The organism is Sphingomonas colocasiae (assembly GCF_019880585.1).
Classification (GTDB): domain Bacteria; phylum Pseudomonadota; class Alphaproteobacteria; order Sphingomonadales; family Sphingomonadaceae; genus Sphingobium_A; species Sphingobium_A colocasiae.
Genome location: NZ_JAINVV010000008.1, coordinates 575,433 through 674,053 on the forward strand (window position 1 = coordinate 575,433; position 98,621 = coordinate 674,053).

A 98,621-nucleotide genomic window follows, 5' to 3' on the forward strand; every position below is an offset into this window, starting at 1 on the left:
CAGCGATCAGGTCGCCGCGCGCGATCGCCCGGCGCGCGCGATCGAGCGCTTCGGTCATCGGTTCAGTCCGCCGCCTCGCCGGCGGTTTCCGCGTCCTGGGCCGCTTCGCGCGCCATCGCGGCGCGACGGCGCAGCAGTTTCGCGGTGACGATGATCGCCGGCACGAACAATGCGACGATGCCGAAGACCAGCGAGAAAATGTCGCCCGGCCCCGCATAGCTGTCGAGCAGCTTCTTCAGCGGTGGCCAGCAGAACCAGATCGCGACGATCCAGAGCAGCGCCCCCACATAAAGCGCCAGCCGATTCTCCAGCACGATGCCCAGCCCGGCAAGGCCGCTGTCCGAGCGGCCGGCTTTCGTGCCCGATGCCGCGCGGAAGCGGGCAAGCTCCATCTCCGCCTGTTGCTGGCCCGTGCGCGCCTCCTCCAGTTCGCGGCGCATCCGCACCATTTCGCGCGCGCCGGTGGCGACTTCGCCGGATTGCGCCCTGGCCGCGTCCACCTGTTCGGCAAGCTCCGCCTCCAGCGCCGCGCGCTTGGCGCGCTCGCCGGCAAGCTGCTGGCGCAGATCGGGCATGGCGCGCTCGACGATGGTGTCGATCACGTCGGATGCCAGCGGATCGGACGCGTGCCGCGCCAGCCAGCGTTTCCAGTCGTCGATGCTGCCCGTCCGGCTCAGCCGCGCATAATCGGCAAGCCCCGGACGGCCGAGCAATTCGCCGATGCGCGCGACGATGCCGATCCACACCGGATTGTCGCTGCCCTCCGCCCCCGCCGGCAGTATCTCCGCCTGGACCGATCGGAATTCGAGCGGCAACTGGCAGGGTTCGAGCTGGACCGCGATCAGCCCGCTGCGTTCCTTGCCGGTGCGCGCCTCGTTGCGGACCCAGTCCGATTCGGCGGAGGTCTGCGACCAGAGCACGAGCAGCGCCTTGGCCGCCTCTATCTCGCGTTCGATCTCGCGATCGAACGACGCGCCGGCCCCGATCCCGGCATCGAACCACACACCGACCTTGAGTGCCGCGAGCGCGTCGCGGATCGCGATGCAGCGATCGCGGTCGTTCCGGGAATAGCTGATGAAGATATCGGCCATGGCTGTTTCCTGCCCGTCCGGTTGGCGATGACAGGACTATAGACCAGGCCGGTGGAGCGGCAAGTGATCGCCGGCACAGCGGCGGCGATCATATGCCGCTACCGCTTCATCACCCGCCCGTCCTTCATCACGAAACCGACTTTCTCGAGAACGGTGATGTCAGCCAGCGGATCGCCATCGACCGCGACGATATCGGCGAACTTGCCGGGCGCGATCGATCCGACCTTGTCGCTCATGTCGAGCGCCTTCGCCGCATTGACCGTCGCCGCGCGGATCGCCTCGACAGGCGGCAGGCCGGCGCCCACCAGTTCGCGGAACTCGCCCGATTGCGATGCCGCGAGCGCGGGCATGAAATCGCTGCCGTAGAGAATGGGCACGCCCAGCCGATAGGCCTTGAGCGCGCTGGCACGCGCCTCCCCATACAGGTCGCGCGTGATCCCGCTCTTGCGGAGGAGCGGCATGAGCCGCTGCACCACGATCAGCGTCGGCGTATAGGCCGCACCCGTCTTCTTCATCATCGCGACCACACTGTCTTCGATCGGCCCATGCTCGATCGTGTCGGCCCCGGCTTCCAGCGCCTGCAATGTCGGTGCGGTCGCCGCCGAATGCACCGCGACCTTGCGGCCGAGCCGATGCGCGGTCTCGATGATCGCGCGCACCTCCTCGGGATATTCGACCGCCCTGATCCGCGGATCGGACATGGCGAGATCGGCGGTGCGCAGCTTGATGACGTCGGCGCCGCGCTTGATCTCCTCGCGCACCGCACGGCGGCAATCCTCGACGCCCGCGCACGATCCCCGGTTCTTCACGATCGGTTCCAGCGGCTCGCGCAGCTTGAACGACGCGGTATCGAGATCGCCGCCCGCGACCATGAATTGCGGCTCGCTCACGATCATGCGCGGCCCGTCAACCTCGCCCCTGGCGATCGCATCGCGCAGATCGTAGGAAATGCTGGCGGGATCGAACAACCCACGGATCGTGGTGAAGCCGTTCGACAACACGGCGCGCAACACCGGCAGCGTATCGAGCGTGATGCGCGACTGGCGGATCAGATGCCGCCGCGCCACCCAGAAGGCGGGATCCCCGTCCCCCAGTTCGCTTTCGGAGGGGCCCGTGACGTGCGCGTGCATGTCGATGAAGCCGGGCAGCACATAGCGATTCGACAGATCGATCACGACCGGGCCATCGACGAACCCGTCGACGATATCCTTGATGACCCCGCCCTCGACGATGATCGACTGGCGCTGCCGGGGCGGCTTGCCCGGCTCGGCGATCAACGTGCCGGCATGGATGATGGTCCGCTGCGGCGGCGCAGCCGCGACCGGCGCGGGATTGGGGCTTTGCGCGGTCACGGGCATTGCCGCCATCGCGGAAAACAGGGCCAGGGGAGCAACGAGCAGGCCGTGTTTCAGCCGCATATCATCCGTCCTTCTCGATTGGGGGAAGTTCAGTCGGCGCCGAAGCGGAAGCCGAGTTCGTAAGCCGATTTCATGGCATCCTCCCCTTTTGCCCGCCCGGCGGTCACGCGCCGCCCTTAAAATGAATGATCGATCGTTTTTTATTTGCAAGGAGAACCCCGAGTCAACGGATAAAAGAATGGTCGATCTTTTTCTTGAGTTTCGGGGCGGCGCGCGCCACTTTGGCGCCATGCCCAAAAGAGACGCCGCCCATATGGAAGCGCAGCGGCTGCGCATCATGCAGGCCGCACTCCGCTGCATCGCCGAAAAGGGAGTCGAACGTACCTCGATCGGCGATATCCGCACCGCTGCCGGGCTCAGCACCGGGGCCATCTATGTCCATTTCAAGGACAAGGACGAGCTGGTGTCCGCCGTGCTCGCGCATTTCACGCCAAGGCTGGGCGGACCGAGCCCGTCGAGCTGGCTGGAATTCAAGGCCTATCTGTTCGATGAGGTCTCACCGACCGGGCTGGCGAAGACCGACCAGATCCGGGCGCTGCTGAACCTGCAGGCCGATGCCATGACCGCCGGCCCGCTGCAGGCGACAATGACGGAGATGATGGCAAGGAGCGCCGCGAACCTGACGGACAAGCTTCAAGGCCTGGTCGAATCGGGCGAAATCGCGCTGCGCTACCCGATCGAGGACAGCGCGCGCATCATCTCCGGCCTGGTCAACGGCGTGCTGTGGCAGGCGATCACCGCCGGTCGGCCGCTGGAACAGGAAATCGCGATGATCAAGGCCGCGCTCGACGCGTTCGTGCAACGACCGCCAGGCGCCTCTGCGGATTGACGGCGGCTGATTCCAGCAACCTCCATCCGGACCGAAGTGGTGGATTTACGGACCGGTTCGATCGAAACGCACATCCCGCACGCGATCGTTCCAGCCGACGTCCATCGCGGCGATCTTGCCCGCGGCATCACGGATGAAACGGACAATGGCCGTGTTCGGCCCGAAGCGGGTATCGTAGAGAAACGTGTCTCGATAAGCCGGCCGGAGCGGGACCATGATGTCCGGCCGACGCTCGAGCCGCAAAGCGATGCCCCCGTCGCGCCGCTCCACCGAATAGGCGGCTCCGAGTTCAGCGCTGGCATAACGACCCAGATAGGGCTGCGCTTCGACGCTGGCGACGGCGCTCACGCGACCGTAAAAGGCGATATTGCCGTCCGCGTCTTCGACACGCAGGCGATCCGGCCCGTCGAAGATCAGCAGATCATCCCCCATCAAGAAGCGATCAGGGCCGATCGGCCGCAGAACCGCCCGATTTCCGGCCAGCAATGCCGTCCCATCCATAGCGAAGGCCAGCGGCAGCCTGGTGCCCTGATGCGCGAACAATCCCCGATATCGGGAGAGATCGACCGGAACGGGTTTCGCGACCGGCGCCTTGCCGGCGGGCAGAAACCGATCCGCCACCGCATATCCCAGCCCCACGGCCGATCCGCCGACATCGCCGGCATTGCACAATATGGCGATCGACAGCCCCGCGTCGGGAAACCGGCCGAGCCATGCGCGATAGGCGCCGGTCGCGCCGGCATGCGATATTTCCGGCATGCCCCCTCGGTTTTCGATGCGCAGGCCGCGCGCATACCGGATCCGCCGGCCATCGTTGAGCGTGCCGCGCCGTTCGAACTCGGCCGCCACGAAGCTGCCGAGGCCGTGCGCGGTGAGTGCCCGGTTCCAGATCAGCAGGTCTCCCACCGTGGTCAGCAATCCTCCGGCGCCGATCGCATCCTCGAACGGCATGCGCTGAACATAGCCCGTCGGCGATTGCGCATAGGCGATCGCCCGTCCCTTCACGATCTGCCGGAAGTCGCTGCGCCAGCGCGTCGATTTCATGCCCAGCCGATCGAAGATCGCATCGCGACTGAAATCGGCGAATGACCGTCCAGACACCCGCTCGACGATGATCGCGAGCAGGGAATAACCGCTGTTGGTATAGCTGTATTCGGCGCCCGGCCGGTGATTGAGGCGTTTCTGGCGCGCAATCATGTCGAGTATGTCGGATTGGGTCATCGCCCGCGTCGTTCGCGGCCATCCCTCGATCTCGGTCAGGAAACCCCAATCGCGCAGGCCGCTGCTATGCGTCAGCAGATGATCGATCGTGATGACCGCTCCATAATCGGGCATCTCGGGAAGATATTTGCGAATATCATCGTCGAGCCGCAACCGGCCGTCCTGCGCCAGCAGCAGGATCGCCGCCGCCGTGAACTGCTTGGAAACCGACCCCGCCTCGAAGATCGTCGCGGGCGTGTTCGCGGCGTCATGCTCCAGATCCGCCATTCCATAGGCCCTGAATACCGCCCTGCCCCGATCCTCGACACCGACCGCGCAGCCCGGCGCGCTTGCCGACGACCAGCGCGCGAAGATGCCGTCGAAATCCGCCTGACCCGGCGGCGCGGCACGGCCAGCCGATGCCAGAACGGCCAGGGCGACACAGACTGTTCCGGCGTGCATTCGCATAACCAACCCTCCCATCCGGCGACATCCGATCGATAGATCATATAATTCGAATGAATAGGGTGCCTTGATCAAAACGCCCAAAACATCGGCGAATCCGGATATGAAATCCACAATATATACGATCTTGATGCCTCAATAGCCCCATTACAGCTCAAATCAATCCATCTTTTATTCGAATGATATTGACGAGCAGCGACAAGCTGCTACATGTCCGCCCCCAGGGCGACCCGCCCGGACATGGAGGGAACAGGATGGGGCACGCTGCATGCGGGGCGGCACGGACCGCCGCCGGAGCGATCGATGCGTAAGGGCGCGATCGAGATCGGCGCACAACGCTATCGCGAAACCGCCGGCCGCCATTACGAGGATTTCGTCGTCGGCGACGTCTACGAACATCGGCCGGGACGCACGATCAGCGAAGCGGACAATAGCTGGTTCGCCCTGCTGACGATGAACACCCATCCGATCCATTTCGACGCCGAATATGCCGCGCGAACCGAGTTCGGGCAGTTGCTGGTGTGCAGCCCGCTGACGCTGGCGATCCTGGTGGGCATGAGCGTCAGCGACGTCAGCCAGAAGGCCGTCGCCAATCTCGGCTGGAAGGAGATCGCGATGACCGCGCCGGTCTTCGTGGGCGACACGCTCTACGCCGAATCGCAAGTGCTCGAACTGCGCGAGTCGGGCTCACGCCCGCAACAGGGCCTGGTCACGGTAAAGACCATCGGCCGGAACCAGCACGGAACGGTCGTCTGCGAATTCATCCGCACCGCGCTGGTGTGGAAGCGGGGGCACGGCCCCGCCGACGCTTAGCCGCCAAGGCATCCCAATGCCGGAACCAGACCATATCCAGGGAGGAAAATGACGATGATCAACAGTCGGGAAATCCTGTCGCGCCATCGCCGCATGCTGCATCTGTCGGCGAGCATTCTCGTTTTCGCCGCAGCGCCGGCATTCGCGCAGACGGCCGAGCCGCCCCCCGCGCAACCGGAACCACAGGCCGAGGAGGCGGCCGGCGACATCGTCGTGACCGGATCGCGCATCGCCCGCAGCGGCTTCGCCGCGCCGACGCCGATGACGACGTTGGGCACCGATGAATTCGAGGCGGCGGCTCCGCAGAACCTCGCCAATCTCGTCAATACGCTGCCGGCGCTCAAATCGTCGCTGACCCCGGCATCATCGTCGAACAACAGCAATTTCGGCACCGGCAATTATCTCGACCTCCGCGGCCTCGGGCCGACGCGCACGCTGGTGCTGGTCGACGGCAAGAGGGTCGTGCCGTCGTCCATCTACGGGCTCGTCAATATCAACATCATCCCGCAGGCGCTGGTCGAACGCGCCGAGATCGTCACCGGCGGCGCCTCCGCCGCCTGGGGATCGGATGCCGTCGCGGGCGTGGTGAACTTCATCTTCAATCGCGACCTGGAAGGCTTCAAGGGCAGCATCCAGGGCGGCATCAGCGACCATGACGATCATCGCAATTATCTGGGCTCGATCGCCTTCGGCACGAAATTCGCCGATGGGCGGGGCAAGCTGCTGCTCGCCGCCGAGATCGCCGACAATAGCGGCGTGCTCCGCCAGGATTCGCGTGACTGGGGTGCGCAGGGCTATCGGCTGATCACCAATCCCGCCGCCAACGCCACCAACGGCGAACCGCTGCGGCTGATCGCGGCCGACGTCCGCACCGCCAACGCCTCCTATGGCGGCCTGATCACATCGGGTCCGTTGCGGGGCATCCAGTTCGGACCCGGCGGCCAGCCGATCCCGTTCAACTACGGAACCGCGCTCACCGCGACGACGATGATCGGCGGAGACGGCGTGCGATCCAATGCCGACGCGGTGCTTGAAACCCCGATGCTGCGCAAGGCGGCCTATGGCCGGCTGTCCTTCGAAACCTCCGATGCGCTCACCCTGTATGGCGAGGCATCCTATGCGCGCTCGACCTCCAACTATCCGCTCGCGCTGCCGGGGGTCTCGGTCGATACGCTGACGATCCGCCGCGACAATGCGTTCCTGCCCGAATCGATCCGGGCGGCGATGGTCGCGAACAATCTGCAGACCTTCACCATGGGGCGATTCTCGTCCGACTATGCGATGGTGCAGGCGGATATCGACACGAAGACGCAGCGCTATGTGATCGGCGCCGAAGGCCGGCTGGGCGGCACATGGCGCTGGGACGGCTATTATACGCGCGGCATCACCGACGTCGTCATCATCGGCGACAACAACCGCATCACCGCCCGCCACGCGCTGGCGCTCGATTCGGTGATCAATCCCGCCACCGGCGCCGCGATCTGCCGCTCGACGCTGACCGATCCCGCCAATGGCTGCGTACCCTTCAATCCCTTCGGCCCCAATTCGGCATCGCAATCGGCGCTGGACTATATGATGGGCACCGCGCGGCGCGCCTGGCACCTGACCCAGGATGCGGCGGCGCTGACAGTGCAGGGAGAGCCCTTCTCGACATGGGCCGGGCCGGTCTCGATCGCGGTCGGCGCCGAGTATCGACGCGAATCCGCCGATGTGGTCGCCGATGCGATCTCGGTCGCCAGCGGCTTCGGGGTCGGCGCGCAGATCCCATGGTCGGGCGCGGTCAAGGTGTGGGAAGGGTTCGCCGAAACCATCGTCCCGCTCGCCAAGGATGCGAGCTGGGCAAAGGCGCTCGACCTCAACCTCGCCATCCGCCAGACCGACTACAGCACATCGGGCAGCGTCACGACCTGGAAGGCGGGCCTCACCTATGACGTCAACGACAGCATCCGCCTGCGCGCGACGCGATCGCGCGACATCCGGGCACCTGCGCTCGCCGAGCTGTTCCAGGGCGCGTCGCAGGCGGCGGTGACCGTGATCGATCCCGTGACCGCGCAGACCGTAACGACGGTCGGGCCGGTTCTGGGCAATTCCGCGCTGACCCCCGAAATCGCCGATACCTTGACCGCCGGCATCGTGCTGACGCCGACCGCGATCCCGCGCCTGCGCATGTCGCTCGACTTTTTCGACATCAAGGTGAAGGACATCATCACCTCGCTCAACGCCCAGTCGATCGTCGACCGTTGCTATACCACCCAGCCCGAAGTCTGTTCGCAGATCACGCGGGTGAACGGGCAGATCACGCGCATCGCGGTCGCGCCGGTCAACCTCCAGTCACTGCGCACGACCGGCCTGGACATGGAGCTCGATTATCGCCTGCCGATGACCGGGCTGCTGGGCGACAATGCCGGCGATCTCTCCTTCCGCGCGCTCGTCAGCTATGTCGGCAAGCTCACCCTCACCGATGGCGCCACCGTCACCAGACTTGCCGGCAGCGTGGATCAGCCGACGATCCAGGGCCTGGGCGGCCAGCCGCATTGGCGCTTCAATCTCCGCACCACCTACGAACAGGGGCCCGTCACCGTCAGCGCGGCGGCGCGCTATGTCGGCGGCGGCATGATCAATCGCGCCTATACCGCGAAGGACATCAATATCCTTTCGATCAACGGACGCGTCTATTTCGACCTGTCGATGCAATATGAGGTCATCCGTCAGGACAAGCGTGCGATCGAGCTGTTCGCGGCGATCGACAATGTGATGGACCGCGATCCGCCGATCGCCGGCGGCGGCTTCAACACCGCGGCGACGGTGCGCAGCCTCTACGACCAGATCGGACGCACCTATACGGCGGGGCTTCGTTTCCGTTACTGATCGACTGCATCATGCCGGCGCCGGCCATGTCCGGCGCCGGCGGCAATCGATCGTCTCCGACAGGACAGGTTCGCAGCGGAAGGAACGGTGATGGGCTGGCGTTCGACCTGTTTTCCGTTCGCGGCCGCCCTCGCCATATCCCAGGCGCCGGCGGCCGACGCGCAGTTCAAGGAACGCGATGCCGCCGTCGCCGCACCGTATCTGGCGCGCGCGGACCATATCGCCGGCTCGAACGGCTTCGCGGCGGCGCGCGCGGCGCTGAGCCGCGACTACGAGCGGATCATCGCGGAGCTGATCACGCTGACCGAAATCCCCGCGCCACCGTTCGAAGAAGCGGTTCGGGCGCGCGCCTTTGCGAAGATGCTGGACGCCGCCGGGCTTGCCGATGTCGAAATCGATGCCGAGGGCAATGCGATGGGCCTGCGCCGCGGGCGCGGCACGGGGCCGCTGCTGGTGGTGACGGCCCATCTCGACACCGTTTTTCCCAAGGAAACCGATGTGAAGGTGCGGCGCGAGGGCGGGTGGCTGCACGCACCCGGAATCGGCGACGACACCGCCGGCCTCGCCACGATCCTCGCCTATGTCCGCGCGCTCGACGCAGCGGGCATCGCGACCGACAGCGACATCCTGTTCATGGGCAATGTCGGCGAAGAAGGGCCGGGCGATCTGCGCGGCGTCCGCCACCTGTTCGAAAAGGGGCGATATCGCGATCGGATCGGCCGCTTCATCTCGATCGAATCGGGACGCGGCCGGGTGATCAACGGCGGAATCGGCTCCAGGCGCTACAAGGTGACCTTCCAGGGCCCGGGCGGGCACAGCCTCCATGATTTCGGACTGGTCAATCCGGCCTATGCGATGGCCGGCGCGATCCAGGCGCTTGGCCGCTTCTCGGCCCCCAGAACGCCGCGCACGACCTTCAATATCGGCGTGCTCGAAGGCGGCACATCGGTGAATTCGATCCCCTTTTCGGTATCGATGCTCGTCGATATGCGATCCGAAGGCGCGGAGGCCCTGCGCGCGGTCGAGGATCATCTGATGGCCGTGCTGCCCAAGGCGGTCGCGGAAGAGAATGCGACGCGCTCGACCGCGAAAGGCGCGATCAGCTATCGAACGGAACTGAGCGGCGACCGCCCTGTCGGCCAGACGCCGGCGTCGCAGGATATCGTTCAGGCCGCCGCCGCCGCACTCAAGGTCGCCGGAATCAAGCCCATGCTGCAATGGGCCTCGACCGATTCCAACATCCCGATGAGCCGGGGCATTCCCGCCGTCACGCTCGGCTCCGGCTTTCAGGTTGAACGCGTCCATTCGCTGGAGGAAGCCCTCCTGCTCGATCGCGACGAGACGTTGCGGCATATGTCGGCAGGGCTTGCCACGATCATCGCCATAGCCGGCGGCCCGATCGACTGAAGGATTTCAGCGCCGGCGCAGCGTGCCGGAGCCCTGCGACGAGCCGGCTTCGCGCTTGATCATGTCCTGGAAAATGGTGCCCGGGGACGGAGTCGAACCGCCGACACTGCGATTTTCAGTCGCATGCTCTACCAACTGAGCTACCCGGGCATCTCTCCGCGAACGCGGAAGTGGCGCCTATAGAGAAGGCTAGTGCTCGCTGTCCAGCCCGTTTGAAGGCTTTTCGTGCAAAGCCTGCTCCGCGGGCGGCCCGGGGATGCGATAGCCCTCGCCCAGCCAGCGCAGCAGATCGCGATCCTTGCAGCCGCGGCTGCAAAAAGGCGCATGGTCGGCAACGGTCTGGGCGCCGCAAAGCGGGCAGGCATCGGTCTTGCTCATGTCGGCTAGATAGGCGCTTGGCGGCGCTTATTGAAGCGGCGCGAGCGTGACCGGCCGCCCCGTCCTGCGCGCCAGCGCCGCGATCCAGTCGGCGCGGGCCGTTGCCAGCGCATGCTCAGCGCGCGCCAGGTGCAGCACGCCGCCCGTCGGCACATCGCGCTCCGCACGGCGCAACGCAGCGCGCAGCCGCGCCGCGACCGGATCGGCGGCGAGCAATTCGGGCAGCGAGGCCCGCTGGCGCCGGCGCACGATCTGCAGGAAACCGAAACCATTGACCGCCGTCCGCTCGAACGGTTGCGGCAGCGCCGCGTCGAGCGCCTCGGCGGCGGCGCGGCGCGCCTGGCGGCCGGGCAAGGTCGGCAGGTCGATCCCGATCGATCCGCCGATGCCCATGCGGCGAATCGCCCGCCCCGCCGCCGCCGCGCCCGCGATGGCGAGCGCCTCGACCGGCGGGCCGCCATCGACGTCGAACAGCGTCATGGCGGGCGTCACCGACATGCGCAGCGCACCGCCGGCAAAGGCGATCTCGCCGGTTTCCGCTTCCTCGATCAGTTCGGACCAGCCTGCGGCTTCGAGCAGATCGGGTTCGTGCGGCTGCAGGATGCGAACGGGCGATCCATTGGCGCGGATGCGATCGATCAGCGTTGGTCCGGGGCGTGGCGATTCATCGGGCAATGCGGCCACCGCCTTGGCGAGCTTGGGCCGGCCGGCCTCCGGAATCGCTTCGCGGACGATCCGGATGCGGATCGCGGCGCCCTGCGTCGTGCCCGGCGGGATGCCGTCGAGGATCGCCTCGCCGCCATCATCCAGCGCGACACGGCCGCTCAGGCGGGGAACGAGGACCTCGACGAGCCGCGCATCGGCGACGGTGCCGACGCGCAGGGGGCCGCCCTCGGGCTCGATCCCGGCCTCCAATATCTCGCCATCGACGACCAGCGCGGCACGCGCTTCGCCGATCCCGTCCTCATAAAGCCATTCAGCCATGCGCTTCGCCGACGGCATAACCCGCCGATTCGAGCAGCGCGCGCGTCTCGAACACGGGCAGGCCGATCACGCCGGACGGACTGCCGCCGACGAAGCGGATCAACGCGCCGGCACGGCCCTGCAGCGCATAGCCGCCGGCCTTGCCCCGCCATTCGCCGCTCGCGACATAGGCATCGATCTCCGCCGCGCTCAGCCGCTTGAAGGTGACGATGGTGGTCGACAGCCGATGCCGGGCGACGCCGTCGGGATGCACCAGGGTCACCGCGCTCAGCACGCGGTGGCGGCGACCGGAGAGCAGCGCGAGGCACTGGCGCGCCTCCGCCTCGGTTTCGGCCTTGGGCAGGATGCGCCGGCCCACCGCGACGACGGTATCCGCCGCCAGCACCAGCGCGCCGGGCTGGCGCACGGCGACCAGCGCCGCCTTCGCCGCGGCGACGCGGCGCGCATAGGCGGGCGGCTGTTCGGCGGTCAGCGGGGTTTCGTCGATATCGGCGGGATCGATCGCGTCCGGCGCGACGCCGATCTGCGCAAGCAGGTCCACCCGGCGCGGGCTGGCCGATGCAAGGACAAGGCGCACGGCCCGATCCTTATTTGAAGCGGTAAGTGATCCGACCCTTGGTCAGGTCGTAGGGCGTGAGTTCGACGAGCACTTCGTCGCCCACGAGCACGCGGATGCGGTTCTTGCGCATCTTGCCGGCGGTGTGACCAAGAATCTCGTGGTCGTTCTCGAGCCGGACGCGGAACATGGCATTGGGGAGAAGCTCCACCACCTGCCCGCGCATTTCCAGAAGTTCTTCCTTCGCCATGCACTCTCTTAGGTATAATCGGGAAAATTCGCGCCGCCTTAGCGCCAAAGCGCGCCAAAGGAAAGCGCGGTCACATCTTCGTCATTTTGACCGCCGCGACGGCGGTTTTCAATCGCCGCCCAGCGACTTGCCCGCCCGGCCGGCAAGCTCGACCGCATATTGCCAGGCGATCCGGCCGGAGCGGCTGCCGCGCTGCTGCGCCCAGAGCAAGGCATCGGCGGCATCGAGCGCCAGCCCATGGCGATCGGCATAGGCGCCGACCATGGAGAGATAGGTATCCTGGTCGCAATTGTGAAAGCCGAGATTGAGCCCGAACCGATCGGCAAGCGCCAGCCGATCGTCGACCACGTCGCGCGGATTGATCGCGCTCTGCTGCTCTTCCATCGCGCGGGCAACGATATGGCGGCGGTTCGAGGTGACATGGAGCCGGGCATTGGCCGGGCGTGCTTCCGCACCGCCCTCCAGCAGCGAGCGCAGCACGCGCGGATCGGCGCCGCCGGCATCCTCGAAACCGAGATCGTCGATGAAGATCGCGAAGGCGCGCGGCACATTCGCGATCGCGTCGAACAGCGCGGGCAAGGTACCGATGCGATCGCCCGCCACCTCGATCAGCGCCAGATCGGCGCCCTCGTCGCGCAGCGCGCCGACCACGCTCTTGACCAGAGCGGACTTGCCCATGCCGCGCGATCCCCAGAGCAGCACGTCGTGCGCGGCATGACCGGAGGCGAGGCGGCGCGTATTTTCGAGCACCGCGGCCTTTTGGGCGTCGATGCCCGTGAGCAGCGCCAGCGGCAGCGGCGCGAAGGCGCGCGCGGCGGCCAAGGCCCCGTCGCGCCAGACATAGGCGGGATGCGCGGCGGGATCGGCGGAGGCCGAAGGGGGCGGAGCAAGCCGCTCGAGCGCTGCGGCGATGCGGGCAAGGTCGCTGGACGATTCGGTCATGATGGTCTCGATGGTCGCGGTCAGAAAAGATTTCAGCGTTCGCGCTGGAGCGCGACAACGCGGCCGCGCTCGCTTTCGGGAATCAATCCCTCCAGCACCGTCCAGAAACCGGCGACGGCGCCCTGCCCCGCCTGGGCATAAGCGGCGGACACCTTCTCGCGCAGCGCTTCGAACAGCCGCGCTTCCAGCGCTGCGCCCTCGGCGGTCAGGCGCAGCAGCCGCTGGCGCCGGTCGCTGGTGCCCGTCCGCTGCTCGACCAGCCCCCGCGCGGAGAGTTCGTTGAGCACGCGCCCCAGCGATTGCTTGGTGATCGCCAGCAGCTTCAGCAATTCGCTGACCGTCAGGTCAGGCTGGCGCGCGATGAAATAAAGCGCCCGATGATGCGCGCGGCCGAGCCCCTGAAGGCCAAGCTCGTCGTCGATTGCGCGGGTCATGTGGCTATAGCCGAAATACAGCAGTTCGACGCCCCGACGAATCTCGGGTTCGCGCAGAAAAAGCGGCGATGCAGCAGTCGCGTTTGGGACAGCCATATTGACGTATTTATCCTTAGTCCCTAGTCCCCCGCAAGGCGAGCGCACCCGCCAAAACCGAGAGGAAATATCATGTCGTCAGCCTCCCTATCCACTTTCGCGTTCGAACCCAATCCCACCCCGCTCGCGATCGAAGATCGCGCGAAGCTGCTGGTCGATCCCGGATTCGGCAAGGTTTTCACGGATCATATGGCGATCGTGGAATATAATGAGGGCGAAGGCTGGCATTCGGCGCGAATCGCGCCGCGCGGATCGGTGACGATGGATCCGGCGTCTTCGGTGCTCCATTATGCGCAGGAAATTTTCGAAGGCCTGAAGGCCTATAGCCGCCCCGATGGCGGCGCCGCACTGTTCCGGCCCGAGGCCAATGCCCGCCGCTTCAACGATTCGGCGCGCCGCCTGGCGATGCCGGCGATCCCGGAGGAGATCTTCCTCGGATCGATCGACGCGCTGGTCCGCGCCGATTCGGGCTGGATCCCGCAGGGCGAGGACGGCGCGCTCTATCTGCGCCCCTTCATGATCGCGAGCGAAGTGTTCTTGGGCGTGAAGCCCTCTTCGCAATATCTCTACATGGTGCTCGCCTCGTCGGTCGGCGCCTATTTCAAGGGCAGCACCCCGGCGGTTTCGCTGTGGGTCACGCGCGAATATACGCGCGCGGCGCCTGGCGGCACCGGTGCGGCGAAGTGCGGCGGCAATTATGCGGCGAGCCTCGTCGCCCAGGCCGAGGCGATCCGCAACGGTTGCGACCAGGTGGTGTTCCTCGACGCGGTCGAGCGTCGCTGGATCGAGGAACTCGGCGGCATGAACGTGTTCTTCGTCTTCGACGACGGATCGATGCTGACCCCGCCGCTGGGCACCATCCTGCCCGGCATCACCCGCGATTCGATCCTGACGCTCGCCCGCGCCCAGGGCATCACGGTGCGCGAGGAACTCTATTCGATCGAGCAATGGGAAGCCGACGCCAAGAGCGGGCGCCTGACCGAAGCCTTTGCCTGCGGCACCGCGGCGGTGGTGACGCCGATCGGCAGCGTCGCGAGCGCGGAGGGCAAGTTCACGATCGGCGGCCAGTCCGCCGGCCCGCTCACCCAGCGCATCCGTTCGATGCTGGTGGACATCCAGCGCGGCAATGCACCTGATCCGTACGGCTGGGTGAAGCAGGTCATCTGATCCCGATTGCGAAAAGGGGGCGCGGCAAACGCCAAACCCCCTTTTCAGCCGCGAGGCGGCACACTAAGGCAGCCGCTCGCCTCTGCTGGGGCGTCGCCAAGTGGTAAGGCACCGGTTTTTGGTACCGGCATTCGCAGGTTCGAATCCTGCCGCCCCAGCCACCGAGCCCTGCTGAGGGTTCGGACCGAGCCGGTAGCCCCTTCAATCTTCTCTTCAATGCCTACGATATAACTGACGTTCGGCATCCGGCGACTCGGAAGCCGAGGCCGTGAATGCGGCGCAGAAAACGAAGCGGTCATCGCCGCTGTCTATTCGCTTGTCCTCTGACGAGCGAAGTCGACTCGAACGCGAGGCCGGGAGCGTCCCGCTCGGCACGTTCATAAAGAGCAAAATCTTCGGCGAACCCGCTGGCCGGGTTCGTCGCCCTCAGTCTGTGCGCGACGAGCGCACGATAGCCCAATTGCTCGCTCGCCTCGGGGCGAGCGGGCTGGCGGCGCATATTCAGGAACTCGCCGATGCAGCGCGCAGCGGAAGCCTCGCCTGCGACGATGAAGTGGCCTCGCTGATCCGCGCGGCCTGCGCCGACATTGAATCCATGCGGTCGATGCTGGTCGCCGCCCTCGGCTTGAAAGGCCCGGCCTCCAAGCCTGAACCAACCTCATCCACCCCATGCCAAGCCTTCGAGTCCGTCTCGGGACAAGGCGGTGTCCGATGATCCTGAAAGGATCGCAACGCGGCGGTGCGGGCAATTTATCCGCCCACCTACTGAACAAGCGCGACAACGATCATGTCCGCGTTCTCAATCTGCGCGGTTTCATGGCCGACGATCTGACAGGCGCATTGCAAGAAGCCTATGCGATCTCGCGCGCCACCAAATGCCGCCAGTTCATGTTCTCGCTCAGCCTCAACCCGCCGAAAAACGCGCTCGTCAAAGAGACGGATTTTCAGAAAGCCGCCGATGCGGCGGAAAAACGCCTCGGCCTGTCCGGCCAACCCCGCGCCATCATATTGCACGAGAAGGAAGGACGGCGACACGCACATGTCGTGTGGTCGCGCATTCGCGCCGACGAGCTGAAAGCCGTCGAACTGCCTTTCTTCAAGAACAAGCTGAAAGACCTCTCCCGCGATCTGTTCCTTGAGCATCAATGGACGCTGCCGGAAGGGCTACGCACGCACGGGGGCCGCTCGCCCCTCAATTTTAGCTTGGCCGAGTGGCAACAGGCCAAGCGCCTCGGGCGCGACCCCCGCGAGATTAAGGACGCGATCCGCGATTGCTGGAATCGCAGCGACGACGCGAAGTCATTGGCGCACGCGCTGGACGAACGCGGCTATTTCTTGGCCCAGGGCGACAGACGCAGCTTCGTCATCATGGACACGGACGGCGAAGTCTACTCGCTCGCCCGCTATGCGGGCGTCAAGACCAAGGACGTCCGCGCCAAGCTCGGTGATCCCGACAAATTGCCATCGCTGACAGACATCACGATCACGCTCCAGCGCCAGACGACATCGCAGGCCCGTAATTTCATTCTCTCGATGCGCCAGCGTCATGTCGCAGACATCGCGCAGGCGAAAGCGCCGCTCGCCAAGCTGAAACGCGAACATGAAGCCGAACGCGGCGATCTGGCGGCTGCGCAATCTTCCCGCTGGGAGCATGAAACCCGCGACCGCGCCGCCCGCTTCCGCAAAGGGCTGGCCGGACTGTGGGACACGATCACGGGCCGCAAGCGCGCCTTGCGCCAACAGAATGAACGCGAAGCGGCGGACGGCCTTCGCCGCGACAGCACTGAGCGCGACAGGCTGGTTGAAACCCAACTCGAACAGCGCCGCCCGTTCCAGTTCGATCTCGACCGCACCCGCAAGCGACATGCCGAAGAGCGTCAATTGCTCGCCCGCGAACTGGCCGCGCATCGCAAGCGGCTCCGCTCAGCGGAACGGCAACAATCTCAAGATTCCGAACGACCGCGCGAACGAACACGTCGCCGCGGAACGCCTTCTCTCGACCTCTAAAAGGATCGATCCATGAATATCACCAAACATCCGAAAGCGGCGGGCATCGCCGCCGCCATTATCCTTGGCCTCATCGTGGCCACGGGAAGCAGCAAGGGCATCGTTACCGGGTTCAGCCGCCTTTACATGATCGGCATGGCGACGGGCTGCGGTTTCGGCCTCGGCTGGTTCCTCTCGCCAAAAGCCAGCGCCGTCCGGCGCGTCATTGGCTATGCCGTCGGCGCGCTCCTGCTGTTCATCGCCTTCGCCGGGCCGAAAGCGATGGGCTGGAGCGTCGCCATCGTGCTCGCGGTCGTCGGCTTCTGTATGGGCCTCGGCTACTGGCTCGGCAAAGGCGCGCGCGGTTTCTTCCAAAAACCCGTCACCTTCGGCTCCGCCGAATGGGCGACCGAAGACTATTTGCGCGAGCATCATATCATCGGCGACAAAGGTATTCGCCTTGGCGGGTTTCCCGGCAAGGACGGCATCATCCCGATCCATTACGAGGGCGACCGCCATTTGTTGACCATCGCCCCGACCCGCGCGGGCAAAGGCACGACGCTCATCATCCCGAATCTCCTCACCTATCGCGGTTCGACGATGGTCATCGATCCGAAAGGCGAGAACGCGATGATTACGGCGGGGCAGCGCCGCGCGATGGGTCAGGATGTGCATATCGTCGATCCGTGGGGCATCGCATCCGGCGCGGGCGAAGCCTCGCGCTTCAACCCGCTCGACTGGCTGGTGATGGGCGATCCCGATATAACGGAGAACTCGATGCTGCTTGCGGATGCGTTGGTGGTGCCCGACGGCAAGGGCGACAGCTTTTGGACCGAAGAGGCGAAAGCCCTGCTGCAAGGGCTTATCCTCTATGTCGCGACCGATGATTATGAGGCGAGGCACCGCCATCTTGGCCGGGTCCGCGATCTGCTGCTGCTCGACGGCGAAGACCTGCCGCAATTGTTCCGACGCATGACGCAATCGATGCATCATGTCGTCGCCTCGACGGGCGCACGCTGCCTTCAAAAGGATGAAAAGCTGCTCGCCAGCGTTTTGGCATCCGCGCAAGCCCAAACCCACTTCTTGGATTCGAGCCGCATAAGATCGTCTTTGAGAGCGAGCGACTTCAAATTCGAGGATCTGAAGGCAGAGAAGATGACGATCTATCTCGTCCTCCCCGCCGATCGCCTGAATGCGTTCGGACGGTGGTTGCGGCTCCTCATACAGCAGGCAATCACCGTCAACGCCCGCAACATTGATATCCAGCCTGACAAGCCCGTCCTCTTCATCCTCGATGAAATGCCCGCCCTCGGTCGCCTTTCGATGGTCGAACAGGCTTATGGCCTGATGGCGGGCTTTGGGATGCAACTCTGGGGGATCGTGCAGGACACGGCGCAACTGAAGAAGATTTACGGGGAATCGTGGTCGAGCTTCGTCGCCAACAGCGGATGTGTGACTTACGCAGGCTCGCGGGACAAAGAGAGCGCCGAATATTTCAGCGCCCTTTGCGGGGTGACGACCGTGTGGACCATCACGAACGCAATCGCATCCAGCTTCGGCAGTTCGGGCAATAGCTCCAACAGTTCGACCAGCAACACCACGACAACGGCGGTCGCGCAACGCAAGCTCGCCTATCCCGACGAATTGATGCGCCTGCACAGCGCCCGTGCATTGGTCCTTATAGAGAATCTGCACCCCATACAGGGGGTCAAGCAAGCGTGGTTCACCGATGACACCCTGAAAACCCTTGGCGTCAATCTGCGGGAGGCGAACAAGTGAGCGACGATCATGTGAAGCGCTTCCGGCTGAGCCTGAATCAGCCGCACAAACCCTTCAACCAGTCGGCAGCCGAAAGGCTGCCGATACGGGATAAGGACAACGCCCAGCCCGTCATCCCGCCGCCGCGCACGACCTTCATCCCGCATCCGCAACTCGCGCCGCCCGGTGCGGTCGGCATCCGGCTCGCGCAGGACGCCCGCAAGTTCATGGACGCCAAACGGGAGGAACGCGCCAACGACCGCGAGTTCAAACCGCTGGTGAAGGGGATAGGGAAGGATCGAGGGTGGGAGCGCTAAGGTTCACCCTTGCGGCAACGAGAACTCGACGTGCAATATTGAAACAACCCGGTATCGCCGGGTTCCAAATCTCCTATGCGGTTCAATATCGCATCCACAATCTGCTTGATTACCCCTTCAAATTCAATTTTGTTTTTATACCCAATATATGGGCATATCTCCATGATGACATGGAGGTTTTCTATCTTTTGAACCGCAAGAGATGAGATGTATGTCTCATACTGGGATTTGTTAAGAGCGAGCCTACCGTCATCTCGAAGCTCTTTTAGAACGCCTTTCACGACAGCCGCAAACTGGGTCATGAACGGCGCCCACCACATGTACCATTCACGGAACATGGCCTTTACGTCACCCCGTTCGAGGATGTCTTTCTCAACTAGGAAAGCGATGTGCTGCCAGAAGCGAATCCATGTCGCGAAGGCCAAGCTTTCGGACATTTCGTTGAGAACGGGGGCGCGCTCATTCTGCTTATGCCGAACATCATAGGGGGTGAAATGAGGGTGATCGCGAACATGGTTCGCGGCAATCCCAGTGTCATCTTTGATATGCACGTAAAATTTGGGGAGCCTCGTTTCCCCTAAAACGACTTTCGCTTTGTAATCATAGTCTTTGTCACGGAACCATTTTTGAGCCACTTCCCACGCCGGATACAGGATTTTGATGTAGAACTCGGGATCCACCATTTTTTCCGAAAGACGGATAAGCTCCCGGTGCTGTTCGTTCTTCTTGTTTCTCTTTTCGATACCCCCAGACACGAGAACCGACACCGTTAAGGCGGCCGCTATGGTCGCCAGACCCATGACGCCCTGTGCGACCAGATTGAATATATTGGAAAAAGAAATCCAATTGCGAGTTTCGAAGTCGAATCCACCCGAAGTCACAGCGTATGCGCCAACAAAAAATAAAACGAAAAATATCGTCAAAAGAACTATAAATATTAGAAATATAGGAGGTCCATGCACAAAGATTGGATTATTGAGCCATCGCTCTGTGTCATACCATGGATCTATTTTAGAATATTCTTTTGACTTATCGCTACTTATTGTCATATAATACTCCCAACAAGGTAGGATTTATTGACTTCTCCACTTATTGAAGGTGCAGAATTTGCGCAGAAATGTTTGGTTGTTGGCTGTCTAGCCGCTCCTGTAGGCGGGGCTGGAACTTTGGCCGGGACTGTCGCCGGGATGCTCACAAAAAGCTGGCTGATCGGCGCTGGTGCTGGAACCGCCGCCATGGCAACCGTCGTGGCGTTGCTCGCCTACGCAAATCATCGACATACCAAAGGCCAAATTCGCCAAAGCACCCCCCGGCCATAAGGTCGCAATACAACAGAGAGCTTAGCCGAAAGACCCAAACGGTCAATTTCGGTAAAAGTCGATCTGAGGCTTTATTCACTACACGTCAGCGGCAACAAAAACGGGCAGCTTTCGCCGCCCGTCGTTATTTCCGTCGCTGCGAAACTGGCGATCAGCGAATACCACAGCCACGCTTGAATGCGCTCCAGTTCGATTTCAGCCCCTTCACGGGCAACGGAAGCGTTCGCCCGGCGACCGTCATGCGAATGTTTTGCGCCGATGGCAGCGCGGCCAGCAACGGATGGACCCCGCCAAGATTGGCGCTCGCATCAACCGCGCCCCATTCATCAACGCTGACGGTGATCGGAACCGCGATTGCTCGACCGTCCACATTGAAGGTGACGGTCTGTTTCGCGGGTTTGGCTTTGGTCTGTTCAACAATCATCAGCGTGATCTGGCCGCGTCCGCCTTCGCAGGTCAGATAGAGAGGATCGAAACCGTAATCGTCCGCGCCGCTCAGAATGCCAATCTTCTGCGGTTGTCCGTCAGCCAACATCCAATAGCCCGCCGCGCCGCTATCCTGCCGATCCGTACTGGCACCGGCCCCGCACTCATCGTTCGCGCTGATGCGGTCGAGAACGCGGCCCGTCCATTCATCGACAGCGCCATTCGAGCAGCCGACCGCGCCGCCTTCCTCCATGAAGCCACGCGCGCCGCCGACAACCGCCGTCCCGCTCGGAGCGGACTGCACGGGGTTTCCTTTCTTGGCAAAGGTGCCGTCAAACCCGCAACCCATGCCATGAAAATAGGAACAATCGGTCGAGCTGGCCCGCACCGACTTCCCCGCATTGGTCAGCACGACGCGACATACGCGCCCGCTGTCATCGGGAACGGGCGCGGTCATGACAAGCTGGCCCTTGGCGGCGATAGCGCCGCCCTCGACCTCGCCGCTGCATCCGTCCCCGCTGAACGTTTCCATCGCGACATTATAGCGATTGGCCCCGCTCGGGCGGATGGACAGCGAGCCCTTGCCGCCATCCGTTGACCCTTCATACTCGCCCGTCCAGTTTTCCGGCTGGGCCGCTGCCGCCGTCGATACGGCGGCGATCGCTCCAGCGGCGCCGTCGCTAGCGGCAACGGCATTGGTCGGCACCGCGTCCGCTCCGCAGGCCGCGACCAGCAGGGCGGCGGCGCATGTCATCGTCTGTCGCATATCAGTTTCTCCCCTCGGTTGATTTCGGCGCGGTCGCGCCGCGAAGGCGTTCACGTTCCCGGCGTTCGGCCTCGCGGGCGCGCTCGCGATCAAGGCGCTGGTTCTCCGCCGCCGTGCAGCGCCGCACCTTGTCCATGTAGACCTCGCCGATGCGCCGCTCGCAGGATTGCCGCGTCTCGCCCGTTTTCCCCGCGCATTGATGGGCGATCTCGCGCGCCCGCCAAGACGACGCATCGCCCCGGCAGGATTCAAAGCTCTGCGCCATCGCGGGCGCGCAGATGCCCATCGCGACGGCTGACGCCGCCGCGCGATACAAATGTCTCATGCTCTGGTCCTTGAAGGGGCGGCCTGGTCGTCAGACCAAGCCGCCAGTGTCGCTAACTTTTATTGCCCTGCGCCTGCTTGGCGCGTTGCGCGGCGGCGGCGGCTTCTGCCGCTTGGCTGTCGCTGGCACCTTGACGTTTGAAATCAGACGCGCCCGCGTTCGGGTTCGCAGCCCCTATTTTCCCCCAATAGTTCGACTCATTCGACATGATCTTGCTCCCAATTGGCACCTGACCGCGTTTGGTCAGAGAACAAGAATCACACTGATAGTGTTTCTAGTGGCTGAACGGAATCCCTGCGAATGAAAAAAATCACACTGATCGTGTCTGGAGGATTTTGCGCTCGGCGCAGACCAAGCGGGCGTGTCAAATGACCCCGACCTTGTGGCGCTGGGCCAAACGATCCGCCAACTGCGGAAAGCACAGGAGCTGACACAGGAAGAGCTAGCGTTTCGATCGGGCCTGCATGTGAATTACATCGGCGGCATCGAGCGCGGCGAACGCAACGTGGGCGTGAAGGCGCTGTTCAGCCTAGCGCGCGGGCTTGATGTTCAGCCAAGCGAACTTTTTTCTTCTGTGACAGAATAGAATATAGCCCAGTAGGTAAATACCATTTCGGCCATCGGAAATTGTGTCTATTCTGATCGTATGCCGTTAAGCCTCACCCAAATTGATCATGACGACCTTTGCCATGGCTGGCGCTGGCATGAAGGTGATACGGGCAAACTCGTAGAGTTAGTCGCGCGTGTTGCGATGGGACAGTATCGTCACGTTGCGCAGATACTCGAAGGCTTAAATGTCGGGGCGCCAAAGACAAAAGCTGAGCAGGCCGCCGACGCCATTGAAAAGATGCAGGTCTCTGCCAACGGCGACCCATATCAACGTGATGGATGGATATTTCAGACCATTTCATGGATCGCCGCCAATCAAACCGCAAATGGCGCTATCCTCCAAATTCCTCACATTTACCGCGCTCACAAGGGGTACGACGGGCTACAACTCGAACTGACAGTTGATCAATCGGCGGTTCAGGCCCTCATCATTTTTGAGGATAAGGCCACTATCAATGCTCGCGACACAATCAGGGACGAAGTTTGGCCGGGCATAGCCGCGTTAGAGCGTGGCGAGCGAGCCGGGGAGCTGGCTCACGAAGCAACAGCAATGTTGGAGCGGCAGCAGCACGCCAACCCCAATCTTAACATTGACGACGCGATCGATAAGATCATTTGGAATGAAGCTAGACGCTATCGTGTGAGTGTTACTGTTGACGACACTCATGCCGATGACGGCAAGCGGAAAGGCCTTTTCAAGGACTACGATGCGCACGCACCGGGCGACGTCACTAGGCGTCGCGCAGAAACAATGCATTTTAGCGATCTGCGACAGTGGATGGACAATTTTGCGAATTTGGTCATCGTAAAGGTGAGAGAGTTGGCGGCCGATGTTTGATCCAGTTACATCCGCGCTCATCGCCACCTCGCCACCCTTATCCGGGCTGGATCTGGAAGCTCTGCCCAAGCAGCTAACGCAAGCGTTTGCAGAGATCGTATCGGCTCGCATCCGAATGCGTCAGGCGCATGCCGCCGAGATTTCGGAGGACCTCAGAGAGACGCTTATAAGAGTTAGAAGGCTGGCCGCTGCGCACGAGGCGTTCGTTGCCATCCTGCCAGATCGTGAGAACAGGGCGGCGGCAGCCTTTGTCGCAGGCTCTGCGCACCAAGCCTGTCTGCTTGCACGACCGCGCGGTGAAATTGCTCGCTCTTTTGTAAACGAGACAAGCGTTGCCGAAGAAGTGAGTGCAACCCTGCTATTCCTTGTTGCGGAATCCCACGCCGACGCCGCGGAAGCGTCCAAGCAGATTCAGGATGATGCCCCCCAGTCTACGGCAGTTGAAAAAGCACTCCTGACCTCCATCAAGATGCTCGCAACTGGAGAATTACGCGCCATAGTCCAATCGGCATTGCCGGAAATTATCGATGCGGAAGACTCAATGGCTGTGGCTATCGATGCTCTCCGACTTGAGTTGCTTAAAGGCGTTAAACACATCGCGCTTCGCTTGCGCAATAAGGTGGATATCGACCCGACTGTCGGTGGCGTACAACCTGCAACAGCGTTCTTCGAGCGTGTGAAAGCGCTAAGTGTATCCGAGATCGATGGAATCTTTGATGATGGTCGGAATGTCGTCAGTTTGTTCCCCGGCCTTATACATATCGCAAACCTCTTACTTGCGGTCGAGCGGGACCTAATTTCCTCCGCTCTGACTCGGGTTCCGACACCAGGCGGAGTCACAGAAGATGCATGGTGGCAAATAATCCGCCGGATGGCTGAAAATCGTCCGTACCTGTGGCGCAATCATCGTGAAGCGATCGACAAAGGCTATCTCGAGCAAGGCATATCGTCAGCGATCAGTTTCCCCACGGGTGGCGGAAAATCCACCCTAGCCGAACTGAAAATTGCGACGGCGTTGCTGCGCGGCCAGAAAGTTATTTTTCTCGCTCCCACGCATGCCCTCGTCGATCAAACGACCAAGGCTCTGCAGAAGACGTTCAACACTTTCAACTTCGACATCATCGGTGACGTTGATGAAGAAATGAGCTTTGATAGCCTTTTGATACTGCCAGAAGCTACCGTCACGACACCCGAGCGATGCCTCATGCTGATGTCGGCTCAACCAGAAGCTTTTGCTGATTTGGGTCTCGTTGTATTTGATGAATGTCACTTGTTGCATCCTCGCGATGATGATCGCAGCCGCAGAAGCGTCGATGCAATGCTTGCTGTTCTAAATCTGGTTCGCATCGCTCCCCACGCTGATTTGCTGCTTCTTTCGGCGATGATGAAAAATGCAGATGAGATCGCGGGCTGGATTGGGGAGATGACGGGCAGGCCTTGCCTGTCATTGAATTTGGCTTGGAAGCCGACTCGCCAAGTGCGCGGCAGCGTTGTCTATCCCGCCAAGCGCATCTCTGAACTTAATGAAGCTCTACGGACAGCGCGGGCGGCTAACCGGGAACCGAAAAACGCGCCCCGCGCCGTCACGCGGGGACTCACGGCCCAGCCATTTGGTTTCTTCGGCCTTCTTCAAACTTGGGCGACCCAAGAGCGTTCTGATTATGCGCTACTTCCGCTCCTGCCAGATGAGCACTCGCTTTCAACGGGACGGACGAAGGGGGGCAACTGGTATCTAACGCCCAACGGCAATCAAACGGCCGCTAGGATTGCCGCGGCCGCGGCAGCAGCGGGTTTGAAGACGTTGGTATTCGTCCAAACTGTTGTTCTTGCCGAATCTTCCACATCGGATTTTCGAAATTTGCTCAATGTTCCTGCCATCGAATTAGAGGAAGCGGAGAAGGAACTATACCGTTTAGCCGCCGAGGAGATGGGTGGCGAGGCCCACTGCTATCTCGATTTGGAAGCCAACGGCACATTCGCTGGAGGCGCGGCCAGCCACCACGCGCTTCTTCTTCGAGAAGAACGCCACCTCCATGAATCTCTCTTTAAAAGACCGGGCGGCGTGGGCGTACTCTTTGCGACTTCGACCTTGGCTCAAGGCATGAATCTACCGAGTGAGGTAGTTATTATCGCTGGCGACAATCGTTTCGACCCTGATGCAGACCGAATGGCGCAACTTGAAGCGCACGAGATTTTGAATGCAGCGGGGCGAGCGGGCAGAGCGGGCGAGCGATCAAACGGTTTTGTTTTGGTCGTTCCCAGCAAGGTCGTCGAATTCGACGATGAGCAGAACTTGATCAACGCGCATTGGCTCACGCTTCAGTCAATTTTCTCGCAGAGCGATCAATGCCTCGACATAGACGATCCCTCAACGGTCTTGCTCGATCATGTTCATGCCGGCGCTTCAGACAAGGGAATGCCCGCCTATTTTGTAAGCCGGCTTCCTCCTGCGGATGACGACGGTGGGGACACTTCTATTCGAAGCATTCTCGGCAATTCCTTCGCGGCCTTTCGGGCTCGAAAGCGTGGAGATACGGAATGGATAGAATCCCGAATTGCAGCGGCGTTTGCAGCGCGACAGGCAATGCAATCATCGGACGGCGAACAGTGGCTTGATCGCGTATCAGGTTTAACAGGAGTTTCGACCAAACTGCTCGCAGAGCTGGCTGAACTGGTTGACGGACTACCCCCCGAGCTGGATTCCGTTGCATTTATGATTTTAATTTTCGAATGGCTCGCAAAACGGCCAGAAAGTCTCCTCGATCTAGTCCGCCCCGAGAACGTAGAGGCATTTTTCGGTAAGACCTATTCGGACCTTACCACAGATGGAGAGAAAGGCGCCTTCGCATTACCCGTGCTTCATTCCATGCTGCTGCAATGGATGGCTGGTGCACCCCTCAATGAGATTGAAAAGCGATATCCAGAAGGCGGCGACCCCAAGCGATGCAAACGTGCTCGTCATTTCGTGCTGAAACTTGTGCCGGACTTGGCCTTCATCGCCGGACTTCCTGCCCTAATCTTGACCGCTCGCTCAGCTAAAGACGAGGATGACAGCCCCATACCTTCCGTCGTTGCCACTCTGGGAAGAGCGGTACGAGAAGGCTGCGATTCCCCTGCTAGTCTAGCTGCACGGAGCATCTTGGGGCTATCGGTTTCTCGCGTTGCTTCCCGCGCCGAGTTTGAAAAATGGCTGCCCCACTTGCCGCCAGGGGATCCACATGAAGATTTCGATGCAACGCGGGAGCGGGTTCGAAATGCCCAGCTGGTTGCAGGCCTCGATGACGATTGATTTTACTGGGCAAAGTTAAAAGCTGACTGAGCCGGACCGCCCTCTCCCTGAGAGGGTGTAAGTTCGGGTCATATGGCAAGGGGGGATGCAACGGGGGGACGGCACGTCACCCCTTGCCAAGATCGTGCGGTAATACCGCACACATCTTGCGATCTCCGCGAAGCGGGGAGCGGCTACATCTGTGACGCGATTTTGAGGGATCATATCGGATCACACGCTCGCCTCTTACCAGCGACTTAGCACGATTGTAGAATGACATATGATGTCGGGTGGGAATCGATCAAAAGATCATCATTGGTGGCCAGTAGCCCTGCAAGGATACTGGGCTAATAAGCATGGCAATGTTTCGTGGATTGATCCCAATGCAGAGCGAGGCACCAAGCGTTACTACAATCGCAAGATCGGCTCCAAACGGCATGGGCACACCATGCTCAAAGGCAAAGGGGTCTGGGAGACCAACTTCGAAAGCGAATTTGACATTGACGATAAAATTCACAATATCATCGCCGCGCTTAAAGGACTCAAGCCGCTAGGGGTGTCCTTAAAAGACGCCAGACCGATCCTAAAATTGCTCCTCAAAAAAGATCGCAGCATCAAAGATGGCTGTCGCCTTTATCATCTCGATGAGAGGCTCCATAGAAATTTGCTTTTGCTCCTTCATTCTCTGCTGATCCGTAGCCCCAGCTTCCGATCGAAGTATGAGCGCTTCCCAATGCGATTTGGCTTGCCCCAGAATGAGGATATCGGGAAAGCCAACATGCATCAGAACTACCGCCTCGCGAAGCGGCTTTGCACGACGGGCTACATCTCTCTGCACTCCTTCGTGCTCCTCCATTCACCGTTCAAGAAATTTATTTGCGGCGACGGCCATCTCGACTGGCTTACGGGCGGTCTTACCGCCATGCGCATTGATGGCCGGGCCCTTATCCCGCTGACGCCCCATCTCTGCGTCTATTTTTGCACGCTGAACTCGCGGCGTTCATCAGCGCCCAATTGTGCATCGCTTCTGGCTCCGCCATGGATGGTCGATCAAGCAAACGATATCGTGCAGATATATTCCGGGAACAGGCTCTTCTTTCTCGGGAAGCCGCCGAGTTTGTCGCCTCATTTTCTGAGGGGCCAATTTCTTGAGCATGACAATCATCGCGATCCGCTGATTGAAGCGCTCGATGAAATAGCCGGTAATAACCGAGATCGCGGCTTCTTAGCGGGGTTCTAGGCGGTAAATCGGATTGACCGCCGCTTAATCCTCGTCGCTGTCGAAGTGGCGAGGAATGTCCATCGCTGAATGCGGCACACCGATGATGTCGATGCCGCCATCGCGGAGCAGATAGAAGATGACATGCGCCTCGTGCGGGTAGCTGCGATAGCCGGGCGCAACCTCATCGCGCGAGCGACCGAGCATCGGTTGCCGCGCCAGCCATTCGAAGCGGGCGTCCAGCCCGCGCAGATAGGCATCGCGTTGCTGCCGTCCCCATTCGCGGAGCGTGTAGCGGCCGATATTTTTTAGGTCTTCAAATGCGCGAGGGGTAACGCGGAACGTTGGCGTCATTCCTCACCATCCAGAGCGGCGATAACGCGATCCGCCGAATAGTCTTCGACGAAGACGCCTCGGCGCGCCTGTGTCGCGCCCTCGGACAGATGGGCGCGCAGCGCGTCGAGCCGCGCTTTCTTTTCTTCCAGCGCGCGTAACGCGTCGCGAACGACCTCGCTGACCGAGCCGTAGCGCCCGCTGCCGACTTCGTTGCGGATAAAGGTTTCCCAATGCTCGCCTAGGCTGAGACTCGTGGTTGCCATGACACCTCCTATATTCATATCTAGTATATATGAATATAACAGCAAAGTCCAGTGAGACGCAGGGACGGAGAAGGCCTTCGACGATTCTGCTAAACCCTTGTTGGGGATCGGCGCGATCCGCGATATGGGAGGATATGACGGATAAGTCGAACAACGCGGACGACGCGCAAACTGGCACGCGCCGGGCTGCGCCAGTCCGCTTCCCAAAATCACAGCAGGATACCAAGAAGCCGGACAATCGGCGGGCGCTTGCAGAGGCTGCGCCGGAGGTTCGACCAAAAAGCCCTGCGCCTTCTGTGGGCGATGGTCCCATAGCATCCAAGCTGAAACGATACGAAGGACGCACCGACGCCGCTGTGGAGGGCGCGGCGAGTGGCAAGGCCTTGGCTTTTTCCAAGTACCAGCCCGGTACCGATTCCAAACAGCCTAAAAGCCCGTTTAAGAAATTTAGATCGGCCGCTAAGGCAAAAGGTAAGAATAAGGTTGCAGGTGACTATTCTCGTACATTAAATATCAAAATATTGACTTCTAGAGATATTGATTGGGGGAGTGTCAGAAAATCCTTTGCTCAGGCGGGAGTGCCTGCCGATGCCAAATTTATAGAGAAAGAAGTCGAGAAGGGCCTTATCCATTTGCTCGAGGTCGGCATATTGCGAGACCTCTCAGGCGATGATGGCGCCGAAATGATTTCAGTATTTAGCGGTATCATAGCAGCGGCTAAAAAGGATTTCGATTCAGCCTCGAATATCGATCCCGTTTCCAAGACCCTGCTTTCCTCAAGCCCATCTCCCAAGGGCTACTATGCGGACAACAAAGAGCAATGCCCTGATCCGTTGGAATTTTTAGAGGAGGCTTATGCGGGCCGCCTTGGAATCGACGGCGATTTAACTCTCACCGCGCTAGCTCGGGCTGACGAGGAACTCGCAGATGCGCTCAAACAGCTCGCTGGCTCTGATATAGCGCGGCTGCAAGCACTTCTTCCTAGTCCGAAAATTCGAAATGACGCGAAGCTCATGCGCGCGCTAGGCTATGTTCCGAATGATCCTGCGGAGCGCCAAAAGGCACTAACGACGATATCACGTGGCGGGCGGCCGGGCAGCCGCGGCCCATACAAAAAGAAGGCGCCATAACTGGGTGAAACTTAATTAAGCTTGAAACTTAGGTAAGCTTCACATAATCCGAACGTGGATCAGCTTTTGATTCGCGTTCGGAGTACGTAGATGGCCTCTGAAAATCCCGACTTCACCGCCGCCCAAGAAGCGGGCTCAAGCGAGGGCAGAACCCAAGACTGGCGGTATTGTCTTCCCGGCCTCGACCGCAAACACGGTGGCGCAGCTCAAGCCCTTTTCTACGCGATCGGTTTTTCTGAGAGCTGCCGAGCGCGCGGGCTGACCAACTGGACGATCCGATGCAACTGCATTCCGGGGACGCGGCACTGGCCGCCGATTGACGGCTCGCCTGACGATTTCGACCGCGATTAATGCATTGCCGCGACCAGCGGCGATGTCATGCGACTGTATTCAAATGGTTATTTTCTTGTTTTAGGTTCTCGCTTCATGCCATGATCTCGTCGGCAGAGCGGGACCCAATCAGAAAAGTGTTCCGGCCATGAAGCCTCTTCCAACATCCTTACATCCATCAACATTTAGCCGTGTCGGCGGAGAAGTTCGACGGAGCGCCGTGTCGCGCATAATCCATCGACGGAAATTAGTCAGGGGCAAGAATATGATCTTGTTCTCTATTTGTTCTCATTTCTGCTATGGTCTTTGACTCATGTCCAAAGAGTTCAAAAACGTCGTAGAGTTCAACGCCTGTACTGCTTCGCAGATGCAGGCCGATGAATTGTTTTTGCCGTCCATCGTCGAGGTGGTGAAGCACCTTGCCCGCATGGCGGCGGAGCGTGATTATCAAGCGTTTTTGGACAGCTTGGAATCGTCCCGAAATCAACATGACGGATTGGAGGACAGTCATGCTTAAAGTCGCGCTATATGCTCGTTTTTCAAGCGATGCCCAGAAGGAAAGCAGTATCGACCAACAGCTGCGTTTGCTCCGCGAACGCGCGGCGAACGAGGGCTGGCAGATTGTCGCCGAATATTCGGACAAGGCGCTGTCGGGTTCCAACATGCTCCGTCCTGGCCTCAAAAATCTAGTCGAGGCGGCTCGCGCGAGGCAGTTCGATATTGTCCTGTCAGAGTCCATCGACCGCCTGAGCAGAGATCAGGGTGACATCGCGAACATGCACAAGAGGTTCCGGCATTGGCGCATTTCAATAGTCACGCTGATCGAGGGGGAAGTGAACGAGCTTCATATCGGTCTGAAAGGGACGATGAGCGCCCTCTATATCCGCGACCTCGCCCGCCGGACGCATCGCGGTTTGCAGGATCGCATTCTCAACGGCGAGAGCGCGGGCGGCCATGCCTATGGCTATGACATCGAACCGCAATTGGACTCGAAGGGCAAACGCATTGGCGGCAAGCATACGGTCAACATAAGCCAAGGCGCCATCGTAGTCCGCATCTTGGAAGAGTTTGCCAGCGGTAAGTCCGCGCCAAATATCTGCATTGATCTGAATGCCGAAGGCATACCCGGTCCTCGCGGTCGGCCTTGGTCACCATCGACGATCACGGGGAACCGCCAACGCGGAACGGGAATCCTCAACAACGAGCGATATATCGGCAAGCTCGTCTGGAACCGACAGCAATTTTCGACCGACCCCGACACGGGAAGGGGGAACGGTCGTCTGCGCGATGAATCCGAATGGATACGCGCCGACGCACCGCATCTGCGTATCGTGTCTGACGAACTATGGAGCCGGGTGAAGGAACGCCAGTTCGTGTTAGAACGCCTGCACCCACTGCGTTCGAACGGCAGGCCGAAATATCTTCTCTCATTCCTCCTCAAATGCGGGGAATGCGGCGGCGGCATGAACAAGATGTCCACAACGCATATCGGTTGCGGCGCTTCGCGGAAGAAAGGCACCTGTCAAAATCGTCTGACGGTCAGCCAAAAGCGACTTGAAGAGGCCGTGCTTGATGCGCTGAGCGAGCGACTGGTGGACCCGAGATTGTGCGATGTCTTTTGCAAGGAATATATCGCGCACATCAATCGCATTCGCGCGCAAGTCGGTGACAGGCAGGCCGAAAGGCGTACGGAACTGGATCGGATTGAGCGTGATCTACAAAAGATGATCGAAGCCATTAAGCGCGGTGTCGATGCCGACCTTCTCAAGGTTGAAATGAATGGCCTCCACGCACGCAAGCATGTGTTGCTTGCGGAGATGGACACAAAAATGAATGCGCCCGTGTTCATCCATCCGAACATGGCGAAACGCTATCATGAGGCAATCAACCAGCTCTTTGAGACTCTGAACGATCCCGAATATCGGACCATGTCGATTGAGGTGGTTCGCAGCCTAATCGAAAAGATCGTGATGACGCCAAATGCCGACCGCTCGGCATTGGTCATCGATCTGCATGGCGATCTGGCGGGCATATTACAGATTGCCGCTGGACGCCCTCCGCAAACCGAAGAGGGCGCAACAAGCCTGACGCTAGAAGAGCGGTCAGAAATTCGAGAGATTCAGCATCTTGCCAAAACGCTCATGAATCATGGTAATCTGGCACTGGCAGGGCTCGATGGCTTTATGCCGCCCCAGCCAACCGAGTCCTCGAGATTCGGTTCCAGCGCAATGAGTTGCGGCAAAATCCGACAGATCTTCAGATAGACCCGGCTAGCCTCAGCTAGACCGGGTTTGACGGCTATTCTGTCAGGATTTCTGTTATGATTTGATGCGCTCGGGAGCCGACCGGAGTCGGTTATGAGTGTGAAAAACAAGAAGGTTGTGCTGACGCCTGCGATCATCGGCGCGATAAAATCTGTCAGGATTTGGGACCTGCTGACGCCGGGCCTGGCGATCGAGGCATTCCCGAGACGCCCGATCTCGCGCTAGTCCAGATCAGGGCTGATTTCAAACAGCTGCAAAACGACCGCAACCCCTATTTTGCTGCCAAGGCTGCGTTTAGGGCCGTCGGTGTCCCGGTACAAAGCGCACAGGCCGAGACCGTCGACATGCAGCCGTCCAATCTCGCCTATATGGCGAATAATCTCGCGCTCGCATCTTATCTGCGTCCTAGCCCTCGGCACCTCTCAGCCTAGGCCATAAACGCACCGCCATTCACATCGATTGTCGCCCCGGTCATGAACGCTGCGATCTCCGATGTCAGAAAGGATACGGTTCCTGCGAACTCGGCAGGATCGCCCGTCCGGCCGACGGGAATGCCGGCCAGCGCGGAGGAGCGGATATCAGGAGCGGCTTGATCGGCCATGTCGGTGGCGAAGCGGCCGGCAGCGATCGCGTTCACGGTGATGCCGCCGTCCGCCGTAACCATCGCGAGATAGCGGGTCAGGCCCAACAACCCGGCCTTGGTCGCGCTATAGGCCGCTTCGGCTGCAGGAATCCCTGTGCGGCCGGCGCGCGAGCCAACATTGACGATACGCCCCCATCTGCCCCGGCGCATATGCGGAATGACAGCGCGGGAGAGGAGGAAAGGTGCCGTGAGGTTGACCGCGAGCACCGCATTCCATTCGTCGAGCGTCAGCTCTGCAATCGACGCCGGACGATTGCCGCGCGATGTGCCGAAGCCGGCATTGTTGACCAGGATGTCGATCCGCCCATGGCGCGCCGCGACGTTCTCGACCATCGCCTCGATCGCAACCTCATCGCTCATCTCCGCTACCATCGCTTCAGCAGACATGCCGCAGGCCTTCAGCGCGGTAGCGACCGGCTCGGTGTTGCCTGAGCGGCCCACGCAGACGACGTGATGGCCATCCGCCGCGAGCCGTTCTGCGGTCGCCCTGCCCAACCCCTTTGCCGCGCCGGTGACGATGGCGACACGCTGCATGCGCCCCTCCTGCTATGCCTTGCGACCAACATGATCGAACTGGAGATTCCCAGGCGCGGTGCCGAGATTGCGGCCGGCGGCGAACGCTCGCTCGAACTTCAGCGACTCGCCGAGCGGACGCATGCTGTTGCCATCGATCAGCGCCTTGGTGGGCGCGGCGATGCCTGGCGCGCCGCTGACGATCATGCGGGCCATCGCGCGGGCAGCTTCGAGCAGTTCAGCATCGGGCACCACGCGGTTGACCAGCCCCCAATCCGCCGCTTCGCGGGCATGCAGCGGTCGGCCGGTCAGTTCCAGCTCCTTCGCGCGATAGATGCCGATCGCCCGATGAAGCCGGGCGCTGAGTCCCCAGCCGGGGAGCAGACCGACGCGAGAATGCGTATCGACGAAGCGTGTGCTCTCCGCCGCGATGATGAGGTCGCAGGCGACGGTGATCTCGAACCCGCCGGTCGCCACCGCGCCCTGCACCGCCGCGATCACCGGGCCGCGCCAGTTGGCGATCGTCTCGGAGGGCGTGAAGCCGTCGATAGCGCCGGCCCCGCCGCTCTTGAGCATATCCACGTCCAGCCCGGCGCAGAAATTGCGGCCGCGCCCGGTAAGGATCACCACCTCGATGCCCGATTCTGCATCGAGCGCGGCCATAGCCGCGTCGAACTCGGCCAACATCTGGGGCAGGATCGCATTCATCCGCTGCGGCCGGTTGAAGGCGACGATCGCGAAGCCATCACTCCGTTCGATCTCGATAAGTTCGTAGCGGTCCATTTCTAAGGCTGCGCGATCAGGAAGGTCTTGGACGAGTTGAAGATCCAGGTGTCGACGAAACCGGTTTCATCCGCCTTTCGTCCCAATGCGTTGAGCGCGCCGGCGAGGCACATCCAGTTGAGCACTTCCTGTTGCCCGCTCTCCTCGATCGCCGCCGCGGGATAATTGCGCCAGGTCGCGTAATCGCCCGCGGCCAGCGCATCGTAAAGCAGCCGGTCGGCGGGCGTATCGGGATAGAGAAAATGGTGCTTGGCGGTCAGGAAAGCGTGTGACCAGCCCGACGAGGCAACGATCGCGACACGATAGGGCGATGCAGCGAGAATGCGGGCGGTCTCTGCGCCCATGTCGAACAGCCGCCATGGCACGGGCGCGGGCGGATCGAGATCCTCGGGCGCCAACACCTTGTCGAACTGCGGCAATCCGCCGCGCTGGCAGATGACGTGGCGCCCATAGCAATTCACCGATATCGGCAGGATCGGATAGCCGAACCCTTGCCGATCATAATCGAGATAGAAGATCGCGTTGGTAAAGGCGTGGCCCAGATTATGGTGTAGCGGCTTGTAGGAGTAAGCGGTGTCGAAGCCGGCGCTGATCAGCTCGCTGGCCAGCCAGCGCCCTTCTTTGGCAACGCCGGGGACGACGAATTCCTTGTCCTGCGGTTCACCCCAAACATTCCCTGCCGGGATGTTGAAGCGGAATTCGGGATGGGCGTTGACGCAATAGGGCGGGATCACATCCTCGGTGAAATTCTCATACTGGTCGTCTCCCCACATCAGCACGAAATCGGGTTTGAACGCATCGAGCGCAGCACGCGTGCGGCGCATCCAGTCGACCAACTGGTCGCGATGCCGTGCCGCCGCCGCCGTGCCGTCGTCGTCGGCCCACTCGGCACGCATCTCCGCCGGCCAGTTCACGGGATCGCGAAGCTGCGCCGGAAGGGCTGGATTTTGCAACATTCGTTTTAGAATGCCTGACATGCGTTCGTCTTGACCGAGAAGCGGCGGATAGTGACTGATTCCTAGAGCCAATATTTCAGCCATCGCTCAACTCTCCCGGAATATTTGCGTTTCAGAGCCGCAGCGAGTCTCGCCGGCAGTCCTCAATTGCATATTCGTATAAAACGATCGCTTTGCAAATTTTTTCGTGTCAGAACGGTCGCATTAAACCGCGAACGAAGGGAGGATCGCCATGAACCGCGACCCGGTGCTCGATGAGGCGATCGCCGCCTATGCGAGCCGCGACACCGTTTCGAATGCCCAGAGATCCGCACTCGAAACACTCGCCAAATGGCACAACGCGATCGGCGCCAAGGATCTGGAGGTGCTGCGCGGCATGATGGACGCCGGGATCGTGATCGAGCTGCCGTTCAACGAATCCGGCAAAACCGATCGCGAATCCTATCGTGTCTATTCGGGAATCGAACAATGCTGCGCATTCTGGACGTCGGCGTTCGCCGCCGAGGGCGTCATTCACGGCATTTCCGAGGTCGACTTGACCGTGGACGGCGCAGGAGCACGGATCTTCTTCGAATGCCGCGGCCACCTGACCATGGCCAACGGGCGCGACTACCGGAACCGCTATGTGATGCGGATGGACCTGTGCGACGGCCGCGTCCTGCGCTGCAAGGAATATTACAACCCGATCCAGTCGGCCTATGCATTCGGAAGACCGATCGCCGGGCAATTCATGCTCGACCGGCTTTGAACGGGATGCACCGATGAGCGTGGCGATCGTCGGCGGCGGGCCGGTCGGCCTGATGTGTGCGCTCGGACTGGCGCGTCAGGGCATCGCGGTCGATCTGTTCGAGGCCGAGGCGGATATCGTCTATTCGCCGCGCGCGATCGGCTATGCTTGGCCGATCCTGCAGGCGCTGCGCGCGCACGGCTTGCTGGACGACATGATCGCGGCAGGCAGCATCGAGCATGAACGCTGCTGGCGCGTCCTGGCGAGCAGCGAAACAATCGTGTTCGATCACAGCGCTGTAGCGGACGATACCGACACGCCCTTCTCGCTGACGCTAGGGCAGCATCTGCTGGCGCGCGTGCTGCTAAACCATCTCGAGCGCAAGCCGAGCGCCCGCATCCATTGGAACAGCCGGGTTTCGAGCGTTTCGCAATGCGGCGATCACGTGGAACTGACGATCGAGCGCGGCGACGGCGTGGAAACCATGGATGCCGCCTGGACGATCGGCACGGATGGCGGGCGCAGCACGGTTCGCAGATCGATCGGACTTCCGATGGAGGGGTTCACCTGGGACCGCCGCTTCGTCGCGACCGACATCCATTATGACTTCGCCGCGCACGGCTGGCGGTCCTGCTATCTGATCGACCCGGTCCACGGCGCGGTGGTCTATCAGTTGAATGAGCCGGGCCTGTGGCGCTTCACCTATGCCGAAGACCGCGCCCTGCCGGTGGAAGGCGCGCTCGACCGGATGCCGGCGTTCCTGCGCGCCGCGCTTCCCGGCGACGAAGCATATGCGCTTCAGAATTTCTCACCCTACAATATGCACCAGCGCACCGCGCCGCGCTACCGGCAGGGACGTGTGCTGCTGGCCGGAGATGCGGCGCATCTGACCAACCCCACCAGCGGCTTCGGTTTGATGGGCGGCCTGTATGATGCGTTTCTGCTCGTCGAAGCGCTCGGCGCGGTCGTTCGCGGCGAGATCGGCGAGGAGGTGCTCGACCGATATGCGACCGCGCGGCGGAACGTGTTTCTCGACGTCATCTCCCCGGTCTCGATCGAGAGTCTGCGGCTCTGCTTCGATTCGACGAACCCGGAGCGGCTGGCATGGGATATCGCGCAATTGCGCGAGCGCATCGCGACGCCGGCGCGAATGCGCGCGTCGCTATGGGTTCCCGCAGCGCTGGAAACGCCGTCGCTCTTGACCGGCCGAACATATGTGTAGCCTGGCGGGCTGGAACAATCGACTAACAATATCATCCTGCTACTACACTTTCCCGGCTTTTGGGATTAGCAACTCCATATGAAACAGACCCTCGATACGCGGACCAGAATCAAACTCGCCGCTCGCAAGCTGTTTGCGGAGAAAGGCGTCGAGGCGGGCACGGTCCGTGACATCGTGGCCGCGGCGGGCGCGAAGAATGGCGGGTCTCTCAATTATTATTTCGGCTCGAAGGACGGGCTCGTCGCGGAACTGGTATCCGACGTGCTGCGCGCCTCCACGGAAGGCTGGCTCAAGGCGCTCAGCGACCTGGATCGCGACGGCGGCCCCAAATCCGTCCGCGACGTCATACAGGTGATGGTGTTCGGTTCGATGGATAGCTACTTCAGCGACCCCGAACCGAACTCCGCGCGTTTCCTGGCCAGCGTGCTGTTTACCCGACGGCGCATGGTGCGCGACTTGATGCAGCGCCTTGACTACCTCGTGTTTCAACGGCTGTTAAAACATATCGCAGAATTGCGGCCCGACATTCCGGCAGAGGTCATGCGCCAACGCCTGATCTTCCTGGCCTGGTACGTGATATCGGTCCAGGCGGCGCTGGAAGCCAGCATCGCAACCGGTCGAAAGAGCCGCGAATGGAGCGAATTCGATCCATTGGTCAATCTGGTCGACACCGCCACAGGCATGATCGAGGCCCCGATTTCCGACGCCTCGCAAATCCCGGCAAGGCGCCGTAATGCCGCTATGCCCAAGCGGCGATCCGCCGCATCCGCCAAGAAGCAAGCGGCAGCCGCCGAATGACGCGCGTGCCGATCAGACCGCTCAGCGTCGCCATTTGAAGCAGGAAGCAGCATGGCCGCACGTCTTTTTGTGAATGTCTGCGCCAGCATTCGCCACGACATCAGAAACGGCAAGCTGAAGCCGGGAGACAAGCTGCCGTCTGAACGCGAACTGGCCGAAACGCTGGGCGTTGGACGCCCGGTCGTGCGGGAAGCTTTGCGATCGCTGGAAGAGGCGGGCATCCTGCAGTTCCGCCGCGGCATCACCGGCGGCGCTTTCGTGAGCAGCGGCGACACGCGCACCGTCACGCGGTCGATCACCGACCTCATCTTTCTGGGCGCGATCTCACTCGACAACATCACCGAGGCGCGCACCTGCCTGTTGCGTTTCGCCGCCGAACTGGCCGCCGAACGCGGCACGGACGCGGATTTCGATGCGCTGGAAGCCAATATCGATGAAGCCGTCGCCCGTCGGGACGAGATCGACCTGCACGAGAAAGTGCGGCTGGTTGGCTCGTTCCACGACCATCTGGGGCGTGCCGCGCACAATGAAGCGCTGGTTCTGCTGATCCACTCGGTGACCGAGGTGGTGGCGCAGATTCTGCTGAAGACCCAGCCCGAGGTTTACGATCTGGTCATCGAATCTCGCCGCCGCCTGGTCACGCACCTGCGCGCGCGGGACCGGGAGGCCGCGGCGGCGGAAGTGACCGCACATCAGGCGGAACTCCATGCCAAGGTGGTGGACCGGGCGCGCCAGCTCCACACGCTCGACCTGACGGAGACACCGACTGCCGTCTCGAGCTAACAGGGCGCTGTCAGCAAAACACCGGTTGAAACGCTTGTATAAATCTGCTTCATTTCCCGCCTGATGGCACGCCGCATGGCAGGCGGCTGCGGGAGAGGAAATGCAGCTATGATCGACACCGATCGCCCCGCGATACCCGCCGCAACACTGGTGCTGTTTCATGAAACGGATGATGGTCCGGCGCAGCATCTCATGATCGAGCGCGCGGCGCGCATGGCGTTCGCCGCAGGAGCGCTGGTGTTTCCCGGCGGCCGGATTGATGCCGAAGATCATGCACTGGCGGCGGCAGGGGATCGCACGACCGGCGGCGGCGGCGACCCAGACGAGCGTGCGGCGCGGATCGCTGCGATCCGCGAAACGGTCGAGGAAACCGGGGTTACGGTCGGCTTCGACACGATCCCCGACGCCTCGATCATCGCTGAATGGCGGCAAAGCCTGAAAGCGGGAAAGCCGTTCGCCGACCTGCTGCAGGCCGAAGGCATAACCATCGACCTCGATGCACTGGAGCCGTTCGCGCGCTGGTGTCCCAATCTGGGCGAGTATCGCCGTTTCGATACGCGGTTCTACATAGCCCGCCTACGGCACAAGCCCGAGATCGTCACAGATGCCGATGAGGCTGCCAGCCATCACTGGATCACTGCCGCAGAAGCGATCGATGCGGCTTCGGCGGGCAGCTTGCAGATCATCTTTCCCACACTGCGCAATCTGGAGCGGCTGGCGCGATGCGACCGGTATGTCGCCGCCGTCGCGCATGCGCGATCGACCCGGTCGCAGATCATATCGCCCGAGATCAGGGATGCGGACGGCGATCGCTGGCTCTGCATCCCGCAAGATGCCGGCTACCCTGTCACCCGTGTGCGCCTGTCCGAAGTCACCGGGCCGTGAGCGGCGCGGCGCCAGCGATCGACCTTCATTATGCGGAAACGCCGAACGGCTGGAAGGTCTCGATCTGCCTGGAGGAACTGGGCCTGCCCTATCGCCTGATCCGTGTGCCGCTCGATCAGCCGCGCACGCCGGAATTTCTGGCGATCAGCCCCAATGGGCGCATTCCGGCGATCGTCGATCATGATGCCGCGGAGCCTATCGCGATCTTCGAAAGCGGAGCGATTCTGCTGTATCTGGCGGAAAGGGCCAGACGACTGATCCCTGCCGACACCGTGGGCCGCAGTCATGTGATCCAATGGCTGATGTGGCAGATGGCCGGGCTGGGCCCGATGGCGGGGCAGAACGGGCATTTCCGGCTCTACGCGCCGGAGCCGGTTCCCTATGCGATCGAGCGGTACGGCAACGAGGTCCACAGGCTCTACGGCGTGCTGGACAACCAGTTGGCCCGCACCGGCGCATTCATCGCCGGCAACTATTCGATCGCCGACATCGCCTGCTTCCCCTGGATCATGACACACAAGAAACAGGGGCTTTCGCTCGACGATTTTCCTGCGTTGCAGCGCTGGTTCGCGGAGCTTCGCGCGCGGCCCCAGGTCCAGCGCGGGCTGGCTGCCGGCAAGGGGATCGACGGCATGCGCAACAACGACATGGATGCAGCGGCGCGGGCGCGGCTGTTCGGATGGAAGGCGGCGGAATGAAGCTGGAATTCTTCTTCGATTGCTCCAGCCCCTGGACCTATCTCGCCTTCGAGCGCATCCAGCCGCTGGCGGCCGAGTTCGGCGTACCGATCCTGTGGCGGCCGGTCTTGGTGGGCGGCATATTCAACGCGGTCAATCCCGGCGTGGAATTCTTCAACGCGGTCGATCGCATGCCGAAGCGCAAGATCGACTATCTGCTGAAGGACATGCAGGACTGGGCGCGAGCGACGGGCGTGGAGATCGCCTTCCCGCCGAAGGGGCACCCGGTCAACAGCGTCAAGGTTATGCGCGCTTGCCTGGTGCTTGAGCCGGAGGGCAAGCTGGTGCCGTTCGCTCGGGCCGCCTTTCGGGCCTATTTCGGCGAAGAGCGGCTGTTGTCGGACGATGCGGTGATCGCGGGACTGTGCCGCGAGGTTGGCGTCGCGCCCGAACCGCTGCTGGCCCGCATCGCCGAGCAGGACATCAAAGACGCGCTGCGCGCCAATGTGGACGAGGCGATCGCACGCGGGGCGTTCGGATCGCCAACCATCTTCCTCGACGACACCGACATGTATTTCGGCGTGGACCGGCTCCAGCTGCTGCGCCTTGCCATGAAAAGGAAAACCTCATGATGCCCGACCCTACCCTCCGCTCAGTGCGTGGCCTGCGGGCGATCGTCACCGGCGCCGCGAGCGGCATGGGCGCAGCCACAGCTCGGCTGTTCGCATCAGAGGGCGCACGGGTGGCGATGATCGACCGCGATGCCGCCGGGCTTGCCGAGGTGGCGGCAGAGATCCAAGCCGCCGACGGGATCGCCACGCCGACCACGCTCGACCTGGCCGACAGTGATGCGATCCGCCCCACCGTCACTGCCATCGCGGAAGCGCTGGGCGGTGTGGACATCGTCGTCAACAATGCCGGGATCGCCGGCTTCTGCGCGTTGGATGCGGAGGGCTATGACGATCTGTGGCAGCGGATGGTGACGATCAACCTCACCGCCGTACAATTGGTCGTGCGATCCGCCCTGCCCTGGTTGCGCCAGTCGCCCCATCCCCGCATCGTCAACATCGCTTCGACCGAGGCGCTGGGAACGACCAGGCACGATAGCGCCTATGCCACGGTGAAGGCGGGTGTGGCGGGGCTGACGCGCGCGATGGCGGTCGATTTCGGGCCGGAGGGGATCACCGCGAACTGCATCTGCCCCGGAGCGATCGACTCGCCGATGACCAAATTCGTCAGCCCCGGGGACAAGCAGGAATTCGCCCGCCGTCGCACCGCGCTGCGCCGCTATGGCCAGCCGGAGGAGGTCGCGCAGATGACGCTGAGCCTGTGCCTGCCCGCCGCCTCGTACATCACCGGCACGACCATTCCGGTCGATGGCGGGCTGGTAGCGCGTAACGCCTGAGCCGGATGCTTCAGTACAGGGGCTGACGGATCAGTGCGCGGCGGGCAAGCAGGTAGCAGAGCGCTGCCGCCGGAACTGTCACGAGGCCGCAGATCGTGATCGCCGTGCCGAACGCGCCGGGATCGCCGGGCCAGCGCTTGGCGAGCGCGGCGACCAGCGGCGGGCCCGCGCCATAACCGATCAGGCTTTGCGAGAGCATGACCAGCGCCATCAGCCGCGCGCGAAGACGGGGCGGACCATAGGCCTGCACCGCAAGTGGCATGAGCGCCGTGATCCCCGTCCCCGCAAAGACTGCCGCACCCATGCCGGCCAGAAAGAGCGTCATGTCGCCCAGCGAAGGCGCAATGATCATGAATGGCGCGCCGACGATGCAGGAGATGGCGGTGCATAGGATGATCGGCTCGCGCCAGCCGCGCCGCCCGCTCAAAATGACGAGGCGGGGCCAGGCGATCGCGCCGGCAAACCCAGTGGCCATGCCGACAAAGCCGAACAGATAGCCCGCATCAGTGGCCGCGACGCCATGGCCGCGGATCAGCAGTGTCGGCGTCCATGTCATGATCGCGAACAGGTAAAGGACGATGAGCGCCGCGCCGAGATAGAAGGGGATGAAGAAACCGCGGTTGCGATTGAGATAGGCGAGGAACTCGCGGGTATCCGCCGCCTCGACCGCCCCTTGCGAGGCCGTCTCGAACTGGTCTCGCTTCGGTTCGCGGGTGGTCAGCGCGAACAGGATGCCGAGCAGCAGCGGCAGGACGCCGACCAGGATCAGCACGAGCCGCCAGGGCTCCATGCCCAGCGCGTCGCTGTAAAGTTCCGCGAGCTGAAGCGACGCCGCGCCAATGATGAGCCCACCGATCCCCATCAGCGCCGCCGCCATCGCATAGATCGACATCGGCAACACGCGCCGCTCTCGCGGGAACAGATCGGCGATGAGCGATACCGCAGCGGGCGTGAGCACCGATTCACCCAGGGCGACGCCCGCACGCAGCACCGCGAGCGTCGCGAAATTCCAGGCGAAGCCGGAGGCCAGCGTCGCCGCGCTCCACAGCAAGATGCCGGCGACGAGAATATATTTGCGGTTCGCACGGTCCAGAAAGTGCGCCACCGGCACGCCCGCGATTGAATAGACGATCGCGAAACTCGTGCCTATCAGCAACCCGAGCTGCGTGTCGGTGATGCCGAGATCCTGGCCGATCGCCGGCGCGAGCAGCCCGAGGATCAGGCGATCCACGAACGAGAAGACATACATGAAGCAGAGCAGCCCGACGATGTACCAGGCTTGGGGCGCGAGACGAAGCATTCCGGGTTCGGCGGCCGCGCTCGCCGGCGCCGATGCGCCTTGATCCGCCATGTCGTCTCTCCAATTCATGGTTACGCGCCGAAACCGTTACCGGCCGATATTCAATACATTTGCTTTAATTTATATCTGGCCGCAAGAGGGCGGCGCAAAGTCCCTCAAGCCATGCCGCCATGGATGGAGAGGATCGCCCCGGACGTGTAAGCGGAACGCGGCGAGGCCAGAAAGGCGGCCGCATCGGCGATCTCGCGTGGCGTAGCGAAACGGCCGAACGGCATTGAGGTGGCCAGTTCCTCCCAGCGCCCGGCGTCGCCCAGTTCCTGTTCGGCACGCGCGCGCATCAGCATCGTCAGCCGCTCGGTGCCCACCGGGCCGGGATTGATCCCCACCACGCGTACCCCGTCCTTCGGGGCAGACTTGCCCAGTACACGCGTGAAGGCCATCAGCGCGGCATTGCCGCTGGCCCCCACGATATAGTCAGGCGGAAGCGTCTCACCCGCCATGCCGATGATGTTCAAGACCACACCGGCACGCTCCGCCAACCGCGGATAGAGCGCGCGGGTAAGGTTGATGAAGCCGAATACCTTGAGATCCCATGCCTCGCGCCACCGGGCGTCCTCGACGGCGAACAGCCCGCCGGGCGGGATCGCGCCGGCATTGTTCACCAGAATATCGATCGCGCGCACCGCATCCGCGAGCGCCGCGATCGCATCGGGCCGCGACAGATCGGCTGGACAGACATGCGCCACGGCGCCACGCGCGCGCAGATCGTCCGCCAGCGCATCGAGCGCGCCGACATCGCGCGCGACCAGGGTCAGTTCACACCCCTCGGAGGCCAGACCCTCCGCGATGGCGCGGCCGATGCCCTTGGACGCGCCGGTCACGAGCGCATGTTTCCCGTGCAGTTCGAGATCCATGGCGCCGCCTCAGCTCGCGACCAGCGCCATGCCGCCGCATACGGACAGGATCTGCCCGGTCACGTAGCGCGCGTCATCGCTGGCCAGAAACACCATCGGGCCGCCGATATCCGCCGCTTCGCCAAGCCGCCGCAGCGGGATCCGTTCGGCGTCGGCCGCGGTAGCCAGATTGCGCGCCACCGCCTGCGCCTTCACCCGGCCCGTCGCCATCAGCCCCGGCGCGATCGCGTTGACGCGGATGCCGTGCGGGCCGAGTTCAGCCGCAAGATCGCGCGTCAGATGGCTGATCGCCGCCTTGGCCGAACTGTAATGCGATGCGCGGCCATCGGGGGCGGTCAGCACCGCGCCGATGGTCGAGACGTTGATGATCGCCCCGCTCCCCCGCGCCTTCATCCCGGGCGTCGCCGCCTGAACGCAATGGAGCGCGGTGAAATAATTGATGTCGAACATGGTGCGGACATCAGCGATCGGCACGATCGAGGGCTGGCTGATCTCGAGCGGCACGATCGCGCCGCCGGCGACATTGGCGAGGATATCGACAGGGCCAAGCTCCGCCTCGATCCGGGCAAACGCCCGCGCAACCGAATCGAGGTCGGTGAGATCCGCCTGGATACCGATACCGCGCGGACCGAGCGCCGCGATCTCATCCGCGACACTGCCCGCGCCGAGCACTTCGCCAAACTGCGCCGCGCCGTCCAGATCGACATCGACCACCGCCACATCGGCGCCTTCCGCCGCGAAGGCGAGCGCCGTCGCCCTGCCCAGTCCGCGCGCGCCGCCGGTCACCACTGCGACCTTGCCCTGAAGCCGTGCCATTCGCCCTCCTAAAACGTTCGTTTGACTAATTGATAGCGGCACTCCAAATATCCTGCACGAGAAAAAGCAAGCATTATCGGAGAGGCGGAATGGCGACGGGTCTGTTCGATCTGACCGGCAAATGCGCGATCGTCACCGGCGGCTCGCGCGGAATCGGCAAGGCGATCGCACACCGGCTGGCGGAACACGGAGCGATGGTGATCATCGCATCACGCGACGGGGCGAGCTGCGCAGCCGCCTCGTCCGAGATCGACGCGCTGGTCGGACGCGCGGCCACTCGCGTCCATCCGGTCGACATGGAAAACGCGGACGATCTGGCGGCGCTGTCAGACTATGCCGACCGCGAATTCGGCGGGGCCGACATTCTGGTCTGCAACGCCGCGGCGAGCTTTCACAACGGACCGCTCGCCGAGATCGACGACGCGGCGTTCCTGCGGACCTTTCAGTTCAACGTGCTGGCCAACAACCGGCTCGCAGCGTTTGCAGCGCCAAAAATGGCGGAGCGCGGCGGCGGATCGATCATCATCGTCTCGTCGATCGGCGCGATGCGGGCCAATCCGATGAACGGCGCTTACAGCATCTCCAAGGCGGCTGACCTTGCGCTGGTCCGGGCGCTCGCGCTCGAACTGGGCGAGGCGAAGATCCGGGTGAACGCGATATTGCCAGGGCTGGTCCGCACAGACCTGTCGCGGTCGTTGTGGGAAGATGCGGAAGCCGAAGCCGCCTATGTCGCGAAACTGCGGATCAAGCGGATCGGCGAGCCGGACGATCTGGCCGGTATCGCCGTCTATCTCGCCTCCCCCGCTTCGCAATGGACGACCGGGCAGAGTTTCATCGTGGATGGCGGGGCATTGTCCTGATGCTCAGCCATGCCGAAATCATGGCCCTGCGCCGCGAGGTGCGCTTCGAATGGTCGCGCAAGGATACGATGCTCTACGCGCTGGGGATCGGCATGCCGTCCGACCCGTTGGACGAACGCGAGCTGGCCTTCGTCTACGAGCCTCGCCAGGCCGCCATGCCAAGCTTCGTGGTCACGCCCGCCTTCAACGACGGATTGGGTGACCTGATCGGCTATGATTATTCGCAGGTGCTGCATGGCGAGCACGCGTTCACGCTGCACCGGCCGGTACCGGTCGAAGGACGCGGCACGGCGCGGCTTCGAATGCTGGAAGCATGGGACAAGGGGCAGGGTAAGGGCGCGGTGTTCGCACATGAGACGCTGCTGACGCTGGATGGCGACGACACACCGTTCGCTCGCGTCGTCACCACGGCCTTCGCGCGCGCCGATGGGGGGTTCGGCGGATCGACTGCACCGCAGCCGGCACCCCACGCGGTGCCCACTCGCGCGCCCGATCGGACCGTGGAGATCGCAACACACCGCAACCAGGCGCTGCTCTATCGCCAGTCCGGCGACGCCAATCCGCTGCACGCCGATCCGGAAACCGCACGGCGCGCGGGGTTTTCGCAACCGATTCTCCACGGCCTATGCAGCTATGCCATCTGCCTGCGCGCGGTGATGGCCAGCTATTGCGACCACGATCCCGCGCGTGTCCACCATCACGCCGTACGCTTTTCCGCCCCGGTCTTTCCCGGCGAGACGCTCCTCGTCGACCTCTGGCGCGACGACGATATCGTCTCGTTCGAGGCGCGGGTGAAGGAGCGCGGCGTCACGGTGATCCGCAACGGCAAGACTGTGCTGAAGCAGGCAGAGCGATGCTGAAAACAACGCTTGCCGATCTCCACACGCATGTCGGCGCGACGATCGGCCCGTCCGAATGGATCAAAGTGGGCCAGCAGCGGATCGACGGCTATGCGGATGCCGTGAGCGATCACAACTGGATCCATTGCGACGTGCCGCGCGCCACCGCGGCGTTCGGCGGCACGATCGCCCACGGCCTGCTCACGCTTTCGATGGCCCCGCCGATCGCGCAGACGCTGATCGATATCGACGATGTCGAGACCGACCTGAACTACGGCTTCGACAAGGTGCGTTTCCTCTCGGTGGTACATGGCGGCGATCGGATAAGGCTGTGGCTCAAGGTGCTCGAGGTGGTGCCGCGCGGTGCCGGTGTGATCTTGCGGATGGAATACTCGATCGAGGTGGAAGGCAAGGCGAAGCCTGCGATCGTCGCCGACTGGCTGTTCATCCTGTTTCCACGCGCCGAAAAACTCGCGGCACAGGCGAAGCTGGAATCTAAACCCGATTAAGACGAGGCCGTGGCGGAGACGCTTCGCGGTCTTGGCTAAGCTTAGTCCCTAGGCATCGAATAGCAGGAACAGCGCTTCGGCGACGAAGGCGGGGCGTTCCTCGCCCTCGATTTCCAGCGTGAAGCGGTGGCGGGTCATCCAGCCGCCCCGCTCCGGTTCCACCGACAGCAGCACGCGATGCATCCGCACCCGTGCGCCACCCCGCACCATATTGGTGAAGCGTAGCCGGTCGATCCCATAGTTGAGACCATTGCGTACACCTTCCACGATCAGCGTCTCGTCCGCCAGCGCCGGGATCAGCGCAAGCATGTGATAGCCGTGCGCGATGGTGCCGCCGAATTCCCGGTTGGCCCGCTCGACATCGACATGAATCCATTCGTGATCGCCGGTCAGATCGGCGAAGGCCTGAATGGCGGCTTGCGGGATCGCAACCCAACGAGAGGGCGGGATGGGCGCATCAATGAGGGTCGCGAGATCGCGCAGATGCACGCGGATGGAAGAATCAGTCATGCCAGGTCACACCTTCGTCCAATGACTGGCGTGTCGTGCGCAGGGTGTTGATCGGATGGGCGGTGTCTTCATGGCCGAGCGCCATGCCGGCCGCGATCATCATATGCTCGTCCAGCCCGAGCAGTTCGCCCAGCGTGTCGGGCCACAGAGCCCAGGCCGCCTGCGGACAGGTGGCGAGGCCGTGCTCCAGCGCCACCAGCATCACCGTCTGCATCACCATGCCGAGATCGATCCACTGCGCCCTGCCCATGCGCCGGTCGATCGCGAAGAACAGGCCGGCCGGTGCTCCGAACAGCTGATAATTCTGGGCCAGCTGGCGCAGGCGTCCGGCCTTGTCCGAACGTTCGATGCCGATGGTGCGGTAGAGATCCTCGCCATTCTCGAAGCGGCGGCTGCGATAGGGCTCCCATAGGCCCTCCGGATAGACGGGATGGTTGGGCACCTCCTGCTCCCCCGCCTCCTGTGCGAGCCGCATCGCCGCCGTCAGCCGGGCAAGCGCGCCGCCACGCACGACATGGATATGCCAGGGCTGGAGATTCCCGCCCGAAGGCGCGCGCAAAGCCGCTGCCAGTATGGCCTCGATAGCTTCGCCCGGCACCGGCTCCGCCGTGAAGGCGCGAACCGATCGCCGCGCCACTGCGGCCGCGGCGACCGGCGGCATCCCGCTCATGCCGCCTTCCGCTCGAGAATCCGAACCACATCTTCCCGCTGCCGCGACGGTGCGCCGAGCAGTTCGGCATTGCACCGCGCGCGCTTGTAAAAGAGATGGTTCTTCATCTCCCAGGTGAAGCCGATCGCGCCGAATATCTGGATGTTACGATGCGTCGCCGCACGATACGCCTCGCTGGCATAGCTCTGCGCCATCGCGGCGGCGAGCGGGGCCGTCTCGTCACCCGCGCTCAGCGCCCAGGCGGCATATTGCACGCCGACATTGGCGCATTCGGATTGGCCGGCGATCTCGGCAAGCTGATGCTTGATCGCCTGGAACGCCCCGATCGGGCGGCCGAATGCGACGCGCTCGTTCGCATAGCCGATCGCATCGGCCAGCACCGCCTCGATGCCCGCCGCGCTTTCCGCCGCCAGCACCAGATACAGCCGGTCGCGCACGAAGGGCCAGACCGCATCGGCATCGCCCGCCAGCAGGGTGGCGGCGGCACCCTCGAGGCGCACGCTGCACACCTCGCGTGTGATGTCGCGCCAGTCCAGCCGTTCGATCTGCGCAGCGGCGGCATCGACCACGAACCAGCGCCGTGCGCCGTCCAGTTCGGCGGCGACCACCAGCCGGTCAGCGGATGCGGCGTCGACCACGAAGGCCCGCGTGCCGGTGAGACGATAGCCATCGCCATCGCGCGCAGCCTTCACTTCCGCCGCGCCGGGTTCGTAGCTGCCATTTGCGTCGGCAACCGCCAGTGCAAGCTTCGCTTCGCCCGCCGCGACCGTGCCGAGCAGTTCGGCCTTTTGCGTTTCGTCACCTCCCGCCTCGATCGCCCAGCTTCCCGCCAAGGTGCCAAACAGCGGCATCGACGCAAGCGTGCGCCCCGCCTCTCCGATCACCATGATCAGATCGAGATAGTCCATGCCGAGGCCGCCATAAGCCTCCGGTACCACCATCCCCGGCCAGCCCAGCCCGGCGGCCTTGGTCCAGAGCGGGCCGTAACCGGCCTGCTCCACCGTCGCGCCTGGCACCAGCAGCGGGGCGAGATCGACCTCCTTTTCCAGAAAACCGCGGGCGGAATCGCGCAGGGCGATATGATCGTCGCTCAATGTGAAGTTCATCGCTGCGCTCCCCCTCAGGCGGCTTTGGGCGATGCACGCCCGATTTCGTTGAACGGCATCCGCGCGGTCGGATCGCTGTCGCGCGGCAGGCCGAGGACACGCTCGGCTATGGTGTTCTTCAGGATTTCCTGGGTGCCGACCCCCAGGGTCGTCGCGGGGCTGAACCAATAGGCATAGTCCCAATTGTCGAACAATCCGAAATGCTTGTCGGGCAGGGGCAGCACGTCCTTGCCATAGACCATGCCCGCCACGCCCTGGCTGCGCTTGGCGAGATCGGTCAGCGCCTGGCCGTGCGGCGATGCCACCATCTTGCCCGCATTGCCTTCCAGCCCCGCAGGCTTGCCGTTGATCTTGTTGCTGAGGTGCCGAAAGCTGATGAGACGCAGCAACTCGCCCTCGATATAGAGGCGAGCCGCTTCGTCGCGGATCAGGGGGTCGGCAATGCGCCCGGTCTTGATCAGGCCGTCCATCAGGTCACGCGCAGTCGGGCCCATGCCCCAGACCGCGCCCGGCTTGGTCATGCTCTGCCGCTCGGTCTGGAGCTGCTCCATCGTGATACGCCAGCCATCGCCCTCCTCGCCCAGCCGGCGCGTGACGGGGACGCGCACCTCTTCGAAGAAGACCTCGTTATATTCGTTGTCCTCACCGGTCATGTCGATGATCGGGCGGACGGTGATGCCGGGCGCGTTCATATCCACGATGAACTGGGTCAGCCCCTTGTGCTTGGGCGCGGCGGGATCGGTGCGCGCGATGACGACGCCGATCTGCGAGCGGTCCGCGCCCGAATTCCAGATTTTCTGACCGTTGATCACATAATGATCACCCTCGCGCCGCGCCGTGGTGCGCAACGCGCCGAGATCGGAGCCGCCGGCGGGCTCGGAGAACAGCATGCACCATTGCGACTTGCCGGAGAGCGCATCGGGCAACAGCTCCTGCCGCTGCGCGTCGGTGCCCCAGGCGAGCAGCGACTGGCCGCACTGGTTGACCGCGATCGGATTGTGGAGCGAAGGCATCACCACGCCCGCCCGCTCGAATTCGGATTCGATGATCAGCATCATCTCCGGATCGGCGCCCAGCCCCCAAGGCTCGGGCCAGTTTGCGGCGGCGAGGCCACGATCGGCAATCTGTTTGCCGCTCGGATCGGGGTTCGCCTCGAACCAGGCGCGGATCTCGATCCGGCGGGGATCGTCATCGGCGGGAAAGGTGAAATCCATGGTGAAATCCTCGTCGTTGAATGCGGATAATAATATAAAGCAAATATTCTAATTCAGGGCGTCTGGACTAGTTGATCGAGCCAGTCGCGCAGGCCGTCCGCGGCCGTCCGCGGCAGGTCGTGCCCACCGTCGTGATCGACGATGGCGAGCGAAACATCATAGGCGGCCAGCGCCGCCCGCCCGGCCTGCGCAGCAGCGAAAGCGATGGCGGGATCGGACCGGCCATGCGCCCAGAAGACCGGCTTGCCGCGGTGCGCCGGCATGGGCGGCAGGCCCGGAAGGGCCTCAAGCAGTAAACGGCCGCCAGCGACCGCGCAGCCAGCGAACAGATCGGGGCGCGCCAGAAACGCGGTCAATGCGATCACACCGCCCTGCCCGAAGCCGAGCAGCAGCGCCGGACGGTCCAGCGCCTCCGCCAGCGCGATCAGATCTGCGCGGCTGGCGGCCTCCTGCGCGGCATCCGCTACGGGGCCGCCATCAATGAAGGTGACGCCGAACCAGGCGCGGCCGCCATTCTCGCCGAACGGCAGCGCCCCGGCCGGTGCGAGAAGCGGCATGGCCGGAGGCAGCGCGGGTGCGAAGGTCGCCACCGCCGTAGCGGGGTCATGCCCAAGTCCATGCAGGATCAGCGCGAGCGGCGGGCTCATGTCGTGAAATCGATCGCCAGCTTGCCGAAGTGCCCGGCACCCTCCATCGCGCGCAACGCGTCCGGAACCTCGCCGAAAGCGTAGACATGGTCGATGACGGGACGAAGACCATGCGCTTCGATCGCGGCGGCCATATCGTCGAACATCTGACGGCTTCCCACCGAAATGCCGATGATCCGCAGATTCTTGCCGAAGATCGCCGGCATCAGAAGTTCCTGGGAACGCCCGCCCAGCACGCCGATCACGAGGATACGGCCAGCGACGGCAGCGGCGATCAGCGACTGGCTTATGGTGCCCGCGCCACCGACCTCGACGACCAGATCGGCGCCATGGCCATCGGTCAGCGCCAGCACCGCCTTTCCCCATTCGGGCGTATCGCGATAATTGATCAAGTGATCCGCGCCCAGCGCCTTGGCGCGCTCGAGTTTCTCGTCGCTGCTCGACGTGGCGATGACGGTTGCGCCGCGCATCTTCGCGAACTGGAGCGCGAAGATCGACACACCGCCGGTGCCCTGCACCACGACGACATCACCAGGCTTGACCTGCCCCTCGACCACCACCGCGCGCCAGGCTGTGAGACCGGCGCAGGGCAAGGTTGCCGCCTCGATCGCGCTTAACCCCTTCGGCGCGCGCGATACATGCTCGGCCGACAGCACCATTTCATCCTGCAAGATGCCCGCATGCGACGCCGAGCCGAGCGATATGGCTCGATTCGCCGCGGTGGGCGGCCCATCGATCCATCCATGGAAAAAGCTTGGGCAAACCAGATCGCCCGCCGCCACCCGCGTCACGCCCGCGCCCACCGCCAGCACTTCGCCGCAGGCATCCGAGAAGGGAATTTGCGGCAGCGCGCCAAACGGGGTCTTGTTGGTGACAGTCACCCAATCTCGGTAATTGACGGCAGCGGCCAGCATGCGCAGCTTCACCTCGCCAGCACCAGGCTCGGCAGGCGCATCACGATCGGCGAGCACCAACCGATCAATTCCCCAGCCATCGCGATTTTCCCAGACGCGCATTCACCGCCCTCCCTTTTCGTATGGTATTACCTAAAACGTTTGACTATATTCTGCTGCAAAGATCAACAAGACTCGAGCGTCGTCGCGACGATTTCGAGACGCCGGAGAGCGACAGGAGGAATTGGCGAATGAGCCTGCAGACCACACGCATGCGATTGCCGATGGCGCTGGACGAGGTGACGCCCGAATGGCTGAGCGATGCATTGGCGACCCGCTTTCCGGGTGTGCGCGTGGCAGCGGCGGAGCGCGACGCCGAACGCGCCGGCACCTCAACCTCGGCACGCTTCGCCCTGCTGTGGGATGACGATGGCGGCCATGCCGACCTGCCCGATACGGTTTATGTGAAGGGCGGGTTCGATCCTGTGATGCGCCGCCGCGTCTGGGCCGCTCTGATCCAGGAGGCGCGCTTTTACGCCGAACTGGCGCAGGACGCACCGATCAACATACCAACTGTCTATTTCGCGGGGATCGACGAGGACGAGCGGCAGGGCGTGCTGATCCTGGAGGACATGACCCGGCGCAACGTGCGGTTTGGCCATGCCACCGACTATGTCTCGCCCGATCTCGCGGCGGCGATCCTCGAAGGGCAGGCGCAGCTTCATGCGCGCTTCTGGAACGATCCGCGCCTGCCCGGCTATGCTGAATGGGCGCAGCCGCAGCGCACCTATCTGCGCTATCTCTATCGCCCGAAACACTGGGTCGAGGTGCAGGAACGAAGCTATGGCGACCTCCTCCGGCAGGTGCTGCCCTCGCCCGAACAATGCCTGACCTGGCTGGAGCAGATGTGGGCACATGACGATGCGCGCGTGCCGACGCTGCTGCATGGCGACTGCCACGGCGGAAACCTGTTCTTCGAGGCGGATGGCTCGCCAGGCTTCCTCGACTGGCAATGCACCTTCCCGGGCGCGCCGGGGCACGACCACGCCGAGATGCTGCTTTCCAGCCTGACGGTGGAGGATCGCCGAGCCAACGAACGAAACCTGATCGCGCATTACCGGGAGGTGCTGGTGGCGAACGGGGCGAGCGATGCGCCGAGCCTCGATTCGCTGTTCCTCTCCTATCGCCAGAATATCATGCACATGATGGCTTCGTCCGTGATGAACCCCTATGACATGCAGACCCAGGAAGTGACCGACACGACCGCCAAGCGGTCGCTGCAGGCGGCGCTCGACCTCGACATGGCGAGCGCGCTCGCCACCAACGCCTGATGATCGCCGACCCGGCCGGCCGCGGCACGCTGGGCCGCGTCATCATCAGCGCACTCGCCCGTTTCGGGGATCGCGAAATGATCAGCGACGGGACTCAGTCGCTGAGTTATCGCGATCTGGGCGACCGTATCGGCAAGGCGATCACGGCCCTGCGCGAACTGGGACTGAAGCGCGGCGATGGAATCGCGATGCTGACCGCCAATCGCGCCGAGCCCTGGGCGATCCTGTGCGCGGCGAACCTGATGGGAGTGCGCTATACCCCAATGCATCCGCTCGCGGCGGAGGACGATCATGTCCATATCGTGGCGGACAGCCTGGCGAACATATTGATCGTCGATCCCGGCAAGTTCGCCGAACGCGCGCAGGCGATCCGTGACCGAGCGCCCTCGCTGGGCGCGATCGTGGCGATGGGGCCGTGCGATGCTTTCGACGATCTCAGTGCGCGGATCGACGCCGCAGCTCCCGCGCCGCTCACCGACGAGGCGGAAAGTGAGGACATCGCCTGGCTGGTCTATACCGGTGGCACGACCGGCCGGTCGAAGGGTGTCATGCTATCCCACCGTTCGATCGTGGCGATGAACCAGAACATCACCGCGGAATGGGAATGGCCTGCGCTGCCGCGCTATGCGATGGTCACGCCGATCAGCCATGCGGGCGGCATCAACCTGTATCCGATCATGCATCAGGGCGGCTATGCCCGGCTGCTTCAGGGCTGGGACACCAGCATTTTCTGCGCGACGGTGGAACGGGAAAAGCTGAACGCCACCTTCCTGGTGCCGACGCTCATCAACACGCTCATCGATGCCGCCGATATTCGCGCGCGACACGATCTCTCGTCGCTGGAGATCATCATCTATGGCGCCGCGCCGATGTCGCCGGACCGGCTGCGCGAGGGGATCAGCATTTTCGGGCCGGTGTTCCTGCAACTCTATGGCCAGTCGGAATGCCCGCAGACGATGACGACGCTGCGCAAGGCGGACCACGACCTGAGCAAGCCCGAGCGGCTCGGCTCCTGTGGTCTGGCCGCGCCGATGATGGACATCCGCCTGCTCGACGCCCAACTCAACGAGGTGGCATCGGGCGAGCCGGGCGAAATCTGCGCGCGCGGCCCGCTGGTGATGAGCGGTTATTGGCAGCAGCCGGAGATGACCGAGCAGGCCTTTGCCGGCGGCTGGCTGCACACCGGCGATGTCGGCGTGCGCGATGCGGACGGATACATCACCATCGTCGACCGCACGAAGGACATGATCATCTCCGGCGGCTTCAATATCTATCCACGAGAGGTGGAGGATGCGCTGATGTCCCATCCTGCAATCGCGCTCGCGGCGGTGATCGGCGTTCCGGACGCGAAATGGGGCGAGGCCGTGACCGCCTTCGTCACGCTGCGCGCCGGGGCGAGCGTCGATGCCACGACGCTGCAGCAATTGGTCAAGGACAAGCGCGGCGGTCCTTGGGCGCCCAAGAGCGTGGAGTTCGTGGCGGAACTGCCGCTGACAGGCCTGGGCAAGCTCGACCGCAAGACGCTGCGCGCGCCCTACTGGGAGGGGAGGTCACGCGCGGTTTCCTGATCGGAATCGAGCATCGCGATGAACCGCGCCGCGCCGCGCCGCTGGGCATCCGGGCGGGCGAGGACCACAAGCGCGGTGCGGAGTGACGTCGCGACTTGCCGCTCGATCATGGTGGGCGGCGGTGCACCGAACCAGCCGAGCGAGACGACTGGACGGCGCAGCAGCGCGCCATAGCGGACGAGCGATGGCCCATCCCCCTCGGGCATGTCCACCGCATGCGCGCCCGCCTGCGCCAACCAGTGCGCCACCGCTTCAGAGAGCGGAATGCCATGGGCGCGGTTGAGGCGACCGATCGTCATTCCCGTCAGCGCGTCCGGCGCGCCGGCCATCTCCTCCGGCAGCAACAGGCCGATCGGCCGCTCGCCCAGCACCCAGCGCCGCACCTCGCGGCCCGCCGCAGGATCAAGTGCCGAGCGATGAATGCCGGCCGGGCTGACCTCCAGCGTGATAGCCAGATCGATCTCGTTGCCCGCCAGTTCCTCATAGAGCTGGGCATGGGTGCGCGAACGGATGCGGAGGGGCACATCCGGATTGGTCCGCATGAACCGTTCGATCAGCGCTTGTCGCTCGGGGATCTGCGCGCTGTGATGGGCCGCGCCGACACGCAGTTCATCCGACCGGATCGCGCGCGCCGCCTGGTTCATCCAATCGGTTTCCAGGACGAGTCGCCGCGCACGATCCAGGAACAGGCTGCCCTCTGCCGTGAGCGTCACATGGCGGCTGGTCCGCGCGAACAGATCGAAACCGAACTGGCGCTCCATCTCACGGATCTGCGCCGACAAGGCGGGTTGGCTGATACCCAGCTGATAGGCCGCGCGGCGAAACGATCCGAGTTCCGCCACGGCGACGAAGGCGCGCAGGGGCCGAGCGTTCAAATCCATGGCACGATCGATAACCATTTCCGATCAATTGCGCGAGACTAAACGATTGGACCGGACTCGCCGCGCGGTCTTATTTCTCCACTGAAAGCGTCGGATGCGGCGCAGCGTCGTTCAGGAGACATGTCATGTGGAGCTTTGCCAACGATCCGGAATTCCAGCCCGAACTCGACTGGATCCGCGATTTCGTGGACAGCCGCGTCGCGCCGCTCGACCATCTGCTGGGCAGCCAGTGGAACATTCACGATCCGCGTTTCAAGCAACTCGTGCGCCCGCTTCAGGCCGAGGTAAAGGCGCGCGGGCTCTGGGCCTGCCATCTTGGCCCTGAACTCGGCGGCAAGGGCTATGGGCAGTTGAAGCTCGCCCTGATGAACGAGCAGATCGGCCGCTCGCGCTTCGGCCCGATCGTGTTCGGCTGCCAGGCCCCCGACACCGGCAATTCGGAGATCCTCGCCCATTACGGCACGCCCGAACAGAAGAAGCGCTGGCTGGAGCCGCTGCTGGCCAACGAGATCGTTTCCTGCTTCACCATCACCGAGCCGCAGGGCGGCGCTGATCCACTGCAATTCAGGATGACCGCGGTACAGGACGGCGATCACTGGGTGCTGAACGGAGAGAAATGGTTCGCATCGAACGCGCGCTTTGCGAATTTCTACATCGTCATGGCCGTTACCGATCCGGACGCCGCCAGCCCCTATGCCCGCGCGTCGATGTTCATCGTGCCTGCCGATACCCCGGGAATCGCGATTGTCCGCAACTATGGTTTCCATGGCGAACCGGAGGACGTTCACGGCCATGTCCGCTGGAGCAATGTCCGCGTGCCGGCCGAGAATATGCTGGGCGGGCGCGGCGAGGCCTTCACCGTGGCGCAGGTGCGGCTGAGCGGCGGACGCATGCACCATGCAATGCGGACGCTGGCCGAGGCGACGAAGTGCTTCGAACAGCTATGCGAACGCATGGTCTCCCGCGAGACGAAGGGCAAACGGCTCGCCGATCTGCAGATGGTGCAGGAGAAGATCGCGGACAGCTGGGTCCAGCTGCGCCAGTTTCGCCTGCTCGTCCTCGAGACCGCTTGGCTGGCCGATCAGTCGAAGGACTGGAAGGCTGTCCGCAAGAATGTCTCGGCGGTGAAGTCGATCATGCCCAAGGTGCTGCACGACATCGCCGAGCGCGCGCTGCACCTGCACGGCGCGTTGGGCGTGACGACGCAGGTGCCGTTCACCGATGCGCTGATCAACTCCTATCATGTCGGGCTCGCCGATGGGCCGACCGAGGTGCACAAGATGGTCGTCGCGCGCGAGGTGCTGAAAGATTATCGCGCGATCGACACGATGTTTCCCGACTATATGCTGTGGAAGGAAGAGGAGCGCGCGCTCGCCCTTTATGGCGACGACCTGCGCGCGGTCGCGGCATGATGCGGGAGAGCGGGATGGGGCCCTTCTATTTCACCGGCAAGACCGTGCTGGTCGTGGGCGGCAGCAGCGGGATCGGCAACGGCATTGCCCGCGCCTTCCTCGATTGCGGTGCGGTCGTGCATGTGTGGGGCACGCGGCCGAACGCATCGGACTATCACGATAGCGAGGGGTCCGACCTGACCGGACTGCATTATGCGCAGGTCGACGTCGCCAATCCCGATGCGGTCGCGGCAAGGCAGCCCCCGTTCGACAAGCTCGATGTCCTGGTCCACTCCCAGGGCACGGTCGTCTATCGCCGCGGCGAGTTCGAGCGCGAAGGCTGGGACAAGGTAATGGCGGTCAATCTCGACAGCGTGATGGGCATCTCGACCAAGTTCCGCACGCTGCTCGCGGCCGATGGCGGCGGATCGATCATCGTCGTCAGTTCGATCTCGGGCTTTCAGGCCAATATCGGCAATCCGGCCTACAGCGCATCGAAGGCTGGCGCGATCAGCCTCGTGCGGACACTCGCCAAGGCGTGGGCGGGTGAAGGCATCCGCGTCAACGGTATCGCGCCCGGCCTGGTCGATACCAAGCTGACCAGAGTGACGACCGAACACCCCGAACGCTTGGACAAGGTGCTGACGACCATCCCGCGCGGACGGATCGGCCAGCCGGAGGATATGGGCAACGCCGCGCTGTTCCTCGCCTCACCGCTCGCGGACTATATTGCCGGGCAGACGATCGTGGTGGACGGCGGCCTCAGCCTGAGCTGAGCTTACTCCGCGCCGGCTCCAGACGCTCGACGGAGCCGACCTTGCTGAAGGTCGTTTCGGGCACACCGCCCCAGCTGTCGAAGGATTCGGGCACCAGCGGAAACTGCCGGGGTGCACGCGGATCGAACTCGGGGAATTCCTCCATGCCGAAGCTGTATTCCACGGTGATGCCATCGGGATCGAGGAAATAGAAGAAGATCGAGTTCGACGTCGGATGGCGGCCGGGGCCGTAGACAATCTGCACGCCCTCCCGCTTCATCCGCACGTTTGCTCGGCCGATATCGTCGATGTCGGTGACCATGAAGTTGATATGGCCGAGTTGCGCAGCATCGCCATGCCCCACGCCGAAGCTGTGGTGCAGCGGATTGGGGAAGCAGCGCATGAAAGTCACCACCGGCCCGATATGGTCCGAGATGCGGAAGTTGAGCTGATCGGTCAGGAACTGCTCGGTCTCGGTCTTGGCCGGGCTGCTCAGCACGATATGACCGAGGCGCGCGATCTGGGTGTGCGTCGGCTGGAACGGCGCAGGGGCCTTGTCCATCTGCGTGTAGAATTCGAAGGTCGCGCCGGTGGTCGGTTCGGTGATGCGGATCGCCTCGCTCACCCCGAGCATCTCCGCTTCGGCGTCGCTCACCGGATGCCAGGAGATACCCAGAGAGGTCATATGCTCACGCACGGCGTTCAGCGCCCTCGCCGATTCCATTTCCCAGCCGATCCGCTTGAGCGCGGGATCCCTACCCTTGCTCAGCACAAGATCATGATGCCGGTCGCTGCACCGCAGGAACGCGGTCTCGCCATCCGCCCCCTGCCACGCCTCGACGCCGACGACATCGCGATAGAATGCCATGGAGCGCGCCGGATCGGTCACGGTGAGCGCAACATAGCCCAGCCGGCGGTAACGAATATCATCGACAGCCATCATCCTGCTCCTCTTGCGGCAAATCCGGTCAATTGTAGCCTTGGACGAGCGCCGCCCTGAGCGCCGCCCGCCGCGCCTCATCCAGCCCCGCCTCGGTCTCGAGAAACGCGTCCGCGCCGCCATATTTGCGGTCGAGGCGGCTCCAGCTCTGATCGAGGAACGCCGCTTCGACATGAGTGAGATACCGCAGACTCGCCTCTTCGAGCGGCTTGCCCGCTACCTCGGTCATCGTCTTGCGCGCGCGCGCCAGCACGCGATCTGTCAACCGCTCGCACGTTTCCAGATAATCCGCGACGATCGCCTCGCGCGTCACGCCAAGCGCATGGAGCAGGAGCGCCACGGCCACGCCGGTCCGGTCCTTGCCGGCCGTGCAATGCAACAGCACGCCCAGTGCGTCGGGCCTGGACAGGCGATCGAACAGGGTCGTCAACGCCGGAGCCACGGCGATTGGAATCGACCGGTAGATGCTGTGGATGAGCGCTTCGACGCGTGGCGGACTCGCGTCTTCGCGTAAGACGTCCCAGAATGATCCCTTGGCCCGGACATCGGTGCCGATGTCGAAAGTCAGCACCTCCACATCGCGCGCGTGCCAATAGTGATTGGGATGGCTTGTCACCTCGGATGCACTGCGCAGATCAAGCACCAAGCCAATGCCGCATCCTTCCAGCGCAGCCAGATCGTCCCCATCGGGCCGGTGAACGAAATCGGAGCGGAACAATCGCCCCGGGCGTACCTGGCCGCCATCCATCGTCGGCAACCCGCCGAGATCGCGGAAGTTAGGCGCACAGGCGAGCCGTAGCGCGTTCCCGCCGGCCCGCCCGGTCAATTCTCGTCTCCGATGATCGACAGATCGATGGGACGCCCGAGATTGGCCGAGATCGCATCGAGGCCGAGCAGCAGATGATCGATATCGGCGGCGTTCATCCCGGTCAGCGCCTCGCGCTCTTCGGTCATCGCGATCTCATCGAGTTTGCGCAGCACGCCGGCCGCGCCCTTTCCGAGATAGACGCGCATGACCCGCCCGTCATGACGATCGGGCCGTCGCTCCACCCAGCCATTCGCTTCGAGCCGGCAAATCAACCGCCCGGCCGTCACCTCACCGACATCCAGAGTTTCGGCGATACTGCGCTGGCTGCGCCCTTCATTGTAACGGACAACGGAAAGCGCGTGCATTTGTGCTGGGGTCAGGCCCATCTGTTTCGCGCGCGCCTCATGGCGCAAGCGCAGCAGCCGCGCGACGCGGCCGATCCGAAATCCCAGATGCGTGCGGCGCGGTTGATCCATCACCGCTTGCGGGGAATGTTCGGAGCGGCCGGGATCTGCCATCAGCGGCCGATCTCGCGACGGGCGAGCGACGTGACGAGCTTGCCTTCCGCCAGCGACAGCGTCGAGCCGGGCACGCGCACCGATTTCTCGCCCTGAATGACGGTCACGAAATCGACTGCGCCATCAGCCTTTGCGCCGACGCTGATGATCGGCCCGACGCGCGATCCGTTCTTGTCCCACACCACCATGCGCGTCTTGAGATCGGCGGCCTTCACGGCGGCATCGGTCGTGACCGCCGCAGCGGTTGCAGTGTCTTCAGCCATGGCCATGCCGGGAATTGAGAGGAGCAGGCTGGCAAACAGGATCGATCGCATTCGAGAACTTCCCATCGTGATTCGGCACAGTGAAATTACTGTGCCTTGCTCACTATTGCGCGTCCGCGCACGTCGCAACAAAAAAGGTAATACCTTTAATCACTGATCCACGCCCGGATCCCACGCCCAGTAGCGCGCCACCGCGCCGGCATCGATCCGCAGATCGGAACCGGTCATCATCGCCGCATCGTCGGACACAAGGAACGCCAGCGCGCGCCCGTAATCGCTCGGCGTGGGCAGCGCCTGCATCGGAATGCGCTTCTCGAACTTGCCCATCAGCTCGGCCAGCCCCTCCGGCATCTCGACATCACGTCCCCATCGGCGGGCGCGTTCGAACATCTCGGTCGGGTCGGTTGCCGTGGGGGTCAGGCTGACGACCCGGATGCCGTGGCGAACCAGTTCCATCGCAGTCGATTTCGTGAAGTTGAGCAGCCCGCCCTTCGACGTGCTGTAGGCGACGTTGCCGGGCTCGCCCTGATGGCCAGCGGTGGAGATGATGTTGACGATCACCCCACCCCTCGGTCCGCCATTCGCGCCGCGCGTGATCATCGCTTCCGCGGCGTATTTGGTGAACAGGAACGCGCCGCCCAGGATAATCCCGCTCTGCCGCTGCCATTCCTCCCAGGACATTTCGAGCACGCCCTTCTTGTTGAAGATGGCGGCGTTGTTGACGAGGATATCGACGGCGCCGAGTTCCGCGACCGCGCGCCGGATGGCGGCCTTCACCTGCACCTCGTCGGTCACGTCGCAGGTGATGCCGATCGCCTTGCCGCCAGCCGCGCGCACCGCCGCGGCGCAATCGACCGCGTTTGCCTCGACCGCGTCGACCGCGACGATCGCCGCGCCTTCCGCCGCCAGGCCCTCTACCATGCCGCCGCCGATATTCGGGCTCGTACCCGTGACGATCGCCACCTTTCCGGCGAGTTTCATCTTCGTCTCCTATTCACGGGCGGGTGCCGCATGCGACGCCCGCCCGCCCCCTTGTCTGCGGTGATCAGTGACGGGCGATGAAGTTGCCGACGATCTCGTTGAATTCGTCGGCCCGCTCCCACTGAGCCCAGTGACCGCATTTCGAAAAGACGTGCAGATCGGCGTTCGGCATGCGCTTTAGCAGGTTGAACGCCATATCGAGCGGCAGGACGCGGTCTTCCTGGCCCCAGATCAGCAGCGTGGGGTGCTCCAACCGATCGATCGTCTCGCGCCACAGGTCGTTCTTGGGATTGTAGCCCTGGTTGCGAAGCGGCGGATGCGCCATCGTCTGCGGAAGAGTCGCGGTCTTCAGGCGCTCGGCGACCAGCTCGGGTGTGATCGACGAACGGTCGTAGACGAGCAGATCGATCACCTTGTCCAGCTTTTCAAGCGTGGGACCCTCTCCGTCATAGAAGGTCAGCATGCGGATCAGGCCTTCCGAGGGGAAGGTAGAAGTGGCGGGAATGCCTCCCCCGGGGCCCATCAGAATCATCTTGTCGACACGCTCCGGATGATCGAGTGCCAGCCGCAACGAGGTGCCGCCGCCGAGCGAATTGCCGACCAGATTGGCCTTGTCGACGCCAAGGTGATCGATCAGTTCCAGCGTCGCTTCAGCCATAGGCACGAACATGCCCGCTTCGGTCGAGCGATAATCGGACTGGCCGTATCCCGGCAGATCGATGATGACGACATGGTTGCCACGCTCGGCAAGCGGAATCAGGTTCTTGCGATAATTGGAATAGCCATAAGCGCCGGGTCCGCCACCATGAATCAGGATCAAGGTCGGGCCTTCGCCCGCCTCCTGATAGGCGACACGGCCCTTGCTCGACTCGACGAATTTCGTCTCCGGCATCACGTCCTGGGTCATTGCAGGTCTCCTTCGTGTTCATAAATCGATGCTGTGCACGCCATCAGCCGATCCGATGCAGCGCGCGGCGGAACAGGGTGATAGCGGTCTGGTGAAGCCGGCCGCCCTGATCCATCGGGTCTCGGCCGGCACAGGCACGCGCGAAGGTGCCTTCGAGAATGATGCCCAGCTTGTAGCAGGCAAGAACGAAATACCAGTCGATCGCCGACACGTCCCGTCCGCTCTTCTCCGCATAGCGCGCGACCAGCTCTTCCGGCACCGGGAAGCCGTCCCACGGCTCGACTGCCAGCACTGGGAGATCTTCGGGCGGCACACCCCGCCAGGTCGCGAGCAGCCAGCCAAGGTCGATCAGCGGATCGCCGATCGTCGCCAGTTCCCAATCGATGATCGCGGCCAGTCCCGGCCCGTCATTGCGGAACATGACGTTGCCCAGCAGATAATCGCCATGAATGATGCCGGGCTGGAAATCGGCTGGCCGGTTCGCCTCCAGATAATCCGCGATCGTGTCGACGCCGGGCAGTTCACCAGGGCCGGGCCAGCCGTCATGTTTCGCATAGCCCTCCAACTGCGACCGCCAGCGCGCGGTCTGCCGCTCGAGGAAATTCTCCGGCTTGCCGAAATCGCCAAGACCAACGGCCAGATGGTCGACGCGCGACAGCGCCGCCGCGCCATCGACAAAGGCCAGCCCCATCGCACGACGCACGGCCGGATCAGCGGCGTGCAGCGGCGGCAGACCGTTGACCGGATTGAACCCGTCGATCGGATCCATCAGGTAACAGGCGACGCCAAGCACGCTTTCATCGCTACAGGCGGCGATCAGACGCGGATGCGGCACATCGGTTTCCGCCAGCGCCGCCAGCACGCGCGCCTCGCGCCGCATGGTTGCATTGCTTTCAGGCCGGGGCGTAGGAGGAGGGCAGCGCAGGACGAAGTCGCAGCCGCCCTTGCTGAAGCGAAGCACCTGATTCTGGGTGCCTCCGGTGAGCGGTGTTACCGCTTCGATCGGCCCGCGTGCCAGCCCTTCACCGTCCATCCATTCGGCGAGTCGGTCAAGATCGAGCCCCACGCCGCTCACCGCGCCGACGCCTCGATCAGATCCTCGCCCATGAACGCACTCGCTGCGCCCACGCTCAGGCTGGCGTGCGCATCGGCGTCCAGGCCGAGATCACGGACAAAGGCTGCCGGCGCCGTCTGCATGATGTCGTAGGGATAGTCGGTTCCGGCGAAGACCTGGCCAGGCGCGACGCTGGTGCACAGATGCCGGAGCTGTTCGGGCGCGTAAATGTTGCTGTCGTAGAACAGGCCGCGCGCAGCTTCGCTCGGCCGCCGGACGAGCTTGCCGCCATAGCCGTCCGTATGATCCCATCCAGTATCGAGCCGCCCCAGGAGCGAGGCGAGCGCGCCGCCGCCATGGCTGAAGCCGATGCGCAGCCCCGGAAACCGATCCGGCACGCCCGCCAGCAACAGCGACGCGGCGGCCATCGCCACATCGACCGGAAACAGTGCGAAGGCGGTGAACAGCGGATTGGGCGGCAGCGGCTTCGCTGCGATCGGATGCAGCGCGTGGACGAACACCGCCATCCCCTCCGCCGCGGCGGCTTCCCAGAAGGGATCGAAGGCAGGATCGCCCAGCATCTGCCCATTGATGTTGCTGCCGATCTCCACCCCGGACAGGCCGAATTCGGACTTCACCCGCCGCAGCGCCTTCGCCGCGGCGGCCGGATCCTGCAATGGCACCGCGCCCAGGCCACGGAACCGGCGCGGCGCAGCTGCGATCATCTCGGCGATCTGGTGATTGGTCCAGTCGCACATCACCGCTGCATCGTCGCGCGGCAGCCAGTAGGACAGCAGTTCGGGCATCGGCGAGAGCACCTGCATGTCCACGCCATCGCGATCCATGTCTTCGATCCGCCGGCCGGTCTCCCAAGATCGCGTGTCGAGCTTGCGGAACGGCGTGTCACCCATCATCACCGTATGGACGCCCGCCTCGCACCGCATGCACGGCCAGCGGGAGCGCGATTCCGCACTGGGCGCATCGGGAAAGGCCAGCGGCGTTACATGGCTATGGACATCGATGAAGGGCGTCACGCACATCTCTCCAATCGTGCTGGCGTCGCGGGTCGCGGCGGAGGCTGTTCCGCCCCCTCTGCCGCATTCAGAGGATGATGCTCACCCTGCCTTGTGGACGCAGGCTGTTCACGTCCAGCATCACCCGTTTGGATGCGATGCGGATCGCCCCCGGCTCACCGATCAGCGTGTAAAGGCAATGGCCGATAAACGTGTCGGTCACGTTGTTCTTGGACCGGTAGCAGACATAGGTACAGCGCACCTGCACGCCCGCTTCATTCACACCCAGCACGCGCACATTGCCAATGATCCGTGCGGTATCCGACCGCGGCCATTCGGAGTGCGCCATCGGGCTCTTCAGCCGCTCCACCCGATAGCGCAGCCGGTCATAATCGTCGGCGATGTAGAATAGGGCTTCGGCCGAGCTGATATCATCAGCCGCGCCCGCTTGGGGCACGTCATAGGTCGCGCCCGGCGCGAACAGCGCGAACCACTCATCCAGTTGCCAGTCGTCGAGCAACGCGGCTTCATGATAGAGGAGATCCTCGCACTCGGCGCGGGACAGGAGCTGCTGCGCGGCCGCGCAAATTGTGCTTGCGGTCGCCATCATTCCTCCTCCATCCGGCGGGTCCATTCGCGCCAGAAGGCGCGCATCTGCGATTCATCGTCGCCACGCGGCACCTCCTTCAGCATACCGCGCGAGATGTCGTTCCACGGCGCGAATTTCGACGCGGCATAACCGCGCTGCGCCGATTCCAGTGCTTCCACGTCATCCGGGGTGGCAAACCCGCCCGGCCCCAGAAACTCGAGAAAATTGTCAAGCCGCCGCTTGCGGTCCTCGGCGCTCTCGCCGATCGGCGCGAGCGCGAAGGAATTGACGTTCATCTGGTCCGGCGCGGTCGGGAAGAAGGTGCGCACGGTGATCGCCATGATGTCGTTCATGACGAAATTCGGGAAAATGCCGAGATTGCGGTCGCGGTCCGCGATGCGCGCCGCGCGCTCCGGCCCGACCCGCTCCTCCAGCTCGGCGACGACCTTCGCGATCGCCTCCTTGCCTTCCTCGCCCCACACCGGAATGGTGCGGCCAATCGGCCGCCCCCACGGCGCCTTGCCCTCGATCATTGCATGGCCATTGCCGAGATCGAAGCCGTAGGAAATCATCGAATCCGCCTGGATCTGGCTGATGTCGAAATCGCCGATCGTCTTCATCAGGTATCCGAAATAGGTCTCGTGCGTCTCAGCGGCGTGATAGCCGTCATAGCTGTTCTCCACGAGCAGCTTCCAGTTCGCGCGGATGCTGTATTCCTGCACACCGCCTACGATCTCCATCCCGTTGGGCGAATGATCGGCAACCAGATCCAGGATCTCGGCCGCGCCGGCCAGATAGGTTTCCAGTGGCGGCGCATCGCGATCGTAATTGATGAAGTAGAAGTCGCGATAGGATTCGAGCCGGGGAACGCGCGCGAGATCGACACTGCCGTCCTTGCCGAAATCATCGGGATAGACGCCTGCGGGATTCCGCGTCCCGAACTTGCCGTTATTGTTGAACGACCAGCCGTGATAGAAGCATTTAAACGCCAGCGCGCTGCCGCACTTCTCGCGCGCCACCATCGCGCCGCGATGCGGGCAGGTGTTCAGGAAGACGTGGAACTCGCCCTTGCGGTCGCGGTTGAAAATCACCTCGCGCCCGCCGACGTTGCGCGTCACATAGTCGTTGGGCTTCTTCAATTCGGACCCGTGGCCCACAAACAGCCAACATCTGTCGAAAATCCTGGAGCGCTCCTGCTCGAACACCTCCTGGCTGGTGAACGCGTCACGGTTGACCTTGAAGATGCCGCCGGCGCGATCGTCGATGATCCACCGTCCCTCCTTGCGGCGCGGCGCGAATGCTGTTGCCATGGACTCCGTCTCCGACTTCTTATCGTTCAATGCTGCGTCTCCGGAACGTGCAGCACCAAGCCATCCAGTTCCGGGGTCATGATGATCTGACAGGACAGGCGCGAACGCTCGTCCCGGCCGACTGCGTAATCCAGTAGGTCGTCCTCGTCGCCGCCGACCGGCGCAAGACGTGACAACCAGGCGGAATCGACGTGGACATGGCAGGTGGCGCACGACAATTGCCCCCCGCAATCGGCATCGATTCCATCGATCCCGCCCATCACCGCGCCCTCCATCACGGATATGCCATCATCGATCTCGATCGACTGACTGCCCCCGCCGGGCCCAACGAAATTCACCTTCGCCATTCGATTCCGTTCCACAAATTCCGTTCCGGCCATGCCGTCCCGGTCATCCTTCCATTTCGAGATGCAGGCGCGCCAGCCCATCAACCGATGCCGGCACCGGCGCGCGCGGAAGCGCGGTCGGCGTCACGGAATAGCGCGGCGCGGGCGCTGGCTGGACGATGCCGCCAACCTCCACGAACGCGCCACGTCCACGCATCTGCAGATGAGCCGGCGCTTCGCCCATGCCCAGCACCGGCGCGAAGCAAATATCGCTATGCTCCATCAGCGCACACCATTCGTCACGGGTGCGCGTGCCGAACAGCGCTTCCAGGCGCCCCCGCATCGCCGTCCAGTTCGCTTCGTTCATCTGCTCCGCGAACAGGGGGTCGTCCGCCAAGTCCAGCCGCTCCAGCAGCAATGCATAGAATTGGGGCTCGATCGAACCGATCGAAACGAACTTGCCGTCCGCGGTGCGATAAACGCCGTAAAAGGGCGCGCCGCCGTCGATGATGTTGGCGGCACGCTCGTCCCGCCACGTGCCGCGCGCAACGCCGCCATAGAAAGGGGTCATCAGCAGCGCCGACCCCTCAGCCATCGCGCAATCGATCACCTGCCCCTCGCCGGTCGCGCGGGCATGAAGCAATGCGGATGCGATGCTGAAGGCCAGCAACATGCCCCCTCCGCCGAAATCGCCGGTCAGCGCGAGCGGCGGAACAGGCCGCTCCGCCGTGCCCACAGCGTGCAGCACCCCGCTCAGCGAGATGTAATTGATGTCATGCCCCGCATAGGGCGCATAGGGTCCGTCCTGACCCCAACCGGTCATCCGCCCGATCACCAACCGCGGGTTCGCCGCCAGCAACACGTCCGGCCCGATACCGAGCCGCTCGAGCGTGCCGGGCCGGAAGCCCTCGATCAGCGCATCCGCATCGCGCACGAGTTGCCTGAGCGCGGCGATGCCTTCGGCCGACTTGAGATCGAGCGTCATCGTCTGGCGCGAGCGGAGCAACGGGTCCGCCGGGTCGGTCGCCTGGCCGGGACGATCGATGCGAATGACTTCGGCGCCATGATCGGCCAGCATCATGGCGGCGAACGGCCCCGGGCCGATGCCCGCGAGCTCCACGACCCTGACACCTTTCAACGGACCGCCCATCTCACTCCCTCGATCACGCCTCTAATGCGATTGTCTAAATGTAAGACCATTTGACTCAGCATGCAAGAACAAGCGTTCAAATTTTGCCACGCCGCAGATTCGACGGCGTTCCGCGCCTGTGCGTAGGAGAATCGATGCACGTGTATAAGACAATCAACCTATTTCCAACCATGTGGTCGCGACGAGCACCGTCTCCCCCATAGGTCGAGTCGGATGATTCGCGAGACGCCACACCGAAAACCTGCACCGAAACCAGCCATTCCCGACACCTCGGCCGCAATGTCCCCGCAATGCTGCCAGGATCGGTGCGCGCCGATCTTTGCATCTGGACAAGTGCGATGGCCAAAGCTACCGATATAAAACAAATGACTAAATTATATCGACCGGCCCGCGCCGGACGAGCGCGGAGGAGGGATTTCGCATGATCAGTTTCGAACTCACCGAGGAGCAGGAAATCATCCGCTCGACGATGCGCGAAATCTCACGCGACGCGCTGTCGCCGGAGGCGCGGCGTCACGATCTGGATGGCGCGATCGGCACGGCCGTGCTCGATACCATCTGGCAGGCGGGAATCGTGCAGGCGCAGGCGGATCGCGAGAGCCGTTCGCCAGTCAGCAACGTGCTGGTGCTGGAGGAACTCGCGGCGGGGGACGCCAGCGTCGCGCTGGCGGTGGGCGCGGCGAGCGGGTTCGTCCAGGCGGTTACCGATCAGGGCTCGGAGGCACAGCGCGCGGTATTCCTGGCATCGCTCGAGGGCGACCGCTTCGCAGCCGGCACGATCGCCGCCATGGAGCCGGACTTTGTCGGAGACGTCACCCGCCCGGCGACCCGCGTGCTCCGCTCGGAAGACGGCTTCACGCTCAGCGGCCGCAAGACCATGGTCCCGCTGGCCGCGCAGAGCACGCACTTCCTGGTGATCGCGGACCTAGACGGCGCAAGCGACGCGTTCATCGTGGATGCCTCCGCCACCGGCGTCACGATCGAGGCGCGTCAGGCGCTGGGCCTGCGCGGTCTAGGCCTGGGCGAGGTGAACTTCGACGGTGTTGTCCTGCCCACCGATGCACGACTGGGCGAAGGCAATGGCGCGGACGTTCAGCGGATTATCGACGGCGCTCGCGTCGGCCTGGCGGCCGCCATGCTCGGCCTGTCCCGTGCCGTGATGGAGCATATCATCCCTTACACCAAGGAGCGCGTCGTTCATGGCTCTCCGCTCGCGCAGAAGCAGAAGATCGCGTTCGACATCGCCGACATGCGCATGGAGACCGATGCGATCCGCTGGATGACGTGGAAGGCGGCATGGGCTTTGGAGACGGGCCTAGACGCCACCCGCCTCGCCCAGCTCGCCTATACCTATGCCGGCGAGCGCGTGATGCAGATCGCCGATAACGGCCTCCAGTCGATGGGCGGCCATGGCTTCGTCGAGGAGCACCCGATGGAGATGTGGTATCGCAATGCTCGCTCCCTCTCGATGCTCGAATCCGTCGCCGGCGTCTGAACCAGCCATCATTCCGGGAGTACCTCCATGGTCGATTTCAGCCTTACCCGCCGCGACGAGGAACTCGTCGCGCTTGCCGAGCGCGAGAACAAGATCGCGCTCAAACATGCCCGCGCTGCCGACGTCCATTCGATCGATGGCGCCTTGCCCTTCGCGTTGCCCCACCCCGACGTGGCCGGACTGCAGGATCCGTTCGAGGCACTGGCGAACGATCATGAGGGCACCAGCAGCGAGGTGATCGCCGAGGCGCTGATGATGATCTCGAGCGCCGCCGACGCCGACTTGCGCGATCGCGATCACGCCTTCGGCTCACTGGTGCTGGAGGAATTCGGTACCGACGAGCAGAAGGCGAAATACGGCCATTTGAAGCTCGCCATCGGGTTGACCGAGCCCGGCGCAGGATCGGATCCGTCGATGATCCGCAGCAATTCGCGGTACGACGCGGAAACCGGCGACTATGTGCTGAACGGCGAAAAGACCTTTATTTCCTTCTTCAACATATATGACGGCGCCGTCACGCTGGTGCGTGGCGAACCGGACGAGAAGGGCAATCGCCCCTTCCACACTTTCGTGGTGCTGCGCGGCCAGGAGGGCGTGGGCAAAGTGCCGTCGATCCGCAAGATGGGCATGCGCCAGCACGACCTGGCCGGCTTCTCCATGCAGGACGTTCGCGTGCCGGAAATCGCGAAACTCTCGGCCGATTTCGCGAAGACGTTCAGCAAATTCAATCACAACCGCCCGCTCGTCGCTGCGGTCGCACTCGGCACCTGCCGATCAATGCTGGATTTCACGCGCGAACGGCTGGAGGCGAGAGGCATCAGCATCGATTACGCCAAAGGCGCAGCTGGACGCAGCGCAGCCGAGGACCGGCTGATCCGGATGGAGGCGCTGTGGGAGGCGGCCTGGGGCGTTACCATGTACGCCAAGTGGAAGCAGACGCAGGTCGGTACGCCGTCCTATGACTATCGCACTGAAGCCTCGATCTCCAAGGCGATCGCGGGCAAGGCGGCGCGCACCATCACCCAGACCTGCCTGGACATATTGGGCCCTGAGGCGCTCTCGGAACATTATCTGGCGGAAAAGTGGTTCCGCGACGTGCGCATCGCGGACATTTACGAAGGCGCGGGAGAGATCCAGCGCGTGCTCGTGGCGCGCGAGATGCTCGGCTACAAGCGCGAGCTCAACTGAACGATGGGCGGGCGCGGGCGTCCGCCCCGCCGCGCGGCGGCGCGAGCGTCAGGCGACCATCGCCCGGCGCGCGCGCAACCCGGCATTCCTGAAATCCCGCGCGAACGTGGCGAACCAGTCGAACGCTGCCGGATCCGCCATGGCGTTACGGTCACCGACCTGGGCGGGATCCGCGCCTTCCAGCAATCGCCGCACCGGTACCTCCATGCGCTTGCCGGTCGCGGTATAGGGGATGGCGGGCACGGCGACGATCTGATCGGGTACGTGACGGGGACTGTTCTCGATACGCAGCCGGTCGTTGATGCGCGCGCGGAAGGCGGCGTCGGCGCAGCACCCTTCGGCCGGCCTGACGAACAGGATCATCTGCGAAGCCCCGTCCGCCATCGCCTCCACGGCGATCGCGTCTTCCACCTCGGCCATGTCGCAGACGGTGCGGTAGAGTTCTGCGGTGCCGATGCGAACCCCGCCGCGGTTGAGCGTCGCATCGGAGCGGCCGAGGATGACCAGTCCGCCATTGGCGGTGATCCGGCAGCGGTCGCCCTGTCGCCAGATCCCCGAGAAATCGGCGAAATAGCTCTCGCGGTAGCGCTCCCCTTCGGCATCGCCCCACAGCGCCAGCGGCATCATCGGACAGGGTGCGGTCATCACCAGTTCCCCTGCCTCATCGATCAGCGACTCGCCGTCACTGGACCAGCAGTCGAGCGCCATGCCCAGCAGGCGCGCCTGAATTTCGCCGGCACGCACAGGGAGGATCGGCACCCCTCCCGCAAATCCGACGCACATCTCTGTACTCCCCGCCTGGGACGTGATCCACAGATCGGGTTTCACCGCGTCGTTCAGCCAGCCATAGATATCGGGCGAGGCGGGCGAGCCGACCAAGATCGCATGCTGAAGCGCCGACAGGTCGTGGGTTTCACCCGGTACGATGCCGGCCTGCATCATCCTGCAAACGAGATTGGGGCTGAACCCAATATCGGTCGTTCCCGTTTGCTCCGCAATGTCCCACATGGTGCCAGGCCCCTGAGCCAGCGGATGCCCATCGTACAGCACGATCGCCGAGCCCGTGATGAGGCTGCCGACAAGCATGTTCCAGACCACCCAGGCGGTGCTGGCATAATTGAACAGCGTGGAGCCCGGACCGATATTGGTGCTGAGAGATTGCGCGCGGAAAAGCTCGAGCGTGAGGCCGAGCTGGCCATGCACGATCGGCTTGGGCATCCCCGTGGTACCCGACGTGAACAACACCCAGAGTGGATGCCCCGAGTCGACACGCGCATAGCGGAACGCGCCGCGCGCGGGTGCCACCGTTCGCTGGATATCGTCCCAAAGGACGAAGCGCGAATCGACGGCGGGCATCGCGCATGGATCGAGATTGGGCACCAGCACGACATGTTCGATCGTGCCGATCGCGCCCAGCAAGGCCTCAGTGGCGGCCATGCAGTCATGGTCGCTGCCCATGTAGCGATAGCCATCGGTGACGAAGATCAGCTTCGGCGCGACCTGCCCCAAGCGGTCGATCGCCGCACGGACACCGAATTCGGGCGCGACCGAGGTCCAGACGGCGCCGATTGCCGCACTCGCCAGCAGCGCAACCGCCGCTTCGACGATATTCGGCAGGCACGCCGCCACACGGTCACCCGGCCCGATGCCCATCGCGCGCAGCGCAGTGGCAGTGCGGCGCACCTGATCGCCCAACTCTGTCCAGCTCAGCGTCTCGAGCGGGCGGACTTCAGACAGATGTTGGATCGCGGTCGCGCCGGGATCGCAGCGCACTTCGTTGCGCAGGATATGTTCGGCAAGGTTCACCCTGGCCCCTTCGAACCAGCGGGTGGCCGGCATCGGTTCGGCGGAGCGGACGCGATCCCAATTTCCATCCGATTCGATTTCGAAATAACCCCAGAGCGATGCCCAGAAATCGTCAGCATGCTGCACGGACCAGCGCCAAAGCGCATCATAGCTTTGGAAGGGGCGGCCCCGCGCTTCCAGCCACTGCATGTAGCGGGTGAGGTTGGAGTTCGCGGCGAATCCCGGCGACGGGCTCCACAACAGCGCGCCTTCTTCGATCATCACCCTCTCCGGTGCAGTCCCACGGGCTGGTCGCCGGCTGGTGTATCGACGCGGGAGTCCCGCTCCATCGCGCACACTTCTTTCTACCGGTCGGGGCGACCATCCCTTATTGTCTTACCATTGTCAAACCCGGTTCGGGTGGATGCGCGGACAACAAATTCCACCTTAGCACAAGATGATTAGCCCCCCCTAAAATTACAAATTCAGAATTCATCTGAAAATATAAATTTGCAATGTCGTAGAATTATCTCCCGACTACTTATAATGTAAAACACGTTTTACCCAGGAAAATCCTCGTTATTTCGAGAGATTAATACTTGACCATATGAGCCATCACGAGAGCCGATCACGGCGACTACTGGAAGGAATGAGGATGACCGACGAAGCGAAACGCCCCGGCCCATGCAGCGGCCTTAAGGTGCTGGAGATCACCACGATGGTGGCCGGGCCGATGGCAGGGCAGATGCTGGCCGATCTGGGCGCCGAAGTGACCAAGATCGAAGCGCTGGGCGGGGATCCGATGCGGCATCTACGCCCACGTCACAAGGACATGGCCGCGGGCTTCATGGCGATGAACCGCCATAAGCGGAGCATCCAGCTCAACCTGAAGGATCCGGCAGGACAGAAGATCGCACGCGATCTGGCGTTGCAGGCCGATGTTCTGCTCGAAAACGCCCGGCCGGGTGTGCTGGACCGGCTCGGCCTGTCCTACGAATCGCTGCGCGAAGATAATCCGGGACTGATCTACGCATCGGTCAGCGGGTTCGGGCCGGACGGCCCCTATGCCGATCGTCCTGCGTTCGACCAGGTGATTCAGGCGATGAGCGGCGCGATGTATCTGCAGGGCGGCTGGGTCGCCCCCGCCCCATTCCGCACGATGATGGTGGACAAGTACAGCGCCTCTGCCATGGCGAGCGCGATCGTCGCGGCTCTGCTGCATCGTGAACGCAGCGGCGGCGAGGGCCAGCGGGTCACCGTGTCGCTGCTCGACGGCTTTTCATCCTTCTCGCTGATCGACAATCTCTACAATCACATGTGGCTCGACGGTGACGACAAGATTCCGGCGATCAACACCACCCTGCCAATCCGCACCGCCGACGGCATGATCATGGGCCATATCCAGACCGACGAGCAATTCGCGCGCATCTGCCGACTGTTGGGCCGCGAGGAACTGATCGACGATCCAAGGTTCCAGGGTGCGTGGAACCGGCTTTCCAATATCGAGGCGATGTGGCGCGAACTGGAAAAGACCACCCAGACGCTCCCCACCGCGAAGATCATGGAAGGGGTGGGGCGCGAGGGCGTGCCGATCGGCCCGGTCAACAGGATCGAGGATTTCCTGGCCGACCCGCAGGTGCAGCACAACCAGAGCATCGTCGAATATCGCGACGACACCTATGGCCGCGTGCTCTTCGCCAACTATCCGGCGCGCTTCGAAAAGACGCCCGCGCATGTCGCGGCCCGTTCGCCGACGTTGGGCGAGCATACCGACGCCGTTCTGGCCGAACTCGGCTATTCGCCAGACGAGATCGAGGCCGCACGGACCGCCGGTGTCGCTGCATAGGCGGGCCCCATGCGCTATCGCCTGCCTTCGCTGAACGCCTTACGCGCATTCGAGGCGGCGGGCCGGCGTGGCAGCCTCTCCGCCGCCGCGACCGAACTGGGCGTGACGGTGGGTGCGGTGAGCCGTCACGTCGCGCTGCTGGAGGCGCATTTCGGCCGCGCGCTGCTGGAGCGCCATCCCGCGGGCACACGACTGACCGCAGCGGGCTCCGACTATTTCAGCGCCATCGGCAGCGCGTTCGATTCGATCGACGCCGCCAGCCAGACCCTGGCGCGGGGCGAGCGGCATGGACCGCTGAAGCTGCGCTTCTACAGCAGTTTCGCCACCGAATGGCTCGCCCCCCGCCTGCCCGCATTTCGCGCGACACATCCGCAGGTCGAGCTGGACCTGGTCCTGGCGACAGGCGAAGCAGACTGGAACGGTGATTTCGACCTGGCGATGACCGCGACGCCGCCGTCCGACGACCGTTTCCATCGCGACCAGCTCTTTGAAACCCGCTTCGCTCTTGTCTGCGCACCCTCGCTTGCCGCAGCGCCGGACGGCATCGTCAGCGCAGCCGACCTCACCGCCCAGACATTGCTGGCCGCGCCGCGCGAACGCGCCATCTGGCCGGTCATGCTCGACGCACTCGGCGCAGCACCATTCACGCGGCAGCGCGTGCTGGAATTCGAATCGCTGAGCCTGACCTACCAGGCCGCGCGCGGCCGGGCCGGAGTGGCACTCGGCAACTTGTTCATGATCGCCGACGATCTCCAGAACGGTCGTCTGATTTTGCCGTTCGCTCGGGTGATGCGGATTGACCTGCCCCATTATCTCGTCTCTCGGCGTAACAGGCTCGGCGACACCGCCCTGACGCTGTTCCGCCGCTGGCTGATGGACGAAGCATCAAGCTGCGAAGCCATGCTCGACCCAATGATCCGTCAATGCGAAACCGTCACCCTGTCCTTGCCGCCAAGCCCGGCCTTCCAATTTTCTCAAACCCGGTTTCAGCCGTTTGGCAGTGACTGCGACGCGGCCACAGACTAGAACAATTGTATCAACAAGACGAATGAGCGAGGAGCGGATGGGTTTTGACGGCGAATTTGACGTGATCGTGGCGGGCGCCGGTCCGGTCGGACTGAGCATGACCATCGATCTCGGCCGCCGGGGCGTTCGCACCATGATCATGGAGCGCGACATCACCACCGCGCCGTGGCCGAAGATGGACCGCTCCAACGCACGGACCATGGAACTGTACCGCCGTCTCGGCCTAGCCGACCGCATTCGTGCGCTGGGCTACCCGGCGGACAATCCGATGGACGTCATCCTGACGCGGACGATGAACGAGGCACCGATCGCGGTCATCCCATTTCCCTCCGTCGCGGAACGGCGGCGGAAGATCGCGGAATGCACCGACGGCTCGCTGCCGCTCGAACCCTATCAGCTCGTGTCGCAGAACCATATCGAGCCGCTGCTGCGGCAGGTCGCCGAACACGAGACGCCCAACACCAGCGTTCGCTATGGCCTGGAACTGGTCGATCTCGAGCAGGATGCGGACGGTGTGACAGTCACCGCGCTCACCGCGGACGGCACGCAACAGCGCTATCGCTGCCGCTATCTGGTCGGCACGGACGGCGGAAGCAGTACCGTCCGCAAGAGGCTGGACGTCAAGCTGGAGGGACGACCGGCGCTGTTCGAGATGCGCCAGGTGATCTTCTGGTCAGAGGACCTCTACGAACGAATGAAGGCGGGCAAGGGCCGGCATTACAGCCTGACCAGCGGCGGCGGCTTCGTGGCGCAGGGCGACCGTAAGGAATTCACCTTCCACACCATGCTGCCCGCCGACACCGATTTCGAGCCGGTACTGCGCAAGAAGATCGGCTTCGACTGCGACCTCACCATCCGCCACATCACCTCTTGGCGGCCACACCTGCTGCTGGCGGAGCGCTATCGTGAAGGCCGCGTGCTCATGGCGGGCGACGCGGTGCATCTCGTCATCCCCACCGGCGGCCTCGGCATGAACACCGGCGTGGGCGACGCGTTCGACCTGTCGTGGAAGCTCGCCGGCATGATCCAGGGCTGGGGCGGCGAAGGGCTGATTGAAAGCTACGAAATCGAGCGCCGTCCGGTGGCGCAACGCAATATCGAGGCGTCCGGCTGGGCTGCCGACGGCTCAGCGCTGTGGCTGCCCCACCTGACGCCCGAGATCGATCTGGATGGCCCGGACGGTGACGCCGCCCGCTCACGGCTGGCCGAAGCGTTCAAGCGCGATCATGGCCGCATGCATGGCATGGTCGGGGCGGAAACCTGCTACACCTATGCCGGCTCACCGCTGGTGGCGCACGAACCGGGCAATCAGGCGCATTGGGAGATCAGTCGCATCGTCCCGCACGCGCGTCCCGGCATCCGCATCCCTCATATGTGGCTGAAGGACGGGCGGCCGCTGCACGATCTGATCGGCAATGACTTCACCCTGCTCGACCTGCGTGGAGATTTCGACGCGTCCGGACTGGAAACCGCATTCGCCGCGATCGGTGCGCCGTTCGAAATCGTCCGGCTGGACGAACCGCACCTGATCGGAGTGTTCAACGCCCCCGCGTTCCTGCTGCGGCCGGATCTGCACGTCGCATGGCGCGGCGATGCGCCCCCGGCCGACGCGCAGGCGCTCGCGCGCATGGCGACCGGCCATGGGCCGGGCTTTCGCCGCTGAACCGCCACGCCGCCCAAGGAGACGCGGCATCCATTTGCCAGGGAGAGGCCCATGTTACGCGAATCCGGAACGCTGCCCGAAACGGTGGAGGTACTGGTGCTGGGTGCCGGGATCGCCGGCCATTGCGCTGCGCTGGCAGCAGCCGAGGCCGGCGCGCAGGTTCTGCTGCTCGAAAAGAGCGGGCAGCCGGGCGGCAGTTCGGCGATGGCCGGGGGCGGGTTCGCCTTTTCGGGCACCGATCTGACGATCTCGGCGGGGCAGGATGACAGCCTGGAAGCATTCCGGCGCGACCTGTTCGAAAGCGGCCAAGGCCAGAACAGTCCGGCCCTGATCGACCGATTCCTCGAAAACCAGCTCGAAGCCTATGCGTTTCTCAAGGCTCACGGCGTCAAGTTCGAGATCTACGCTGCAGTACCGCGCATCCATACCACCGGCACCGGGCGTGCGGTAACCAACCTGCACGTCGCGGCGCGCGCGCACCCGTGCATCCAGTTCTTCTCGAAAACCTCGGCGATGCGGCTGCATCGCTCCGCCCCCGACGGCCCGGTGGATCGCGCGACGGTATTCTACGGCGATCAGGAACTGACCATCACCGCCACGCGCGGGATCGTGCTCGCGACCGGTGGCTTTTCCCGATCGCGCGAGATGCTCCGCGTGTTCGCGCCGGAACTGCTCGATGCGGTCAAGCATGGCGGCGTCGCCAATACGGGCGACGGCCTGATGATGGCGACGATGCTGGGCGCGGGCCTGGCCGATATCGGCCATGTCACCGGATCGTTCGGCGGGGCGATCCGCAACTATCCACACGGCGTGCAGGGCGCGGACGAAGTCCCGCCGCTCATCTTCGCGTTCCAGGCCGGCGGCATCATTGTGAACCGCAACGGCCAGCGATTCATCAACGAGGACCAGAGTTACAAGACACTCAGCCCCGCAGGCATGAAACAGCCCGGCGGCATCGGCTTCCAGATCTTCGACGAGAAGCTAATCCGCCTCTCGCTCGCGGATTCCTCGGTGAACAATTATGCCGAGGCGTTGCATGGCGACTATCTCCGCAAGGCAGACACCATCCCCGAGCTGGCGGCGCGGATGGGACTCGACGCCGATGCGTTGCAGGCGACGATCGCCCGCTACAATGCCGATGTCGTCAATGGCACCGACGGCGAATTCGGGCGCGTGAAGGATCTGATCGCGATCGACACGCCGCCCTATTACATCGCCGCCACCGCCAATGCCCTCACCTCCACCTATGGCGGCATCACCACCGATGGCGGCATGCAGGTGATCGACTGGCTCGGCGAGCCGATTCCCGGCCTGTTCGCGGCAGGCGAAGTGGTCGGGGGGTTCCACGGCGCGGGCTATTACAGCGCCTCCTCGCTCTCATCGTCGGCGACATTCGGCATGTGCGCCGGCCGCGCGGCCGCAGGCGTGCCGATCTGACGCGGCCGCGCGGCCCAAACGACTGTTTCAAACCAAGGAGGACAATATGCTCGATCGCGCCGGTCCCGACGAGGACCATGGTCTTTTTCGTGAAGCCGTACGCCGCTTCATGGAGCGCGAAGTCACCCCGAATCTCGACCAGTGGGAGGATGATGGTGTGGTCTCCCGCGAGGTGTGGCGAAGCGCCGGCGAGGCCGGTCTGCTGTGCCCAACGATCACCGAACCCTATGGCGGACTGGGCCTGGACTTCCGCTACAACGCGATCGTAACCGAGGAATTGTGCTATACGGGCGCGGTGGTGTCGTTCGGCCTGCAATCGGATATCACGGCACCCTACATCCTCAACTATGGCTCGGAAGAGCAGAAGCGCGAATATCTGCCCCGCATGGTTTCGGGCGAGCTGATTTCCGCGATCGCGATGACCGAGCCGAACGGCGGTTCCGACCTCAAGAACCTGAGGACCGACGCAAAGCGCGATGGCGACCATTATGTGATCAATGGCGCCAAGACCTATATCACCAACGGCCAGCTCGCCGACATCGTGCTGGTCGCCTGCCGGACCGGCGGCGAGGGATCGCGCGGAATCTCGCTGATCCTGGTGCATGCCAGTGACGCCGGGTTCAGCCGGGGCCGCAATCTCGACAAGATCGGCCAGAACATGGCCGATACGTCGGAGCTGTTCTTCAACGATGTTCGCGTTCCCGCCGATCGGCTGCTGGGTGAGGAGAACCGGGCGTTCTACTACATGATGCAGGATCTGCCGCAGGAACGGCTGACCATCGCGGTCGGGGCGCAGGCGGTGGCGCAGCGCGCCTTCGACGAGGCCGTGCGCTTCACCAGGGAACGCCGCGCCTTCGGTCAGGCGGTGTTCGAATTCCAGAACACCCGCTTCGTGCTGGCAGGATTGAAGGCGAAGCTGCAGGCGGGCTGGGCGCATCTCGACTGGGCGATCGACCGACACGTCCGCGGAGAATATTCTCCCGAGGAAGCGGCGGCGGGCAAGCTCTTCCACACCGAACTGCAATGGGAAGTGGTGGATGCCGCGCTCCAACTGCACGGTGGAGCCGGCTATATGAACGAGTATCTCATCGCGCGGCTCTGGCGCGACGCGCGGGTCCAGCGCATCTACGGCGGCTCGTCCGAGATCATGAAGGAAGTGATCTCGCGCACCTTGTAACCGCGCATCGCCGGTGACTAAAAAAGGGGCGACCTCTGCGGGCCGCCCCTCTTTTTTTATGCGCTTCGCTTCAGGGCGTCAGCGCCGGAAGGTCAACTGCAGCGCCACCGTGCGCGGGCGGTTCAGCATCACGTATGAGCCGTTGCCCACGAACGAGATAGGCACCGAATATTCGAATACCTTCTTGTTGTTCAGGTTGCGACCGACCAAGGCGACCTCCCAGCCGGCATCGGCCTTGAGGCCGAGACGGGCATTGATCAGCCCATAGCCCGGCGAATCCGGTACAACGTTGTTCGGACGGCCGGGGAAACCAATCGTGTTCTCCTCGTTCGTCAGGAAGATGTGGCTGCGGAATTCGACGCCGACATTGCCGTTCAGCGCGAGGCCGTTGCTGATTTCCTGATCCTCGAGGTTCAGGCTGACGTTGCCGCTCCACTTCGGTGCGCCCGGCGGGTTCAGACCGGTCGCCTTGCGAACGGTGTCGGCATAGGTCAGCTGGCCCTGAAGCCGCAGGTTCGAACCGAGAGGCAGCGCCGCCTCCGCCTCGACACCGCGCGCGCGCAGATCCTCACCCGTGATGTTGAAGAACGAACCGTTGAACGTCGCCTGCTGGAAACCCTTGATGTTGGTCTGGAACACAGCGACGTTGAAGAAGCCGCCGCCGGGCAGCGTCAGCTTCTCGCCGATTTCCACCGTGTGCGCGGTTTCATTGCCATATTCGGTCTGCATGGCGCCCGCGACGGTCGAGGGGTTGGTGGCGGAATTGTTGAAGCCGCCGGCCTTGGTGCCCTTCGAATAGGAGCCATAGAGCATCAGGCGGCTCGACGGCTTCCAATTGAGCGCGACCGAACCGTCGACATTGTTCTCCTTGCGCCGCAGCGTCACCGGCGCGAACGCCTGATAGATCACGGTGGTCGCCGCACCGGGAACCAGCGTCTCGCGCTGCAACGTCGCCCGCCGGCGGCTGTTGGTGTAGCGCGCGCCGCCGCTCAAGGTGAGCGTGTCGGAGAAGTTCAGGTTCACCTGAGCGAAGGTCGCGAGATCGCGCGTCGTCTGATGATCCTGCGATACCCATGAGCCGCGCAGCGTGAACCGGCCCGTACCGGTGGTCAGAGCGGCCGGACAGCCAATGCATTGGGACACGACGCGATCGGAGAAGAACCATTTCTCGTGGAAATAGGATGCACCGACCACATAATCGAGGAACTGGCCTTCAGCGGGCGATGACAGTCGGATCTCCTGCTGGAACTGCTTGTTCGACTGGAGGTAGGTGCCGTTCAGATAGTCGCCGGGCAGCAGATCGGTGTCGCGCCAACGCTCCGAATCAAAGTCCGAATAGCCGGTGACCGACGTGATCGTGTGACCGCCGCCGATTTCGTAATTGATCGTGCCGACGATGCGATTGCCGCTGGTGCGGTCATAGGACTGGCCTTGCGCCGATCCTTCCGACTGGCGGTAGTTCGCGCCGATCTCGAGCGTGGGATAGCCGGCGAAGGCCGATAGCGCGGCGAGGTTGCCACTGGGATCGCTGTAGATTTCCCAGGGCATGCCCTTCTGGCGAACCTGGAAATACTGGTACATCAGCGTGAGATCGAGTCCATCGGAAGGCTGAGCGGCCAGCGTGATGCGGCCGGCGGCGTTCTTCGTGCGCGGCACGTCCTTGTCGAAATAGCTGTTGTACACATAGCCATGCTGATCGTCGTACTTGCCCGCCACGCGGACCTGGACGATATCGCTCAGCGGCAAATCCACGCCAGCTTCGAGCGACCTGGAGCCGAGTTCGAGATCCCAGGTTCCGGTGACGTTGAACCCGAAGTCCCGGCCCGGCTTTTGCGTGACGAGGCTGATTGCGCCGAGGCTAGTATTCTTCGAGAGCAGCGAAGCTTGCGCGCCGCGAATGATCTCAACCCGCTGAAAATCGAACAGCGCGGCGTTGAATTCGGGCCCACGGCCAGCATAGGTGCCATCGACGAACGTGGCCACTGATTGCTCGAATGCATCGATAGCGGTGCCCGTTCCCAAGCCGCGCAGCGTGAGATTGACGAGGTTGTTCGGCGTCTTGCGAACGATCAGGCCCGCAGTGACGGACTGAAGGTTCTCGATCTGGCCGATATTCTGCTCGACCAGACGATCGCCGCTGATCACCGCGACCGACATCGGCACGTCCTGAAGGGACTCTGCGCGCTTGCGGGCCGTGATGACGATCTCGTTGGCGCCCTGCGCCTCCTCAACGCCATCGCTCTGGGCCATGGCCGGCGCGGCATAGGCCGACGCGGCAATCGCGACGACGCTCGCCAGTGACAGGCATTTCTTCATTCAGTCCACCCTCCCTTCCGCGGTCAGCGGTCCTTGTCGTGACGGGCGATGGACGCCGGCGGCACGAACCCGACATGATCCGTTCATCAAACGCATTCATTCCGGTCTTTGACTCGCCGGACACAACGATCGTCTAAAATACTTGTTTTGATGATGCAACAGGGATTGAACCTAGCCCATGGAGGCGAGGCGATTGTGAAGACCTGTTGCTCGGATGCCACTTTCAGCCCGCGGATCTCCGTCGATCTGCACGCTTGAAAAATCTTACATATGCTCAGTATTCTTGGCTGATGCGCTGCATTTCCATAGCTTTAGGGAACATGTTCGCAACGGGCGGCGGACGCTGCGGCGCAGCAAGAGGCAGCCTCGCGACATCAAGCACATGTTCTATTTTTCGCATAGGATATGGCGCGTTCAATATTGACAACGCGTAGTCGTTTAAGAAAGGTAGGACCAAATGATGGCCGCCGATCGAGAACCCCGCTGCTGCGGGACAGGCAATCGCGGCATTGCGAGAGGGCCCACATGCAGCTTCACCCATCATGTCACGCCGCGTCCAGCCCGGATAAAACCGCGACGATTATGGCCTCGACCGGCGAAACCGTGACCTTCGCGCAACTCGACGCGCGCTCAAATCAGGCCGCGCAGCTCTTTCGCGCACGCGGCATCGGCGACGGCGCATGCATCGGCCTGTTAATGGAGAACAGCGCGGCCTATTTCGACATCGCCTGGGCGGCGCAGCGCGCAGGCCTCTATTATGTCTGCATCTCGACCAAGCTGTCCGCCGGCGAGGCCGATTATATCCTGGAAGACAGCGGCACCCGGCTGCTGGTCGTGTCGGCCGGACTGGCGCCGCTCGCGCGCGCGATCCGCGACCTGCGCCCCGAACTGCCGATGCTGTTGATCGGCGGCATTGCCGAAGACTTCGATTCGTTCGAAGCGGCGGTGGCAGATATGCCTGCCACCCCGATCCCGGATGAAGCCAACGGAGCGGAGATGCTCTATTCTTCCGGCACGACCGGACGCCCCAAGGGCGTGAAGCCGAACCGCACGCCCGGCCCGCTCAACCAGGGCACCGGCCTCACCGATCTCGGCCAGCGGCTCTACGGCATGGACGGAGATACAATCTATCTCTCCCCCGCGCCGCTCTATCACGCCGCGCCGCTGCGCTGGAGCATGACGGTCCATCGCTTTGGCGGCACCGTGGTGGTGATGGACAAATATGACCCCGAGCGCGCGCTCCAGTTGATCGAGCAACATCGCGTCACCCACGCGCAATGGGTGCCGACGCATTTCGTGAGAATGCTGAAGCTGCCGGAAGAGGTACGCACGCGCTACGACCTGTCCTCGCTCAAAACAGTATTTCACGCCGCCGCGCCGTGCCCTGTGCCGATCAAACAGGCCATGCTCGACTGGTGGGGCCCGATCATCCACGAATATTATGCGGGCACCGAAGCCAATGGCTTCACCGCGATCGGCCCTCAGGAATGGCTCGACCGGCCAGGATCGGTCGGCAGGTCGATGTGGGGCGAGGTCAAGATCGTGGACGATGACGACAATGTCCTGCCCGCTCGCAAGGAAGGTGCGATCTTCTTCGCGGACGGACCGAAATTCTCGTACCACAATGATCCGGAGAAAACCGAGCAAGCCACAAATCGACATGGCTGGACCACGATCGGCGATGTCGGCTGGCTGGACGAGGACGGTTACCTCTACCTGACCGATCGAAAGAGCTACATGATCATCTCCGGCGGGGTGAACATCTACCCGCAGGAGATCGAGGATCTGCTGATTGCGCACCCCAAGGTGGCGGACGCCGCCGTGGTCAGCGCGCCTTGCGAAGATTTCGGGGAAAAGGTCGCCGCGGCGATCATTCCGGCGGAGGGCATCGAGCCGTCCGAGGCGCTTGCCGCAGAACTGCGCGAATACGCGCGCGAGAATCTGAGCCATGTGAAGACTCCAAAGATTCTGGATTTCGTCACCGAGCTGCCTCGCCTGCCGACAGGCAAGCTGCAAAAGCGGCTGCTGCGCGATAAATATTGGCAGAAGGACGCGGCCGCTTCCTGACAGGGCGTCGGGGAGGCGCAAACGCCTCCCCCATCGATCACCTGCGCACCACCCCCAACGCGTCCAGCACATCATGATCGCGCGCGGCGGCAATGGTCACCTCGGCCGCGGCATTGATCATCTCGAGCGGACCGGATTCGATCGGCTCGCAAGCGCCGGATACGAAGGCATGCGCCATCTGCTGGCGGTGGGTCAGCCAGAGCGCGTCGAAATCGGGCATGTCCGCGCCGTTGGCGATCATCGCCTGACGATAGGCCTTGAGCAGCCGCCCCTCCTCAGCGCGGCGATCCTCGGTGCTGAGCCCGCTGACGATCAGCCAAGACACGTCATGCATGCCCGAGCCGCCGAAGCAGAGCTGGAAATCAAGCGTGCCCGGCCTGCCGTCCGCCTCGAAGAACATATTGCCGCCGTGAGCGTCACCATGGACCAACGTGCGCGGCGCGGCATCGTTGAGCCCCCACATCCGATCGAGCGCAACCCGGATAAGCTCGGGCTTCGGCACGGCTTCCACCAGACGCTGGCCATAGACACGGCTGGTCAGCTCGTCCCAATGCTTGTCGCGCACCAGATATTTGAGAAAGCCGCGCTGGGGCTCCTCCCAGCCCTTCAGGCCGGGCAGGCGCGGATCGCCGAGCCATTGCGCGTGCATCGCCGCGAACTGCTCGATCAACGCGGCAACCTGATCGACGCTCAGGCGCCCCCAATAGCCGAAGGTTACGCCGCGTGAGCCGAGATCCTCCAGCATGGTGATGCCCTGCTGGGCGTCGTCGATTTGCGCAAAATAATGCTGCGGAATGTTCATCGGCACTTCCGGCGCAAGCTCGTTGTAAAAGCGCGCTTCCTGCTGCAGCACCATCCAGTAGCGCTTGAGCTGCGCCTCGGTGAAGCCGCCCTTCACATAGACCGAGGCCGGCGGTTCCTCACCAGATCCGGTGTCGGCGTAGCTGATCTCGAACCGGCACGACGCGGACGTGCCGACCCGCTCACCGCTGCGGGTCAATTCGGCAACGCGCACGCCAGCGAAGCGGGGCGACAAGGCCCAGGTGAACCAATCGGGCGTGAATGCCTCGAAACTGCGCGGCAGATTTCTTTCCATCAACTCGACGCTCATCCACTCTCTCCCGATTATCGCCAGCCGCCGATCAGCCGCTTTGCATCTGGATACATCAAAGCATTTGCTTTATCCATGACTTTGGAACGCTGCTTCTCCGGTGCCGGAAAGCGCGCTGTATAAGCAACCAGAAACCGGGAGAAATGCAGATGGAAGGTCTATCCAATCGCGTACATGTCATCACCGGAGGCTATGGCGGAATCGCTATGGCGACAGCCCGCCTGATCCTAGAATCAGGTGGAACAATCGTCCTAACCGGGCGCAGCCAGGAAAAGGGCAAGGCGGCCATCGCGGCACTCCGCGCCGGCCATCGCGGCGAAGCGCATTTCATCGAACTCGATGTTACCGATGCGGCGGCAGTCGAACAGGCAGCGGCGCATATCGAGTCGGAGATCGGAGCCGTCAAAGGTTTGGTCGCCAATGCTGCGGGCGCATGGCCCGGGGCGGCATTCGATCTGGCGCCGGAGGACTGGCGCAAGACGATGGCAGTGGTGCTGGACGGCGCATTCTATTGCGCGCAATCCTTCGGCAGGCGCATGCGCGGGCGCGGCGGATCGATCGTGCTGGTCTCGTCGATCGCCGCGTCCAAGGTGACCTGGCCGCCCGCCGTCGTATCCTATTCGGCGGGCAAGGCAGCGCTGTCGCACCTCGCCGCACTGCTCGGCGTCGAATGGGCGTCCGAAGGCATTCGCGTGAATGCGATCGAGCCGGGTCACATCGATACCGAGATGACGCAGCGCGCCAAGGCGCGCCGCCCGGAAATGATGGAAAAGTGGCTCGGTGATGTACCGATCGGCCGGCTCATTACGCCGGAAGAGTGCGCGAACGCGATCGCCTTCCTGCTCTCCGATCTGTCGAGCGCCACGACCGCATCGGTGACCACCGTGGACGGCGGCTATTCACGGCGGTGAATGACGGGCCGCCGGGGCCATCCGGCGGCCACATCGTCAGGCAGCGAACTTCGCCAACCGGTCGCGAATGATCGTCTCGGCATCGATGACGATGCGATCGATCAGTTCCTTGCAGGTCGGGATGTCGCGGATCAGCCCTTGCGACTGGCCGGCCCAAACCAGACCCGCGTCCAGATCGCCTGTTTCGAGCGCAACACGCCCTTTCGCGCCGGACACATAAGGCTGAATATCCTCGAACACGGCTCCGGCGCGTGCCGAGATTTCCACGACCTTGTCCGACACCGAGGTGCGGGCGACACGACCCGTGTTGTGAAATTTGCGGAAGATCAGATTGGTCGCACGCTCGTCATTATCGACCAGCAATTGCTTCACGGCATCATGGATCGGTGCCTCCACCGTCGCGCAGAAACGGGTGCCCATGTTGATCCCCTCCGCTCCCAGAGCCAGCGCCGCCGCGAGGCCGCGCCCGTCCGCGAAGCCGCCGCTGGCGATCATCGGGACCTTGAGCTGGTCGCCCGCCGCCGGGATCAGGATCAGGCCGGGAACATCATCTTCGCCCGGATGCCCCGCGCATTCGAACCCGTCGATCGAAATGACATCGACCCCCATCCGTTCCGCGGACAGGGCATGGCGGACCGACGTGCATTTATGCAGCACGATGATGCCCGCCTCCTTGAATGCGGCGACATGCTCCTGCGGGCGAGATCCGGCGGTTTCAACCACCTTGATCCCTGAATCGATGATCGCGCGCCGATATTCCTCATAGGGCGGCGGGGTGACGGTCGGCAGGATGGTCAGGTTCACGCCGAACGGCTTGTCGGTCATGCTGCGACAACGGTCGATCTCGCGGCGGAGGTGATCCGGAGTCGGCTGGGTCAGCGCCGTGACGAGCCCGAGGCCGCCCGCATTGGAAACCGCCGCGGCCATCTCCGCGCGGCCCACCCATTGCATGCCGCCCTGCACGATCGGGTGCTCAATCTCGAGAAGTTCGGTCAGTTTGGTCTTGAGAGCCATATTTCATTTTCTCCTGGAAAGGGGTGTTCAGGCGCGGTTGCTTGCCTGAACCGCTTCGCGGAGCGCCTCGATATCGCCGGCGTCGATCACGGCGTTGAAGGCCTGGGAACGGCTTCGTTCCATCTCGAGCGCATCGCCGAATGGCAAGGCGAGGCCCTCGTCGATCAGCGCCTTGTAGGCAGCGACCATCTCGGCTGAATTACCCGCGATCGTTTCCGCCATCGCGACCGCCTCGTCGAGCAGCCGCTCTGCCGGGACCACCCTGTTGACCAGCCCCCACTCAGCTGCCGTTCGTGCATCGACGAAGCGGGCGGTAAACGACATCTCCTTCGCTCGCCCCGGGCCGATGATGCGCGGCAACCGCTGCGACAGTCCCCAGCCAGGCATCACCTGAACCTTGGCATGGGTATCGGCGAAGCGGGCGGTCTCGGAGCAGATCAGGATGTCGCAGGCGAGCGCCACTTCGAACCCACCGGTCACCGCGACACCGTTGATCGCGCCGATCACCGGCTTCCTGCAGCCCAGGATAGCGGCGACCGGATTTGCGGTGGGATCGGCACCCACGGCGTCGAACACCCCACCGGGCGTGCTGCCCAGCTCCTTGAGATCGAGGCCTGCGGTAAAGGCCCGATCGCCTGCCCCCGTCAGCACGATCGCGGCGACCTGCGGATCCGCATCCAATGTGCGGAACGCCTCCGCCAGAGCGGCGCGCAGCGCACTCGACAGCGCATTCATCGCATGCGGTCGATTCAGCGTGACGATGGCGACGGTGCCGCGGTGCTCGACAAGAACGACTTGCTCGGTCAATGGTCTGTCCTTTCGGAGCCGGAGAGAGAAGCGGGATGAGAGCTGTGATTTGCCGGGACTATGGCGGGCCCGAACTGCTGGAGATCGGCATGCTGCCCGATCCGGTCCCGACAAACGGCGAGGTGCTGATCCGCGTTCATGCCTCCAGCATCAATTTCCCGGACGCGCTGAACATCCAGGGCCGATATCAGGTGAAGCGCCCCCTGCCCTTCGTGGCCGGTAGCGAGGTGGCGGGAGTGATCGAGGCGATCGGCCCGGATGTCTCCAGCATCGCGGTGGGCGATCGCGTCGCCGCCGTGACGCAGGTGGGCGGCTTTGCGGAAAAGGCGATCGCTGCGGCCAGCGCTGCGATCAAGCTGCCCGACGACATTCCGTTCGAATTCGCCGCGACCTTCAGCGTCACCTATGGCACGGCGTATCTGGGCCTGGTGGAGCAGGCGAAGCTGCGGGCGGGAGAAACATTGCTCGTGCTGGGCGCGGCCGGCGGCGTGGGCATCGCGGCGATCGAAATCGCCAAGGCGATGGGCGCCACCGTGATCGCCGCGGCTTCCTCGCCCGAAAAGCGCGCTGCGGCGAGCGCTGCTGGCGCGGATCATCTGATCGGCTATGACGATATCAAGGATCAGACCCGCGCGCTGACCGGCGGCCTCGGGGCGAATGTGGTCTTCGACCCCGTGGGGGACCGGTTCGCCGAGCCAGCCCTGCGCGCGATGGGATGGCAGGGGCGCTATCTGGTCATCGGCTTTGCAGCGGGCGACATTCCGCGCATCCCGCTGAACCTGTTGCTGCTCAAGAGCGGATCGGCGATCGGCGTGTTCTTCGGCGAATGGGCGAGCCGCAATCCAGCCGCGGCCGCCAGCCATGCCGAGGCGCTCTTCGATCTCTACCGGCGCGGCGCGTTGACGGCGCAGATCGGCGGGCGCTTCCCGCTGGAAGGCGTGCCGGACGCTTTGGTGCAGATCATGGAGCGCCGGGCGGTGGGCAAGCTGCTGATCGAGATGTGACGCGTATGCCATCACGTGCCGGTGAAGACGGCGGGACGCTTTCCGAGAAACGCCGCGATGCCTTCGCGGTGATCGGCCGTCCGGCCGGCGTCGCGCTGCTGCCGCCGCTCGATCGCCAGCATCTCGTCGAAGCCTGTTTCTGTCGCGCGCCAGCATTGCTGACGGATGCCGCGCAGCGCCAGGGTCGGACCGCTCGCCAGATCGGCCGCGATGCGCCACGCCTCCTCCATCAGTGCATCGGCGGGCAGGACGCGGGTGACCAGTCCCCATTCGAGCGCACGTGCCGCCGGAAGCTTCTCGCCCAGCAGCATCATTTCCATCGCGCGCGTGCGTCCCGCAGCGTGCGCCAGCAGATAGGCTGAACCGCCATCGGGAACGAGACCGATGCGCCTGAAAGCCTGTAGAAAATAGCTGGTCTCAGCCGCGAGCACGATGTCGCCGGCCAGCGCGATGGAGCAGCCGATCCCCGCTGCCGCACCGTTCACAGCGGTGACCAGCGGAACGTCGAGGTCACGGATCGTGCGCATCAATGGCGCATAATGCGTGTCCAGCGCGGCCCCGGCGTCATAGCCGGGCTGGTGCGGATCGAGATCGGCGCCCAGGTTCGCGCCAGAGCAGAAGCCCCGACCGGCGCCGGTAACGATGATCGCTCGCGCGCCATCGCGCACGGCCGCCTCCAGCGCGGCCGTGATCTCCAGCGTCATCGCGAACGAGGCCGCGTTGAGCGTGCCCGGATCATTGAGCGTGATCGTCGCGACCGCACCGTCATGGTCGATCCGGATCGTGCGATACGCGGTCATACGGCCTCCGTCTGCTGCCAGGCGAGCGCGGCGAGCGGCTCGAGAGATTTCACCATCTCGGCGGCATGGGCCGAGGACGCCGTTCCCCGCACCGCGCGCGCCTTGATGCCGTGGATGATCGCGGCGAGGCGGAACATGTTGAAGGCGATGTAGAAACGGAGATCGGCGGGCGGAATGTCGTCGCGCCCAGTGCGGCGGCAATAGGCGGCGACATACTCCGCCTCGGACGGAATGTTCGCCGCCGTGAGATCGGTCCCCACGAGTCCCGCGATCACCATTGGCGGCATGCGGAACATCATCAGGTGATAGCAGAAGTCCGCCAGCGGATGGCCGAGAGTCGATAGTTCCCAATCCAGCACCGCGACAATCTTCGGCTCGGTCGGATGGAATACCATGTTGTCGCAGCGAAAATCGCCATGCACGATCCGCGTCTCGTCCCCCGCCGGAATATTGCGCGGCAACCAGTCGATCAGGCGCTCCAGCATCGGCTCGCGCCCCGCCTCGCCATGGTCGGCTTGGTATTGGCGCGACCAGCGAGAGATCTGCCGATCGAAATAATTGCCCGCCTTGCCGAAGTCGGCGAGACCGACGGCAGCCGGGTCGAGCGAATGAAGCTGCGCGATCGCCACGTTCATCGCATCGAAATACGCTGGGCGTTCCTCGCGCGGGACATCGGGGAAAGCTGTGTCCCAGATGATGCGACCTTGCACGCATTCCATCACGTAGAACCAAGTACCGATGACACTATTTTCGGTGCATAGGCCATGGATATGCGCCGCCGGAAAGCCGGTTGCACCAACCGCGCGGATCACTTTCACTTCGCGCTCGATCGCGTGGGCACCAGCCGCCAGCTTCCCCGGCGGCTTGCGGCGCATCACGTAATCGCGCCCCGGCGTCGACAGCTTGTAGGTTGGATTGGATTGTCCGCCCTTGAACTGAGTGACGGTAAGCGGCCCGGCATAGCCCTCGACATTGGCCCGCATCCATTCGTCGAGCCGTACTTCGTCGAAGCGATGCGCGTCGCGCACTGCTGTGGTACCGCTGTTGAGTTCCTGGCTGTCCATGGTCCGGCCTTTGTTCAGCACGCGGTGAAATTGGGCGAGCGTTTCTCCAGAAAGGCGCTGACCGCCTCTCCATGATCGGCGGTGGTCGTGAGCATCACCTGCTGGCGATCCTCAAGAGCGACCGCCGCCTCGAACCCCGGCGCATCGATATTCACGTTGAGCACATCCTTGGTCAGGCTGAGCGCAAGCGGCGCGACTGCCAGCATCTCTCGCGCCAGTGACAGACCGGTCTCGAGCAGGGCCTCGGGCTCGACCACGTCGCTGAGCAGCCCCAGCCGCAGTGCGCGTTCCGCATTCAGGAAACGGCCGGTCAGCAACAGCTCCGACGCGATCGACGATCCCACCAGCCGGGGCAGGAAATAGCTGCTGCCGATATCGCATCCGCCCAGACCCACCTTGATATAGGCGGCATTCATGCGCAGATCGGGCGTGCCGAACCGCACATCCGACCCCAGCATCAGCGAAAAGCCGCCCCCCGCAGCCGCACCATGGCCCAGCACGATCACCGGTTGGGGGCAGGCGCGCATAAGGCGGATAATGTTCACGATCCGCCGCTGCATGCGCAACGAGTCGACGATCGAGGGTTCCGCGATCTCGTCTTTCCACCCCTTGAGGTTCACCCCTGCGCAAAAATGCTTTCCGTTCGCACGGAGCAGCACCACGCGAATATCCTGCCGGTCGCACAGATTCTGGAAGCAGCGGGTCAACGCCTCGATCAGCGGCACGTCCAACGCGTTGAACGAGTCTGCGCGGTCGAGCGTCACGATCCGGATCGCGCCTTCGTCTTCGACGATCAGGCCGGGATAGGTCATCATGTCTGCCACGACTTCAACGCCCCATCCAGTTAGGTTCGCGCTTTTCGAGAAAAGCGAGCGGCCCTTCGCGCGCATCATCGCTGGAAAAGACAAGCGCCTCCGCCGCCTTTGACCGCTCCCAATAGGCGATCTCGTCCAGATCGGGCACGTCGCGCGCGATCGCGAGGCTTTCGCGTACCGCCAGCGGCGCGTTCACCGCGATCGCCGCAGCCAGATCAAGCGCGGCATCGATCAGCGCATCCTGTGGCACCAGCCGATTGACCATCCCAAGCTGATAGGCGCGATCGGCTCCGATCGGATCGCCTGTGGCGACCAGTTCAAGCGCGATGTTGCGTGGCAGGACGCGCTGGAGACGCAACGGCCCCGCCGCCGCCGCGAACAATCCGCGCTTCACCTCGGGCAGCGCGAAGCGCGCCGCTTCCGACGCGACGATCATGTCGCACGCCAAGACGAGCTCGCAGCCGCCCGCAAAGGCCGCGCCGCCCACCGCCGCGATCCAGGGCTTGATCCGTTTCGCGCGCACCAGCCCGCCGAAACCGCCCGCTTCAGTCGACAGTGCCGCCGCATTCCCGCGGGAGATTTCCGCCAGATCGGCACCGGCGCAGAACACTTTATCGTGCGACGAGGCCAAGACCACCGCGCGGACCGCATCGTCCGCCTCTGTCTGCCTGACGAGTCCTTCAATTGCGCTCGCGATCGCTCCGTTGATGGCGTTGCGCTGTGCCGGACGATTGAGCGTGATCAGAGCGACGTGCCCACGCATCTCCAACAGCACCTCGGGCGCCTCAGTGTCTCCTTCTGACATATCCTCGTCCTTTCGAGTCTGATGCCCTGCGCGTCAGCGCGGGTATTTGGTGCGCGACGTGTCGGTCGGCTGGATCCAGTGCTGATCGATGCGCAGGCGGATCCCCGTGATGAAATCACGCCATGCCGGCGTACCGCGGTTCATCGCCTGGAGTTTTGCCCGCACCGATGCCCGGGCCTCACCCCGCGTCGCCCCTGCGACATGAGTGAGGACGCTGCAGGCGGTCACATCGACCAGTTGGTCTTCCGCCAGCGCGCCCAAGCCCCATTGATGCACCTTGGCGAATTGCAGGTCCGACAGGTCAACCGCCATCTGCTCGGGATCGATGCCGCGTTCGAGTTGGCGGCGCGAGCGCACCTGGCGCAGCCACGCAAACCATTGCCGCCGGCCGATGTCGAGCAGCACGCGCCGGATCTGGGGATCGAGGGTCGGCGAGAAGTAGAGTGCTGTGACCGCGCGGAGATAATTCGGAATCTGCAGGTTGCGCAGGGTCGCCGCCATGACGCGTTCCAGCGCGCCATCGAAGCTGTCCTCGTCCGAGACGAAAGTCATCGATTGATGGAACGCTTCGAAATAATCCCTGATCGCCAGGGCGATCACCGCCTCCTTGCCGCCAAAGGCGTTGTAGACGGTGCGCGAAGACACTTCGGCGCGACGGCACAGTTCGCGGATGTTGAAATCATCCATCCGCCCCTCGCCGATCATTCTCCGTGCTTCGCGGAGGATGCGGCGGCGGCGTTCGAACATCGCCGGGCTGCTGTTCGTCATCGTGCCGAGCGCGAACAGGGCGTCGTCATCCATTCCCGTTTCCGACGGACGTCCCGCCTCCTGCCCTGACACGCCGGCGCTCATGCCTACAGTCGCTCGACGATAGTGACGTTGGCGATCCCGCCGCCTTCGCACATGGTCTGCAGACCATAGCGCAGCCCGCGCGCGCGAAGCGCATGCACCAGTGTCGCCATAAGCTTGGTGCCGCTGGCGCCGAGCGGATGGCCAAGCGCGATCGCGCCGCCATTGACATTCAGCCGCGCCGGATCGCCGCCGATCTCGCGCAGCCACGCCAGCGGGACCGGAGCGAACGCCTCGTTCACCTCATACAGATCGATATCGCCGATCGACATACCCGCCCGTGCGAGCGCGTGCCGTGTCGCCGGGATCGGCTCCTCCAGCATGATCACCGGGTCGCCGGCCGTGACGGTCAGATTATGGATGCGTGCCAAGGGGGTCAGGCCATGCGTCTTCAACGCCCGCTCGTTCACGATCAGTACGCCCGAAGCGCCGTCACAAATCTGGCTGGCGTTGGCGGCGGTGATGACACCGCCTTCTTCCAGCGTCTTGACCGATCCGATGGCCTCCAGCGTGGCGTCGTAACGGATACCCTCGTCACGGACATGGAGCTGTGTCCCCTCAGAGGTCTCGACTTCCAATGGTACGATCTCGGCATCGAACGCCCCGGCTTCGGTGGCCGCGGCGGCACGCCTGTGGCTTTCGAGCGCATAACGGTCGAGCGTCTCGCGCGAGAAACCATATTTGTCGGCGATCATTTGTGCACCGCGAAACTGGCTGAACTCCTTCACGCCATAGCGATCCTTCACCGTCTGGCTGATCGGCCCACTACCGAGACCCGCCTGGGCGTAGAGCGCAATGGTGGAGAACATCGGCGCCCGCGTCATACTTTCCACGCCGCTCGCGATCACCATGTCCTGCGTGCCGCTCATCACCGCCTGCGCCGCGAACTGGATAGCCTGTTGCGAGGATCCGCACTGGCGATCGATCGTGACAGCCGGCACCGATTGCGGCAACTTCGACGCCAGCACGGCGTTACGGCCAAGTGCGGTCGACTGTTCGCCGCCCTGCGTCACGCACCCCATCACAACGTCATCGATCGCCGCCGGATCGACGCCGGTGCGATCGACCAGTGCGTTCAAGACCTGCGCCGCGAGATCATTGGGGTGCCATCCGGCCGCCTTGCCGTTGCGGCGACCGCCGGCAGTGCGGACGGCTTCTACGATATAAGCTTCTGCCACGTGTTTTCTCCAGTCTCTATCTTTTCAGCGCGGCGTCATACGGATCGCGCCGTCGAGGCGGATCGTCTCACCGTTCAGCATCGGGTTGGCAATGATCGCATCGACCATCGCGGCATATTCGTCGGGATGCCCCAGCCGGCTGGGGAATGGCACCTGCGCGCCCAGCGAATCCTGCGCTTCCTGCGGCAGGCTTGCGAGCAGCGGGGTCAGAAACAGGCCCGGCGCGATCGTGACGACGCGGATTGCCGACTGGGCGAATTCTCGGGCCAGCGGCAACGTCATACCGACGATCCCCGCCTTCGACGCACCATAGGCAGGTTGACCGATCTGGCCATCGAACGCCGCGACGCTCGCCGTGTTGACGATCACCCCGCGCTCCTCGCCGACGGGATCGAGTGCCATCGCGCGCGCCGCGAATTTCGACGCCACATTGAAACTCCCGATCAGGTTGACGGTAACGATCCTGGTGAAGTCGGCCAGCGACTGCGGGTTGCCGTGACGGTCGACTGCCTTGGCGGGCGGGCCGATCCCTGCGCAATTGACCAGGATGCGCGCCTTGCCATTTACCGCTTCGGCTTCGTCAAGCGCCGCGGCGACGCCGTCCTCATCGGCCACGTTCACCTTGACGAACACACCGCCGATTTCACTGGCGAACGCCATACCCAGCGCCTCATTGAGATCGAACAGCGCGACCCTCGCCCCCTTCGACGCGAGCAGGCGCGCGGTCGCCGCGCCAAGGCCTGACGCACCGCCGGTGACGATCGCCGCCGTATCTTGCAGATTCATATCATCTCCTCATCATGACTTGGCCGTGCGCGAGGCCCGATCGGCAGTATCGGTGCGCCGGATCGACTCCCGCGCCTCGTGCCACTGTTCATCGGTCCAGGTGCGCATGCTGGAGAAATTCCCGCCGGTGGCCTGATATTCAGCACCATCGATCGCGATCACCTGCCCGTTCACATAGGTCGAGCCGGGATGCAGCAGATACACGGCGAGATTGGCGAGTTCGGGCATGCGACCGACGCGGTTCATCGGATTTTCGGGACGCGCGCCGCTAATATCCTCACCGGGCATCAGCCTCGCGGCCATCCCCTCCGTGGGGAAGATGCCGGGCGCGATCGCGTTGAAACGGATACCGCGGCCACCCCATTCAACCGCCAAGCTTTGCGTCATCGCGGCGAGGCCGGTCTTCGACATAGCGGACGGCACCACGAAGGGCGATCCGTTCCACACCCAGGTGGTGAGGATAGACAGGACCGACGCCCGCTCGCCCGCGGCCAGCCAGCGCTTGCCGCAACCGAGAGTCACGAGGAACGAGCCACGAAACACGATGCTGGCGATGGCGTCAAAACCACGGGACGACAGATCCTCGGTTCGGCTGACGAAATTGCCGGCGGCATTGTTGACCAGACCCGTCGGGGCTCCGCCCTCCCATGCCTGATCGAGCATCGCCTCGATCGCGCTTTCGTCGCGAATATCGCAAGCAACCGGCATGACCCGGCCCGGGTGCATGGCCATGATTTCCGCAGCTGTCGCTTCGAGCATGCCCAGCCGCCGCCCGGCAATCACGACATCGCCGCCCAGCGCCGCGATCGCCTCCGCCATGACCCGCCCAAGGCCCGAGCCGCCACCGGTGACGAGAACCTTCTGCCCCCGCATCAGGTCCCCCCGGAACATCTGGTCGCTTTCCGCCATTGCCCTTCCCGTTCGGCCTCACATCCTACAACGATTCGCTATCTTGTTTTCCACAAGATAACAACACGTAGTAGATATTTGAAAAGCACTTATCACTTATGTCATTGTTTTTACGTTGTTTTTTGAGAAAATTTACTGCCAGCCCCCTACCATCCTTGTAAAACTCTTGCCGCATCAAGGCTCATTGGATTATGGAACAAATGCTTTAACTCGTCCGAAGGGATGAGCAAGGGGAGATGCCAGAATGACCGTCCTGAACGTGCCCGTCCCCACTTATATGGCGGACGAGGAATTCAATTTGTTCGGAGACAGCGTCGGCAAGTTTCTGGACGAACACGCATCGCCCGAGACGGTCGCGGGCTTCCGGGAGCAAGGCATCGTGCCGCGCGCTTTTTGGGAGAAGGCGGCCAAGGCGGGGCTGCTCGCGCTTTCCACCCCGGCCGAATATGGCGGCATGGGCGGCGATTTCCGGCATGAAGTGGTGTTGATGCATGAGATCGGCTGGCGCGGCTTCGAAGGCTGGGATGTCACACTGCACAACGCGATCGTGGCACCGTATATCGAGGCTTATGGCTCCGAGGAGCAGAAGCGCTACTGGCTGCCGCGCATGGCGAGTGGGGAGACGATCTCCGCGATCGCCATGACCGAGCCGGGCACCGGATCCGACCTTCAGGCGGTGAGGACCACCGCAAAGCGCGACGGCAACCACTACCTGATCAACGGTCAGAAGACGTTCATCACCAACGGCCAGAACGCCGATCTGATCCTGCTGGTCACCAAGACCGATCCAGACGCCGGGGCCAAGGGCGTCTCGCTGATCCTGATCGACACCAGCGACGCCGAGGGTTTTGAGCGCGGCCGCAATTTGGACAAGATGGGCCGGGACTCGTCCGACACGTCGGAGCTGTTCTTCAACGACGTCCGCGTTCCCACCGCCAATCTGCTCGGCCCGATCGAAGGCCAGGGCTTTTTCCAACTGATGGAAAAGCTGCCGCAGGAGCGGCTGCTGCTCGCAGTCCAGTGCATGGCCTCGATCGAGTTCGTGCTCAAGATTACGCTGGACTACGTCAAGGAGCGCCGCGCCTTCGGCAAGGCGGTGATCGATTTCCAGAACACGCAGTTCAGACTGGCGGAACTCAAGACCGAGGCCACCATAGGCCGCGTATTCGTCGATCACTGCGTCGGCCTGCACCTGGAAGGCAAACTCGACAGCGCCACTGCATCGATGGCGAAATATTGGATTTCCGACCTGCTGGGCAAGATCACCGACGAGTGCCTGCAGTTCTTCGGCGGCTACGGCTTCATGAACGAATATCCGATTACCCAGGCTTACAAGGACGCGCGCGTGACCCGCATCTACGGCGGCACGAACGAGATCATGAAATTGCTGATCGCACGCACGCTGTGACCGCCGCCGTCTCCATTCCCGGCCGGGCCGAGGCGATCGCTGCCAGGGTCGAACGCTTCGTCCGCGATGTCGTCGCGCCTTACGAAGGCGATCCGCGCTGTAGCGGACATGGACCGGACGACTCGCTGGTCGCGGAGTTGCGCGGCTTTGCGCGCGGAGCCGGCGTGCTGACGCCGCATATCCTGCCCGATGGTTCGCACCTGAGTCAGCGCGAGACGGCCACGGTGCTGCGCGCATCAGGCCTCTCGCCGCTTGGCCCAATCGCGTGCAACACCGCCTCGCCAGACGAGGGCAACATGTATCTGATCGGCAAGGTCGGCAGCGCGGCGCTGAAGGAACGGTTTCTCAAGCCACTGGTGGACGGCAGTGCGCGATCGGCCTTCTTCATGACCGAACCGGCGGAGGATGACGGCGCGGGTTCGGACCCGTCGATGATGAAGACGACTTGCCGGCAGGATGGCAATCATTGGGTGATCGACGGACGCAAGACCTTTATCACCGGTGCGCAAGGCGCGAAAGTCGGCATCGTGATGGCGAAGTCCGAGGACGGTGCCTGTATGTTTCTGGTCGATCTGCCCGATCCGGCGATCCGGATCGAGCGGGTTCTGGACACGATCGACAGTTCGATGCCGGGCGGCCATGCCGTTATCTCCATCGACGGGCTGCGCGTGCCAGCGGACCAGATGCTCGGCCATTCGGGCGAGGGGTTCAAATATGCGCAGATCCGCCTGTCCCCGGCGCGCCTCTCGCACTGCATGCGCTGGCTGGGCGCATGCACCCGCGCGCACGAGATCGCCGTGGATTATGCCTGCCGCCGCACGGCATTCGGCAAGCCGCTGATCGACCATGAGGGCGTGGGCTTCCAGCTCGCCGAAAACCTGATCGACCTGCGTCAATGCGCACTGATCATCGACTGGTGCGCGGACATTCTCGATGCAGGGCATCTCGGCGTTCCTGAAAGCTCCATGGCGAAGGTCGCAGTGTCGGAGGCGTTGATGCGCGTCGCTGATCGCTGCGTGCAGGTGATGGGCGGCACCGGCGTCAGCGGGGATACGATCGTCGAGCAGGTGTTCTGCGAGATTCGGGCTTTCCGCATCTATGACGGCCCGACCGAGGTCCACAAATGGAGCCTCGCCAAAAAGATCAAACGCGACTGGAAGGAAGCGAACGCATGAAGGTTCTGGTCCCGGTCAAGCGCGTGCTTGACTATAATGTGAAGCCCCGCGTGAAGGCGGACGGCACGGGCGTCGACCTGGCGAACGTGAAGATGTCGATGAACCCGTTCGACGAGATCGCGGTCGAGGAAGCGATCCGGCTGAAGGAAAAGGGCGCGGTCACCGAGATCGTGGCGGTCTCGATCGGCGAGGCCAAGGCGCAGGAAACGCTGCGCACCGCGCTGGCGATGGGCGCCGACCGGGCGATCCTGATCACCGCCGAGGGTGAGGTGGAGCCGCTGGGTGTCGCCAAGCTGCTCAAGGCGGTGGCCGATGAGGAACAGCCGGGCCTGGTGATCCTGGGCAAGCAGGCGATCGACGACGACAGCAACCAGACCGGCCAAATGCTGGCGGCCCTGCTCGGCTGGGGCCAGGGCACCTTCGCGTCGAAGGTCGAGGTTTCGGGCGACAGCGTCGCCGTCACCCGCGAAGTCGATGG

Annotated in this window: 99 protein-coding genes and 2 tRNA genes (1 of these 101 only partly in view); 46 read left to right on the top strand and 55 right to left on the bottom strand. The window is 63.4% G+C overall.

The features are described from left to right. From K7G82_RS18275 to K7G82_RS18285, 3 genes are all read right to left on the bottom strand, one after another. On the bottom strand, positions 1-58 hold the 5' portion of the coding sequence (locus K7G82_RS18275; RefSeq protein ID WP_222991335.1) for a tetratricopeptide repeat-containing protein. 1,718 nt of this gene lie to the left of the window's left edge; 58 of the gene's 1,776 nt are visible here — the first part of the coding sequence; its start codon is at positions 56-58; its stop codon lies off the left edge, out of view. Positions 59-62: 4 nt separating this feature from the next. Beyond that, the gene (locus K7G82_RS18280) at positions 63-1,091 is read right to left on the bottom strand and encodes a toll/interleukin-1 receptor domain-containing protein (RefSeq protein ID WP_222991336.1); all 1,029 of its coding nucleotides are present in this window, start codon (positions 1,089-1,091) and stop codon (positions 63-65) included. A 98-nt stretch (positions 1,092-1,189) separates the two neighbouring features. Beyond that, positions 1,190-2,509 (bottom strand): amidohydrolase family protein, encoded by a 1,320-nt coding sequence (locus K7G82_RS18285; RefSeq protein ID WP_222991337.1) that lies wholly within the window; start codon positions 2,507-2,509, stop codon positions 1,190-1,192. Between the two features lie 121 nt (positions 2,510-2,630). On the opposite strand from K7G82_RS18285, the gene K7G82_RS18290 reads away from it, so the two are divergent. Continuing rightward, positions 2,631-3,338: a TetR/AcrR family transcriptional regulator gene (locus K7G82_RS18290; protein WP_222991338.1), complete on the top strand. Its 708-nt coding sequence runs from the start codon at positions 2,631-2,633 to the stop codon at positions 3,336-3,338. Between the two features lie 45 nt (positions 3,339-3,383). On the opposite strand, the gene K7G82_RS18295 is transcribed toward K7G82_RS18290, so the two are convergent. Continuing rightward, entirely contained in the window at positions 3,384-5,000 is a 1,617-nt protein-coding gene (locus tag K7G82_RS18295) for a serine hydrolase domain-containing protein (protein WP_222991339.1), read from the bottom strand. Positions 5,001-5,306: 306 nt separating this feature from the next. On the opposite strand from K7G82_RS18295, the gene K7G82_RS18300 reads away from it, so the two are divergent. From K7G82_RS18300 to K7G82_RS18310, 3 genes are all read left to right on the top strand, one after another. Beyond that, complete coding sequence (locus K7G82_RS18300) at positions 5,307-5,816, top strand: MaoC family dehydratase (RefSeq protein WP_222991340.1); 510 nt, start codon at positions 5,307-5,309, stop codon at positions 5,814-5,816. Positions 5,817-5,870: 54 nt separating this feature from the next. After that, a complete protein-coding gene (locus K7G82_RS18305; RefSeq protein ID WP_222991341.1) occupies positions 5,871-8,684 on the top strand; it encodes a TonB-dependent receptor domain-containing protein in 2,814 nt (937 codons plus the stop codon). 90 nt (positions 8,685-8,774) lie between these two features. After that, positions 8,775-10,091, top strand: a complete 1,317-nt coding sequence (locus tag K7G82_RS18310) for a M20/M25/M40 family metallo-hydrolase (protein ID WP_222991342.1) — start codon at positions 8,775-8,777, stop codon at positions 10,089-10,091. Between the two features lie 74 nt (positions 10,092-10,165). Here K7G82_RS18310 and K7G82_RS18315 read toward each other — a convergent pair. The 7 genes from K7G82_RS18315 to K7G82_RS18345 form a co-directional block, all read right to left on the bottom strand. After that, a tRNA-Phe gene (locus K7G82_RS18315) sits at positions 10,166-10,241 on the bottom strand. Positions 10,242-10,280: 39 nt separating this feature from the next. Beyond that, the gene (locus tag K7G82_RS18320) at positions 10,281-10,469 is read right to left on the bottom strand and encodes a DNA gyrase inhibitor YacG (protein WP_222991343.1); all 189 of its coding nucleotides are present in this window, start codon (positions 10,467-10,469) and stop codon (positions 10,281-10,283) included. Positions 10,470-10,496: 27 nt separating this feature from the next. Continuing rightward, on the bottom strand, positions 10,497-11,453 hold the full coding sequence (locus K7G82_RS18325; protein ID WP_222991344.1) for a ribonuclease: 957 nt from the start codon (positions 11,451-11,453) through the stop codon (positions 10,497-10,499). Further along, positions 11,446-12,030 carry a Maf family protein gene (locus K7G82_RS18330; protein WP_222991345.1) on the bottom strand — a complete coding sequence of 195 codons (585 nt, stop codon included), beginning with the start codon at positions 12,028-12,030 and terminating at the stop codon, positions 11,446-11,448. The genes K7G82_RS18325 and K7G82_RS18330 overlap by 8 nt, the downstream gene beginning before the upstream one ends. 10 nt (positions 12,031-12,040) lie before the next feature. Beyond that, positions 12,041-12,259: a translation initiation factor IF-1 gene (gene infA / locus K7G82_RS18335; RefSeq protein WP_003049127.1), complete on the bottom strand. Its 219-nt coding sequence runs from the start codon at positions 12,257-12,259 to the stop codon at positions 12,041-12,043. Positions 12,260-12,367: 108 nt separating this feature from the next. Then, on the bottom strand, positions 12,368-13,201 hold the full coding sequence (locus tag K7G82_RS18340) for an ATP-binding protein (protein ID WP_222991346.1): 834 nt from the start codon (positions 13,199-13,201) through the stop codon (positions 12,368-12,370). Positions 13,202-13,233: 32 nt separating this feature from the next. Further along, entirely contained in the window at positions 13,234-13,731 is a 498-nt protein-coding gene (locus K7G82_RS18345; protein ID WP_222991347.1) for a MarR family winged helix-turn-helix transcriptional regulator, read from the bottom strand. A 72-nt stretch (positions 13,732-13,803) separates the two neighbouring features. On the opposite strand from K7G82_RS18345, the gene K7G82_RS18350 reads away from it, so the two are divergent. The 6 genes from K7G82_RS18350 (at position 13,804) to K7G82_RS18375 (ending at position 18,959) form a co-directional block, all read left to right on the top strand. Next, a complete protein-coding gene (locus K7G82_RS18350) occupies positions 13,804-14,898 on the top strand; it encodes a branched-chain amino acid aminotransferase (RefSeq protein WP_222991348.1) in 1,095 nt (364 codons plus the stop codon). Positions 14,899-14,984: 86 nt separating this feature from the next. Then, positions 14,985-15,059 (top strand) — tRNA-Gln (locus tag K7G82_RS18355). A gap of 107 nt (positions 15,060-15,166) precedes the next feature. Next, positions 15,167-15,613, top strand: coding sequence for a hypothetical protein (locus K7G82_RS18360; protein WP_222991349.1), 447 nt, complete (start codon positions 15,167-15,169; stop codon positions 15,611-15,613). After that, the gene (locus K7G82_RS18365) at positions 15,610-16,905 is read left to right on the top strand and encodes a relaxase/mobilization nuclease domain-containing protein (protein ID WP_222991350.1); all 1,296 of its coding nucleotides are present in this window, start codon (positions 15,610-15,612) and stop codon (positions 16,903-16,905) included. The genes K7G82_RS18360 and K7G82_RS18365 overlap by 4 nt, the downstream gene beginning before the upstream one ends. Before the next feature lie 12 nt (positions 16,906-16,917). Next, positions 16,918-18,663, top strand: coding sequence for a type IV secretory system conjugative DNA transfer family protein (locus tag K7G82_RS18370; RefSeq protein ID WP_222991351.1), 1,746 nt, complete (start codon positions 16,918-16,920; stop codon positions 18,661-18,663). Then, positions 18,660-18,959 carry a hypothetical protein gene (locus K7G82_RS18375; protein WP_222991352.1) on the top strand — a complete coding sequence of 100 codons (300 nt, stop codon included), beginning with the start codon at positions 18,660-18,662 and terminating at the stop codon, positions 18,957-18,959. Before K7G82_RS18370 ends, K7G82_RS18375 begins: the two co-directional genes overlap by 4 nt. Here K7G82_RS18375 and K7G82_RS18380 read toward each other — a convergent pair. The 4 genes from K7G82_RS18380 to K7G82_RS18395 form a co-directional block, all read right to left on the bottom strand. Continuing rightward, a complete protein-coding gene (locus K7G82_RS18380) occupies positions 18,956-20,008 on the bottom strand; it encodes a hypothetical protein (protein ID WP_222991353.1) in 1,053 nt (350 codons plus the stop codon). The two genes, K7G82_RS18375 and K7G82_RS18380, sit on opposite strands and share 4 nt — an antisense overlap. A gap of 421 nt (positions 20,009-20,429) precedes the next feature. Continuing rightward, positions 20,430-21,470 (bottom strand): hypothetical protein, encoded by a 1,041-nt coding sequence (locus tag K7G82_RS18385; protein WP_222991354.1) that lies wholly within the window; start codon positions 21,468-21,470, stop codon positions 20,430-20,432. A 1-nt stretch (position 21,471) separates the two neighbouring features. Next, complete coding sequence (locus K7G82_RS18390; RefSeq protein WP_222991355.1) at positions 21,472-21,786, bottom strand: hypothetical protein; 315 nt, start codon at positions 21,784-21,786, stop codon at positions 21,472-21,474. 61 nt (positions 21,787-21,847) lie between these two features. After that, positions 21,848-22,003 (bottom strand): hypothetical protein, encoded by a 156-nt coding sequence (locus tag K7G82_RS18395; RefSeq protein ID WP_222991356.1) that lies wholly within the window; start codon positions 22,001-22,003, stop codon positions 21,848-21,850. A gap of 174 nt (positions 22,004-22,177) precedes the next feature. On the opposite strand from K7G82_RS18395, the gene K7G82_RS18400 reads away from it, so the two are divergent. From K7G82_RS18400 to K7G82_RS18415, 4 genes are all read left to right on the top strand, one after another. Continuing rightward, positions 22,178-22,381, top strand: coding sequence for a helix-turn-helix domain-containing protein (locus tag K7G82_RS18400; protein ID WP_343228605.1), 204 nt, complete (start codon positions 22,178-22,180; stop codon positions 22,379-22,381). Between the two features lie 60 nt (positions 22,382-22,441). After that, positions 22,442-23,242: a hypothetical protein gene (locus tag K7G82_RS18405; protein ID WP_222991358.1), complete on the top strand. Its 801-nt coding sequence runs from the start codon at positions 22,442-22,444 to the stop codon at positions 23,240-23,242. Beyond that, entirely contained in the window at positions 23,235-26,531 is a 3,297-nt protein-coding gene (locus tag K7G82_RS18410; protein ID WP_222991359.1) for a DEAD/DEAH box helicase, read from the top strand. The genes K7G82_RS18405 and K7G82_RS18410 overlap by 8 nt, the downstream gene beginning before the upstream one ends. Positions 26,532-26,790: 259 nt before the next feature. Next, on the top strand, positions 26,791-27,750 hold the full coding sequence (locus tag K7G82_RS18415; RefSeq protein WP_222991360.1) for a hypothetical protein: 960 nt from the start codon (positions 26,791-26,793) through the stop codon (positions 27,748-27,750). A 24-nt stretch (positions 27,751-27,774) separates the two neighbouring features. Here K7G82_RS18415 and K7G82_RS18420 read toward each other — a convergent pair whose 3' ends face one another. Beyond that, the gene (locus K7G82_RS18420; RefSeq protein ID WP_222991361.1) at positions 27,775-28,083 is read right to left on the bottom strand and encodes a type II toxin-antitoxin system RelE/ParE family toxin; all 309 of its coding nucleotides are present in this window, start codon (positions 28,081-28,083) and stop codon (positions 27,775-27,777) included. Beyond that, entirely contained in the window at positions 28,080-28,328 is a 249-nt protein-coding gene (locus tag K7G82_RS18425; RefSeq protein ID WP_222991362.1) for a type II toxin-antitoxin system ParD family antitoxin, read from the bottom strand. The genes K7G82_RS18420 and K7G82_RS18425 overlap by 4 nt, the downstream gene beginning before the upstream one ends. 134 nt (positions 28,329-28,462) lie before the next feature. On the opposite strand from K7G82_RS18425, the gene K7G82_RS18430 reads away from it, so the two are divergent. The 4 genes from K7G82_RS18430 (at position 28,463) to K7G82_RS18445 (ending at position 32,052) form a co-directional block, all read left to right on the top strand. Further along, complete coding sequence (locus K7G82_RS18430) at positions 28,463-29,458, top strand: hypothetical protein (RefSeq protein ID WP_222991363.1); 996 nt, start codon at positions 28,463-28,465, stop codon at positions 29,456-29,458. A 90-nt stretch (positions 29,459-29,548) separates the two neighbouring features. Further along, positions 29,549-29,809, top strand: coding sequence for a hypothetical protein (locus K7G82_RS18435; RefSeq protein WP_222991364.1), 261 nt, complete (start codon positions 29,549-29,551; stop codon positions 29,807-29,809). Positions 29,810-30,101: 292 nt separating this feature from the next. After that, positions 30,102-30,305 (top strand): hypothetical protein, encoded by a 204-nt coding sequence (locus K7G82_RS18440; RefSeq protein ID WP_222991365.1) that lies wholly within the window; start codon positions 30,102-30,104, stop codon positions 30,303-30,305. Then, a complete protein-coding gene (locus K7G82_RS18445) occupies positions 30,298-32,052 on the top strand; it encodes a recombinase family protein (RefSeq protein ID WP_222991366.1) in 1,755 nt (584 codons plus the stop codon). Before K7G82_RS18440 ends, K7G82_RS18445 begins: the two co-directional genes overlap by 8 nt. A 427-nt stretch (positions 32,053-32,479) precedes the next feature. Here the strand turns inward: K7G82_RS18445 and K7G82_RS18450 are convergent, their stop codons facing one another. From K7G82_RS18450 to K7G82_RS18460, 3 genes are read right to left on the bottom strand one after another with little or no spacing between them, the layout of a single operon-like run. Then, positions 32,480-33,229 (bottom strand): SDR family NAD(P)-dependent oxidoreductase, encoded by a 750-nt coding sequence (locus K7G82_RS18450; protein WP_222991367.1) that lies wholly within the window; start codon positions 33,227-33,229, stop codon positions 32,480-32,482. Positions 33,230-33,241: 12 nt separating this feature from the next. Further along, complete coding sequence (locus K7G82_RS18455) at positions 33,242-33,991, bottom strand: enoyl-CoA hydratase-related protein (protein WP_222991368.1); 750 nt, start codon at positions 33,989-33,991, stop codon at positions 33,242-33,244. Positions 33,992-33,993: 2 nt separating this feature from the next. Beyond that, complete coding sequence (locus K7G82_RS18460; protein WP_222991369.1) at positions 33,994-34,947, bottom strand: class III extradiol ring-cleavage dioxygenase family protein; 954 nt, start codon at positions 34,945-34,947, stop codon at positions 33,994-33,996. Positions 34,948-35,179: 232 nt separating this feature from the next. Between K7G82_RS18460 and K7G82_RS18465 the strand changes: the two genes are divergently transcribed. The 8 genes from K7G82_RS18465 (at position 35,180) to K7G82_RS18500 (ending at position 41,444) form a co-directional block, all read left to right on the top strand. Continuing rightward, positions 35,180-35,695, top strand: coding sequence for a nuclear transport factor 2 family protein (locus tag K7G82_RS18465; RefSeq protein WP_222991370.1), 516 nt, complete (start codon positions 35,180-35,182; stop codon positions 35,693-35,695). A gap of 13 nt (positions 35,696-35,708) precedes the next feature. After that, positions 35,709-36,896, top strand: coding sequence for an FAD-dependent oxidoreductase (locus tag K7G82_RS18470; RefSeq protein WP_222991371.1), 1,188 nt, complete (start codon positions 35,709-35,711; stop codon positions 36,894-36,896). A 78-nt stretch (positions 36,897-36,974) separates the two neighbouring features. Beyond that, entirely contained in the window at positions 36,975-37,694 is a 720-nt protein-coding gene (locus K7G82_RS18475) for a TetR/AcrR family transcriptional regulator (RefSeq protein WP_222991372.1), read from the top strand. A 51-nt stretch (positions 37,695-37,745) separates the two neighbouring features. Then, a complete protein-coding gene (locus tag K7G82_RS18480) occupies positions 37,746-38,477 on the top strand; it encodes a FadR/GntR family transcriptional regulator (protein WP_222991373.1) in 732 nt (243 codons plus the stop codon). Positions 38,478-38,669: 192 nt separating this feature from the next. Then, positions 38,670-39,362, top strand: coding sequence for an NUDIX hydrolase (locus tag K7G82_RS18485; RefSeq protein WP_246623659.1), 693 nt, complete (start codon positions 38,670-38,672; stop codon positions 39,360-39,362). Further along, positions 39,359-40,060 (top strand): glutathione S-transferase N-terminal domain-containing protein, encoded by a 702-nt coding sequence (locus K7G82_RS18490; protein WP_343228606.1) that lies wholly within the window; start codon positions 39,359-39,361, stop codon positions 40,058-40,060. Before K7G82_RS18485 ends, K7G82_RS18490 begins: the two co-directional genes overlap by 4 nt. Continuing rightward, positions 40,057-40,671 (top strand): 2-hydroxychromene-2-carboxylate isomerase, encoded by a 615-nt coding sequence (locus K7G82_RS18495; RefSeq protein ID WP_222991375.1) that lies wholly within the window; start codon positions 40,057-40,059, stop codon positions 40,669-40,671. Before K7G82_RS18490 ends, K7G82_RS18495 begins: the two co-directional genes overlap by 4 nt. Further along, positions 40,671-41,444 carry an SDR family NAD(P)-dependent oxidoreductase gene (locus K7G82_RS18500; protein WP_246623660.1) on the top strand — a complete coding sequence of 258 codons (774 nt, stop codon included), beginning with the start codon at positions 40,671-40,673 and terminating at the stop codon, positions 41,442-41,444. Before K7G82_RS18495 ends, K7G82_RS18500 begins: the two co-directional genes overlap by 1 nt. 10 nt (positions 41,445-41,454) lie before the next feature. On the opposite strand, the gene K7G82_RS18505 is transcribed toward K7G82_RS18500, so the two are convergent. The 3 genes from K7G82_RS18505 to K7G82_RS18515 all read right to left on the bottom strand — a co-directional run bounded on the left by K7G82_RS18505 (position 41,455) and on the right by K7G82_RS18515 (position 44,474). Further along, positions 41,455-42,795, bottom strand: a complete 1,341-nt coding sequence (locus K7G82_RS18505) for an MFS transporter (protein WP_222991377.1) — start codon at positions 42,793-42,795, stop codon at positions 41,455-41,457. 104 nt (positions 42,796-42,899) lie between these two features. After that, positions 42,900-43,658 (bottom strand): short-chain dehydrogenase/reductase, encoded by a 759-nt coding sequence (locus K7G82_RS18510; protein ID WP_222991378.1) that lies wholly within the window; start codon positions 43,656-43,658, stop codon positions 42,900-42,902. A gap of 9 nt (positions 43,659-43,667) precedes the next feature. Further along, positions 43,668-44,474: an SDR family NAD(P)-dependent oxidoreductase gene (locus K7G82_RS18515; protein ID WP_222991379.1), complete on the bottom strand. Its 807-nt coding sequence runs from the start codon at positions 44,472-44,474 to the stop codon at positions 43,668-43,670. 89 nt (positions 44,475-44,563) lie between these two features. Here K7G82_RS18515 and K7G82_RS18520 point away from each other — a divergent pair, with 89 nt between their 5' ends. From K7G82_RS18520 to K7G82_RS18530, 3 genes are read left to right on the top strand one after another with little or no spacing between them, the layout of a single operon-like run. Next, positions 44,564-45,334 (top strand): SDR family NAD(P)-dependent oxidoreductase, encoded by a 771-nt coding sequence (locus K7G82_RS18520; RefSeq protein ID WP_222991380.1) that lies wholly within the window; start codon positions 44,564-44,566, stop codon positions 45,332-45,334. After that, complete coding sequence (locus K7G82_RS18525) at positions 45,334-46,194, top strand: MaoC/PaaZ C-terminal domain-containing protein (RefSeq protein ID WP_222991381.1); 861 nt, start codon at positions 45,334-45,336, stop codon at positions 46,192-46,194. The genes K7G82_RS18520 and K7G82_RS18525 overlap by 1 nt, the downstream gene beginning before the upstream one ends. Then, positions 46,188-46,682 carry a MaoC family dehydratase gene (locus tag K7G82_RS18530; RefSeq protein ID WP_222991382.1) on the top strand — a complete coding sequence of 165 codons (495 nt, stop codon included), beginning with the start codon at positions 46,188-46,190 and terminating at the stop codon, positions 46,680-46,682. The genes K7G82_RS18525 and K7G82_RS18530 overlap by 7 nt, the downstream gene beginning before the upstream one ends. A 48-nt stretch (positions 46,683-46,730) precedes the next feature. On the opposite strand, the gene K7G82_RS18535 is transcribed toward K7G82_RS18530, so the two are convergent. Genes K7G82_RS18535 through K7G82_RS18560 form a run of 6 tightly spaced genes read right to left on the bottom strand, consistent with a single transcriptional unit; the run spans position 46,731 to position 51,845 of the window. After that, a complete protein-coding gene (locus K7G82_RS18535; protein ID WP_222991383.1) occupies positions 46,731-47,171 on the bottom strand; it encodes a MaoC family dehydratase in 441 nt (146 codons plus the stop codon). 13 nt (positions 47,172-47,184) lie between these two features. Beyond that, positions 47,185-47,862: a nitroreductase gene (locus tag K7G82_RS18540; RefSeq protein ID WP_246623661.1), complete on the bottom strand. Its 678-nt coding sequence runs from the start codon at positions 47,860-47,862 to the stop codon at positions 47,185-47,187. Further along, the gene (locus K7G82_RS18545) at positions 47,859-48,968 is read right to left on the bottom strand and encodes an acyl-CoA dehydrogenase family protein (protein ID WP_222991384.1); all 1,110 of its coding nucleotides are present in this window, start codon (positions 48,966-48,968) and stop codon (positions 47,859-47,861) included. Before K7G82_RS18545 ends, K7G82_RS18540 begins: the two co-directional genes overlap by 4 nt. Positions 48,969-48,982: 14 nt before the next feature. Then, entirely contained in the window at positions 48,983-50,182 is a 1,200-nt protein-coding gene (locus K7G82_RS18550) for an acyl-CoA dehydrogenase family protein (RefSeq protein ID WP_222991385.1), read from the bottom strand. 53 nt (positions 50,183-50,235) lie between these two features. Next, positions 50,236-50,829 (bottom strand): alpha/beta hydrolase, encoded by a 594-nt coding sequence (locus tag K7G82_RS18555; RefSeq protein WP_222991386.1) that lies wholly within the window; start codon positions 50,827-50,829, stop codon positions 50,236-50,238. Continuing rightward, a complete protein-coding gene (locus tag K7G82_RS18560; RefSeq protein ID WP_222991387.1) occupies positions 50,826-51,845 on the bottom strand; it encodes a zinc-dependent alcohol dehydrogenase family protein in 1,020 nt (339 codons plus the stop codon). Before K7G82_RS18560 ends, K7G82_RS18555 begins: the two co-directional genes overlap by 4 nt. A gap of 128 nt (positions 51,846-51,973) precedes the next feature. On the opposite strand from K7G82_RS18560, the gene K7G82_RS18565 reads away from it, so the two are divergent. Together K7G82_RS18565 and K7G82_RS18570 are read left to right on the top strand one after the other, a co-directional pair. Then, the gene (locus tag K7G82_RS18565) at positions 51,974-53,053 is read left to right on the top strand and encodes an aminoglycoside phosphotransferase family protein (RefSeq protein WP_222991388.1); all 1,080 of its coding nucleotides are present in this window, start codon (positions 51,974-51,976) and stop codon (positions 53,051-53,053) included. Further along, the gene (locus K7G82_RS18570; RefSeq protein WP_222991389.1) at positions 53,053-54,621 is read left to right on the top strand and encodes an AMP-binding protein; all 1,569 of its coding nucleotides are present in this window, start codon (positions 53,053-53,055) and stop codon (positions 54,619-54,621) included. Before K7G82_RS18565 ends, K7G82_RS18570 begins: the two co-directional genes overlap by 1 nt. On the opposite strand, the gene K7G82_RS18575 is transcribed toward K7G82_RS18570, so the two are convergent. Further along, complete coding sequence (locus K7G82_RS18575; protein WP_222991390.1) at positions 54,588-55,502, bottom strand: LysR family transcriptional regulator; 915 nt, start codon at positions 55,500-55,502, stop codon at positions 54,588-54,590. The two genes, K7G82_RS18570 and K7G82_RS18575, sit on opposite strands and share 34 nt — an antisense overlap. Positions 55,503-55,627: 125 nt before the next feature. On the opposite strand from K7G82_RS18575, the gene K7G82_RS18580 reads away from it, so the two are divergent. Together K7G82_RS18580 and K7G82_RS18585 are read left to right on the top strand one after the other, a co-directional pair. Beyond that, positions 55,628-56,914, top strand: coding sequence for an acyl-CoA dehydrogenase family protein (locus tag K7G82_RS18580; RefSeq protein WP_222991391.1), 1,287 nt, complete (start codon positions 55,628-55,630; stop codon positions 56,912-56,914). Between the two features lie 14 nt (positions 56,915-56,928). Then, on the top strand, positions 56,929-57,669 hold the full coding sequence (locus K7G82_RS18585) for an SDR family NAD(P)-dependent oxidoreductase (protein ID WP_222991392.1): 741 nt from the start codon (positions 56,929-56,931) through the stop codon (positions 57,667-57,669). On the opposite strand, the gene K7G82_RS18590 is transcribed toward K7G82_RS18585, so the two are convergent. The 12 genes from K7G82_RS18590 to K7G82_RS18645 form a co-directional block, all read right to left on the bottom strand. Further along, positions 57,656-58,588 carry a VOC family protein gene (locus tag K7G82_RS18590; RefSeq protein ID WP_222991393.1) on the bottom strand — a complete coding sequence of 311 codons (933 nt, stop codon included), beginning with the start codon at positions 58,586-58,588 and terminating at the stop codon, positions 57,656-57,658. The two genes, K7G82_RS18585 and K7G82_RS18590, sit on opposite strands and share 14 nt — an antisense overlap. A gap of 28 nt (positions 58,589-58,616) precedes the next feature. Further along, positions 58,617-59,414: a tyrosine-protein phosphatase gene (locus K7G82_RS18595; RefSeq protein ID WP_222991394.1), complete on the bottom strand. Its 798-nt coding sequence runs from the start codon at positions 59,412-59,414 to the stop codon at positions 58,617-58,619. Beyond that, a complete protein-coding gene (locus K7G82_RS18600; protein WP_222991395.1) occupies positions 59,411-59,872 on the bottom strand; it encodes a MarR family winged helix-turn-helix transcriptional regulator in 462 nt (153 codons plus the stop codon). The genes K7G82_RS18595 and K7G82_RS18600 overlap by 4 nt, the downstream gene beginning before the upstream one ends. A gap of 41 nt (positions 59,873-59,913) precedes the next feature. After that, on the bottom strand, positions 59,914-60,228 hold the full coding sequence (locus tag K7G82_RS18605) for a hypothetical protein (protein WP_222991396.1): 315 nt from the start codon (positions 60,226-60,228) through the stop codon (positions 59,914-59,916). Between the two features lie 99 nt (positions 60,229-60,327). Continuing rightward, positions 60,328-61,158 (bottom strand): SDR family NAD(P)-dependent oxidoreductase, encoded by an 831-nt coding sequence (locus K7G82_RS18610; protein ID WP_222991397.1) that lies wholly within the window; start codon positions 61,156-61,158, stop codon positions 60,328-60,330. Between the two features lie 64 nt (positions 61,159-61,222). After that, positions 61,223-62,065 (bottom strand): alpha/beta fold hydrolase, encoded by an 843-nt coding sequence (locus tag K7G82_RS18615; protein WP_222991398.1) that lies wholly within the window; start codon positions 62,063-62,065, stop codon positions 61,223-61,225. A 43-nt stretch (positions 62,066-62,108) separates the two neighbouring features. Continuing rightward, positions 62,109-63,140 (bottom strand): phosphotransferase family protein, encoded by a 1,032-nt coding sequence (locus K7G82_RS18620; protein WP_343228607.1) that lies wholly within the window; start codon positions 63,138-63,140, stop codon positions 62,109-62,111. Then, positions 63,137-64,159: an amidohydrolase family protein gene (locus K7G82_RS18625; RefSeq protein WP_222991399.1), complete on the bottom strand. Its 1,023-nt coding sequence runs from the start codon at positions 64,157-64,159 to the stop codon at positions 63,137-63,139. The genes K7G82_RS18620 and K7G82_RS18625 overlap by 4 nt, the downstream gene beginning before the upstream one ends. Before the next feature lie 61 nt (positions 64,160-64,220). Beyond that, positions 64,221-64,742, bottom strand: coding sequence for an aromatic-ring-hydroxylating dioxygenase subunit beta (locus K7G82_RS18630; RefSeq protein WP_222991400.1), 522 nt, complete (start codon positions 64,740-64,742; stop codon positions 64,221-64,223). Continuing rightward, positions 64,739-66,031 (bottom strand): aromatic ring-hydroxylating oxygenase subunit alpha, encoded by a 1,293-nt coding sequence (locus K7G82_RS18635; protein WP_222991401.1) that lies wholly within the window; start codon positions 66,029-66,031, stop codon positions 64,739-64,741. Before K7G82_RS18635 ends, K7G82_RS18630 begins: the two co-directional genes overlap by 4 nt. A gap of 26 nt (positions 66,032-66,057) precedes the next feature. Continuing rightward, the gene (locus K7G82_RS18640; protein ID WP_246623662.1) at positions 66,058-66,459 is read right to left on the bottom strand and encodes a 2Fe-2S iron-sulfur cluster-binding protein; all 402 of its coding nucleotides are present in this window, start codon (positions 66,457-66,459) and stop codon (positions 66,058-66,060) included. Next, the gene (locus tag K7G82_RS18645; protein WP_222991402.1) at positions 66,422-67,507 is read right to left on the bottom strand and encodes a CaiB/BaiF CoA transferase family protein; all 1,086 of its coding nucleotides are present in this window, start codon (positions 67,505-67,507) and stop codon (positions 66,422-66,424) included. The genes K7G82_RS18640 and K7G82_RS18645 overlap by 38 nt, the downstream gene beginning before the upstream one ends. 421 nt (positions 67,508-67,928) lie before the next feature. Here K7G82_RS18645 and K7G82_RS18650 point away from each other — a divergent pair, with 421 nt between their 5' ends. Together K7G82_RS18650 and K7G82_RS18655 are read left to right on the top strand one after the other, a co-directional pair. Further along, positions 67,929-69,002 (top strand): acyl-CoA dehydrogenase family protein, encoded by a 1,074-nt coding sequence (locus K7G82_RS18650; protein ID WP_222991403.1) that lies wholly within the window; start codon positions 67,929-67,931, stop codon positions 69,000-69,002. A gap of 27 nt (positions 69,003-69,029) precedes the next feature. After that, the gene (locus K7G82_RS18655; protein ID WP_222991404.1) at positions 69,030-70,190 is read left to right on the top strand and encodes an acyl-CoA dehydrogenase family protein; all 1,161 of its coding nucleotides are present in this window, start codon (positions 69,030-69,032) and stop codon (positions 70,188-70,190) included. A gap of 48 nt (positions 70,191-70,238) precedes the next feature. Here K7G82_RS18655 and K7G82_RS18660 read toward each other — a convergent pair whose 3' ends face one another. After that, complete coding sequence (locus K7G82_RS18660) at positions 70,239-72,257, bottom strand: acetoacetate--CoA ligase (protein WP_222991405.1); 2,019 nt, start codon at positions 72,255-72,257, stop codon at positions 70,239-70,241. A 373-nt stretch (positions 72,258-72,630) separates the two neighbouring features. Between K7G82_RS18660 and K7G82_RS18665 the strand changes: the two genes are divergently transcribed. Genes K7G82_RS18665 through K7G82_RS18685 form a run of 5 tightly spaced genes read left to right on the top strand, consistent with a single transcriptional unit; the run spans position 72,631 to position 79,124 of the window. Next, positions 72,631-73,821, top strand: coding sequence for a CaiB/BaiF CoA transferase family protein (locus K7G82_RS18665; RefSeq protein ID WP_222991406.1), 1,191 nt, complete (start codon positions 72,631-72,633; stop codon positions 73,819-73,821). Between the two features lie 9 nt (positions 73,822-73,830). Continuing rightward, positions 73,831-74,847 carry a LysR substrate-binding domain-containing protein gene (locus K7G82_RS18670; protein ID WP_222991407.1) on the top strand — a complete coding sequence of 339 codons (1,017 nt, stop codon included), beginning with the start codon at positions 73,831-73,833 and terminating at the stop codon, positions 74,845-74,847. Between the two features lie 37 nt (positions 74,848-74,884). Next, positions 74,885-76,510: an FAD-dependent monooxygenase gene (locus tag K7G82_RS18675; RefSeq protein WP_222991408.1), complete on the top strand. Its 1,626-nt coding sequence runs from the start codon at positions 74,885-74,887 to the stop codon at positions 76,508-76,510. Positions 76,511-76,561: 51 nt separating this feature from the next. Next, positions 76,562-77,947 carry an FAD-dependent oxidoreductase gene (locus K7G82_RS18680; RefSeq protein ID WP_222991409.1) on the top strand — a complete coding sequence of 462 codons (1,386 nt, stop codon included), beginning with the start codon at positions 76,562-76,564 and terminating at the stop codon, positions 77,945-77,947. Between the two features lie 46 nt (positions 77,948-77,993). Next, a complete protein-coding gene (locus K7G82_RS18685) occupies positions 77,994-79,124 on the top strand; it encodes an acyl-CoA dehydrogenase family protein (protein ID WP_222991410.1) in 1,131 nt (376 codons plus the stop codon). A 78-nt stretch (positions 79,125-79,202) separates the two neighbouring features. On the opposite strand, the gene K7G82_RS18690 is transcribed toward K7G82_RS18685, so the two are convergent. Further along, the gene (locus tag K7G82_RS18690; RefSeq protein ID WP_222991411.1) at positions 79,203-81,440 is read right to left on the bottom strand and encodes a TonB-dependent receptor; all 2,238 of its coding nucleotides are present in this window, start codon (positions 81,438-81,440) and stop codon (positions 79,203-79,205) included. Between the two features lie 525 nt (positions 81,441-81,965). On the opposite strand from K7G82_RS18690, the gene K7G82_RS18695 reads away from it, so the two are divergent. Continuing rightward, complete coding sequence (locus K7G82_RS18695; protein WP_222991470.1) at positions 81,966-83,507, top strand: acyl-CoA synthetase; 1,542 nt, start codon at positions 81,966-81,968, stop codon at positions 83,505-83,507. Positions 83,508-83,544: 37 nt separating this feature from the next. On the opposite strand, the gene K7G82_RS18700 is transcribed toward K7G82_RS18695, so the two are convergent. Beyond that, positions 83,545-84,618 (bottom strand): phosphotransferase, encoded by a 1,074-nt coding sequence (locus tag K7G82_RS18700; RefSeq protein ID WP_222991412.1) that lies wholly within the window; start codon positions 84,616-84,618, stop codon positions 83,545-83,547. Between K7G82_RS18700 and K7G82_RS18705 the strand changes: the two genes are divergently transcribed. After that, the gene (locus K7G82_RS18705; RefSeq protein ID WP_222991413.1) at positions 84,570-85,529 is read left to right on the top strand and encodes an SDR family NAD(P)-dependent oxidoreductase; all 960 of its coding nucleotides are present in this window, start codon (positions 84,570-84,572) and stop codon (positions 85,527-85,529) included. The genes K7G82_RS18700 and K7G82_RS18705 overlap by 49 nt on opposite strands. Before the next feature lie 36 nt (positions 85,530-85,565). Here K7G82_RS18705 and K7G82_RS18710 read toward each other — a convergent pair whose 3' ends face one another. Together K7G82_RS18710 and K7G82_RS18715 are read right to left on the bottom strand one after the other, a co-directional pair. After that, entirely contained in the window at positions 85,566-86,543 is a 978-nt protein-coding gene (locus K7G82_RS18710) for an NAD(P)H-dependent flavin oxidoreductase (RefSeq protein WP_222991414.1), read from the bottom strand. A gap of 27 nt (positions 86,544-86,570) precedes the next feature. Next, positions 86,571-87,350: an enoyl-CoA hydratase gene (locus K7G82_RS18715; protein ID WP_222991415.1), complete on the bottom strand. Its 780-nt coding sequence runs from the start codon at positions 87,348-87,350 to the stop codon at positions 86,571-86,573. Between the two features lie 35 nt (positions 87,351-87,385). Between K7G82_RS18715 and K7G82_RS18720 the strand changes: the two genes are divergently transcribed. Continuing rightward, a complete protein-coding gene (locus K7G82_RS18720; RefSeq protein WP_222991416.1) occupies positions 87,386-88,354 on the top strand; it encodes an NADPH:quinone oxidoreductase family protein in 969 nt (322 codons plus the stop codon). A gap of 11 nt (positions 88,355-88,365) precedes the next feature. On the opposite strand, the gene K7G82_RS18725 is transcribed toward K7G82_RS18720, so the two are convergent. Genes K7G82_RS18725 through K7G82_RS18760 form a run of 8 tightly spaced genes read right to left on the bottom strand, consistent with a single transcriptional unit; the run spans position 88,366 to position 95,560 of the window. Further along, positions 88,366-89,154 (bottom strand): enoyl-CoA hydratase-related protein, encoded by a 789-nt coding sequence (locus tag K7G82_RS18725; protein ID WP_222991417.1) that lies wholly within the window; start codon positions 89,152-89,154, stop codon positions 88,366-88,368. Beyond that, positions 89,151-90,218 carry a phosphotransferase gene (locus K7G82_RS18730; RefSeq protein WP_222991418.1) on the bottom strand — a complete coding sequence of 356 codons (1,068 nt, stop codon included), beginning with the start codon at positions 90,216-90,218 and terminating at the stop codon, positions 89,151-89,153. Before K7G82_RS18730 ends, K7G82_RS18725 begins: the two co-directional genes overlap by 4 nt. A 14-nt stretch (positions 90,219-90,232) precedes the next feature. Then, positions 90,233-91,033, bottom strand: coding sequence for an enoyl-CoA hydratase/isomerase family protein (locus K7G82_RS18735; RefSeq protein WP_246623695.1), 801 nt, complete (start codon positions 91,031-91,033; stop codon positions 90,233-90,235). Positions 91,034-91,046: 13 nt separating this feature from the next. Continuing rightward, positions 91,047-91,838: an enoyl-CoA hydratase-related protein gene (locus K7G82_RS18740; RefSeq protein ID WP_222991419.1), complete on the bottom strand. Its 792-nt coding sequence runs from the start codon at positions 91,836-91,838 to the stop codon at positions 91,047-91,049. A gap of 33 nt (positions 91,839-91,871) precedes the next feature. After that, positions 91,872-92,639, bottom strand: a complete 768-nt coding sequence (locus tag K7G82_RS18745) for a TetR/AcrR family transcriptional regulator (protein ID WP_222991420.1) — start codon at positions 92,637-92,639, stop codon at positions 91,872-91,874. A 53-nt stretch (positions 92,640-92,692) separates the two neighbouring features. Then, positions 92,693-93,865, bottom strand: a complete 1,173-nt coding sequence (locus tag K7G82_RS18750; protein WP_222991421.1) for an acetyl-CoA C-acetyltransferase — start codon at positions 93,863-93,865, stop codon at positions 92,693-92,695. Between the two features lie 24 nt (positions 93,866-93,889). After that, entirely contained in the window at positions 93,890-94,651 is a 762-nt protein-coding gene (locus tag K7G82_RS18755) for an SDR family NAD(P)-dependent oxidoreductase (RefSeq protein ID WP_222991422.1), read from the bottom strand. A gap of 12 nt (positions 94,652-94,663) precedes the next feature. Continuing rightward, complete coding sequence (locus K7G82_RS18760; protein WP_222991423.1) at positions 94,664-95,560, bottom strand: SDR family oxidoreductase; 897 nt, start codon at positions 95,558-95,560, stop codon at positions 94,664-94,666. Positions 95,561-95,804: 244 nt separating this feature from the next. Here K7G82_RS18760 and K7G82_RS18765 point away from each other — a divergent pair, with 244 nt between their 5' ends. From K7G82_RS18765 to K7G82_RS18775, 3 genes are all read left to right on the top strand, one after another. Further along, the gene (locus tag K7G82_RS18765; RefSeq protein ID WP_222991424.1) at positions 95,805-96,968 is read left to right on the top strand and encodes an acyl-CoA dehydrogenase family protein; all 1,164 of its coding nucleotides are present in this window, start codon (positions 95,805-95,807) and stop codon (positions 96,966-96,968) included. A 14-nt stretch (positions 96,969-96,982) separates the two neighbouring features. Beyond that, on the top strand, positions 96,983-98,143 hold the full coding sequence (locus K7G82_RS18770) for an acyl-CoA dehydrogenase family protein (RefSeq protein WP_222991472.1): 1,161 nt from the start codon (positions 96,983-96,985) through the stop codon (positions 98,141-98,143). Continuing rightward, a partial coding sequence (locus K7G82_RS18775) for an electron transfer flavoprotein subunit beta/FixA family protein (RefSeq protein WP_222990892.1) occupies positions 98,140-98,621 on the top strand: 482 nt, incomplete at its 3' end. The genes K7G82_RS18770 and K7G82_RS18775, both read left to right, overlap by 4 nt.

Coding starts and splice junctions, on each gene's coding strand:
- K7G82_RS18485 (WP_246623659.1), top strand. CDS start 38,670: ATGATCGAGCGCGCGGCGCGCATGGCGTTCGCCGCAGGAGCGCTGGTG.
- K7G82_RS18450 (WP_222991367.1), bottom strand. CDS start 33,229: ATGCAGCGTGTCGCCATCGTCACCGGCGCGGCAAAGGGGTTGGGCAGG.
- K7G82_RS18365 (WP_222991350.1), top strand. CDS start 15,610: ATGATCCTGAAAGGATCGCAACGCGGCGGTGCGGGCAATTTATCCGCC.
- K7G82_RS18555 (WP_222991386.1), bottom strand. CDS start 50,829: ATGAGCCCGCCGCTCGCGCTGATCCTGCATGGACTTGGGCATGACCCC.
- K7G82_RS18680 (WP_222991409.1), top strand. CDS start 76,562: ATGTTACGCGAATCCGGAACGCTGCCCGAAACGGTGGAGGTACTGGTG.
- K7G82_RS18440 (WP_222991365.1), top strand. CDS start 30,102: ATGTCCAAAGAGTTCAAAAACGTCGTAGAGTTCAACGCCTGTACTGCT.
- K7G82_RS18430 (WP_222991363.1), top strand. CDS start 28,463: ATGACGGATAAGTCGAACAACGCGGACGACGCGCAAACTGGCACGCGC.
- K7G82_RS18625 (WP_222991399.1), bottom strand. CDS start 64,159: ATGTGCGTGACGCCCTTCATCGATGTCCATAGCCATGTAACGCCGCTG.
- K7G82_RS18585 (WP_222991392.1), top strand. CDS start 56,929: ATGGGGCCCTTCTATTTCACCGGCAAGACCGTGCTGGTCGTGGGCGGC.
- K7G82_RS18325 (WP_222991344.1), bottom strand. CDS start 11,453: ATGGCTGAATGGCTTTATGAGGACGGGATCGGCGAAGCGCGTGCCGCG.
- K7G82_RS18435 (WP_222991364.1), top strand. CDS start 29,549: ATGGCCTCTGAAAATCCCGACTTCACCGCCGCCCAAGAAGCGGGCTCA.
- K7G82_RS18670 (WP_222991407.1), top strand. CDS start 73,831: ATGCGCTATCGCCTGCCTTCGCTGAACGCCTTACGCGCATTCGAGGCG.
- K7G82_RS18445 (WP_222991366.1), top strand. CDS start 30,298: ATGCTTAAAGTCGCGCTATATGCTCGTTTTTCAAGCGATGCCCAGAAG.
- K7G82_RS18370 (WP_222991351.1), top strand. CDS start 16,918: ATGAATATCACCAAACATCCGAAAGCGGCGGGCATCGCCGCCGCCATT.
- K7G82_RS18415 (WP_222991360.1), top strand. CDS start 26,791: ATGATGTCGGGTGGGAATCGATCAAAAGATCATCATTGGTGGCCAGTA.
- K7G82_RS18685 (WP_222991410.1), top strand. CDS start 77,994: ATGCTCGATCGCGCCGGTCCCGACGAGGACCATGGTCTTTTTCGTGAA.
- K7G82_RS18290 (WP_222991338.1), top strand. CDS start 2,631: ATGAATGATCGATCGTTTTTTATTTGCAAGGAGAACCCCGAGTCAACG.
- K7G82_RS18385 (WP_222991354.1), bottom strand. CDS start 21,470: ATGCGACAGACGATGACATGCGCCGCCGCCCTGCTGGTCGCGGCCTGC.
- K7G82_RS18420 (WP_222991361.1), bottom strand. CDS start 28,083: ATGACGCCAACGTTCCGCGTTACCCCTCGCGCATTTGAAGACCTAAAA.
- K7G82_RS18310 (WP_222991342.1), top strand. CDS start 8,775: ATGGGCTGGCGTTCGACCTGTTTTCCGTTCGCGGCCGCCCTCGCCATA.
- K7G82_RS18405 (WP_222991358.1), top strand. CDS start 22,442: ATGCCGTTAAGCCTCACCCAAATTGATCATGACGACCTTTGCCATGGC.
- K7G82_RS18515 (WP_222991379.1), bottom strand. CDS start 44,474: ATGGCACGGCTTCAGGGCAAGGTCGCAGTGGTGACCGGCGGCGCGCGC.
- K7G82_RS18650 (WP_222991403.1), top strand. CDS start 67,929: ATGATCAGTTTCGAACTCACCGAGGAGCAGGAAATCATCCGCTCGACG.
- K7G82_RS18635 (WP_222991401.1), bottom strand. CDS start 66,031: ATGGCAACAGCATTCGCGCCGCGCCGCAAGGAGGGACGGTGGATCATC.
- K7G82_RS18295 (WP_222991339.1), bottom strand. CDS start 5,000: ATGCACGCCGGAACAGTCTGTGTCGCCCTGGCCGTTCTGGCATCGGCT.
- K7G82_RS18500 (WP_246623660.1), top strand. CDS start 40,671: ATGCCCGACCCTACCCTCCGCTCAGTGCGTGGCCTGCGGGCGATCGTC.
- K7G82_RS18530 (WP_222991382.1), top strand. CDS start 46,188: ATGCTGAAAACAACGCTTGCCGATCTCCACACGCATGTCGGCGCGACG.
- K7G82_RS18570 (WP_222991389.1), top strand. CDS start 53,053: ATGATCGCCGACCCGGCCGGCCGCGGCACGCTGGGCCGCGTCATCATC.
- K7G82_RS18615 (WP_222991398.1), bottom strand. CDS start 62,065: ATGACCCAGGACGTGATGCCGGAGACGAAATTCGTCGAGTCGAGCAAG.
- K7G82_RS18470 (WP_222991371.1), top strand. CDS start 35,709: ATGAGCGTGGCGATCGTCGGCGGCGGGCCGGTCGGCCTGATGTGTGCG.
- K7G82_RS18300 (WP_222991340.1), top strand. CDS start 5,307: ATGCGTAAGGGCGCGATCGAGATCGGCGCACAACGCTATCGCGAAACC.
- K7G82_RS18305 (WP_222991341.1), top strand. CDS start 5,871: ATGATCAACAGTCGGGAAATCCTGTCGCGCCATCGCCGCATGCTGCAT.
- K7G82_RS18695 (WP_222991470.1), top strand. CDS start 81,966: ATGCAGCTTCACCCATCATGTCACGCCGCGTCCAGCCCGGATAAAACC.
- K7G82_RS18605 (WP_222991396.1), bottom strand. CDS start 60,228: ATGCGATCGATCCTGTTTGCCAGCCTGCTCCTCTCAATTCCCGGCATG.
- K7G82_RS18480 (WP_222991373.1), top strand. CDS start 37,746: ATGGCCGCACGTCTTTTTGTGAATGTCTGCGCCAGCATTCGCCACGAC.
- K7G82_RS18350 (WP_222991348.1), top strand. CDS start 13,804: ATGTCGTCAGCCTCCCTATCCACTTTCGCGTTCGAACCCAATCCCACC.
- K7G82_RS18425 (WP_222991362.1), bottom strand. CDS start 28,328: ATGGCAACCACGAGTCTCAGCCTAGGCGAGCATTGGGAAACCTTTATC.
- K7G82_RS18575 (WP_222991390.1), bottom strand. CDS start 55,502: ATGGATTTGAACGCTCGGCCCCTGCGCGCCTTCGTCGCCGTGGCGGAA.
- K7G82_RS18525 (WP_222991381.1), top strand. CDS start 45,334: ATGCTCAGCCATGCCGAAATCATGGCCCTGCGCCGCGAGGTGCGCTTC.
- K7G82_RS18475 (WP_222991372.1), top strand. CDS start 36,975: ATGAAACAGACCCTCGATACGCGGACCAGAATCAAACTCGCCGCTCGC.
- K7G82_RS18675 (WP_222991408.1), top strand. CDS start 74,885: ATGGGTTTTGACGGCGAATTTGACGTGATCGTGGCGGGCGCCGGTCCG.
- K7G82_RS18640 (WP_246623662.1), bottom strand. CDS start 66,459: ATGGGCTGGCGCGCCTGCATCTCGAAATGGAAGGATGACCGGGACGGC.
- K7G82_RS18665 (WP_222991406.1), top strand. CDS start 72,631: ATGACCGACGAAGCGAAACGCCCCGGCCCATGCAGCGGCCTTAAGGTG.
- K7G82_RS18540 (WP_246623661.1), bottom strand. CDS start 47,862: ATGAGCGGGATGCCGCCGGTCGCCGCGGCCGCAGTGGCGCGGCGATCG.
- K7G82_RS18730 (WP_222991418.1), bottom strand. CDS start 90,218: ATGGACAGCCAGGAACTCAACAGCGGTACCACAGCAGTGCGCGACGCG.
- K7G82_RS18740 (WP_222991419.1), bottom strand. CDS start 91,838: ATGTCAGAAGGAGACACTGAGGCGCCCGAGGTGCTGTTGGAGATGCGT.
- K7G82_RS18340 (WP_222991346.1), bottom strand. CDS start 13,201: ATGACCGAATCGTCCAGCGACCTTGCCCGCATCGCCGCAGCGCTCGAG.
- K7G82_RS18545 (WP_222991384.1), bottom strand. CDS start 48,968: ATGAACTTCACATTGAGCGACGATCATATCGCCCTGCGCGATTCCGCC.
- K7G82_RS18560 (WP_222991387.1), bottom strand. CDS start 51,845: ATGCGCGTCTGGGAAAATCGCGATGGCTGGGGAATTGATCGGTTGGTG.
- K7G82_RS18345 (WP_222991347.1), bottom strand. CDS start 13,731: ATGGCTGTCCCAAACGCGACTGCTGCATCGCCGCTTTTTCTGCGCGAA.
- K7G82_RS18495 (WP_222991375.1), top strand. CDS start 40,057: ATGAAGCTGGAATTCTTCTTCGATTGCTCCAGCCCCTGGACCTATCTC.
- K7G82_RS18285 (WP_222991337.1), bottom strand. CDS start 2,509: ATGCGGCTGAAACACGGCCTGCTCGTTGCTCCCCTGGCCCTGTTTTCC.
- K7G82_RS18745 (WP_222991420.1), bottom strand. CDS start 92,639: ATGGATGACGACGCCCTGTTCGCGCTCGGCACGATGACGAACAGCAGC.
- K7G82_RS18700 (WP_222991412.1), bottom strand. CDS start 84,618: ATGAGCGTCGAGTTGATGGAAAGAAATCTGCCGCGCAGTTTCGAGGCA.
- K7G82_RS18765 (WP_222991424.1), top strand. CDS start 95,805: ATGACCGTCCTGAACGTGCCCGTCCCCACTTATATGGCGGACGAGGAA.
- K7G82_RS18280 (WP_222991336.1), bottom strand. CDS start 1,091: ATGGCCGATATCTTCATCAGCTATTCCCGGAACGACCGCGATCGCTGC.
- K7G82_RS18580 (WP_222991391.1), top strand. CDS start 55,628: ATGTGGAGCTTTGCCAACGATCCGGAATTCCAGCCCGAACTCGACTGG.
- K7G82_RS18645 (WP_222991402.1), bottom strand. CDS start 67,507: ATGGGCGGTCCGTTGAAAGGTGTCAGGGTCGTGGAGCTCGCGGGCATC.
- K7G82_RS18655 (WP_222991404.1), top strand. CDS start 69,030: ATGGTCGATTTCAGCCTTACCCGCCGCGACGAGGAACTCGTCGCGCTT.
- K7G82_RS18460 (WP_222991369.1), bottom strand. CDS start 34,947: ATGTTGCAAAATCCAGCCCTTCCGGCGCAGCTTCGCGATCCCGTGAAC.
- K7G82_RS18395 (WP_222991356.1), bottom strand. CDS start 22,003: ATGTCGAATGAGTCGAACTATTGGGGGAAAATAGGGGCTGCGAACCCG.
- K7G82_RS18660 (WP_222991405.1), bottom strand. CDS start 72,257: ATGATCGAAGAAGGCGCGCTGTTGTGGAGCCCGTCGCCGGGATTCGCC.
- K7G82_RS18520 (WP_222991380.1), top strand. CDS start 44,564: ATGGCGACGGGTCTGTTCGATCTGACCGGCAAATGCGCGATCGTCACC.
- K7G82_RS18600 (WP_222991395.1), bottom strand. CDS start 59,872: ATGGATCAACCGCGCCGCACGCATCTGGGATTTCGGATCGGCCGCGTC.
- K7G82_RS18410 (WP_222991359.1), top strand. CDS start 23,235: ATGTTTGATCCAGTTACATCCGCGCTCATCGCCACCTCGCCACCCTTA.
- K7G82_RS18630 (WP_222991400.1), bottom strand. CDS start 64,742: ATGATGGCGACCGCAAGCACAATTTGCGCGGCCGCGCAGCAGCTCCTG.
- K7G82_RS18720 (WP_222991416.1), top strand. CDS start 87,386: ATGAGAGCTGTGATTTGCCGGGACTATGGCGGGCCCGAACTGCTGGAG.
- K7G82_RS18510 (WP_222991378.1), bottom strand. CDS start 43,658: ATGGATCTCGAACTGCACGGGAAACATGCGCTCGTGACCGGCGCGTCC.
- K7G82_RS18710 (WP_222991414.1), bottom strand. CDS start 86,543: ATGGCTCTCAAGACCAAACTGACCGAACTTCTCGAGATTGAGCACCCG.
- K7G82_RS18550 (WP_222991385.1), bottom strand. CDS start 50,182: ATGGATTTCACCTTTCCCGCCGATGACGATCCCCGCCGGATCGAGATC.
- K7G82_RS18610 (WP_222991397.1), bottom strand. CDS start 61,158: ATGAAACTCGCCGGAAAGGTGGCGATCGTCACGGGTACGAGCCCGAAT.
- K7G82_RS18505 (WP_222991377.1), bottom strand. CDS start 42,795: ATGGCGGATCAAGGCGCATCGGCGCCGGCGAGCGCGGCCGCCGAACCC.
- K7G82_RS18320 (WP_222991343.1), bottom strand. CDS start 10,469: ATGAGCAAGACCGATGCCTGCCCGCTTTGCGGCGCCCAGACCGTTGCC.
- K7G82_RS18725 (WP_222991417.1), bottom strand. CDS start 89,154: ATGACCGCGTATCGCACGATCCGGATCGACCATGACGGTGCGGTCGCG.
- K7G82_RS18705 (WP_222991413.1), top strand. CDS start 84,570: ATGCCTCGAAACTGCGCGGCAGATTTCTTTCCATCAACTCGACGCTCA.
- K7G82_RS18565 (WP_222991388.1), top strand. CDS start 51,974: ATGAGCCTGCAGACCACACGCATGCGATTGCCGATGGCGCTGGACGAG.
- K7G82_RS18380 (WP_222991353.1), bottom strand. CDS start 20,008: ATGACAATAAGTAGCGATAAGTCAAAAGAATATTCTAAAATAGATCCA.
- K7G82_RS18735 (WP_246623695.1), bottom strand. CDS start 91,033: ATGATGACCTATCCCGGCCTGATCGTCGAAGACGAAGGCGCGATCCGG.
- K7G82_RS18455 (WP_222991368.1), bottom strand. CDS start 33,991: ATGGACCGCTACGAACTTATCGAGATCGAACGGAGTGATGGCTTCGCG.
- infA (WP_003049127.1), bottom strand. CDS start 12,259: ATGGCGAAGGAAGAACTTCTGGAAATGCGCGGGCAGGTGGTGGAGCTT.
- K7G82_RS18755 (WP_222991422.1), bottom strand. CDS start 94,651: ATGAATCTGCAAGATACGGCGGCGATCGTCACCGGCGGTGCGTCAGGC.
- K7G82_RS18690 (WP_222991411.1), bottom strand. CDS start 81,440: ATGAAGAAATGCCTGTCACTGGCGAGCGTCGTCGCGATTGCCGCGTCG.
- K7G82_RS18590 (WP_222991393.1), bottom strand. CDS start 58,588: ATGGCTGTCGATGATATTCGTTACCGCCGGCTGGGCTATGTTGCGCTC.
- K7G82_RS18760 (WP_222991423.1), bottom strand. CDS start 95,560: ATGGCGGAAAGCGACCAGATGTTCCGGGGGGACCTGATGCGGGGGCAG.
- K7G82_RS18465 (WP_222991370.1), top strand. CDS start 35,180: ATGAACCGCGACCCGGTGCTCGATGAGGCGATCGCCGCCTATGCGAGC.